Origin of the sequence: Amycolatopsis arida, assembly GCF_900115565.1 — a bacterium.
GTDB classification, from domain to species: Bacteria; Actinomycetota; Actinomycetes; order Mycobacteriales; family Pseudonocardiaceae; genus Yuhushiella; species Yuhushiella arida.
This window is the reverse complement of the sequence record NZ_FOWW01000007.1, coordinates 1-112,633: the sequence shown is the minus strand read 5'-3', so window position 1 is coordinate 112,633 and position 112,633 is coordinate 1. Positions and strand designations below refer to the sequence as shown.

At 73.3% G+C, this 112,633-nt stretch carries 111 protein-coding genes and 1 pseudogene (1 of these 112 cut by a window edge); 64 read left to right on the top strand and 48 right to left on the bottom strand.

The features are described from left to right. The 3 genes in view from BM051_RS19920 to BM051_RS19910 are tightly spaced (at most 44 nt apart) and all read left to right on the top strand, a layout consistent with a single transcriptional unit that may run on beyond the window. Positions 1-154 carry the end of a class I SAM-dependent methyltransferase gene (locus tag BM051_RS19920; RefSeq protein WP_092532495.1) on the top strand. The gene continues 608 nt to the left of window position 1, outside the view, so only the last 154 of its 762 coding nucleotides appear in the window; its start codon lies off the left edge, out of view; its stop codon occupies positions 152-154. Positions 155-159: 5 nt separating this feature from the next. After that, a complete protein-coding gene (locus BM051_RS19915) occupies positions 160-1,950 on the top strand; it encodes an ABC transporter ATP-binding protein (RefSeq protein ID WP_092532493.1) in 1,791 nt (596 codons plus the stop codon). Between the two features lie 44 nt (positions 1,951-1,994). Beyond that, on the top strand, positions 1,995-2,405 hold the full coding sequence (locus BM051_RS19910; RefSeq protein ID WP_134046248.1) for a hypothetical protein: 411 nt from the start codon (positions 1,995-1,997) through the stop codon (positions 2,403-2,405). Between the two features lie 479 nt (positions 2,406-2,884). Here BM051_RS19910 and BM051_RS19905 read toward each other — a convergent pair whose 3' ends face one another. After that, positions 2,885-3,622 (bottom strand): SAM-dependent methyltransferase, encoded by a 738-nt coding sequence (locus tag BM051_RS19905; RefSeq protein WP_092532487.1) that lies wholly within the window; start codon positions 3,620-3,622, stop codon positions 2,885-2,887. Between the two features lie 146 nt (positions 3,623-3,768). On the opposite strand from BM051_RS19905, the gene BM051_RS19900 reads away from it, so the two are divergent. Beyond that, complete coding sequence (locus BM051_RS19900; RefSeq protein WP_208325982.1) at positions 3,769-4,323, top strand: DUF6069 family protein; 555 nt, start codon at positions 3,769-3,771, stop codon at positions 4,321-4,323. 6 nt (positions 4,324-4,329) lie between these two features. Here the strand turns inward: BM051_RS19900 and BM051_RS19895 are convergent, their stop codons facing one another. Further along, the gene (locus BM051_RS19895) at positions 4,330-5,790 is read right to left on the bottom strand and encodes an aminotransferase-like domain-containing protein (RefSeq protein ID WP_208325981.1); all 1,461 of its coding nucleotides are present in this window, start codon (positions 5,788-5,790) and stop codon (positions 4,330-4,332) included. Between the two features lie 61 nt (positions 5,791-5,851). On the opposite strand from BM051_RS19895, the gene BM051_RS19890 reads away from it, so the two are divergent. Next, positions 5,852-7,033 (top strand): trans-sulfuration enzyme family protein, encoded by a 1,182-nt coding sequence (locus tag BM051_RS19890; protein WP_092532484.1) that lies wholly within the window; start codon positions 5,852-5,854, stop codon positions 7,031-7,033. Positions 7,034-7,037: 4 nt separating this feature from the next. Beyond that, positions 7,038-8,429 (top strand): pyridoxal phosphate-dependent decarboxylase family protein, encoded by a 1,392-nt coding sequence (locus BM051_RS19885; protein WP_092532481.1) that lies wholly within the window; start codon positions 7,038-7,040, stop codon positions 8,427-8,429. A gap of 9 nt (positions 8,430-8,438) precedes the next feature. On the opposite strand, the gene BM051_RS19880 is transcribed toward BM051_RS19885, so the two are convergent. The 3 genes from BM051_RS19880 to BM051_RS19870 form a co-directional block, all read right to left on the bottom strand. Further along, entirely contained in the window at positions 8,439-9,104 is a 666-nt protein-coding gene (locus tag BM051_RS19880; protein WP_092532478.1) for a phosphoribosyltransferase, read from the bottom strand. A gap of 15 nt (positions 9,105-9,119) precedes the next feature. After that, positions 9,120-9,662 (bottom strand): YbhB/YbcL family Raf kinase inhibitor-like protein, encoded by a 543-nt coding sequence (locus BM051_RS19875; protein WP_092533005.1) that lies wholly within the window; start codon positions 9,660-9,662, stop codon positions 9,120-9,122. Positions 9,663-9,866: 204 nt separating this feature from the next. Then, on the bottom strand, positions 9,867-10,667 hold the full coding sequence (locus BM051_RS19870; protein WP_092532475.1) for an alpha/beta fold hydrolase: 801 nt from the start codon (positions 10,665-10,667) through the stop codon (positions 9,867-9,869). 102 nt (positions 10,668-10,769) lie between these two features. Between BM051_RS19870 and BM051_RS19865 the strand changes: the two genes are divergently transcribed. Beyond that, entirely contained in the window at positions 10,770-12,095 is a 1,326-nt protein-coding gene (locus tag BM051_RS19865) for an aminotransferase-like domain-containing protein (protein WP_092532472.1), read from the top strand. A gap of 916 nt (positions 12,096-13,011) precedes the next feature. Here the strand turns inward: BM051_RS19865 and BM051_RS19860 are convergent. From BM051_RS19860 to BM051_RS19850, 3 genes are all read right to left on the bottom strand, one after another. After that, on the bottom strand, positions 13,012-14,721 hold the full coding sequence (locus tag BM051_RS19860) for an AMP-binding protein (RefSeq protein ID WP_092532469.1): 1,710 nt from the start codon (positions 14,719-14,721) through the stop codon (positions 13,012-13,014). A gap of 277 nt (positions 14,722-14,998) precedes the next feature. Continuing rightward, complete coding sequence (locus BM051_RS19855) at positions 14,999-15,439, bottom strand: Hsp20/alpha crystallin family protein (RefSeq protein ID WP_092532466.1); 441 nt, start codon at positions 15,437-15,439, stop codon at positions 14,999-15,001. Between the two features lie 119 nt (positions 15,440-15,558). After that, positions 15,559-16,443: a universal stress protein gene (locus tag BM051_RS19850; RefSeq protein ID WP_092532464.1), complete on the bottom strand. Its 885-nt coding sequence runs from the start codon at positions 16,441-16,443 to the stop codon at positions 15,559-15,561. A gap of 100 nt (positions 16,444-16,543) precedes the next feature. On the opposite strand from BM051_RS19850, the gene BM051_RS19845 reads away from it, so the two are divergent. Both BM051_RS19845 and BM051_RS19840 read left to right on the top strand, forming a co-directional pair. Beyond that, positions 16,544-16,774: a hypothetical protein gene (locus BM051_RS19845; protein ID WP_092532461.1), complete on the top strand. Its 231-nt coding sequence runs from the start codon at positions 16,544-16,546 to the stop codon at positions 16,772-16,774. Between the two features lie 23 nt (positions 16,775-16,797). Then, positions 16,798-17,250 carry an SRPBCC family protein gene (locus BM051_RS19840; RefSeq protein WP_092532458.1) on the top strand — a complete coding sequence of 151 codons (453 nt, stop codon included), beginning with the start codon at positions 16,798-16,800 and terminating at the stop codon, positions 17,248-17,250. A gap of 4 nt (positions 17,251-17,254) precedes the next feature. Here the strand turns inward: BM051_RS19840 and BM051_RS19835 are convergent, their stop codons facing one another. From BM051_RS19835 to BM051_RS19820, 4 genes are all read right to left on the bottom strand, one after another. Beyond that, entirely contained in the window at positions 17,255-18,844 is a 1,590-nt protein-coding gene (locus BM051_RS19835) for a phytoene desaturase family protein (protein ID WP_092532455.1), read from the bottom strand. Positions 18,845-18,934: 90 nt separating this feature from the next. Next, entirely contained in the window at positions 18,935-20,020 is a 1,086-nt protein-coding gene (locus BM051_RS19830) for an NAD-dependent epimerase/dehydratase family protein (RefSeq protein ID WP_092532452.1), read from the bottom strand. After that, positions 19,989-20,903, bottom strand: a complete 915-nt coding sequence (gene ligD, locus BM051_RS19825) for a non-homologous end-joining DNA ligase (protein ID WP_092532449.1) — start codon at positions 20,901-20,903, stop codon at positions 19,989-19,991. The genes BM051_RS19830 and ligD overlap by 32 nt, the downstream gene beginning before the upstream one ends. After that, a complete protein-coding gene (locus tag BM051_RS19820; RefSeq protein WP_092533002.1) occupies positions 20,896-22,344 on the bottom strand; it encodes a DNA polymerase ligase N-terminal domain-containing protein in 1,449 nt (482 codons plus the stop codon). The genes ligD and BM051_RS19820 overlap by 8 nt, the downstream gene beginning before the upstream one ends. A gap of 345 nt (positions 22,345-22,689) precedes the next feature. Between BM051_RS19820 and BM051_RS19815 the strand changes: the two genes are divergently transcribed. Next, on the top strand, positions 22,690-23,379 hold the full coding sequence (locus tag BM051_RS19815) for a helix-turn-helix transcriptional regulator (protein ID WP_092532446.1): 690 nt from the start codon (positions 22,690-22,692) through the stop codon (positions 23,377-23,379). On the opposite strand, the gene BM051_RS19810 is transcribed toward BM051_RS19815, so the two are convergent. Further along, positions 23,307-24,404 (bottom strand): helix-turn-helix transcriptional regulator, encoded by a 1,098-nt coding sequence (locus tag BM051_RS19810; RefSeq protein ID WP_092532443.1) that lies wholly within the window; start codon positions 24,402-24,404, stop codon positions 23,307-23,309. The genes BM051_RS19815 and BM051_RS19810 overlap by 73 nt on opposite strands. A gap of 62 nt (positions 24,405-24,466) precedes the next feature. Between BM051_RS19810 and BM051_RS19805 the strand changes: the two genes are divergently transcribed. Beyond that, the gene (locus BM051_RS19805) at positions 24,467-25,189 is read left to right on the top strand and encodes an SDR family oxidoreductase (RefSeq protein WP_092532439.1); all 723 of its coding nucleotides are present in this window, start codon (positions 24,467-24,469) and stop codon (positions 25,187-25,189) included. Between the two features lie 1,679 nt (positions 25,190-26,868). Here the strand turns inward: BM051_RS19805 and cydC are convergent. The 8 genes from cydC to BM051_RS19765 all read right to left on the bottom strand — a co-directional run bounded on the left by cydC (position 26,869) and on the right by BM051_RS19765 (position 37,400). Then, positions 26,869-28,554, bottom strand: a complete 1,686-nt coding sequence (gene cydC, locus BM051_RS19800; protein ID WP_166677769.1) for a thiol reductant ABC exporter subunit CydC — start codon at positions 28,552-28,554, stop codon at positions 26,869-26,871. 298 nt (positions 28,555-28,852) lie between these two features. Then, complete coding sequence (cydD, locus tag BM051_RS19795; protein WP_092532433.1) at positions 28,853-30,454, bottom strand: thiol reductant ABC exporter subunit CydD; 1,602 nt, start codon at positions 30,452-30,454, stop codon at positions 28,853-28,855. Continuing rightward, positions 30,451-31,227 (bottom strand): cytochrome d ubiquinol oxidase subunit II, encoded by a 777-nt coding sequence (locus BM051_RS19790; protein ID WP_092532999.1) that lies wholly within the window; start codon positions 31,225-31,227, stop codon positions 30,451-30,453. Before BM051_RS19790 ends, cydD begins: the two co-directional genes overlap by 4 nt. A 12-nt stretch (positions 31,228-31,239) precedes the next feature. Continuing rightward, positions 31,240-32,502 (bottom strand): cytochrome ubiquinol oxidase subunit I, encoded by a 1,263-nt coding sequence (locus BM051_RS19785; RefSeq protein ID WP_092532430.1) that lies wholly within the window; start codon positions 32,500-32,502, stop codon positions 31,240-31,242. Positions 32,503-32,560: 58 nt separating this feature from the next. After that, complete coding sequence (locus BM051_RS19780) at positions 32,561-33,280, bottom strand: TetR/AcrR family transcriptional regulator (RefSeq protein WP_092532427.1); 720 nt, start codon at positions 33,278-33,280, stop codon at positions 32,561-32,563. A 143-nt stretch (positions 33,281-33,423) separates the two neighbouring features. Next, complete coding sequence (locus BM051_RS19775) at positions 33,424-33,897, bottom strand: (2Fe-2S)-binding protein (protein WP_092532424.1); 474 nt, start codon at positions 33,895-33,897, stop codon at positions 33,424-33,426. Between the two features lie 20 nt (positions 33,898-33,917). Beyond that, positions 33,918-36,212 (bottom strand): xanthine dehydrogenase family protein molybdopterin-binding subunit, encoded by a 2,295-nt coding sequence (locus tag BM051_RS19770; protein WP_092532421.1) that lies wholly within the window; start codon positions 36,210-36,212, stop codon positions 33,918-33,920. A 306-nt stretch (positions 36,213-36,518) separates the two neighbouring features. Then, on the bottom strand, positions 36,519-37,400 hold the full coding sequence (locus tag BM051_RS19765; protein ID WP_243859659.1) for an ABC transporter ATP-binding protein: 882 nt from the start codon (positions 37,398-37,400) through the stop codon (positions 36,519-36,521). Positions 37,401-37,438: 38 nt separating this feature from the next. Here BM051_RS19765 and BM051_RS19760 point away from each other — a divergent pair, with 38 nt between their 5' ends. The 4 genes from BM051_RS19760 (at position 37,439) to BM051_RS19745 (ending at position 42,126) form a co-directional block, all read left to right on the top strand. Beyond that, positions 37,439-37,675: a TetR family transcriptional regulator C-terminal domain-containing protein gene (locus BM051_RS19760; protein WP_243859658.1), complete on the top strand. Its 237-nt coding sequence runs from the start codon at positions 37,439-37,441 to the stop codon at positions 37,673-37,675. A gap of 1,432 nt (positions 37,676-39,107) precedes the next feature. Then, entirely contained in the window at positions 39,108-40,163 is a 1,056-nt protein-coding gene (locus BM051_RS19755) for a FecCD family ABC transporter permease (protein ID WP_092532418.1), read from the top strand. Continuing rightward, positions 40,160-41,254, top strand: a complete 1,095-nt coding sequence (locus BM051_RS19750; protein ID WP_243859657.1) for a FecCD family ABC transporter permease — start codon at positions 40,160-40,162, stop codon at positions 41,252-41,254. The genes BM051_RS19755 and BM051_RS19750 overlap by 4 nt, the downstream gene beginning before the upstream one ends. A 74-nt stretch (positions 41,255-41,328) precedes the next feature. Further along, on the top strand, positions 41,329-42,126 hold the full coding sequence (locus BM051_RS19745) for an ABC transporter ATP-binding protein (RefSeq protein ID WP_092532415.1): 798 nt from the start codon (positions 41,329-41,331) through the stop codon (positions 42,124-42,126). Here BM051_RS19745 and BM051_RS19740 read toward each other — a convergent pair. After that, positions 42,104-42,970 (bottom strand): alpha/beta fold hydrolase, encoded by an 867-nt coding sequence (locus tag BM051_RS19740; RefSeq protein ID WP_243859674.1) that lies wholly within the window; start codon positions 42,968-42,970, stop codon positions 42,104-42,106. The two genes, BM051_RS19745 and BM051_RS19740, sit on opposite strands and share 23 nt — an antisense overlap. A gap of 86 nt (positions 42,971-43,056) precedes the next feature. On the opposite strand from BM051_RS19740, the gene BM051_RS19735 reads away from it, so the two are divergent. After that, the gene (locus BM051_RS19735; protein ID WP_243859656.1) at positions 43,057-43,638 is read left to right on the top strand and encodes a CGNR zinc finger domain-containing protein; all 582 of its coding nucleotides are present in this window, start codon (positions 43,057-43,059) and stop codon (positions 43,636-43,638) included. 104 nt (positions 43,639-43,742) lie between these two features. Here BM051_RS19735 and BM051_RS19730 read toward each other — a convergent pair whose 3' ends face one another. Further along, positions 43,743-44,561, bottom strand: a complete 819-nt coding sequence (locus BM051_RS19730; RefSeq protein ID WP_166677768.1) for a helix-turn-helix domain-containing protein — start codon at positions 44,559-44,561, stop codon at positions 43,743-43,745. A 202-nt stretch (positions 44,562-44,763) separates the two neighbouring features. Here BM051_RS19730 and BM051_RS19725 point away from each other — a divergent pair, with 202 nt between their 5' ends. Next, entirely contained in the window at positions 44,764-45,159 is a 396-nt protein-coding gene (locus tag BM051_RS19725; RefSeq protein WP_134046246.1) for a hypothetical protein, read from the top strand. Between the two features lie 30 nt (positions 45,160-45,189). On the opposite strand, the gene BM051_RS19720 is transcribed toward BM051_RS19725, so the two are convergent. From BM051_RS19720 to BM051_RS19710, 3 genes are all read right to left on the bottom strand, one after another. Next, on the bottom strand, positions 45,190-46,572 hold the full coding sequence (locus BM051_RS19720) for an amidase (RefSeq protein ID WP_092532406.1): 1,383 nt from the start codon (positions 46,570-46,572) through the stop codon (positions 45,190-45,192). A gap of 73 nt (positions 46,573-46,645) precedes the next feature. Continuing rightward, positions 46,646-47,359, bottom strand: a complete 714-nt coding sequence (locus tag BM051_RS19715) for a DUF998 domain-containing protein (RefSeq protein WP_243859655.1) — start codon at positions 47,357-47,359, stop codon at positions 46,646-46,648. A gap of 65 nt (positions 47,360-47,424) precedes the next feature. After that, positions 47,425-48,198, bottom strand: a complete 774-nt coding sequence (locus tag BM051_RS19710) for a hypothetical protein (RefSeq protein WP_092532400.1) — start codon at positions 48,196-48,198, stop codon at positions 47,425-47,427. A gap of 62 nt (positions 48,199-48,260) precedes the next feature. Between BM051_RS19710 and BM051_RS19705 the strand changes: the two genes are divergently transcribed. Together BM051_RS19705 and BM051_RS19700 are read left to right on the top strand one after the other, a co-directional pair. Further along, positions 48,261-48,470 (top strand): sigma factor-like helix-turn-helix DNA-binding protein, encoded by a 210-nt coding sequence (locus tag BM051_RS19705; RefSeq protein ID WP_092532398.1) that lies wholly within the window; start codon positions 48,261-48,263, stop codon positions 48,468-48,470. After that, entirely contained in the window at positions 48,471-49,031 is a 561-nt protein-coding gene (locus tag BM051_RS19700; protein ID WP_092532395.1) for a Clp protease N-terminal domain-containing protein, read from the top strand. A 604-nt stretch (positions 49,032-49,635) separates the two neighbouring features. On the opposite strand, the gene BM051_RS29145 is transcribed toward BM051_RS19700, so the two are convergent. Together BM051_RS29145 and BM051_RS19690 are read right to left on the bottom strand one after the other, a co-directional pair. Next, positions 49,636-50,871 carry a hypothetical protein gene (locus tag BM051_RS29145; RefSeq protein WP_166677767.1) on the bottom strand — a complete coding sequence of 412 codons (1,236 nt, stop codon included), beginning with the start codon at positions 50,869-50,871 and terminating at the stop codon, positions 49,636-49,638. Positions 50,872-51,383: 512 nt separating this feature from the next. Further along, on the bottom strand, positions 51,384-52,547 hold the full coding sequence (locus tag BM051_RS19690) for a pyridoxal phosphate-dependent aminotransferase (protein WP_092532389.1): 1,164 nt from the start codon (positions 52,545-52,547) through the stop codon (positions 51,384-51,386). Positions 52,548-52,576: 29 nt separating this feature from the next. Between BM051_RS19690 and BM051_RS19685 the strand changes: the two genes are divergently transcribed. Beyond that, positions 52,577-53,863, top strand: a complete 1,287-nt coding sequence (locus tag BM051_RS19685; protein WP_243859654.1) for a DUF445 domain-containing protein — start codon at positions 52,577-52,579, stop codon at positions 53,861-53,863. Positions 53,864-53,994: 131 nt separating this feature from the next. Here the strand turns inward: BM051_RS19685 and BM051_RS19680 are convergent, their stop codons facing one another. Together BM051_RS19680 and BM051_RS19675 are read right to left on the bottom strand one after the other, a co-directional pair. Continuing rightward, positions 53,995-54,351, bottom strand: a complete 357-nt coding sequence (locus BM051_RS19680) for a hypothetical protein (protein WP_092532386.1) — start codon at positions 54,349-54,351, stop codon at positions 53,995-53,997. Between the two features lie 7 nt (positions 54,352-54,358). Next, a complete protein-coding gene (locus tag BM051_RS19675; protein ID WP_092532383.1) occupies positions 54,359-54,568 on the bottom strand; it encodes a DUF2283 domain-containing protein in 210 nt (69 codons plus the stop codon). 1,509 nt (positions 54,569-56,077) lie between these two features. Between BM051_RS19675 and BM051_RS19670 the strand changes: the two genes are divergently transcribed. Beyond that, complete coding sequence (locus tag BM051_RS19670) at positions 56,078-56,578, top strand: DinB family protein (RefSeq protein ID WP_092532380.1); 501 nt, start codon at positions 56,078-56,080, stop codon at positions 56,576-56,578. Between the two features lie 6 nt (positions 56,579-56,584). Here the strand turns inward: BM051_RS19670 and BM051_RS19665 are convergent, their stop codons facing one another. Next, positions 56,585-57,061 carry a CGNR zinc finger domain-containing protein gene (locus BM051_RS19665; RefSeq protein ID WP_092532377.1) on the bottom strand — a complete coding sequence of 159 codons (477 nt, stop codon included), beginning with the start codon at positions 57,059-57,061 and terminating at the stop codon, positions 56,585-56,587. A 92-nt stretch (positions 57,062-57,153) separates the two neighbouring features. On the opposite strand from BM051_RS19665, the gene BM051_RS19660 reads away from it, so the two are divergent. Continuing rightward, positions 57,154-57,522, top strand: coding sequence for a VOC family protein (locus tag BM051_RS19660; RefSeq protein WP_092532374.1), 369 nt, complete (start codon positions 57,154-57,156; stop codon positions 57,520-57,522). Positions 57,523-57,584: 62 nt separating this feature from the next. On the opposite strand, the gene BM051_RS19655 is transcribed toward BM051_RS19660, so the two are convergent. Together BM051_RS19655 and BM051_RS19650 are read right to left on the bottom strand one after the other, a co-directional pair. Beyond that, positions 57,585-58,769: a mandelate racemase/muconate lactonizing enzyme family protein gene (locus BM051_RS19655; RefSeq protein ID WP_092532371.1), complete on the bottom strand. Its 1,185-nt coding sequence runs from the start codon at positions 58,767-58,769 to the stop codon at positions 57,585-57,587. 22 nt (positions 58,770-58,791) lie between these two features. Next, positions 58,792-59,910, bottom strand: a complete 1,119-nt coding sequence (locus tag BM051_RS19650) for a M24 family metallopeptidase (RefSeq protein WP_166677766.1) — start codon at positions 59,908-59,910, stop codon at positions 58,792-58,794. A gap of 72 nt (positions 59,911-59,982) precedes the next feature. Here BM051_RS19650 and BM051_RS19645 point away from each other — a divergent pair, with 72 nt between their 5' ends. From BM051_RS19645 to BM051_RS19625, 5 genes are all read left to right on the top strand, one after another. Continuing rightward, positions 59,983-60,903 (top strand): LysR family transcriptional regulator, encoded by a 921-nt coding sequence (locus BM051_RS19645; RefSeq protein ID WP_092532365.1) that lies wholly within the window; start codon positions 59,983-59,985, stop codon positions 60,901-60,903. Next, positions 60,896-61,288 (top strand): TFIIB-type zinc ribbon-containing protein, encoded by a 393-nt coding sequence (locus BM051_RS19640; RefSeq protein ID WP_092532362.1) that lies wholly within the window; start codon positions 60,896-60,898, stop codon positions 61,286-61,288. The genes BM051_RS19645 and BM051_RS19640 overlap by 8 nt, the downstream gene beginning before the upstream one ends. A 4-nt stretch (positions 61,289-61,292) precedes the next feature. Then, positions 61,293-61,949, top strand: a complete 657-nt coding sequence (locus tag BM051_RS19635; RefSeq protein WP_092532359.1) for an AAA family ATPase — start codon at positions 61,293-61,295, stop codon at positions 61,947-61,949. A 114-nt stretch (positions 61,950-62,063) separates the two neighbouring features. Beyond that, entirely contained in the window at positions 62,064-62,399 is a 336-nt protein-coding gene (locus tag BM051_RS19630) for an ArsR/SmtB family transcription factor (RefSeq protein WP_092532356.1), read from the top strand. A 1-nt stretch (position 62,400) separates the two neighbouring features. Further along, positions 62,401-62,916 (top strand): SRPBCC family protein, encoded by a 516-nt coding sequence (locus BM051_RS19625; protein WP_243859652.1) that lies wholly within the window; start codon positions 62,401-62,403, stop codon positions 62,914-62,916. Between the two features lie 26 nt (positions 62,917-62,942). Here the strand turns inward: BM051_RS19625 and tgmC are convergent, their stop codons facing one another. After that, positions 62,943-64,082, bottom strand: coding sequence for an ATP-grasp peptide maturase system methyltransferase (tgmC, locus tag BM051_RS19620; RefSeq protein ID WP_092532353.1), 1,140 nt, complete (start codon positions 64,080-64,082; stop codon positions 62,943-62,945). A gap of 151 nt (positions 64,083-64,233) precedes the next feature. Here tgmC and BM051_RS19615 point away from each other — a divergent pair, with 151 nt between their 5' ends. The 6 genes from BM051_RS19615 to BM051_RS19590 all read left to right on the top strand — a co-directional run bounded on the left by BM051_RS19615 (position 64,234) and on the right by BM051_RS19590 (position 67,928). Continuing rightward, a complete protein-coding gene (locus BM051_RS19615) occupies positions 64,234-64,668 on the top strand; it encodes a helix-turn-helix domain-containing protein (RefSeq protein ID WP_243859673.1) in 435 nt (144 codons plus the stop codon). Positions 64,669-64,673: 5 nt separating this feature from the next. Beyond that, positions 64,674-65,375, top strand: a complete 702-nt coding sequence (locus tag BM051_RS19610) for a hypothetical protein (protein WP_243859651.1) — start codon at positions 64,674-64,676, stop codon at positions 65,373-65,375. An 80-nt stretch (positions 65,376-65,455) separates the two neighbouring features. Further along, complete coding sequence (locus BM051_RS19605) at positions 65,456-65,752, top strand: DUF2516 family protein (RefSeq protein WP_092532350.1); 297 nt, start codon at positions 65,456-65,458, stop codon at positions 65,750-65,752. 21 nt (positions 65,753-65,773) lie between these two features. After that, positions 65,774-66,325, top strand: a complete 552-nt coding sequence (locus BM051_RS19600) for a YbaK/EbsC family protein (RefSeq protein ID WP_092532347.1) — start codon at positions 65,774-65,776, stop codon at positions 66,323-66,325. A gap of 75 nt (positions 66,326-66,400) precedes the next feature. Next, positions 66,401-66,844, top strand: a complete 444-nt coding sequence (locus tag BM051_RS19595; RefSeq protein ID WP_092532344.1) for an SRPBCC family protein — start codon at positions 66,401-66,403, stop codon at positions 66,842-66,844. Positions 66,845-66,929: 85 nt separating this feature from the next. Further along, positions 66,930-67,928, top strand: coding sequence for an NADP-dependent oxidoreductase (locus BM051_RS19590; RefSeq protein ID WP_092532341.1), 999 nt, complete (start codon positions 66,930-66,932; stop codon positions 67,926-67,928). A 118-nt stretch (positions 67,929-68,046) separates the two neighbouring features. On the opposite strand, the gene purU is transcribed toward BM051_RS19590, so the two are convergent. The 7 genes and pseudogenes from purU to BM051_RS19555 all read right to left on the bottom strand — a co-directional run bounded on the left by purU (position 68,047) and on the right by BM051_RS19555 (position 73,503). Continuing rightward, on the bottom strand, positions 68,047-68,934 hold the full coding sequence (purU, locus tag BM051_RS19585) for a formyltetrahydrofolate deformylase (RefSeq protein WP_092532338.1): 888 nt from the start codon (positions 68,932-68,934) through the stop codon (positions 68,047-68,049). Positions 68,935-68,959: 25 nt separating this feature from the next. After that, positions 68,960-69,649 (bottom strand): annotated as a pseudogene (locus BM051_RS19580) (maleylpyruvate isomerase family mycothiol-dependent enzyme); the annotation flags it as partial. Then, entirely contained in the window at positions 69,543-70,328 is a 786-nt protein-coding gene (locus BM051_RS19575) for a DedA family protein (RefSeq protein ID WP_243859650.1), read from the bottom strand. The gene BM051_RS19575 and the pseudogene BM051_RS19580, both read right to left, overlap by 107 nt. Further along, positions 70,321-71,025 (bottom strand): lysophospholipid acyltransferase family protein, encoded by a 705-nt coding sequence (locus BM051_RS19570; RefSeq protein WP_243859672.1) that lies wholly within the window; start codon positions 71,023-71,025, stop codon positions 70,321-70,323. The genes BM051_RS19575 and BM051_RS19570 overlap by 8 nt, the downstream gene beginning before the upstream one ends. Positions 71,026-71,093: 68 nt before the next feature. Next, positions 71,094-71,879, bottom strand: a complete 786-nt coding sequence (locus BM051_RS19565) for a GNAT family N-acetyltransferase (protein ID WP_092532332.1) — start codon at positions 71,877-71,879, stop codon at positions 71,094-71,096. 186 nt (positions 71,880-72,065) lie between these two features. Then, positions 72,066-72,881 (bottom strand): SAM-dependent methyltransferase, encoded by an 816-nt coding sequence (locus tag BM051_RS19560; RefSeq protein WP_092532974.1) that lies wholly within the window; start codon positions 72,879-72,881, stop codon positions 72,066-72,068. 121 nt (positions 72,882-73,002) lie between these two features. Continuing rightward, a complete protein-coding gene (locus BM051_RS19555; protein ID WP_092532329.1) occupies positions 73,003-73,503 on the bottom strand; it encodes a DUF2505 domain-containing protein in 501 nt (166 codons plus the stop codon). A 26-nt stretch (positions 73,504-73,529) separates the two neighbouring features. Between BM051_RS19555 and BM051_RS19550 the strand changes: the two genes are divergently transcribed. Further along, the gene (locus tag BM051_RS19550) at positions 73,530-74,615 is read left to right on the top strand and encodes a UDP-N-acetylmuramate dehydrogenase (protein ID WP_092532326.1); all 1,086 of its coding nucleotides are present in this window, start codon (positions 73,530-73,532) and stop codon (positions 74,613-74,615) included. A gap of 71 nt (positions 74,616-74,686) precedes the next feature. Further along, the gene (locus BM051_RS19545; protein WP_092532323.1) at positions 74,687-74,854 is read left to right on the top strand and encodes a sigma factor; all 168 of its coding nucleotides are present in this window, start codon (positions 74,687-74,689) and stop codon (positions 74,852-74,854) included. Positions 74,855-74,860: 6 nt separating this feature from the next. Here BM051_RS19545 and BM051_RS19540 read toward each other — a convergent pair whose 3' ends face one another. Next, positions 74,861-75,592, bottom strand: coding sequence for an SDR family oxidoreductase (locus BM051_RS19540; RefSeq protein WP_092532320.1), 732 nt, complete (start codon positions 75,590-75,592; stop codon positions 74,861-74,863). 88 nt (positions 75,593-75,680) lie between these two features. Between BM051_RS19540 and BM051_RS19535 the strand changes: the two genes are divergently transcribed. The 17 genes from BM051_RS19535 (at position 75,681) to BM051_RS19455 (ending at position 93,888) form a co-directional block, all read left to right on the top strand. Continuing rightward, the gene (locus BM051_RS19535; protein ID WP_092532317.1) at positions 75,681-76,838 is read left to right on the top strand and encodes a L,D-transpeptidase; all 1,158 of its coding nucleotides are present in this window, start codon (positions 75,681-75,683) and stop codon (positions 76,836-76,838) included. Positions 76,839-76,848: 10 nt separating this feature from the next. Next, positions 76,849-77,679, top strand: coding sequence for an alpha/beta fold hydrolase (locus tag BM051_RS19530; RefSeq protein ID WP_092532314.1), 831 nt, complete (start codon positions 76,849-76,851; stop codon positions 77,677-77,679). Between the two features lie 19 nt (positions 77,680-77,698). Continuing rightward, positions 77,699-79,006, top strand: coding sequence for a D-inositol-3-phosphate glycosyltransferase (mshA, locus tag BM051_RS19525; RefSeq protein ID WP_092532311.1), 1,308 nt, complete (start codon positions 77,699-77,701; stop codon positions 79,004-79,006). Beyond that, positions 79,003-79,518, top strand: a complete 516-nt coding sequence (locus BM051_RS19520) for a type III secretion system chaperone family protein (RefSeq protein WP_092532308.1) — start codon at positions 79,003-79,005, stop codon at positions 79,516-79,518. The genes mshA and BM051_RS19520 overlap by 4 nt, the downstream gene beginning before the upstream one ends. A 1,395-nt stretch (positions 79,519-80,913) precedes the next feature. After that, the gene (locus tag BM051_RS19515; protein WP_092532305.1) at positions 80,914-81,663 is read left to right on the top strand and encodes a phosphoglyceromutase; all 750 of its coding nucleotides are present in this window, start codon (positions 80,914-80,916) and stop codon (positions 81,661-81,663) included. Between the two features lie 199 nt (positions 81,664-81,862). Continuing rightward, positions 81,863-83,125: a sensor histidine kinase gene (locus tag BM051_RS19510; protein WP_166677765.1), complete on the top strand. Its 1,263-nt coding sequence runs from the start codon at positions 81,863-81,865 to the stop codon at positions 83,123-83,125. Beyond that, positions 83,122-83,811 carry a response regulator transcription factor gene (locus BM051_RS19505; protein WP_092532302.1) on the top strand — a complete coding sequence of 230 codons (690 nt, stop codon included), beginning with the start codon at positions 83,122-83,124 and terminating at the stop codon, positions 83,809-83,811. Before BM051_RS19510 ends, BM051_RS19505 begins: the two co-directional genes overlap by 4 nt. 62 nt (positions 83,812-83,873) lie before the next feature. Further along, on the top strand, positions 83,874-84,845 hold the full coding sequence (locus BM051_RS19500; RefSeq protein WP_092532299.1) for a Ppx/GppA family phosphatase: 972 nt from the start codon (positions 83,874-83,876) through the stop codon (positions 84,843-84,845). 42 nt (positions 84,846-84,887) lie between these two features. Continuing rightward, positions 84,888-86,348: a hypothetical protein gene (locus tag BM051_RS19495; RefSeq protein WP_092532296.1), complete on the top strand. Its 1,461-nt coding sequence runs from the start codon at positions 84,888-84,890 to the stop codon at positions 86,346-86,348. A gap of 74 nt (positions 86,349-86,422) precedes the next feature. Next, the gene (locus BM051_RS19490; RefSeq protein ID WP_092532968.1) at positions 86,423-87,148 is read left to right on the top strand and encodes a sugar phosphate isomerase/epimerase family protein; all 726 of its coding nucleotides are present in this window, start codon (positions 86,423-86,425) and stop codon (positions 87,146-87,148) included. Positions 87,149-88,212: 1,064 nt separating this feature from the next. After that, positions 88,213-89,139, top strand: a complete 927-nt coding sequence (locus BM051_RS19485; RefSeq protein ID WP_092532294.1) for a proline dehydrogenase family protein — start codon at positions 88,213-88,215, stop codon at positions 89,137-89,139. Then, a complete protein-coding gene (locus BM051_RS19480) occupies positions 89,136-89,960 on the top strand; it encodes a thioesterase family protein (RefSeq protein WP_243859649.1) in 825 nt (274 codons plus the stop codon). The genes BM051_RS19485 and BM051_RS19480 overlap by 4 nt, the downstream gene beginning before the upstream one ends. Positions 89,961-90,015: 55 nt before the next feature. Then, positions 90,016-90,837, top strand: a complete 822-nt coding sequence (proC, locus tag BM051_RS19475; protein ID WP_092532288.1) for a pyrroline-5-carboxylate reductase — start codon at positions 90,016-90,018, stop codon at positions 90,835-90,837. A 161-nt stretch (positions 90,838-90,998) separates the two neighbouring features. Next, positions 90,999-91,214 (top strand): helix-turn-helix domain-containing protein, encoded by a 216-nt coding sequence (locus BM051_RS19470; RefSeq protein ID WP_092532285.1) that lies wholly within the window; start codon positions 90,999-91,001, stop codon positions 91,212-91,214. 155 nt (positions 91,215-91,369) lie between these two features. Further along, on the top strand, positions 91,370-91,471 hold the full coding sequence (locus BM051_RS19465; RefSeq protein ID WP_005453035.1) for a 30S ribosomal protein bS22: 102 nt from the start codon (positions 91,370-91,372) through the stop codon (positions 91,469-91,471). A gap of 315 nt (positions 91,472-91,786) precedes the next feature. Continuing rightward, positions 91,787-92,836 (top strand): NAD-dependent epimerase/dehydratase family protein, encoded by a 1,050-nt coding sequence (locus tag BM051_RS19460; protein WP_092532282.1) that lies wholly within the window; start codon positions 91,787-91,789, stop codon positions 92,834-92,836. Between the two features lie 44 nt (positions 92,837-92,880). Further along, positions 92,881-93,888, top strand: coding sequence for a lysophospholipid acyltransferase family protein (locus tag BM051_RS19455; protein WP_092532279.1), 1,008 nt, complete (start codon positions 92,881-92,883; stop codon positions 93,886-93,888). Positions 93,889-94,035: 147 nt separating this feature from the next. Here the strand turns inward: BM051_RS19455 and BM051_RS19450 are convergent, their stop codons facing one another. Next, the gene (locus BM051_RS19450) at positions 94,036-95,028 is read right to left on the bottom strand and encodes an HAD family hydrolase (RefSeq protein ID WP_424923296.1); all 993 of its coding nucleotides are present in this window, start codon (positions 95,026-95,028) and stop codon (positions 94,036-94,038) included. A gap of 109 nt (positions 95,029-95,137) precedes the next feature. Then, positions 95,138-96,346, bottom strand: coding sequence for a DUF5667 domain-containing protein (locus BM051_RS19445; protein WP_092532273.1), 1,209 nt, complete (start codon positions 96,344-96,346; stop codon positions 95,138-95,140). 230 nt (positions 96,347-96,576) lie between these two features. Here BM051_RS19445 and BM051_RS19440 point away from each other — a divergent pair, with 230 nt between their 5' ends. Continuing rightward, positions 96,577-97,110 (top strand): MarR family transcriptional regulator, encoded by a 534-nt coding sequence (locus BM051_RS19440; RefSeq protein ID WP_243859648.1) that lies wholly within the window; start codon positions 96,577-96,579, stop codon positions 97,108-97,110. 580 nt (positions 97,111-97,690) lie between these two features. After that, positions 97,691-98,737, top strand: coding sequence for an EamA family transporter (locus tag BM051_RS19435; protein WP_208325980.1), 1,047 nt, complete (start codon positions 97,691-97,693; stop codon positions 98,735-98,737). A gap of 66 nt (positions 98,738-98,803) precedes the next feature. On the opposite strand, the gene BM051_RS19430 is transcribed toward BM051_RS19435, so the two are convergent. After that, the gene (locus BM051_RS19430; RefSeq protein WP_092532962.1) at positions 98,804-99,493 is read right to left on the bottom strand and encodes a sigma-70 family RNA polymerase sigma factor; all 690 of its coding nucleotides are present in this window, start codon (positions 99,491-99,493) and stop codon (positions 98,804-98,806) included. A gap of 203 nt (positions 99,494-99,696) precedes the next feature. Here BM051_RS19430 and BM051_RS19425 point away from each other — a divergent pair, with 203 nt between their 5' ends. Genes BM051_RS19425 through BM051_RS19415 form a run of 3 tightly spaced genes read left to right on the top strand, consistent with a single transcriptional unit; the run spans position 99,697 to position 101,827 of the window. Continuing rightward, on the top strand, positions 99,697-101,211 hold the full coding sequence (locus BM051_RS19425; protein WP_092532267.1) for an AMP-binding protein: 1,515 nt from the start codon (positions 99,697-99,699) through the stop codon (positions 101,209-101,211). A gap of 7 nt (positions 101,212-101,218) precedes the next feature. Further along, positions 101,219-101,452 (top strand): glutaredoxin family protein, encoded by a 234-nt coding sequence (locus BM051_RS19420; protein ID WP_092532265.1) that lies wholly within the window; start codon positions 101,219-101,221, stop codon positions 101,450-101,452. A gap of 39 nt (positions 101,453-101,491) precedes the next feature. Continuing rightward, entirely contained in the window at positions 101,492-101,827 is a 336-nt protein-coding gene (locus tag BM051_RS19415; protein WP_092532262.1) for a hypothetical protein, read from the top strand. 129 nt (positions 101,828-101,956) lie between these two features. Here BM051_RS19415 and BM051_RS19410 read toward each other — a convergent pair whose 3' ends face one another. The 3 genes from BM051_RS19410 to BM051_RS19400 all read right to left on the bottom strand — a co-directional run bounded on the left by BM051_RS19410 (position 101,957) and on the right by BM051_RS19400 (position 103,442). Beyond that, complete coding sequence (locus BM051_RS19410) at positions 101,957-102,157, bottom strand: cold-shock protein (protein ID WP_092532258.1); 201 nt, start codon at positions 102,155-102,157, stop codon at positions 101,957-101,959. A 255-nt stretch (positions 102,158-102,412) separates the two neighbouring features. Then, positions 102,413-102,595 (bottom strand): DUF397 domain-containing protein, encoded by a 183-nt coding sequence (locus BM051_RS19405; RefSeq protein WP_092532255.1) that lies wholly within the window; start codon positions 102,593-102,595, stop codon positions 102,413-102,415. Further along, positions 102,564-103,442: a helix-turn-helix domain-containing protein gene (locus BM051_RS19400; protein WP_092532252.1), complete on the bottom strand. Its 879-nt coding sequence runs from the start codon at positions 103,440-103,442 to the stop codon at positions 102,564-102,566. The genes BM051_RS19405 and BM051_RS19400 overlap by 32 nt, the downstream gene beginning before the upstream one ends. A 201-nt stretch (positions 103,443-103,643) precedes the next feature. Here BM051_RS19400 and BM051_RS19395 point away from each other — a divergent pair, with 201 nt between their 5' ends. The 7 genes from BM051_RS19395 (at position 103,644) to hemB (ending at position 111,883) form a co-directional block, all read left to right on the top strand. After that, the gene (locus BM051_RS19395) at positions 103,644-105,203 is read left to right on the top strand and encodes a molybdopterin-dependent oxidoreductase (protein ID WP_092532249.1); all 1,560 of its coding nucleotides are present in this window, start codon (positions 103,644-103,646) and stop codon (positions 105,201-105,203) included. Between the two features lie 224 nt (positions 105,204-105,427). Then, entirely contained in the window at positions 105,428-106,342 is a 915-nt protein-coding gene (locus BM051_RS19390; protein WP_166677764.1) for a redox-sensing transcriptional repressor Rex, read from the top strand. 57 nt (positions 106,343-106,399) lie between these two features. Further along, positions 106,400-107,764 carry a glutamyl-tRNA reductase gene (locus BM051_RS19385; protein WP_092532246.1) on the top strand — a complete coding sequence of 455 codons (1,365 nt, stop codon included), beginning with the start codon at positions 106,400-106,402 and terminating at the stop codon, positions 107,762-107,764. After that, a complete protein-coding gene (gene hemC / locus BM051_RS19380; RefSeq protein ID WP_092532243.1) occupies positions 107,761-108,717 on the top strand; it encodes a hydroxymethylbilane synthase in 957 nt (318 codons plus the stop codon). Before BM051_RS19385 ends, hemC begins: the two co-directional genes overlap by 4 nt. 65 nt (positions 108,718-108,782) lie before the next feature. Further along, positions 108,783-110,315: a bifunctional uroporphyrinogen-III C-methyltransferase/uroporphyrinogen-III synthase gene (locus tag BM051_RS19375; protein ID WP_092532240.1), complete on the top strand. Its 1,533-nt coding sequence runs from the start codon at positions 108,783-108,785 to the stop codon at positions 110,313-110,315. A gap of 154 nt (positions 110,316-110,469) precedes the next feature. Next, a complete protein-coding gene (locus BM051_RS19370) occupies positions 110,470-110,874 on the top strand; it encodes a hypothetical protein (RefSeq protein WP_092532236.1) in 405 nt (134 codons plus the stop codon). 31 nt (positions 110,875-110,905) lie between these two features. Beyond that, the gene (gene hemB / locus BM051_RS19365) at positions 110,906-111,883 is read left to right on the top strand and encodes a porphobilinogen synthase (RefSeq protein ID WP_092532230.1); all 978 of its coding nucleotides are present in this window, start codon (positions 110,906-110,908) and stop codon (positions 111,881-111,883) included. Positions 111,884-112,633 lie beyond the last annotated feature (750 nt).

Below are 112,633 nucleotides of genomic sequence, written 5' to 3'. Positions count from 1 at the left end.
CACCGAGCGGAGCCGGTTGACCACGCCGGAGGAGGTGGACGGCTACGCCGCCGACGCCGGTCTGGTGCGGCGGAGTCTGGTGACCGACTGGCTCGGTACCCCCTACTCGGAGGAATCCACGATGTTCATCGCCGTCTATGCCTACGACGGGTGAGCGGAATGCGGACGGTACCCGTCGACCCGCGCTCCACCTGGCGCATCGCCCGCCGGCACCGCAACCCGCTGCTCGTCGGCGTCGTGCTCGGGATGCTCGGTGCGGCCGCGGCGCTCGGCCAGCCGCTCGCGATCGGTGAGCTGATCCGCGCCGCCGCCGGAAACACGTCGCTGGCCTGGCCCGTCCTGCTGATGGTGGGCCTGTTCTGCGCCGACGCGGGCCTCTCCGCCGCGCAGGCCTACCTCATCGGACGGGCAGGGGAGGGCATCGTCTTCGACGTGCGGCGCTCCCTGGTCGGCCGGCTGCTGCGGGCCGACCTCGGCGAGTTCGGCCGGCACCAGCAGGGCGACGTGTTCACCAGGGCGGTCACCGACACGTCGATGGTGAAGGTCGCGCTCTCGCACAGCCTCGCCCAACTGGTGATCAACGGCTTCATGGTGGCCGGTGGCGTGGTGCTCATGTTCCTCATCGACGCCTGGCTGATGGTGCTGACGCTGGCCTGCCTGGGGGTGGCCAGCGGCGTGTCACTGTGGTTGGCCCGGCGGCTGCGGAAGGTGGCCGTGCAGAACCGGGACGACACCGGGGAGTTCGGCGCGGACCTGCAGCGCGCGCTCTCGGCGCTGCCCACGGTCAAGGCCGCCCGCGCCGAGGGGCGCGAGCAGCGGCGCATCGTGGAGCTGGCGGAGCGGGCCCGGCGCTCCGGTGTCCGGGTCGGCGCGCTCAGCGCGATGCTCACCCCCACGATGAACGTGGGGTTGCAGGTGTCGCTGGCGGCCGTGGTCGGCGTCGGGATGACCCGCGCCGCGACGGGAGCGATGCCGATCGCCGACCTCACCGCGTTCGTGATGTACCTGTTCTACCTGGTCTCGCCACTGGTGCTGGTCTTCCTGTCGATCGGGCAGTTCCAGCAGGGCCGGGCTGCGGTGCAGCGGGTGGACGAGCTCGCCGAGATCCCGGTGGAGGAGCCTGAGCGGCCCGTTCCGGTGTCTAATGTGGATAGTTCCGCGCCCGCCGTCGAGTTCCGTGACGTCCACTTCGGATACGGCGCCGAGGAGGTGCTCTCCGGGGTGAGCTTCGACGTCCCGGCCCGCGGGCTCACCGCCGTCGTCGGGCCGTCCGGTGCCGGCAAGACCACGCTGTTCCAGCTGGTCGAGCGGTTCTACCGGCCGGTGTCCGGCCAGGTCCTGGTCGGCGGGGACGACGTGGCCGAGCTACCGCTGGACGTGCTGCGGGGCCGGGTCGGCTACGTGCAGCAGGACAGCGTGGCGCTGCGCGGCACGTTGCGGGAGAACCTGGTGTACGCGAACCCGTCCGCCGGCGAGGCGGACATCCGGCAGGCGCTGGAGCTGGCCGGGCTGGCCGATCTCGTGGCCGAGCTGCCGCGCGGCCTGGAGACGCCGCTCGGCGAGCAGGGAAGCGGACTGTCCGGCGGGCAGCGGCAGCGGCTGTGCATCGCGCGGGCGTTGCTGCAGCGGCCGGCCGTGCTACTGCTCGACGAGGCGACGTCCAACTTGGACAGCGACGCGGAGGCCGCGTTCCGGCAGACGCTGCGCAGGGTGTCCGCGCACTGCGCCGTGGTGGCGATCGCGCACCGGATGTCGACGGTGGTGGACGCCGAGCGGATCGTGGTGCTCAGCGATGGCCGGGTGCGGCACGTCGGCACGCACGAGGACCTGCTCGAGCGGGACGAGCTGTACCGGCGGTGGGCCGGGTCGACGCGGGACCGAGGGGTCGGGACCGACGGTTCGGAGCGCGCGGCGCGGGAGCCCGCGCTGGTGATGTCCCGGCCGGGTTGAGTTGTCCGAAGTAGAGGATCTTGGGTGTGAGAAGGGAGTTGGTTGTGGCAAGGAAGCGCAGGGCGAGCGTGTGGGCCGGGTTCGCGGCGGCGGTGCTGGCGGCGGGAGTACTGGCCGCCGCGCCGGCCGGGGCGGCGCCGCGCGACTGGTCGGTGTCGTTCGAGACGGCGACCGCGTCGGGCACCGGGCACATCGAGCGGCCGCCGAACACCATCTTCGGCACGTACGTGATCACCGGCGACCTGCGCAACAGCGGTGACGGGTGCTACTCGCTCTGGACCGGCGTGGCGCGGGACCTGATACCGCCGAGGTACAGCAGGACCGCGACCGTCTGCGGGGAGGGCGACGCGCCGGTGGAGGCCCGCTTCCCCAGCTACGCGCCGACCAGCACGGCGTACGGCAAGGTGTGCCGAGGGGAAACGCACGACCACTGTGGCAGCCCGCGCCCGTTGTGACCGTCGAGCCGGCCGCGCCCGGTTCGCACCCAGCAGCCGGGCCGGGCGGGGCCGCACAGGTTGGTCCGCCCGGCGCGCCGGTCGTGCATCAACCGCGCTCGGTGTCGCTGCGAGCGGTAGTCGGGCCGGGTGGGTAGCACAGGATGGTCCGCCCAGCGAACAAGGCGCGCCAAACCGCTCCGCGATGGCCGCTGGTGGTGGCGTCCGCCCGCGCGTCAGCACCAACGGAGCTTTCGCGCCTCGCGAAGCCGCCCCCCAAAGCCCGCCCTCCCTTCGGGGGGTGCTTCCCTGGTCAAGTTTATCGGGTCGGTCCCGGCAGGCTGGCGGGAAGCGCTTTCCGTTGGAGGGTTGTGCACAACGGGCGGTAGCTGTGGACAACCCTGCCAGGGCTCGCTCGGGTCAGCTCGGGGCTGGGACTGGTGTCGGCCGCCTGCCTGGTCGACTGACCACGCTCACCCGTGCACCGCGGGAGCCGGGTGTCACAAGGTCGCGAGGGTGATCATCCGGCGGTGCTCCGCGGTCAGCGGGGCGCCGTCCTCGCCGTAGCCGTGGACGGTGCCGAAGCCCACCCCGCGCAGCCAGTCGCGCAACTCCGGAAAGGTGAACAGCCGGATGAAGAACGGGCTCCGCCGCGTCCTGCCGCCGCGGACGAACGTGCGGTCGATGACGCTGCGGTTGGTGAGCGGGTCCAGCCGCTGCCGGTCCACCACCATGTCGCCGTCGCGGTCGACCACGTCCGCCCGCTGGCTGTTCCGCGCCAGGAACGGGTAGTTCGCGGTCTCCATGCCGAGCCTGCCGCCCGGCCGGAGCGCGGCCGCGGCCGAGGCCAGCACCCGCCGGATCCCCTCGTCGTCGAACAGGCAGAAGGAGTTGAGCCAGCAGACGATCCGGTCGAACCGCCCCGTCCACGGCAGGCTCCGCATGTCGCCGTGCACGTACTCGACCGGGAGGTCCTGCTCGGCCGCGTCCGCGCGGGCCCGCTCCAGGAAGACCCGGGTGTAGTCCAGCCCGGTGACCCGGCAGCCCCGCGCGGCGAGCCGGTTGGCGATCCGCCCGTGGCCGCAGGCCAGGTCGAGGACCTCCATCCCCGGCTCCAGCTCCAGCAGGCGCCAGACCAGGTCGACGTCGGCCGCGCTGCGCTCCTCGACCCGTTCCAGGAAGAAGTAGAGGTAGTCGTCACCGAACACGCCATCGACGTCGAACTCGGGCTCGGACATCGCACCCCCGTTTCGCGAGTCTTCGAGTCGCCGACGAACCTACGCGAACCCACCCGATCGGCGTAACCACGATCCGCCTTGGCCTGCGACCCGCCGTCACCCGGACTAGCGTACGGGTAACGGACCTCGAGGCGACGGGAGCGGCTGTGGGCAACCCCTCCTACGACGACACCCCCCAGCGGGGCCACTACGAACGCGAGTCCGAGCCGACCCGCGAGTACACCCGCTACGACCGCACTGGCCACGACCGCACCGGCTACGATCGCGGTCCCTCGGTCGACACCCGCACGCTCTGGATGGGCGGGCTGGCCACCGCGCTGGTGGCGGCGCTGGTCGCGGTGGTGGCGGTGCTCATCACCGACGGAGTGTTCGACGTCCCGGTGATCGCCCCGGCCAACACGCGCGGCGCGTTCGACTACGTCGGCGCCGGCTGGCTGGCCGCCTTCGCCGCGATCGCCGCGCTACTGGCCACCGCCATCGCGCACCTGCTGCTGTTGCTCGCCCCGCGGCCGATGGCGTTCTTCACCTGGATCATCGCGCTCGGCACGGTCGCGTTCGCGGTGCTGCCGTTCACCACGTCGGTCCGGCTGCCCGTGCAGCTCACCAACGCGGCGATCTACCTGGTCATCGGCGTCGCGATCGGCACGCTGATCGCCGGCATGGCCGGCCGCGCCCAACGCCCGCGCCGCTCGTCCTACTAAATCCCGCTACACCACCAGCGGCGCCAGCGCCGCCCTCGGCTCGCCGGCCGGCGCGTAGTCCCGCCATGCCGCTGCCAACCGGCGCACCGCCTCGGCCAGCTCCTCCGGCCCGGCCAGGAACGGGATCCGCAGGTGTGCCCCGCTCGACCCGGACGCGTCGAGCGAGTTTCCCGGCAGCACCGCCACTCCGTGCCGCAGCGCAGCCTGCGCGAACGACACCGCGTCACCGTGCGGCAGCCGGACCCAGAGCGTCTGCCCGCCGGCGGCCGGCCGGAACCGCCACGACGGCAGCGCCGCGGCCAGCTCCGCGCACAGCACGCCGTGCCGTTCCCGCAGCTCGGCCACCCGCTCCGCGCGGACCGTGTCGAGGGCGGCGACCACCTCGACGGCGGCCACCTGGACCGGCACCGGGCAGCCGAAGTCGTGCACCGCCTTGCGCCGGGCCAGCCGGGCGACCTGCGCCGCGGGGCCGCGCACCCACCCGAGCCGCAGGCCACCCCAGACGATCTTGCTCAGCGAGCCGACGGTGAACCCGTCCGGCCCGAACGCCGCCAGCGGAGGTGGTGGCGGGCAGTCCACATCGGAGAAGCCCAGCTCGGCGAGCACCTCGTCGTCGATCAGCGGGACCTCGAGCTCCGCGGCGGCCTCCGCGATCCTCCTTCGCTCTAATGTAGACAGTACCGCCCCGGTGGGGTTGTGGTGGCTCGGGATCAGATACGCCGCGGCGGGGCGGTGCCGGCGCAGCGCCTCGCGGAAGGCCGCCGGGTCCAGCCCGTCCGGGCCGACCGGTACCGGCCGCGGCACCGCCGCCGCCTCCCGGACCACCTCCAGCGCGCCGGGGAACGTCGGTGCCTCGACCACCACCCCCTCACCGGGGCCGACCAGCAGCCCGACGAGCAGGGACAGCGCCTGCTGGGCCCCGGAGGTGACCAGGATCTGGTTGGGGTCGGCGGGCAGCCCGCGCCCGGTGTACCGCGCGGCGAGCGCGCGCCGCAGCTCGGGAAGGCCGGCGGGGTGGTAACCGATGTCCCAGGTGCGCGGGGTGCCGAACGCGGCCGCGCAGGCGGCGACCACCGCGGACGGCAGGCGGTCGGGCGCCGCGCAGGTGAGCTGGATGACCCCGTCCGGCGGCTCCAGCAGGTGCAGGAACAGTGGATTGGCCGTGTCGCTCGCGTGGTCGGGGTTGGGCCGGGTGGGTGCCGGCGCGACCCGGGTCCCGCTGCCCTGCCGGCGGACGATCTTGCCGTCCTGGCACAGCTGGTCGTAGGCGGCCACCACGGTCGAGCGGCCCACCGCGAGCGCCGCCGCGAGCCGCCGGTCCGGTGGTAACGCCGTGTCCGGGAGCAGCTCGCCGTCGTCGATCATCCGCCGCAGCCGGGTGGCGAGCAGGACGTAGAGCGGCCCGCGGCCGGCCGACCAGCGGCCGAGCCGGGCGACGAGCTCGTCCAGGGCAAGTGGTTCGCTCACCGGTCCAATTGTGCTGCATTGGCTCTACCGCCGGCCCGCTGACTGATCGAGACTGGGGCGCATGAGTCACCACCCCGAGACCCGTGCCGTGCGCCCGCCCGTTGTCGCCCCGGTCGAGGGCCAACCGGTGTCCGTGCCGATCCACCAGAACGCCACGTTCGCCTTCGACGGTCCCGCCGACGTCGCCGCGGCGATGGCCGGCCCGGACGGGGCGTTCGCCTACAGCGGCTACACCAACCCGACGGTGCGCGCGCTCGAGCTGGCCATGGCCGACCTCGAGGACGGTGCCGCGGCGCTGGCCACGGCGTCGGGCATGGCCGCCATGAACTCCGTGCTGCGCGGCCTGCTGCGACACGGCGACCACGTGATCGCGCAGCGGCAGCTCTTCGGCGGGACGGTCGGCGCGCTGGCCGACCTCGCTGGGCGCTGGGGAGTCGAGGTGACCTACGTCGGCACCGACGACCCGGCCGAGCTGCGCGCGGCGCTGCGGCCGGAGTCCCGGGTGCTCGTCCTGGAGACCATCGCCAACCCGACCGGACACGTCCCCGACCTGCCCGGGCTGCTCGCCGCCGCGCGCGAGGCCGGACTGGTCTCCATTGTGGACAACACCTTCGCGACCCCGCTGCTGTGCCGGCCGATCGAGCACGGTGCCGACGTCGTCGTGCACTCCGCCACGAAGTACCTTGGCGGCCACCACGACGTGGTCGGCGGCATCGCCGCCTTCGCCGACCGCGAGCGGTACGTGGCCGCCTGGAATCAGGCCGTCACGCTGGGCACGGTGGCCGACCCGTTCGGCGCGTGGCTTGTCCTGCGCGGGCTGAAGACGTTGCCGCTGCGGGTGCGCCGGCAGTGCGACAACGCGCTCACCCTCGCCCGGCGCCTGGTGGGGCACCCCGCGGTGGCCGCCGTGCACCAACCCGGGCTGCCCGACCATCCCAGCCACGCCAGGGCCGGCCGGCTGCTCGCGGGGTACGGCGGGATCGTCGCCGTCGACCTCGCCGGCGGTTCCGCCGCGGTGGAGAAGTTCCTGGGCGCGCTGCGGCTCGTGCTGAACGCGGGCTCGCTCGGCGGCACCGAGACCGTGGTCTCGCACCCCGCAACCACGTCGCACCGGCACCTGGACCCCGAGGCACGCAGGGCCGCCGGTGTCGGGCCCGGCCTCGTCCGGTTCGCGTTCGGCCTGGAGCACCCCGACGACCTCGTGGCCGACGTCGAGCAGGCGCTGTCGGTCGCGGCGGGGTGACGGCGTGGATCCCGTTCTCGCCGGCGACCTCGCCGACCTGCCCGCCGCGCTGGAGGCCGTCCGGGTCGAGGCCACGCGCATCCTGGCCGACCTCGATCACCGTCCCGTCGCCGGGACCCCGCGGGCGGAGGTGGCTCCGCTGCCGCACGCCGGGGTTGGGTTGCGTGGCGCGCTGGCCGAGTTCATCCGTCGCTGGGAGCCCGGCTTCTCGGCCAGCGCCGGGCCGCGCTACCTGGGCTTCGTGACCGGCGGCGCGACCCCGGCCGCCCTCGCTGGTGACTGGCTCACCGGGGTGCTGGACCAGAACGTCGCCGCCGGCGGCGAGTCCGCCGCGCCCGACCTGGAGCGGGAGACCGTGGCCTGGCTGCGCGAGCTCCTCGGGCTGGGGGAGGCGCACAGCGGAGCGTTCGTCACCGGCGCCACGATGTCGAACGTCACCGGGCTGGCGATCGCCAGGGAGTGGCTCGGCGAGGTCGCCGGCGTCTCGGTGGCCCGGCAGGGGGTGGCGGCGCTCGGCCCGGTGCCGGTGCTCTCCGCCACCCCGCACTCGAGTGTCTACAAAGCACTGTCCATGCTCGGCATCGGCCGGGACGCCGTGCGGTTGGTGCCCACGCTGCCGGACCGGGAGGCGGTGGACGTGTCCCGGCTCGCGGCGGAGCTGGCGTCGCTCGAAGGGCGGCCGGCGGTGGTGGTGGCCAACGCCGGCACGGTGAACACCGTGGACTTCGACGACCTGCGGGCGGTCGCCGAGTTGCGCGCGCGGTACCCCTTCTGGCTCCACGTGGACGCCGCGTTCGGCGCCTTCGCCGCGCTGTCCCCCGAGCACGCACACCTCGTGGCCGGGTTGGCCGAGGCCGACTCGGTGTGCGTCGATCTGCACAAGTGGCTGAACGTGCCCTACGACGCCGCCGTGCAGTTCACCCGCCGGCGGGACCTGCAGGTGCGGGTGTTCTCGAGCTCCTCCGCCTACCTCGGTGCGCCCGGCGCCGAGCCGGACTTCGTGCACCTGACACCGGAGAGCTCCCGGCGGCTGCGGGCACTGGCGGCGTGGTTCACGCTGGCCGCCTACGGGCGGGAGGGGCACCGGGAGATCGTGGAGCGCGACACCGCGCTGGCCCGGCGGCTCGGTGAGCGGCTCGCCGCCTCCGGCGCGGTGCGCCTGCTGGCCCCGGTCCGGCTCAACGTGGTCTGCTGCACCCTGGCCGAGGATCCGACCGAGCGGCGGGTGGCGGCCGTGGTGCGGGAGGTGGCCAGGAGCGGCGCGGCCTTCGTCACCCCAACCGTCTACTCTGGACAGCACGCGCTACGGGTGGCGTTCAGCAACTGGCGCACGACCGAGCCGGACGCCGACCGCGTGGCCGCGGCGATCGAGCGGGCCTGCTCGACCGTGTCCTGAGCGGCCGGGTCAGCTCCGCGGCTCGCCGGTGCCGAGCGCCTCGATCACCTCGTCGTCGCTGGTCTGCCGGAAGTCGGCGTACCACTGGCCCACCGCGCGGAAGTTCTCCGGCTCCGCCACGCACACCACGTCGTCGGCGGCGTCCCGCAACCGGTCGGCCGAGCGCGGCGCGCACACCGGCGCGGCGAACACCAGCCGGCGCGGCCGGTCCTCGCCCAACGCCCGCAGCGCCGCCCGCGCCGTGACGCCGGTGGCCAGGCCGTCGTCAACGACGATGACGTCCCGACCCTCCCGCGGGACGGGCGCGCGACCGCGCTGGTACAGCTCCTGCCGCCGGCGGGCCTCGGCGCGCTCGGCCGCGCAGGTGCGGTTCAGGTCCGCCCTGGTCAGCCCGAGCAAACCGAGCGAGTCGTCGTCGAAGATGGGCGGCCCTTCGGCGGTCACCGCCCCGACGCCGAGCTCGGGCCGGCCGGGTGCGCCGATCTTGCGCGCCACCGTGACGTCCAGCGGGGCGCCGAGCTCCTCGGCGACCACCGCGGCCACCGGGACGCCGCCGCGGGGCAGTCCCAGCACCACGGGGTCGACCCACTCCTGCTCGCGCAGCACGCGGGCCAGTCGCCGGCCAGCCTCCGCGCGATCGAGGAAGATCGGCGCCCTGAGCGCGGTACGGTCCATCGTCCTCACCTCCGGCTACCGGCCGAACAACCCGACCAGGGTGCCCTTGGCGAGCACGCGGTCGTCGTCGAGGGCGGCGCGCACGTCCTCCGCGCGGACTCCCTCGCCGAGGCCGAGCGGCCGGTCCACCGCGTAGAGGTTGAAGAAGTACCGGTGTGCCTGGTCGCCGACCGGGGGTTGGGGGCCGCCCCAGCCGAGCTCGCCGAAGTCGTTCCGGCCGAGCGTGCCCGGTGGGGCCTCGTCCTCACCGACTCCGGTCGACTCCGGCGGGATGCCGGTGACGAGCCAGTGGGTGAACGTCCCGTTCGGCGCGTCCGGATCGGTGCAGGTCAGCACCAGCTCCGCCGTGGCGTCCGGCACGCCGCGCCACTCCAGCGGTGGCGAGTGGTTGCCCGCCTGCCGCGAGTACCGCTCGGGCAGCAGCGTGTGGTCGTTGAACGCCGCGCTGCGCAGCTCGAGCGGGGTCGACCTGGGCCGGGCCGGGTCGTCGATGTCGGGGTCGCCGCGGCTGGTGCCCCGGGTGCCGGTCGGGCCGGCGGCGCGGTCCGGGTCCCCCAGCGGCCGGGCCGGGTTGTCCCGCTGCAGCTCGGCGTTCGCCGCGCGGTCGGCGTGCTCGTCGGGCACCACCTCGTCGTACTCGTCGCGCAGGCGGGTGCGCTTGATGTCGTACTTGTGGCTGCCTGGCTGCGGCATGCGCTCCTCCTTCCGCCGGCTCCTGCCCGCCGGGTACCCGGCCGGCCGCGTCGGCACACGCGAGCGGCGTCAGCGGGGGACCGTGGCGAGGAACCCGGTGAGCACCCGGTTGAACTCGGCCGGCCGCTCGAGGTTCGGCAGGTGGGCGGCGTCGTCGAGCACGGCGAGCCGGGCGCCGGGGACGTGCCGGTGGATCAGCTCCGCGTCGGCCAGCGGGGTGAACTCGTCGTCGGCGCCCACCACGACGAGCGTCGGCACCGCGACACCGGGCAGCGCCGACACGTAGTCCGTGCGCTCGGCCCGGCCGTGCAGGGCGGCCGCGGCGCCCGCCGGATCCGTGCCGCGCATCATGTCCAGCACGTGCCGCGCGAGGTCCGGCATGGTCTCGACGTGCCGCGGCGAGATCATCTTCGGCAACACTTCGTGCGCGTAGCGCTCGAGACCTTCTCGGAGCAATCTCTTCGCCATCTCGGTGCGATTCCGCCGGCCGGCCTCGGTCTCGGCGGTGGCCGAGGTGTCGGCGAGGACCAGGCCGCGTACCCGCCGCGGGAAGCGCCGGTGGAACTCCAGGACGATCTGCCCGCCCATCGACAGCCCGACCAGGGTCGCCGCGGGGACGTCGAGGTGGTCGAGCAGCGCGGCCAGGTCGCCGGCGAACGTCGACAGCGGTGTGATGCCAGGAACGACGCTGCTCCCGCCGTATCCCCGCAGGTCAGGGGCGATCGCGCGGTAACCGGCTGCCGGCAGGTGGGCCAGCTGGGGGCGCCACATCGAGCGGTCGAACGGGTGGCCGTGCACCAGCAGCACCGGCGGGCCGGCGCCCGCGTCGGTGTAGTCGACGGTGATGCCGTTCAGCGTGGCCGTGCTCATCGCGTTCCTTCCGGTCGCCGGTTGACGGAACGACGGTAAGCACGGGAAGCTGCTCATAGCAATCAAAACATTGATCTGAGTGCAATGTAGGAGGTGCGCGTCGTGGAGGCGTACCGGCGAATCGCGGACGCCGTCGCCGCGGACATCGCGGCGGGACGGCTGCGGCCGGGGGACCGGCTGCCGCCGCAGCGCCGGTTCGCCCGGCAGCGCGGGATCGCCACCTCCACCGCCGCGCGGGTCTTCGCCGAGCTGGTGCGGCGGGGCCTGGTGACCGGGGAGGTCGGCCGGGGCACCTTCGTGCGGGCCGCGCCCGGGGTGGACGGGGTGCTGGCCGAGCCGGGGCGGGCGACGGTGGACCTCGAGCTCAACTTCCCGGTGGTGCCCGAGCAGGCGGGGCTGCTCGCCGAGGGGCTGCGGTGGGCGAGCCGGCCGGAAGTGCTGGGCGACCTGCTGCGACCGGTGGGGGTGGGTGGAACGCCGGCGGCGCGGGACGCCGCGGCGGCGGTGCTGGCCCGGCCCGGCTGGGCGCCCGACCCGGCGCGGGTGGTCTTCGCGGGCAGCGGGCGGGAGGCCATCGCGGCGACGATCGCGGCGCTGGTGCCGGCGGGGCAGCGGTTGGGCGTGGAGGAGCTGACGTACCCGGTGGTGAAGGCGACGGCGGCGCGGCTGGGCGTGGTGCTGGTGCCGTTGCGGATGGACGAGCACGGCGTGCTGCCGGAGGCGGTGCGGGCGGCTGGGTCGCTGCGGGCGGTGTACCTGCAGCCGACACTGCACAACCCGCTGGGCGGGACGATGCCGGCAGGGCGGCGGGCGGAGCTGGCGGAGGTCGTGCGGGAGCTGGACCTGCCGGCGGTGGAGGACTTGGTCAACGCGTTCCTGCGGGAGGACGTCGAGCCGCTGGCCGCGCTGGTGCCGGAGCAGGCGGTGGTGGTGGACAGCCTGTCGAAGCGGGTGGCGCCCGGGCTCACGCTGGGGTACGTGGTGTCGCCGCGGCGGTGGGTCGAGCGGATCGGGACGGCGGTGCGGGCCGGTGGGTGGGCCGCGGGCGGGTTCGCGCTGGCCGCGGCGACGCGGTGGAGCGTGGACGGTGTGGTGGCGACGATCGGGCGGGCCAAGCGGCGGGACGCGGCGCGCCGGCAGCGGCTGGTGGCCGAGCGGCTGGCCGGGTTCCGGGTGCGGGCCGACCCCGGGGCGTACCACTGCTGGTGGGAGCTGCCGGCGCCGTGGCGGGCGGAGGTGTTCGTGGCGGCGGCCGCGCGGGCGGGGATCGCGGTGAGCCCGGGCGCGGCGTTCACCGTGGGGCCGGGTCGCGCGCCCGACGCCGTGCGCCTGGCACTGGCCGGCCCGGAGCCGGACACCCTCGCCGGCGCGCTGGACGTGCTGGCCGCCCTGGCCCGCGGCCAACCGGAGGACGCCGGCATCGAGTGAGAGGTCCCCGCGGCATGTCGTCGTCGCGCTGACGTCCACTGTGTACCATCTCGGCCAGCAGGGCGGCAGCACGACGGTCACCTGGCGGAGAGGCGCGGCCAGCGGCCACGGCAACGCGTAGGGTGCGAGCGTGGTCTGGAAGCACGCTCCGCGTACGGGTCAGTCCCGTGGGCGTCAAGAGCTCGTCGGCCCTTTCCAGTCACGAAAACAACTCGCGTCGGCCCCCACCACTAGGGACCCACCCACCCTCGGGGGCCAGTCCCAGCTCCATTCTACCCGGCGCGGGTCACGGGCTGGAGCAGAAAGCGCTTTCGCGCGGGGGTTGTCCACATCGCTGCGGGGGTGTGGACAACGGTATTGCCCTGGTGCGACGGGTCGGCCTGGACAGGCTCTGGGCACACGCTGTGGTGCGGGCGCCGCCCGCTCCGGCGCGTCGGTGAACGGACGTGCCGGGGAGGCCCCTGGGGCGGGTGGGCGTGCCGGTGTGGTTGGCGGATGTGCTGGCGGCATGCCGAGGCGCCGGGTGGGCGTGCGGGTGCGGTAGGTCGAGTGCTGGCAGGGCGGGTCCTGCTGGTGCGAGAGGTGCGTGCCGGCAGGCAGGTGATGTGCTGGTGTGAGAGGTGCGCGTGCCGGCAGGCAGGTGACGTGCTGGTGCGAGAGGTGCCGTGCTGATGTGCCGTGGGGTCGTGCCGGTGCGGGAAGTGCGGGTGCCGCGTGGCCGGTGGTGGATGCGCGGGGTGCATGCTCGATGAGCGCCGTCTGATCAGGGGTGCGTCAACGCGTGCGCACCGACCAGCCCCCGAGAGGGGCGGTGCCCGGGTTGGTCGCCGACAGCGCTGACCCGCTGGCTCCTACCGAGCTACCGAGCTACCGAGCTACCGAGGCGAGTCTGGCGGAACCGGCCCGACGGCACCCGTCAGTCGCGGAACTGGTCGTCGCGGTACTCGTGGGCGGCGCGGTCCTCGGCGGTGGTCGGGTCCTCTTCCCTGGCGCGCAGCTCCACCCGACGGATCTTGCCGGAGATCGTCTTCGGCAGGTCGGTGAACTCCAGCCGCCGGACCCGCTTGTACGGCGCCAGGTGCTCTCGCGAGTACCGCAGGATCGACTCGGCCGTCCGCTCGTCCGGCTCCCACCCGGCGGCCAGCACGACGTACGCCTTCGACACCGCCAGCCGTACCGGGTCGGGCGAGGGCACCACGGCCGCCTCGGCCACCGCCTCGTGCTCCAGCAGCACGCTCTCCAGCTCGAACGGCGAGATGCGGTAGTCCGACGCCTTGAACACGTCGTCGGTGCGCCCCACGTAGGTGATGTAGCCGTCCGCGTCGCGCGATCCCACGTCCCCGGTGTGGTAGTAGCCGCCGCGCATCACCTCGGCGTTGCGTTCGGCGTCGCCGTGGTAGCCCACCATCAGCCCGAGCGGCCGCCGGGACAGGTCGATGCAGATCTCCCCGTCGTCGCCCGGCTCGCCCGTCACCGGATCGACCAGCGCGATCACGTACCCCGGCGTCGGCCGCCCCATCGACCCCGGCTTGATCGGCTGCCCCGGCGTGTTCGCCACCTGCACGGTGGTCTCGGTCTGCCCGTAGCCGTCCCGGATGGTCACCCCCCAGGCCTTCTCCACCTGCTCGATCACCTCGGGATTGAGCGGCTCACCCGCCCCCACCACCTTCCGCGGCGGGTTGCGCAGCGAGCCGAGGTCGGCCTGGATCAGCATCCGCCACACGGTCGGCGGCGCGCAGAAGCTGGTGACGCCGCACCGGTCCATCGCCGAGAGCAGCAGGCCGGCGTCGAACCGGCCGTAGTTGACCAGGAACACGGTCGCGCCCGCGTTCCACGGCGCGAAGACGTTGCTCCAGGCGTGCTTGGCCCAGCCGGGTGAGGAGATGTTCAGGTGCACGTCGCCCGGCTCGAGGCCGATCCAGTACATCGTGGACAGATGGCCCACCGGATACGAGGCGTGCGTGTGCTCCACCAGCTTCGGCTTGGCCGTGGTGCCGGAGGTGAAGTACAGCAGCAGCGGATCGCTCGCCTTCGTGCTGCCCGCGCGGGGGAACTCCGCCGGCCGGTCGTAGGCGTCGTGGTAGCGCTGCCACCCCGTCACCGCCTCGCCGACGACGATCCGCGTGTAGTCCCCGGGCACGTCGGCGAACTTGCCGGTGTCGGCCGTCGCCGCCACGACGTGCCGGGCCTCGCCTCGCTCGATCCGGTCGACCAGGTCGGCCGGCGCGAGCAGCGTGGTGGCCGGGATGATCACCGCGCCGAGCTTCATCGCGGCGAGCATCGTCTCCCACAGCTCCACCCGGTTGCCCAGCATCAGCACCATCCGGTCGCCCCGGCGCACCCCGCGCTCGGCCAGCCACCCGGCCACCTGGTCGGAGCGCCGCTTCAGGTCGGCGAACGTCCACCGCCCCTCCGAGTCGTCCTCCTCGACGATCCACAGCGCCGTCCGGTCCGCGGTCTCCCGATCGGTGGCCAGCACGTCGAACCAGTCCAGGGCCCAGTTGAACTCGTCCAGCTCGGGCCACCGGAACTCGCGGTAGGCGGTGTCGTAGTCATCCAGGTGGCGCAGCAGGAAGTCGCGCGCCTCCAGGAACGTCCGCGTGCTCGACGAGGTGACAGCGTCCATGGTGTCTCCCGGTGTCAGATCTCCTACGTAGGATCGTCAGTTCCACGGAGGACGCACACCACCCCCAAGTGGGGGTGTCCGGCGGATCGCTCGAGAGGTGAGGTCCGTGGCGCACCAGGACGCCGACGCGGTCCGGGCGGCGCTGCTGCGGCCGCGGCGGGACAGCGGGCTGCCCGTCACCTTCGGCGGACCTGTCGACGCCGAGCACCGAACAGCGCGACGGCCACCCCGGTGGGCGGGGTGGCCGTTGATCACCCGACGCGGCTGGCGGCGTCGCTCAGGCGTTGAGCCGCTTCTGCTCGGTGTCGCCGCCGGCGACTTGGATCTTGCGCGGCCTCGCCCGCTCGGCGACCGGGATCCGCAGGGTCAACACGCCCGCGTCGTAGCTCGCGGTGATGTTGTCCGCGTCCAACGTGTCGCCGAGGAACAGTTGCCGGGAGAACGCCCCCAGCGGCCGCTCGGAGACGTGCATCTCGACCTTGTCGTCGGTCACGCTCGGCCGCCGCTCGGCCTTGACCGTCAGCACGTTGCGCTCCACGTCGAGGTCGATCGCCTCGGGCGAGACACCGGGCAGGTCGAACTCGACCACGAACTCGTCCCCCGACCGGTAGGCGTCCATCGGCATCGCGGTCGGCCGCGACCAGGTGCCGCTGGAGTTGCCGAACATCTGCTGGGTCAACCGGTCGAGCTCACGGAAGGGATCGGTGCGGACCAGCATCGTTGCCACCTCCTGACGTCGGATCTGCTGGCTCGACGCCCACGTGTGCACCATCGTTTGTAGCACGTCGTCGAAACGATGACAAGCAAGCCGGTCGTCGGAGTGACGACAACAAGTCCTCAATCCCGCTGCGGCCGCACGACCATCACCGGGCACTCGGCGTGATGGACGAGCGCCTGGCTGGTCGAGCCGAGCAGCAGCCCGCGGAACCCACCGCGCCCCCTGCTGCCGACGACGACGAGGCAGGCCCGCTGGCTCCACTCGATGAGCTGGTCACGCGGCCGGTCCCGCTCGACGACCCGGCGCACCGACACCTCCGGGTACCGCTCCCGCCAGCCGGCGAGCCGCTCGGCGAGCACCCGCCGCTCGGACTCCTCCATCGGCTCCCAGTCCAGGTCCATCCGCGCCGCGCTGAACACGACCTCGGTGTCGGCGTCGCTCCAGGTGTGCACCGCGACCAGCTCGGTTTCGCGCGCCGCGGCCTCGGCGAAGGCGTGGCCGACCGCGTCGTCGCTGAGCGGGCTGCCGTCCACCCCCACCACCACCGGCGCACCCGGCCGCTCCTCCCCGCGCACCGACACCACCGGGCAGTGCGCGTGCGCGGTCAGCGCGATCGTCGTCGAGCCGACGAGCAGGCCGACGAATCCGCCCCGCCCGGACGAGCCGAGCACCAGCATCCGCGCCGAGGTCGAGGCCTCGATCAGGAACGGCACCGACGAGTCGACGCTCAACCGCAGCTCCGCGCGGACCCCGGCGGTCTCCGCGGCCACCCGCTCCGCCTCGCGCAGGAACTCCCAGCCCTGCTCCTGCATTTGCTCGCGCAGCCCGTCGGGCGGCGGCACGGTCGCCCCGACGTAGAGGTCCGGATAGCCGGAGGCGTTGACCGCCAGCAGCGGCGCGTGCAGCCGGTCCGCCTCCCTGGCCGCCCACCGCACGGCGTCGAGCGCCCGCTCCGAGCCGTCCACGCCCACCACCACAGGTCCACCATGCTGTCCCGCCGTCATGCCCGCATTCTGCCGGCGGGCGCCGCATCCGGCAGTGCCGTTTCACCCGCACCGATCGGGGAAACCCACGGGCAGTCCACCGAGCGCGAGGAGGCGGGTCATGTCACTGCGGGCCGAGCACCTGCGACGACTGCTGGACGCCGGACCGGACGCCCGGCTGGTCCTCCAGGAGGGCCGGTACGAGGTGACCGACGGCGAGACCGCCGGTGCGCTGTCGGTGGTGACACGCGCGGGCCTGCTCGACCGGCTGGGCGGCGAGCGGCCCGACGAGGGCCGCCTCGAGGAGCAGGCGGCGATGCTGGAGACGGAGATCTCGAACCTCGGCGCGTGAGCGCCGCCGGGGGAGGAGGGCACGTGACCGAGGTGACCAGGGTGATTCCGGCGAGCGCGGACGACGTCTTCGACGTGCTGGCCGACGGCTGGTCCTACGCCGGCTGGGTGGTGGGGGCCTCGCACATCCGGGGCGTCGACCCGGAGTGGCCGGCGGAGGGCAGCTCCATCCACCACAACTCCGGGCCGTGGCCGGTGCAGGTCTCCGACCGGACCACCGTCCTCAGGATGGAGCGCGACCGGCTGCTGGAGCTCGACGCGCGGCTGTGGGTGTTCGGGAAGGTCACCATCCGGCTGACCCTGGTCCCACTCGGACCGAACCGGACCGAGGTGCGGATGGTGGAGAAGCCCACCGGCGGCCCGGCCCGGCTGGCGCCCGAGCCGCTGCGGTCGATGGTGCTGCGGCCGCGCAACACCGAGGCGCTCGCCCGGCTCGCCGACATGGCCGCCGGTCGCGGGTCCGAGCGCCGCACCTGACCCGTCAGGCCCCGTACACCAGGGCGTGCCCGGCGCGGACGGCCCGCGCGTACAGCCCGCCGGCGAGCCCGTCGCGCGCCAGCGCGGCCCGCGCGGCGTTGGACCCGGGCCCGCCGTGCACCGCGCCACCGGGGTGCGCGGACGCGCCGGCCAGGTAGAGCCGGTCGACCGGGGTGTCCGCGCGGCCGAGCCCGGGCACCGGGCGGAACACGAGCTGCTGGTGGATGGCCGCGGTGCCCCCGTTGAGGGCACCACCGACCAGGCTCCAGTCGTGCTCCCGCAGGTCCTCCGGGCCCTGTACGCGCCGGGCGAGCACCCGGTCGGCGAAGCCGGGGGCGTGCCGCTCCACCACCCGCTCCATCCGCCCGGCGTAGTCCTCCAGCGCCCGCCGGTCCCAGCGCGAGGACTGCGGCACGTGCGTGTACGCCCACACCGTCGCCGTGCCCGCCGGCGAGCGGGTCGGGTCGGCCACGTTCATCTGGCCGAGCAGCAGGAACGGGTGCTCGGACACCCGCCCACGGGCCAGCTCCGCGCCGTACCTGCTCAGCCCGTCCAGGTCGCCGCCCAGGTGCACGGTGCCGGCCCCGGCCACCTCGCCCGCCGTCCACGGCACCGGCCCGGACAGCGCCCAGTCGACCTTGATGGTGCTGTCGTCCCACTGGAACCGGCGCAGGTCGTCCACCAGCCGGGCCGGCAGGTGCTCGGCGCCGACGAGGTCGAGGTACAGCGCGGGCGCGGGGACGTCGGCCAGCACCGCGCGGCGGGCCCGCACCGGCTCGCCGCCGGCGTCCCGCACCCCCAGCGCCCGGCCGCCGGCGACCAGCACCTGGCGCACCGGCCGGCCGCAGTGCACCTCGCCGCCGCGGTCGGTCAGCCGGCGCACCAGCGCGTCGGTGATCCGCCCCGCCCCGCCCTCGGGCACCGGGAAGCCGACGTCCTGCGCGAGCATCGCCAGCAGCCAGCCGAACACCGCGCTGCCCGGCTCGTCGACGCCGAGGTCGGCGTGCAGCGCGTTACCGGCCAGCAGCAGCCGCGCGCCGGCGCCGGCGAACTGCTCCTCGCCGAACCGGGAGACCGGCAGGGTGAGCATCCGGGCGAGCCGGAGCGCGTCGGCGGTGCCCAGCGCGCGCAGCAGCCGCAGCGCCGGGCGGACCGGCGGGAACGGGGTCAGCAGCGCCGGCATGAGATCGTCGCGGATGCGCCGCCACTGCGCGGCCATCCGCTCCCACGCCGCGGCGTCCTCCGCCGCGAACGCGGCCACCGACGCCATGGTGGCGTCGAGGTCGCGGGACAGCAGCGCGCAGCGGTCATCGGGCAGCACGTGCGCCAGCGCCGCCGGGGCGTGCCGCCAGCACAGGCCGTACCGGTCCAGGCCGAGACCGTTGATCACCGGCGAGGCCGCGGACATCGGGAAGAACGCGCTGCACAGGTCGTTGGCGAAGCCCGGCGCGGTGAGCTCCGCGGTGCGGACCGCGCCACCGGGGTGGTCGGTCGCCTCCAGCACCAGCACCCGCCACCCGGCGTCGGCGAGCAGGTTCGCCGCGACCAGCCCGTTGTGCCCCGCGCCGACCACCACCGCGTCGACCGTGGTCATCGTCCCTCCTCTCTCGATCTCACGCCCCCTCCTCGCTGGCGGCGTTCGCCGCGGCTGCTGTGTTGAATTGTTCGCTCCGCACGGCTCCGTTCACGCCTGCCGTGCCGGCCGGCCCCAGCGCACCGCGCGCAGCCGGGTGGCCGCGCCCGTCCCGGCCGGGGCGAGTGGCGCGCTCGCCGTGCCGGCGTGCGTGGCGAACCCGGCGAGCAGGTCGCGCAGCGCGTCGGCCGCGCTGTACTCCGGCAGCCAGCCGAGCTCCTCCCTCGCCCTGCTGGTGTCGATCAGCGGGGCCCGGTCGGCCAGCTCCAGCCAGCCGGGGTGCAGCGGCTGCAGCCCCACCCGCCACCCGGCCCACGCGGCCAGCTCGGTGAGCCTTCGCCCCACCGGGAACCGGACCCCGCCCACGATCCGGACGAGATCGTCGGCCGTCAGCGGTGGCTCGGCGGCCAGGTTGACCGCGCCCGCGATCCGCCGATCCACGATCCGGCGCAGGGCGTCGGCCACGTCGTCGGCGTGCACCAGCTGCAGGCGCAGGTCCCGCCACAGCGGCTTCGGCACGGCGCCGAGCAGCCGCTCGGGCAGCAGCGGGCCGAGCAGCCAGCGGGCGAACTGCCCGGCGGCGGCGCGCTGCACGATCCCGCACGGGCGCACCCTCGTGAGCCGGACGTCCGGGTGTGCGCCAACGAACTCGTCCAGCTGCCGCTCCAGTCGGACCTTGCTCCGGCTGTAGGCGCTGGCGGGCACGCCACCGCGCGGCCAGTCCTCGGCGACCCGCTGCCAGCGCCCGGCCGGCCGGTAGGCGGCGACGGACGAGGCGCACACGACGTGCGGCACGCCCGCCCGCGCGGCGGCGGCCAGCACGTTGCGGGTGCCGGTGGCGTTCGTCCGGATCATCGGCGGGTCCGCCGGGGACGGCGAGATCGCCCACGCCAGGTGGACCACCACGTCCGCGCCGGCGAAGACATCGGCGAGATCGCCGTCGGCACCCGGCGCGCCGATGTCGCACGGCACCCACCGCGCGGCGGAGTACGGCTCGACGGCCGGGGGCACCCGACGGGCGACCCCGGTGACCGCCCAGCGGGGGTCGCGGTGCCGGAGGAGCGCGGTGCCGACGTTCCCGCTGGCCCCGGTCACCACCACCCGCTCAGCGGCGGGGGAGCGCGGCCGGTCGCTCATGAACCTCCTCGAACAGGTCGCCGAGCTCGTCCACCCGGTCCAGCACGTCCGGGGCGGTGAAGACCAGGTCGTCCACTCTGCGGCACGACTCCACCTCGTCCCACGTGATCGGGGTGGACACCGTCGGCCGCTCCCGGCCGCGCAGCGAGTACGGCGCCACCGTGGTCTTCGCCGGGTTGTTCTGACTCCAGTCGATGAACACCTTGCCCGGGCGCAACGCTTTCTGCATCTTGGCCACGATCAGGTCCGGCTGCTCGCCGGCCAGCAGCTCGGCCACCCGCTTGGCGTAGTCCGACGTGCTCTCCTGCTTCCGGGTGCGCACGGCGCAGTAGAGCTGCATCCCCTTGCCGCCGCTGGTCTTCGGCACCGGGACCAGCCCGTCGTCGGCGAGCACCTCGCGCAGCCGCTCGGCCACCCGGCAGCACTGCACGACGGTCGCCGGCGCACCCGGGTCGAGGTCGAACACCAGCAGGTCCGGCGGGCGGCGCGCGCCCCGCGGGCCCACCGTCCACTGTGGCACGTGCAGCTCGAGCGCGGCGAGGTTGGCCGCCCAGATCAGCGTCGGCAGGTCGCCGATCACCGGGTAGTCGTTGACCTCCTCGCCGCGCCGGCCGCTGCCGGTCAGCCGGGCGGTGCGCACCCAGTCCGGCGCGTGCCGTGAGACGTCCTTCTCGAAGAACGACTGGCCGGCCACCCCGTCCGGGAAGCGGACGAAGGTGGCGGCCCGGTCGGCCAGGTGCGGCAGCAGGACCGGCGCGATCCGGTGGTAGTAGTCGATGACGTCCCGCTTGGTGAAGCCGGTCTTCGGGTAGAGCACCTTCTCCAGGTTGGTCAGGGTGAGCCGCCGGTCCTCGACCCGCACCACGATCTTCCGCTCAGCCATCGACCACCACCTCCTCCGGGCGCCGGTCGGGGCACAGCCCGCGCCACCGGGGCGAGCGCAGCCGGCCGGTGCTCGTCCAGTCCCGGAACGCCACCTCGCCGACCAGGTCGGGCCGCACCCAGTGCACGTCCCGCTCGCCGCCCCGCGGCACCGACGAGAACGGTGGGCGCTTGCGGGCCCGCCGCCGCAGCCGCGACCGCAGCCGCTGGCGGTCGTCTCCCAGCCCGCTGCGCACCGTGCCCACGTAGCGCAGGGTGCGCGGGTCGCCGTCCTCCGGCACCCCGACGAGCAGGGCGGCCACCTCGTCGCCGGCCGCCCGCCACCCACCGACGACCACCTCCTGCACCCGGCCGCCGGTGATCCGCGTCCAGTCGGGACTGGGCCGGCCGGGCAGGTACCGGCCGCCGGCGCGCTTGGCGATCATGCCGGCCAGGCCGTGCTGCCGGCTGGTCCGCAGCACCGCCGGCCCACCGCCGACGTGGTGCTCGGGCACCCGCCAGTGCGGCCCCTCGAGCCCGAGTCCGGCCAGCAGCCGCCGGCGCTCGAGGTAGGGCAGGTCCAGGCAGGAGCGGCCGGCCAGGTGCAGCACGTCGAACGGCAGGTACACCACCGGCGCCCGGTCGGCCAGCCGGCGGGCCTGCTGGGCACCGGTCGCGGCGAGCCGGCGGCGCAGCGCCTCCGGGCTCGGCCGGGTGGCCTCGGCCGCCGCGTCGAACGCCACCAGCTCGCCGTCGAGCAGCGCCTCGGTGGCGCCGAGCTGTTCGCCGAGCCCGCGGAGCTCCGGCAGCAGCGCGGTGAGGTCCGCACCGTCCTCGTCGAGCACGCTGACCCTGCCGCCCTGCGCCCGCACCTCGGCGCGCCGCCCGCCCCAGGCGAACTCGTAGGCCCACTCGGCGTCCTCGTCCGGGCCGGGCAGTTCGCCGTCGCGGGCCCGCATCGGCGGCAGGAACTCGGGCAGCTCCACCCAGCCGGGCTCGGCCGGGTCCTTCCGCCGGACCAGCCAGTCCCGCTCCCGGTCCTGGCCGTGCCGGTGCACGAAGACGTAGCGGCCGCGTACCCGCTCGCCGTGCAGCGCGATCTCCACCTTGTGGTCGCTCCAGTGCAACGTCTCGTACCGGCCGCGATCCCAGATCAGCATGCGGCCGCCGCCGTACTCGCCGGCCGGGATCTCGCCCTCGAACGTCGCGTACTCCAGCGGGTGGTCCTCGGTGTGCACGGCCAGCCGCGGGGTGCCCGGCTCGGGCGGCAGGCCCTTCGGCACCGCCCAGGAGACCAGCACGCCGTCCCGTTCCAGCCGTACGTCCCAGTGCAGCCGCCGGGCGTGGTGCTCCTGGATGACGAAGGTGTCGTTGTCGCCCCTGGGGACGGGGTCGTCGGCGGGTACCGGCTCGGGGGTGCGGCGGGGGTCGCGCTTGCGGCGGTACTCGCTCAGCCCGGCCACGGTGTCCCCTTCCGCCTCGTCCCGTGCGACGCGACCGGGGAGTAGCCGGACCGGCGCGGTGGGAAACACCCGGTCGTAACCACATAGTTGCCGGAAGCGCGGCGCGGACGAGGGAATTCTCCTAGACTTCCGGCCGGAGCGCGACCTCCCCCAGTGCGCGCTCCGACCGGCCTGTCGCCGTCGACCCTCCCCCCTCTGTCGGCGGCGGCAGGCCCTCTCTCTCGGGTCCAATTCGGACCTCGCGGGTATCCGGGTTGTCCGGGACCCGTCCAAAGTAGTAACCCGACCGGGCGAGTAATCGATTCCCGCGCGCGCGTGACGTCGTTGGTCAACTCAGGTGAAGGCGTGCGGAAGGGGCTGGTCCGGATGGCGCACGGCGACAGGGCGGGCACGCGCCGCGCGGTGCTGGTGCTCGACCCCTGCCCGATCTCCGGGCTGGGGCTCGGCAGCACGGCGCAGCGGACGTTGCCCGATGTCGCCGGCTGGTTGCGGACCGGCACGGCGGCGGAGGCGCTCGGGGCGCTGCGCACCGTCGAGCCCGCGCTGGTGGTGACGAACACCGATCCGGCGACGGCGCTAGCGTTCGCCCGGCGGCTGGTCGGGGCGCCGCCGCTGCTGGTCCTGCTGCCGGCGGGAGCGCACCCCGCGGTGCCCGGGGCGCTGCACGCCGCCGGCGTGGCCGGCCTGCTGCCGGCCGCGGCCTCGCCCGACGAGCTACGGGTCGCGCTGGTGCGCACCTACCTGGGGCGCGGTTACGAGCACCCGGCGTTCCGGCCGGCCGGGCCGCGGCGGCGGGCGCTGAGCCGGCGGGAGCAGACCGTGCTCGAGCTGATGGCCGAGGGCTACACGAACGAGGACATCGGGCGGCGGCTCTACCTCAGCACCGACACCATCCGCTGCCACGTGCGCTCCGTGCTGAGCAAGCTGCACGCCGACAACCGCACGCACGCCGTGGCGCTCGGCTACCGGCTCGGGATGCTGCCGCTGGCCGGCGAGCCGGTGGACGGGGACCTGCCGGTACGCCGGCCGGCCTGACCCGCGGCGCCGGCACCGGACTGGTTCGCCGCACTGGCTCGATTCGCCGCACCGGTCTGGTTCGCCGCGCTGGTCTGGTTCGCCGCGCGGTGGCAGCGGAGGGCCAGCGCGCGGAGCTCGGCGGCCAGCTCGGGCGCGTCGGCGGGGACCTCGACCTCGGCGTCCAGTGCGGCCAGGTACACGGCGAGCCGGCGTGGGTCGTCCGCGCCCGCGTCCAGCACGCAGCTCGTGCCGTCACCCGCGATCACCGGCCAGGTCGGCGGCACCCGGTCGGCGACGGCGGTGGCCGGGGCGTGCACCCGGACCCGCGCGCGGTAGCGCCACAGCGCGTCGGCGACGCCGCGGGTCACCAGTGTCGCGGCGTCGGTGGGAGGCTCGCGGGGCGGGACGCGCGGGCCGGCCGGGGTGCGGGGGCGCAGCCGGTCCACCCGGAACGTGCGCCAGTCGGCGCGGTCGACGTCCCAGGCCACGAGGTACCAGCGGCGCCCGGTGTGCACCAGCCGGTGCGGCTCGACGGTGCGGAGGTCGGCGCGGCCGTCGTGGGTGCGGTAGTCGACGCGGAGCCGCACGGAGTCCCGGCACGCCGCGGCGAGGGTGGCCAGCACGTCCGGGTCGGCGCGCGGACCGCCGGGCGGGGTGGTGACCGTGTAGGCGGGCACGGTGGCGACGCGGTGCCGCAGCCGGGTGGGGAGCACCTGCTCGAGCTTGGTCAGCGCGCTCAGGCAGGGTTCCTCGATCCCGGCGACCGTGCCGCCGGCGGCGGCGCGCAGGGCGACCGCGACGGCCACGGCCTCGGCGTCGTCGAGCAGCAGCGGGGGCAACCGGGCGCCGGAGCCGAGCCGGTAGCCGCCGGCCACGCCGGGGGTGGCGTGCACGGGGTAGCCGAGCTGGCGGAGCCGACCGACGTCGCGGCGCACGGTGCGCGGCGCCACGCCGAGCCGGTCGGCGAGGTCGGCGGTGGCCCAGTGCGGGCGGACCTGCAGCAGGGTGAGCAACCGCAGGAGCCGGGCCGAGGTGTCGAGCATGTGTCCAGTGTCGCGCCGATCGCGGCCCGGAACTGGCCGCGATCGGCGGAACGCTGCCGTGCATGGAAACTCTCGAGGGACAGCGAGCGGTGGTGACCGGCGGCGCCCGCGGCATCGGCCGGGCGGTGGTGCGGCGGCTGGTGGCCGAGGGCGCGACGGTGGTGTTCAGCTACGCGCGGGACGACGCCGCGGCGGCGGAGGTGGCCGGCGAGCGGGCGCACGCGGTGCGGGCCGACCAGGCGGAGCCGGCGGAGGTGGAGCGACTGTTCGCGGTGGCGGATGAGGTGCTCGGCGGGGTGGACGTGCTGGTGGGCAACGCCGGTGTGGCCGCGTCGACGCCGTTGGCGGAGGTGACTCTGGCGGAGTACGAGCGGGTGATGGCGGTGAACGCGCGGGGGACGTTCCTGGCGGTGCAGCAGGCGGCGCGGCGGCTGGGTGAGGGCGGCCGGATCGTGGTGGTGTCGTCGGTGACCACGGTGTGGCCGAGTCCGGGCGAGTCGGTGTACGCGGCGAGCAAGGCGGCGGTGGAGCAGATCGCGCGGGTGGCGAGCCGGGAGCTGGGGCCGCGGGGCGTCACGGTGAACACGGTGTCCCCGGGCGTGACGGACACCGACCTGCTGCGTGCGGCGGCGCCGCCGGAGGCCGTGGCGGGGGTGGCCGGGATGACGCCGCTGCGGCGACTGGGCACACCGGCCGACGTGGCGGACGTGGTGGCGTTCCTGTGCGGCCCGGACGCCCGGTGGGTCACCGGCCAGAACCTCCGCGCCGACGGCGGCCTGGTGTGAATGCTCAGACCAGCGAACCGCCATGTTCACGAGGCGGTGCTGCACTGTGGGTAGCGCTGCTAGAACAGGTTGATGTCGTGAGCATCTCATCCGAGAGGTATGCCCTGCGGGGCGACATGTACGAGCGCGTTCCACGCGTGATCAGTTGAAGCAAGGCCGACGCGCTTCCTCGTGTCTCGCTTCACCCTTTTGGCGGTTTGGTGGATCACTTATTGTTGGCACTATCGATTGTGTCTTGGCAGGGAGGGCCTAGCGGGGTTTAGGGAACGGCTTTATCGAGCCTTCGTGATTCGGCCCTAATGATTCCCAAGGGGGGAATATGGCAAGAATGCGCGTTTCGTCTGGTATTATGGCCGCTTTGGCTGCTCTCGTGTTGTCATCAAGTAGCTTAGCTGTCGCTCAGCCCGCTCGGGTGCCAGCAACTTCGACAGTCGAGGTCAATTCAAGTCAGCCAAAAGATCACCCACCGAAGTGCGTTGCCACTGGCAATGGTTGGTTGTGTATCACTTATGGCCCACACGACCCGGGATGGCCAGTTTTTACCGTGAGCTATGACAAGCGTAGTGGACCTACTATCTCGAATGTTATAATGAGGATCTCCACTCCCTCGGGTGTCTACCACCTCGAGACCTTCCACCGGGTGCGAGCCGGTGAGAGGGTCAAGCGGGGTTGGGTCGGTGATCCGATCAAGGGAGCTTGCTACAGGGGTACCATGACCGTTGCGCAAAACACCTGGCGGACGCCCTGTATCAGGCCTTGATTGCCTGACATAGGGCGCTATTAGGCTACCATCTCGTACTTGCCCCGGAGGAGTTGGAGCTCCGGGGCAAGTACTTCAGGTGTGCTCAAGAGTGGTCATGCCAGCGCCCGGGTGCGGGTCAGCCAATTTGACATGGTTTACTCCACGCTTATAGGTGAACCGTAGGTGTAGCGTAGCGTGTATCATGGTCGTGGTACTGCTGCCACTGTTGGCGTACTTGAAGGCGCCCACGCCGTGTGACATGACCGGAAGGAGCCGTAGTTGGGGTTTTTCGACGATGCTCCGCTTATTGATGCGAAACACGTGTCAACCGGAGAGGAAGAAGAACTGTCTGCGCCGCCTCCCGGTTATCCAGGTCCTCCGGATGATTGGGTAATTCCGGTTGTTGTTCCATGGAGCCAGGTTCTCGCGAAGAACGCTCGTGCTTGTGTGGCGCTCAGCGGTGTTCGATGTTGGCCAGCAGGCCTCACTTTGAGTATCGATGTTTTTCAACGACGTACGGTGCAGGGAGCTTCTGCCCTTGACGCGCTCGGCTTCGGTCATGAATGGCCGAGGACCCGAGGCGCCCTGCGGTTTGGTGTCCTGTACGACGACGGCCGCCGAGCCACCAACTTTGACGAGTTGCCTTCCTCGGGGCATGACGCGAGACCGACCTTCTGGGTTGACGGTGGAAGTGGGAACCCCTTCCATGCTCGCCACGATATCTACCTCCAGCCACTTCCCTCAGGTGGGCCGTTCTTTTTGGTAGTTGAGTGGCCTGATCAGGAGATAGCAGAGACTCGTTGCGAGCTGGATGGTGCCACCGTCCGCGCTGCCGCGGCGGAAGCTATCGACGTTTGGCCAGATCTGATTGCGCGGACTTGCCGTCACGGGCAGAGTGATCCGCTGTGATCGCGCGGCTGACTAATGGTCGTCGTCATCAACTTTCCAGCTGTGGTGTTGAGGACGATTCCTCGACCAATTGTCCCACAATGGACGAATCCACTCGAGCGACGACGCGTCCCGCGTCCAGGACCAGCGCCTCGTGGAAGCCGAGCTCGGCCAGGTCGGCCAGCCGGTGGGTCACCACCACCGTCGTCCGTCCGGCGCGGGATCGCAGCACGCGACGCAGCACCTCCGTGCCCAGCGCGTCCTCCATCCCCTCGGTCGGCTCGTCCAGCAGCAGCACCGGTGGGTCGGCCAGCAGCGCCCGGGCCAGCAGCAACCGCTGCCGTTGCCCGCCGGACATGCCCTGCCCACCCTCGCCCACCACCGTGTCCCAGCCGCGGGGCAGCCGCTCGACCCACTCCGCGACGCCGGCCACCCGCGCCGCCTCCGCGAGCTCCGCGTCGCCCGCACCGGGCCGGGCCAGCGCGAGGTTGGCCCGGATCGACGCCGCGAACACGTGCGCGTCCTGCGTCAGCGCCCGCGCCTCCGGCACCCGCACGGTCCCCGCGCTCGGCTCCACCAACCCGGCCAGCACCCCGAGCAACGTGCTCTTCCCCGCGCCGCTCGCGCCCACCACCGCCACCGCGCGCCCCGCCGCCACCTCGAGGTCCACTCCGGCCAGCGCGGTCCTCCCGCCGTAGTCCACCCGCACCCCGGACAGCACGATTCGGTCCGCCCGCCCAGGGCCGGCCGTGCCGCCCGGCCGTAGACCGGCCGGTCGACTCGCATCAGCCGGGACGACCGGGGATGCCCGGCCGGGCCGCGGCCTCGGTGCGCCGGTCACCGGCCGCGGCTCGGCCACCCGGCGCAGTGCCGGCCGCAGCTCGCGGTATCGCCGCGCCGCCCCGGCCACCGGGAGCACGGCCTCCACCGCGGCCAGCGCGGTCAACGCCAGCACCGCCACCAGCACCTCGCCCACCTCCGCGCGCAGCGCCACCAGCGCCACCCCCACCGCGGTCAGTCCCTGCACGAGCACACCACTCGCGACCACCGCCGTGCCGACCCGCCCGGCCACGCGCTCGGCACGGACCAACCGCGCAACGGTCCGCTCGGCCCGTGCCTCGGCGAGGCCGGTGGCCCCGAACGCGGCGAGGTCGGGCGCGCCGTCGACGAGGTCGAGCCCGCGCACCGCCAGCTCGCCCCGCGCGGCGGCCACCCGGTCGGCGAGCCGGCCGCCGACCATCGCCGCCGCCGTCGGCACCAGCATTCCGGCGACTACCAGCCCCGCCAGCAGCACGGCGCCGGCGGCCGGCAACAGCAGCCAGCACAGCGCACTCGCCCCGACCGCCACCGCCGCCGCTGACACACCCGGCAGCAGGCACCGCAGCACCAGGTCCTGCGCGCTCTCGGTGTCGCCGACCATGCGGGACAACGCGTCACCGTCCCGGCCGTCCCGCCGCCCGGCCAGTGCCAGGAAGACCCGCTCGCGCAGCCGGGCCACCACCCGCAGCGCCGCGTCGTGCCCGGCGAGCCGCTCGGCGTAGCGCAGCCCGCCACGGGACAGGGCGAACGCGCGCACCCCGACGATCGCCAACCCGAGCGACGCCAGCGGCGGCTGCTCGGCCGCGCGGGCCAGCAGCCACGCCGCCGTCGCCAGCAACGCCACCGCGGCCAGCTCGGCCGCCGCACCCAGGACCCCGGCCGTGGCCACCACCGCCACCACGCGCGCTCGCCTCACTCGGTCACCGCCGCACGTCCTCGGCCGGCTTCCCGCGGGATCGCTCGACGCTGCCTGGTGGGTGAGCAGGATGGCGGCTCGGTCGGCGCTTTCGCGCGGAGGGGCGCGGCCGCGGTGCCGGGGCTGCCGGCCGGGCCACGACCGCCGGTGGATGCCCTCGTGTCATGCCGGCGCCGCCTCGCCTGTTGGCCTGCTCGAACTGGTTGGGCGTCACGCTCCACCGGCGGCACGGCGCGGTGGGTGCGTGGCCGCCGGCCCGCCTGGGCGCGGAGGCAATCCCGCCCCGAGGGCGTTCGTGTCATGCCGGCACCGCCTCGTGGACTCGGCCGTTCTCCAGTTGCACGACTCGGTCGGCCAGCTCGACCAGCGCCGGTCGGTGGGCGACCAGGATCGCGGTTCGGCCGGCGAGCAACCGCCCGGCCGCCGCGACCACCGCGGCCTCGGCGGCCAGGTCCAGCCGCGCGGTCGGCTCGTCGAGCAACACCACCGGCGCGTTCCGCAGGTACGCCCGCGCCAGCGCGATCCGTTGCCGCTGGCCCGCCGACATCCCGGCGCCCCGCTCACCGAGCCGCGTCGCGTAGCCGGCCGGCAACGCGCGGACGAACTCGTCCGCGTGGGCCGCCCGCGCCGCCGTCCGCACCTCGGCTTCGGACGCGTGCGGGGCGCCCAGCCGCACGTTGTCCGCCACCGACGCCGCGAAAAGGTGCGGCCGCTGCGGCACCCACGCCAGCCGCTCCCGCCACGCGGCCAGGTCCAGCTCCCGCAGGTCCCGGCCGTCGACCAGCACCCGCCCGCCCGTCGGCGCCACGAGGCCCAGCAGCACCGCCAGCAACGTCGACTTGCCCGCGCCGCTCGGCCCGACGACCGCCACCCGCTCCCCGGGCCGCACCACCAACGTCACCCGGTCGAGCGCCGGTCGCTCGGCGCCGGGGTAGCGCACGGTGACCTCCTCCAGGCGGATCTCCCCGACCGTTGGCCCACGGCGGGTCACTCCACCGCCCGGCCGTGCCGAGGTCACCGCCGGGTGGTCCAGCACCGCGCGCACCCGCTCCAGCACCGCCATGCCCTCCGCGGCGGCGTGGAACCGGCTGCCCAATGCCCGCAGCGGCAGGAACGCCTCCGGTGTCAGCAGCAGCACGGCCAGCGCCGTGGCCAGCCCGACCCGCCCGTCCAGCAGCCGCAACCCGACCGGCACCGCGACCAGCGCGATCGACAGCGCGCAGACCACCTCCAACACGAACGCCGACAGCATCGCCACCCGCAGCGCGCGCATCGTCGCCGCCCGGTGCGCCTCGGCCATCCGCCGGATCACGCCCGCCTGGTGCTCGGCGCGGCCGAACGCGCGCAGCGTCGGCAGCCCGACCAGCACGTCCCGGAAGTGCCCGCCGAGCCGCTCCAACCGCGCCCACTGGTGCCGGGTGAGGTCGCGGGTCCGCGCACCGACCAGCGCGCCGAACACCGGCACCAGCGGCAGCGTCACGGCCACCACCAGCGCCGACGGCGGGTCGTGCACCGTCAGCGCGACCAGCACCACCGGCGTGGTCACCGCGGCCGCCACTCGCTGCGGCAGGTACCCGGCGAGGTAGGGGTCGAGGGCGTCCAGCCCGCGCCCGAGCAGCGTGCCGAACGCGCCGCCCCGCTCCGCCCCGGCCGCGGCGGCGAGCAGCCGACCGCGCAGCCGCGCCTTCGCCGCCACCGCACCGCGCCGGGCGACCCACTCGGTCAGCCCCTCGACCCCGGCCCGTGCCGCGACGACGCCGGCCAGCCACGGCAGCGGCGCCGGGTCGAGCCGGGCGACCACCGTGGCCAGCAGGGTCGCCTGCGCGACGAGCAACCCGGCCCTCGGCAGCGCCAGCAGCGCGAACCCGACCGTGGTGGCCCGGGGCAGCACCGCGGTCACAGGTAGCTCGGCTTCGTGACCCGGTGGCGGAACGTCCACCACACCCACCCCTGCGCGCCCAGCACGAACGGGACCAGCACGAGCAACGCCGGCACGAGCAGGGTCAACGTCGCCGGGTCGGCCGCCGACGTGGTCAGCGGCAACCGCAGCCCGGCCACCACCGGTGGCACGGCGATCACCAGCGCGGTCAACGCGAACGTGCGCCGCTCGCTCCAGCGCCCGATGGGGCGGATGGCCCGTGCGCGCGGCGCGCCGGTCAGCCGCAGCGCCGCGAACGAGAGCCCGTGCCCGGCGAAGAGCACCGCGACCACCGCCGCCACCAGCGGGACCGCGACCCCGCCGGGCGGCGCCCCGACATTCCCGGCGAGCAGCCCGGCGAACATCCACCCCCAGGACAGCGCCACCACCCAACTCCCCCCGGTGATCGCGACGTCGCACAGGCCGTGCCACACCCGGCTGGCGCCCCGACCGCGCAGCCACAGCCCCATGTCCCGGCCCACCCACCCGACCAGCAGCGCGACGATCGCCGGGAACAGCCCGTGGAACAGTTCGGCCTCCAGCGCCGGGAACGCCCCCACCAGCACGCCGGCCGTGGCCAGCAGCCACACCTCGTTGGCGAGGAAGAACGGGCCGATCGCGGCGAGCACCAGCCGGCGCTGCGTCGCGGTACGGCCGAGGTACGGGTACACCATGCCGACGCCGATGTCGGCGCCGCCGAGCACGAACCAGCCGACCGCGAACAGGCCCAGCACGGCCACGGCCAGGATCTCCACGAACACCCTCCTTCAGTACGTCGCGGCGGGTTCCGGCCGCGGCTCCTCCGCGGGGCGGCCGAGGGCCACGGCGTCCGGGCCGCGGGCCGCGGCGCGGGCCAGCAGCCAGTAGTTCACCGCGATCAGCACGCCGAACAGCGCGGTGAACGTGACCAGCGACGCGCGCATGGCGCCGGGCGACACGGGCGACACCGCGTCCGCGGTGGTCAGCACCTCGTAGATCACCCACGGCTGCCGGCCGCCCTCGCGGAACAGCCAACCGGCGATCATCGCCGCGAACGGCAGCGGGACCGCGGCCATCAACGCCAGGTGCCACAGCCGGAACCCCCGTACCACCCGCTTCGACGCGGCCAGCAGCGCACTGCCCAGCAGCAGGAACAGCAGCAACCCGAACAGCGCGAACATCCACACGCCCGCGGTGCGCGCCCACTCCGGCGGTGCGTAGTCGCCGGGCCCGAAGCGCGCGGTCAGCTCCGCCCGCAGCCGGGCCATCTCGGCGCTGTCGCCGGAGAACGCGGCGATCTTCATCGGCTGGGCGTCCGCGACCACGCCGAACTGCACCCCGCCGCTGACCGCGGTGAGGAACGCGGCGGGCAACGCCAGGAACACCCCGATCCGCAGCGACGACGTGTAGAACGCGGTGTCGGCGGTGCGCCGGAACAGGTGGTAGGCGCTCACCCCGGCGAGGAACACGCCCGCGGTGAGCAGCGCAGCGGCGAGGATGTGGAAGAACGCGGTGAGCGCGCTCGGGTTGGTCAGCACGGCGGCCGCGTCGGTGAGCCGCAGGCCGTCGGCGTCCCGGCGGTAGCCCACCGGGTTCTGTAGGAACCCGTTGGCGACGAGGATCCACAGCGCCGAGGCGTAGGCGGTGAGCGTGACCACCCAGATCACCGCGAGGTGGGCCCAGCGATTCAACCGGTCCCAGCCGAAGATCCACAACCCGAGGAAGGTGGACTCGACGAAGAACGCCACCAGCGTCTCCATCGCCAGCGCGGCGCCGAACACGTTCCCGGCGACCCGGGTCAGCCCGCTCCAGCTCAGTCCGAACTGGAACTCCATGACCAGCCCGGTGACGATCCCCACCGCGTAGTTGATCACGTAGAGCTGCCCCCAGAAGCGCACCATGCGCCGGTGCGCGGGGTTCCCGCTGAACGTCGCCCTGGTCTGCAGGCAGGCCACCACCGTGGCCAGCCCCAGGGTCAGCGCGACGAACAGGAAGTGCGCGCCCGCGGTCAGCGCGAACTGCAGGCGGGCGAGGTCGAGCGTGGCGTCCACGGTGGAATCGTCGCCGCGGGACCGCCCCGGTGTCGTCGGCCTCCGGTGGGCTCTCCGGCTACCCCGCCGGTTGCGTCAGCTCCGCCGGATCTACCACCACGGTCGACGTCGCGGCCAGGCACTCGCGCACCGTGCCCAGCACCGGCCCGTCCAGCGCGGTGAGCGCGGGCAACTCGGACCGGTCGACCAGCAGGCCGCCCAACACCATGTCCACCAGGTTCGCGCCGACCCGCTCGGCGGTGTCGCTGCCGTTGGGGTCGAACCACGTCCACGCCCAGTGCGCCGAGCCGAAGAACAGCAGGCTCCGCAGCCGTGGGTCGCACTCCCGGAACTCGCCGCGGGCGATGCCGTCGCGCAACACCGACTGGACGAGCTCGAAGTACTCCGCGCGCAGCTTCACCCCCTCGGCGAGCGCCTGGTGCCGGGCCAGCCGGGCGATCTCCCGCTGGAACGCGACCGTGGCGGCGCGGTCGTGCACCTGGTAGAGCATGAACGCGAAGAGCAGCCCGGCCAGCCGGGCGGCCGGGCTGGGCAGCCGGCGGACGATCAGCCGCGCCTCGTTCAGCCGGCGGTGCATGTAAGACTCGTGCAGCGCGGCCAGCAGCTGGTCCTTCGTCCCGTAGTGGTGCACGATCGTGCCCTTGGAGATGCCCAGCTCGTCGGCGATGTCGCCGAAGTTCGTGCCGTCGTAGCCGCGCTCGGCGACGTAGCGGGTGAACGTCTCCAGGATCGCCGGCGACTTGCCCGCGGTCGGCCGGCGTGGCCGGGGGCTGCTCATGGCACCCTCGCCGGGTACGACGTGCCGGCGGCGCTGCCGTCCATCTCGCCCTGCCTCTCCTGTCGGTGGCCCCGGAAGCGGCTGCTCCCGGGGCCACCGTAGCGGGACGGGTGCGCGCGATCACCCGCGGACACCGGGTCGGGTTACCCGGTCCTTCCGGCGCTGCCCGCGCGGGCCGCCCGCTTGATCGCCTCCCGGATGCGGAAGTACGTCCCGCAGCGGCAGACGTTCTCGATGGCGTCGATCTCCTCGTCCGTCGGGTCGGGGTTGCGCCGCAGCAGCGCGACGGTGGCCATGATCTGCCCTGGCTGGCAGTACCCACATTGCGGCACGTCCAGCTCCAGCCACGCCTGCTGCACCGGGTGCAGCTCGTCGCCGTCGGCGAGCCCCTCGATGGTGGTGACCTCGCGGCCGGCGGCCTCGGCCACCGGCACCACGCACGGGTTGACCGCCTCGCCGTCGAGGTGGCTGGTGCAGGCCTTGCAGACGTTGATCCCGCAGCCGTACTTCGGCCCGGTGATGCCGAGCTTGTCCCGCAGCACCCACAGCAGGGGCAGGTCGGCGGGGGCGTCGACGGTGACGGTCTTGCCGTTCACGGTGAAGGTGTACTGGGGCATGGGGCGTCTCCTGGCGGGCGTCAGCGCGGGAACGGGTCGAAGTCGACGTCGAAGTTGATCGGGAACCGGCGCGGTGTGCTTCCGGTGGCACGGGCGTAGGCGTTGGCGACGGCACCGGCCGCGGCCGGCACCCCCAGCTCGCCGGCGCCACCCGGCTCGCCGCTGGCCGGCAGCACGAAGATCCGCACGTCGCGCGGCGAGTCCTTCTGCCGCGCGTAGTGGAACTGCGAGTAGCTGCCCTCCAGCGGCAGGCCGTCGTCGATGTGCAGCCCGGCGCGGAGCACGGTGGCGATGCCGTCGGTGAGGCAACCGAGCAGCTGGGCCTCCAGGCCGCGCGGGTTGATCGGCCGGCCGACGTCCGCCGCGATCACCGCCTTGGTGACCCTCGACCGCTTCGGGTCGCGGGCGTCGATCTCCACGAGGCAGGCGACGCACGACTTGTACTCCTCGTGGAACGCGACGCCCTGGGCGTGCCCGGCGGGCATCGCGCGTCCCCAGTTCCCCTCGGTGGCGACCTTGTCGAGCACGGCGCGCTGCCGGTCGGTCTTGAGCGCCTTCCCGCGGAACGCCACCGGGTCCTCGCCGAGCTTCGCGGCGATCTCGTCGACCAGGATCTCCTCGGCGGTGCGCACCGTTCCGGAGTAGACGGAGCGCCAGCTGCCGGTGTGCATCCGCAGCGGGACCTCGTTGAGCAGCTCGGTGACGACGCCGAAGTTGTAGGGCACCTTCTCGGTCAGCGTGAACACCGTCTGCGCGAAGCCAAGGTTGCCGGCCACCGGCAGGTGCGCGGCGGTGGCGGTGAGGATCTCGCCGAGGCCGTGCCGGAAGTCGGTCTCCACGGCCGCGACGCGGTGCTCGTAGGACAGCACGTTGCCGAGCGCGAAGGTGGCGCGCAGCTTGTGGTGGGTGCGCGGGCGGGCGCGGCCGTGCCGCATGTCGTCGATCCGCGACCACATGAGCTTCACCGGCCGGCCGACCGCCTTGGAGATGCGCGCGGCCTCCAGGGCGGCGTCGAAGAACAGTCGGCGGCCGAACGAGCCGCCGCCGGGCATCACGTGCACGGTGACCTTGTTCTCCGGAAGGCCGAGCTCCCTGGCGATGGTCTGCTTGGCCACGATCGGCGACTTCAGCCCGGCCCAGATCTCGGCGCGGTCGGCGCGGACGTCGGCGACCGCCGAGTTGGTCTCCAGCGGGGCGTGGCTGACGAAGGCGAAGTCGAACTCGGCGTCGACGTGATCGACGAGCACGGGCGGCACGGTGAACGGTGGCGTGGCCGCGCGGAGCTTCTCGGCGATGTCCTCATCGGACAGCCCGTCGACGGTGCCGGGGTTCCAGGAGACCTCCAACGCGGTCTTGGCGTCCAGTGCCTGGCCGAACGTCTCGGCGACCACGGCGACCCCGGTGGGGACCACCGCGAGGTCGACCACGCCCGGCATGGCTCGCACGGCGGCTGCGTTGCGCACGGCCTCGACCGTGCCGTTGATGGTCGGTGGCCGGCGGACCATCGTGGGCAGCGCGCCGGGCACGGCGAGGTCGACGGTGTACTTGTGCTGGCCGGTGACCATCGCCCTGGCGTCCGTTCGGGACACCGGGGTGCCGACGAGCTTGTGCTGGGACTCGGGCTTCGGGCGGGCGGTGGTGCTCTGCCGCGGCAGTCGCGCGGCGGCGGCCGACAGCTCGCCGAAGGCGGCGCGTCGGCCGTCCGGGGCGACCACGTGACCGTCGCGGGCGGTGAGCCGGTCGGTCGGCACGTTCCACCGCTCGCCGGCGGCGGTCAGCAGCCGGGCCCGCGCCACGGCGGCGACGTTGCGGACCGGCGTGTAGAGCGAGCGGATGCTGTTGGAGCCGCCGGTGAGCTGGTTGAACAGCAGCTCGGAGCGGGCATCGGCGAGCGGGACCTCGACGTTGCCGAGCGGGATGTCCAGCTCCTCGGCGACCAGCATGGCCACCGCGGTGGTGATGCCCTGGCCGACCTCGGCGCGGGGCAGCTCCAGCCGGGCCCGGTTGTCCTCGGTGATCTCCAGTCGGAGCAGGTGCGCCGTCGGGGCGGCGGCGAGGATGAGCGCGTCACCGAGGTCGACGATGTCCGGTACGCCCGGCGGGCTGGGCACCTGGGCGGCCGCGGTGCCCTCACCGGCTCCGGCCAGCCGGGCGGCGACGGTCAGGGTCGGCGCGGCGACCAGGTAGGTGAGGAACCGGCGCCGGCCGAGGCCGGGCGGGGCGGGCTCGGCGCGTTCGGTGGCCGGCTCGGTGGCTGGGTCGGTGGGTTCCGGGTCCGGCTCGGTGGTGGGCCAGGTGATCGGGGGCTGGGCCATCGGGACTCCGTCAGTTCGGGGCAGGGGACGTGCTCCGTCCGAACGAGGGGCGGGAGCACAGGCCAGGATCACCGCGGCCGCCCGCGGGCGTTGCGCAAGTGATCATTAACCTGTTATCGCGGTCACACTAATGCTGACCACGCGTACGGTCTAGCGCGCCAATGCACCCGTTCGGGTGTACCTCTCGTGCCCTTCGGTCCAGCTTGGGCGAACTGCCCAGTCCGCGGATCCGGTGGTTGTGCCGGATGCTCCGCGCGCCTCCGCGACTACCTCCGATCTCAGGACTGGTGAACACGACCTGGCGGCTCATCTCGCTACCGGTGTCATGGACGCGTGCCAGAGGTCGGCGTAGCGGTCGCCGCGGCGAAGCAACTCGTCGTGGCTGCCTTCCTCCACGATCCGGCCGCCGTCCAGGAAGGCGACGCGATCGGCGCGTTGGACGGTGCGCATCCGGTGCGCCACCATCACCACGGTTCGGCCCGCCATCAGGCGCTCGATGCCGTCGTGAACGGCGGCCTCGTTCACCGGATCCAGTGCGGAGGTCACCTCGTCCAGCAGCACGATGGGCGCGTTCTTCAGCAGTGCCCGCGCGATCGAGACACGTTGGCGCTCACCACCTGACAGCAGCGCGCCGCCCTCGCCGACATTCGTGGCCCATCCGCGGGGCAGTCGCTCGACCACCTCGTCCAGGCGTGCCGCGGTCGCCGCCGCCCGCACCTCGGCGACGCCCGCGTCGGGACGGCCGACCCGCACGTTCTCCTCGATCGTGCCGTCGAAGAGATAGACCTCCTGGAAGACGATGGCGATCCGCGCCATCAGCGCCTCGGTGTCGATCGCACGGACGTCCACGCCGCCCACGCGCACCGCGCCCGCGTCCACGTCGTGGAACCGCGCGAGCAACTGGAGCAGGGTGCTCTTACCCACACCCGACGGTCCGACCACCGCAAGCCGTCGCCCCTCCGGGATGGACAATGACACGCCGTCCAGCACCGTGCGGTCGCCGTGCTGGAAGGCGACGGGATCGAATTCCAGGCCATGGTGTTCCGGCCGCACCGGTTCGCGCGGTTCCGGCAGCGGCTCGGTGCGCAACACCGTGTCGAGTCGTGCCAATTCGGCACGTGCGCCGCGCAGCTGGCCGCCGATATCCGCCAGCGACAGCAGCGGATCCGCGCAGCGGGCGGCCAGCACCAGAATCGCCAGGATCTCGGCCGCACCGATTCGCCGGTGTGTTCGTCGACGCCATCGGCGATCCGGCCCTGCGCGAGATCCTGGCCACGCGGTTGCAGGCGCCCTATCTGCGTGCGCTCCAGGACGTGTTGGGGGAGCCGGAAGACCGGGTCCTGCTCCTCATCGACATCGTCGTCGGAACCTTGCTCCACCGGATGGGCATGACCGGTGCGCCCATGGTGGACGCCGACGTCGCCGAACTGATCGAGATGGTTGTGCACCACTTCGCTGACTGAGCAGTACCCCTAGCTGCCTCGTCGGGGAGTGTTGGCGTACGCCGTCCAGAGGTCGACGGCTTGCTCCAGGTCGAGCGCCGCGACCTTCTCCGGGGGAATGCCGGCGGGGTGGACGAGCCGTCGGGCGAATCAGTCGGGCACCCGCTCGCTCGGTGGCTTCTCCATGGCGGGCACGTCGCCAGCCAGCCGCCGAGCCGGTCGATCACCGCGGCGAGGCGCTGAAACGTGTGGGCCTGGAGGGCGGGTCTCGAGCGCGAGTCTCGAGCGCGGGGCTGGAGCCAGGCGTGCCTCGCAACCGACGCAACGGCTCGCCAGTGCCAACACTCGCGAGCTCGAAGCACGCCCGAACAAGAAGGCAATCCCGCGACCGAACCTCCCACGAGGAAGAGCAAACCTCGCGAGTAACTCGAACCAGCGCGAGCAAACCCGGACCAGCGCGAGCGAATCCCGAACCAGCGCGAGCAAACCCAAACCAGCGCGAGCGAATCCCGAACCAGCGCGAGCGAATCCCGAACCAGCGCGAGCAAACCCCGAACCAGCGCGAGCAACCCCAAACCTCGCGCGAGCAGCCTGGAACCAGCACGATCAGACTTGAACCAGCGCGGGCAGACTCGAACCAGCGCGAGCGAAACTCGAATTTCGCGCGAGCAATGTCGACGCTCGCGGAGAACCCTTCAGCGCAGCCCCCACCCGCTCCGGGGGACCGGCCCCGCTTCCAGCTTACTGCTGGTCGGGGCGTGGGGAAGGGGGTTCGGGAAACTGTGGACAACTCGGGGTTCTTCGCGGGACCGGCGGCTCCGTTCGCTGCGAGGTCTACCCGTTAGGTGGAATTGCCGGGGGGCGACTGGTCGGGACGTGGTGGGGAGCTGGGGTTGGCAGCGAATCGGCTGGTTGGGGATGGAAGCCTGGTTGCGGGACAGTAGCCGAGCCAGGGGGCGGGAATCAGGACCACAGGTGCGAGCGAGACTCGAATTTCGCGCGAGCAATGTCGACGCTCGCGGAGAACCCTTCAGCGCAGCCCCCACCCGCTCCGGGGGACCGGCCCCGCTTCCAGCTTACTGCTGGTCGGGGCGTGGGGAAGGGGGTTCGGGAAACTGTGGACAACTCGGGGCGTTTTGCGGGACCGGCGGCTCCGTTCGTTCCAAGGTGTATCCGTTTGGGGGAAGCGCCGGGGTCAGGTGATCGCGACGTGGCGGGAGTCGTTGGTTCGGGCGCGCGAGGGCACGGACAGGAGGGCAGGGCGCGGCAGCCGCCACGCGGCTGGGAGGGTGGGCGCGAGGCGCGGACGCCAAACCGGACGCCATGGACGCCACACCGGGCCGCCGCAGCTTGCACCACAGCGAACGCCGCAGCAACCACCGTCGGCAACCACCGCAGCGGCACGTGTCACCCACATGGGGATTTGCGCCAAAGGTGCGGTTAGGCTGCCCTAATGACCGTGACCCTCGCCAGTCGAACCAGCCCGCGGTGCGGGCGGACCGGCCGGCCGGGGCCCGTCCGGCGCCGCCGTGCCGGGCTGCTGCTGGTCCTGCTGCTCGCCCTCCTGGTCGCCGCGGGGCTGAGCCTGGCCTTCGGCGCGCGGCCGATCGCGCCGGCCGCCGTGTGGGATGCGCTCGTCCACCCCACCGGCACCGAGGAGGACATCGTCGTGCGCGCGCTCCGCGTCCCGCGCACGGTCCTCGGCATCCTGGTCGGCATCGCCCTCGGCGCGGCCGGCGCGCTCATGCAGGGCCACACCCGCAACCCCATCGCCGACCCCGGACTGCTCGGCGTCAACCAGGGCGCGGCGTTCGCCATCGTGCTGTCGGTCGTCGTCTTCGGGGTGTCCGACCTGTCCGCGTTCATCTGGTTCGGTTTCGCCGGTGCGCTGGTCGCCGCGGTCGTGGTGTTCCTGCTCGGAGCGGTCGGCGGCCACGGCGCCACCCCGGTCACCCTCGCGCTGGCCGGCGCCGCGGTCAGCGCCCTGCTCTACGGCATCATCTCGGCGATCGTGCTCGGCAACCGGCAGGGCATGGAGGCCTACCGGTTCTGGCACGTCGGCTCGATCGCCGGCCGGGACGCCGCCATCGCCGGCCAGATCGCCCCGTTCCTCATCCTCGGGCTGCTCCTCGCGGTGCTCAACACCCCGGGGCTGAACACCCTGTCCCTCGGCGAGGACGTCGCCACCTCGCTCGGCCAGCACGTCCGCCGCACCCGGATCGTCGGCGTGCTGGCGATCACCATGCTCACCGGCGCGGCCGTCGCCGCGTGCGGTCCCATCGCGTTCCTCGGCCTGATCGTTCCGCACGTCGCCCGTGCCCTCACCGGCCCGGACTACCGCTGGCTGGTGCCGTTCGCCGCGCTGCTCGGCGCCGTCCTGCTGCTGCTCGCCGACGTGCTCGGCCGGCTGGTCTCCGGCGACACCTTCGAGGTCGGCGTCATGCTCGCGCTGCTCGGCGCGCCGGTGTTCATCCACCTGGTCCGGCGGAGGGGGTTGGCCGGGCTGTGAGCACCCGCGACATCGCCCGCGACGTCACCACACTGCCCGGCCGCAAGGCCGTGCGGCTCGGCCCGTTCGCCGCGACCTTCCGGCCCCGGGTGGTGGCCGTGCCGCTGGTCGGGCTGGTGCTGCTGGTGCTGGTCGCGGCGCTGAACATCGGGCTCGGCAGCGCCCACCTCGACGTGATCGACGTGCTGCGCACCCTCGCCGGCGGCGGCGACCGCCGGGAGACCGGCATCGTGTTCGACCTGCGGCTGCCGCGCACGCTCACCGGCATCCTGGTCGGCGCCGCGCTCGGCCTCGCCGGCGCGATCTTCCAGACCATCGCCCGCAACCCGTTGGCCAGCCCGGACATCCTCGGCATCACCTGGGGCGCCGGGGTCGGCGCGGTCACGGTGATCGTCGTCGGCGGCTACCGCGGGCAGGTCAGCGGCGTCGCGGCCAGCCTCGGTGTGCCGCTGGCCGGCCTCGCCGGTGGTCTGCTCGCCGGGCTGCTGCTCTACCTGCTGTCCTGGCGGCGCGGCATCGACGGCTTCCGCATGGTGCTCATCGGGATCGGCCTCGCCGCGGTGGGCTACAACCTCGTCTACTGGCTGCTCACCGTCGGCGATGTGGACGACGCCACCCGGGCCACCACGTGGATCGTCGGCAACCTGGGCAACGTCGGCTGGGAGTCGGTCGGCCCGGTCGCGCTCGCGCTGGCGCTGCTCGTGCCGGCCACGTTGCTCTGCGCGCACACCATCGGCGGGTTGCAGTTCGGCGACGAGACCGCGCGCGGGTTGGGCATCCGGGTCGACGCCGCGCGCGGCACGCTGCTGCTGCTCGCCGCGGGGCTGGCCGCCGTCGCCACCGCCGCGGCCGGCCCGATCACGTTCGTCGCGCTGGCCACCCCGCAGATCGCGCTGCGGCTGGCCCGCACAGCGCAGCCGCCGCTGGTCGGCTCGCTGGTGCTCGGCGCGCTGCTCACGGTCGGCGCCGACCTGGCCGTCCGCCAGGCCCCCGGCGCGGCCGACCTCCCGGTGGGGGTGCTCACCGCGATCCTCGGCGCCCCCTACCTGATCTACCTGTTCGTGCGAACCCGGCGGAAGGTGCGGGTGTGAGCGAGCCTGTGAGCGAACCATCCAAGCCAGCAGGCTGGGCGAGCGCCGCCGCCGAGCGCCAGCGAGGAGGGGGCGTGAGGTCAACTCGGCTGCGGGCGGACGGTGTCCGGCTCGGCTACGGCGAGCACGTCGTGGTCGACGGGCTCGACCTGGACATCCTCGACGGCTCGGTCACGGTGATCATCGGGCCGAACGGGTGCGGCAAGTCGACCCTGCTGCGCGCGCTGGGTCGGCTGCTCGCCCCGCGGTCGGGCGCCGTGCTGCTGGACGGCAAGCGGATCGACCGGCTGCCCACGAAGGAGGTCGCCACGATCGTCGGCCTGTTGCCGCAGGCGCCGACCGCGCCGGAGGGGCTCACCGTGGCCGATCTGGTGACCCGCGGCCGGCACCCGCACCAGCGTTGGTACCGGCAGTGGTCGGCGGCCGACGAGGACGCGGTCGGCCACGCGCTGCGGCTGACCGGGATGGACGAGCACGCCGACCGGCTGGTGGACCATCTCTCCGGTGGGCAGCGGCAGCGGGCGTGGATCTCCATGACGCTGGCCCAGGACACCTCACTGCTCCTGCTGGACGAGCCGATCACCTACCTCGACCTCGCGCACCAGGTGGACGTGCTCGACCTCGTGCACCGGTTGCACACCGAGCGTGGCACCACCGTGGTGATGGTGCTGCACGACCTCAACCTGGCCGCCCGCTACGCGGACACGCTGGTGGCGATGCGGGACGGCAGGGTGGTGGCGCGCGGCGCGCCCGGAGACGTGCTCACCGAGGACCTGCTGGCCGAGGTCTTCAACCTGGACGCCAAGGTGTTGCCCGACCCGGTGGCCGGCACCCCACTGGTCGTGCCGATCAGCGCGCACCTGAGGGACTGACCGCGCCGAGGAACGGCCGTAGCCGCGCGAGGACCGCGTCCGGCCGCTCCTCGGCCAGGAAGTGTCCACAGTGGTCGACGGCGGCGCCGGTGACCCGTGGCGCGTAGGGCCGCCACACCTCCATCACGTCGAGCGCCGTCCCGAGCAGACCCTCGGCGCCCCACAGCGCGAGCACCGGGATGTCCAGCACGCGACCCGCGGCCGCGTCGGCGTCGTCGTGCGCGGCGTCGGTGGGGAAGGAGGCGCGGTAGTCGTCGAACCCGGCGCGCAACGCCCCCGGCGCGGAGAACGCCCGGACGTACTCGGCGACGGCGTCCGGCTCCAGCCCGTGCCGCTGGTGGGTCCAGCGCTCGAAGAAGTAGCCGAGGTATCCCGCGACGTCCCGGCCGGCCAGCCGCTCCGGCAGGTCCGGCTGCAGGTGGAACAGCCAGTGCCAGTACGCCCGGCCGAACGCGCTGTCCATCCGCCGCCACGTCTCCCTGGTCGGGATGATGTCCAGCACGGCCAGCCGGCTCACCTGGTCGGGCCGGTCGAGCGCCCAGCGGTGGCCGACCCGCCCGCCGCGGTCGTGCCCGACCACGCTCACCGCTTCGAACCCGAGCGTCGTGACCAGTTCGGCGAGGTCGGCGGCCATGGTGCGCTTGTCGTAGCCGTCCCGCGGCTTGTCGGTGAGCCCGTAGCCGCGCAGGTCCGGCACCACCACGGTGTGCTCGCGGGCCAGCGACTCGACCACCTTGCGCCAGCAGTGCCCGGTCTGCGGCCAGCCGTGCAGCAACACCACCGGTGGCCCCTCGCCCGCCCTGCGGTAGTGCATCCGGATCCCGTTGACCCGTGCGGTCGCCATCTCCACGATCGGACCTCCTCTAACTGCTTTAACCGGTTAGGAGGGTAAAGGGTGAGCTAACCGGTGGCAAGGGTTAGAGTGGTGGCGTGAGCGAGCAGCGGGTGTCCGACTGGGTCTTCGACGGCGGCCGGCCCTGTCTCGACCTGGTGAACACCCTGCGCGACCGGGAGCGCGGGGGTCGGGAGCTGCTCACCGGGCCGGCCGCGCTGGCGGAATGGCTCGCCGTGGCCGGGCTGGTCGGCGGCCGGGCGGGGGCCACCGAGGAGCAGGTGGTCGCCGCGCGGGAGCTGCGGGAGGCGGTCGACCGGGTGGTCCGGTCCACCGCGAGCGGGCAGCGCCCCCGGCCGGCCGACGTGCGCCGGCTCAACACCACCGCCGGGGCGGCTCGACCGCCGGCGCCGCAGCTGCGGATCACCGCCGACGGCATCCCGCGGCGGGTGACGCCCGCGCCGGACGACCCGGTCGCCGCGGCGCTCGCGATGCTCGCCGTGGACGCGATCGAGCTGGCCGCGGACGGCACCGCGGTGCGGGTCTGCGCCGCCGAGGACTGCGGGTTGCGCTTCGCCGACACCTCCCCCCAGCGCAACCGGCAGTGGTGCTCCATGGCCCGGTGCGGCAACCGGGCCAAGGCCCGCGCCCACTACGCCCGCCGCCGCGGCACCCGCTGACCCGCGCCGCGGCGGATCCTCCCCACCCGCGGGGCCGACCGCGGCGCACCCGACGCCACCCAGGTCCCCGCACCGACGGCACGACGGCCTGGGTTCTGGGTGCGCTACGCGGTGGTGAATCGCTCGGCGAGGCGGGTGAGCACGGCCCGCGCGCCGGCGCCCTCGACCGCCGCCTTCCAGAGGCGGTCGGTGAGCCGGTGGTACACCGCGACCTGCTCGGGGTCGGCGATCCGAATGTCCGCGGTGAGGTTCTCCACGATCACATGGTCGTCGATGATGCGGTAGCCGTGCACCGGCGCGTGCGGCAGCGGCCGGAACAGCGGCAGGATGCCGAACCGCACGTGCGGCAGGCCGACCAGCCACATCAGCCGGTCGAGCTGGACGACCATCTCCGCGGGGTCGGCGACCGGGTGGGCCAGCGCCGCCTCGCCGAGCAGGATCTCGATCCGCTTGGCCGAGTCGTAGAGCGCCTCCTGGCGCCGCACCCTCGCCAGCTCCGCGGCGTCGGCGTCGGGCGGCTGGTCGAGCAGGCTCGCCCGGCTGGCGCACAGCCGGCGCGCGTAGTCGGCGGTCTGCACCAGCGCGCCGACCGACGTGACGTCGACCGCGCGGATCCGCCGGGCCCCGTTCTGCCGCGCGGCCTCCCGGTCGGACGCGCCGGACCGGACCCGCCGCCACGTGAGTTGGTGGGCCCGCAGCTCGCGCAGCTCGGCGAGCAGGTCGGCGGCGTCGGTACGGAGCTCGGCGCACCACGCGACGACGTCCGCGGTTTCGGCGGTCTGCTTGCCGGTCTCCAGCTTCGAGACCTTCGACTGCGGCCAGTCGAGCCGGGCGGCCAGGTCCCTTCCGGACAGTCGTTGCCGCTCGCGGAGCGCGCGCAGCCGAGCCCCGAACGCCGCCCGCATGGCTTCGAAGTCGGTCACGTCGCCTCGCCTGGTCCTTTCCGGATGCACCGGGACAGGCATCGTCCCACGGAGTCGCCACGGTGGCTGACGATCCCGCACCGACCCCTGCCGGGTGAACCTGCTCAGAATATTCTTTCGATTCTCGATTGATTCGGGTGCAAGCGGCATCCTGGGCCGGAGGACGCGAGGGGCTCAGGAGGCGGTTGTGACGGGGGCTGCGGTGACGAGGACCGTGACGTCGAAGGCACCGAAGGCACCGAAGGCCCGGTCTGGCGAGGTCGGAGGACCGGCGGCCGGCCAGGCGTTGCCGGAGGGGGTGACGCATCCCTACGACGCCGCGTGGAGCCGGCCGAGGCTGGCCGTGTTCCGGCACGGCCACACCTTCACCTGGTGTGCCGGTGATCGGCTGGTGGCCATCCAGCGCGGCCGGGTGGCCAACGCCAAGCGGGCCACGCTGATCACCGACGTGCACCCGGCCGACCAGCTGCTCGTCGGCCGGTACCCGGTGATCGGCCTGCTCACCCCGCCCGCCGACGGGTGGGGCGACTCCGCCGTGCTGCGCCGACTCGCCGACCAGTGGGCCGAGCGCACCTTCGGCGGCCGCCACCGCGGCTGACCCCGCCCACGGCCTCGGGCCGAGGTGCCGTCACGCGGGGTCGGGTGGGCGGCGCTCGAACCACCGCTCGACCGCCTCGAGCTGGGCGGCGAGCGCGATCAGCCGGTGCTCGGTGCCGCCGGGCCCGAGCAGCTGGGCGCCGAGCGGCCGACCGTCGGCGGTGGGCCCGGCCGGCACGTTCACCCCCGGCCAGCCGAGCACGTTCCATGGCCACGCGTACGGACAGGCCGCGATCATCGCCTGGTCGGTGGCCCAGTTCGTCAGGCCGGTGAAGTGCCCGATCCGCGGCGGCGGTGTCGCGGTGGTCGGGGTGAGCAGCACGTCCACCCGCCGGAACACCGCGCCCACCTGGCGGCCCAGCAGCGGCTCGATCCGCCGGGCCAGCCGCAGCGCCGGGCCGCCGAGCCAGCCGCCGGTGCGGGCGTTGCCCAGGGTGCGCGGGTCGAGCAGGGCCGGGTCGGGCACCCGGCGCACCCAGTCGCGCACGCCGACCAGCGAGCGCGGCAGGAAGGTGACCCCGATCAGGCCGTAGCGCGGCTCGACCGGAACGACCTCGTGCCCCAGCCCGGCGAGCACGCCGGCGAGCCGCTCGACGGCGGCGCGGACCACCGGGTGGAGCCCCGTTCGCGTCGCGGTGAACGGGATCCGGAACGACAGCCCGATCCGCAGCCGGCTGGGGTCCCGCCGGGCCGCCTCGGCATAGCGGGTGCCGGTGCCGGCGGCGACGTCCAGCAGCAGCGCCGCGTCGGCGACCGTCCTGGCCAGCGGGCCGTGCCCGGTCAGCCCGTGGAACAGCTCGGGGTCGGGCGCGGTGGGGATGCGACCGCGCTGCGGCTTGACGCCGACCAGGTTGGTCCACGCCGCCGGGATGCGCACCGAGCCGGCGCCGTCGGAGCCGAGCGCGGCCGGGACCACGCCGGCGGCGACCGCCGCCGCCGACCCGCCCGACGACCCGCCGGGGCTGTACTCGGGGCACCACGGGTTGCGGGTCGTGCCGAACGTGCCCTCGGTGAACGGCCACTGGCCGAGCTCGGGTGTGTTCGTCTTGCCGATGATCACCGCGCCGGCCGCCCTGAGCCGGGCCACCACCGCGCTGTCGGCCGCGCTGACCGGGAAGTCGCCGGGGCAGCCGAACGCGGTGGGCAACCCGGCGATGTCCACATCGTCCTTGACCGCCACCGGCACACCGAGCAGCGGGGCCCGCTCGCCGGCGGCGAGCCGGCGGTCGGCCTCGGCCGCCTCACGCAGCGCGGCGGACCGGCGCAGCACGCGGAAGGCGTTGAGCGTCGGTTGGGTGCGCTCGGCCCGGTCGAGGGCCGCGGTGACCAGCTCGACCGAGCGGGCGGCGCCGCTGGTCAGCAGGGCCGCCTGGCCGGCGAGCCCGGCGAACGCGATGTCGGCGTCGGCGGTCATCGCACCTCCCGTCCTGGCTTACCGGACGGTAACACCGGCGGGCGGTCAACGTGAATCCTTCTCGCTTATTGGGTCAGCCCGGGGTGTCGGCCTCTCGGGCGATGCGCGCCGCCCGCGCGGCCAGCAGCACCATCACCGCGAGCAGGGCGATGTCGGTGAGCAGGGCGACCCGCTGGGCGAGGCCAACCGGCAGCGCCGCGGACAGCGGGGCCAGCACCGGGTGGTCCGAAAACGCGGCGAGCACGTAGCTGAGCCCGAACACCGCGAGGCTGAGCACGCTCCACCAAGACACCCGCAGCAGCAGTGCCCGGGTCTCGGCGAGCGCCGGGAGCTCCCGCAGCCGGTCGGCCAGGGAGAACCCCACGCCGGGCAGGCTGACGAAGGCGAGCAGGCTGGCGTACTGGTGGATGCGACCACTGGTCATGTCGGTCCCCTCGCTGAGGGTCGCCGGGAACAGTGCCGCGATGATCAGGCCCAGCGCCCAGGTGACCAGCAGGACGCGGGTGGTGCGGCTGGTGGCCGTGCCGGTCGCGACCAGCGCGCCGAGCAGCGCCAGCGAGCCGACCGCGAGGGACAGCACGCTCGCCTCGAGCATCCCGCCGCCCCGGTCGGTGTAGGCGTAGCTGCTGATGGTGTCGAGGATCGGGTCGCGCGAGCTGACCAGGTGCAGGATCAGCATCGTGAAGGCGGCCCACGCGATCGCGGCCACGGACGCGACGAGCCAGGGCCGGGCTCTGCTCGTCGTGGACGTGGACAGGTGTGCCGGACGTGCCCCCATATCGCGCATAACGCCCAGGGTGGCGAACTTCTTCCACTGTGATCCGGGGAACTCCCTGATTTCTACTGGCACTGTCACCCTGTGGCAGCCCCGAACTCCACCAGGGCGAGCGTCTGGTCGTCGTGCCGTTTCACCCGCGGCCAGCGGACGCCGTGCGGGTCGCCGTGCTCGGCCAGCCGCACCGCGTCGAGCACGGCGTCGGGGCCCCGGGTGCGCGCCAGGTCCAGCACGCCGGGCCAGTCGAGGAGGCCGTAGTCGTCGACGCCGACCGCGACACCGTCGCTGGCCAGCAGCGCGGCGGTCAGGTCGGCGCGCGGCCAGCTCGCCCGGCGGGCGTGCGCGGCCGCGGTCGGGTCGGCCTCGGCGACCCAGAACCCGCCCTCGGCGTTGCGCCGTTCGCGGACGTCGGCGGCGGTGCGGAGCAGGCCGGTGCGGCGTAGCACGGCGATCCGGTCGTCGGCGAGCACCTCGTAGCCGCGGGGTCCGAACACGACGACCGGGCTGTCGGCGAGCACCAGCGCGTCCACCCGGTCGGCCGTCCAGCGCAGGATCGCCACGGTGCTCGACGGCGAGTCGCCGGGGTGCAGGTCGTGGTCGGCGGCGACGCCGGCGATGGCGGAGGCGAGCAGCTCGGCGAGGTCGCTCTCGGGGGCAGTGTGCAGCGCCGCGGTCAGCCAGCGGCGGAGCAGGCCCGCGTACCAGCCGCCGCTGGGCAGCGCGGGGTGCGCGGCGGTGGCGCCGTCGAGCAGGACGACCGCGTTCGGCAGCACGGCCACGTGGTCCTCGGAGGGGCGTGGGCCGCCGTCCGGGCCGACTCCCGCCCGTTCCGCGACGTGGATTCGGGGCACGAGCGGAACTTACCGTGTCAATCAAGGTTGACATCGAGGTCGTGTCAACGTAGGTTGACACCATGACTGAGGTTACCGATCTGGCCACCAAGGTGGGCGACCGCGATCCCCGGGTGGGGCTGCGGGCGGTCGCCGCGCTGCGGCGGCTGCTGGAGCAACTCGAGGCGGTGCAGGTGCGCAGCGCCAGGGTGCAGGGCTGGTCGTGGCAGGAGATCGCCGCGGAGCTGGGCGTGAGCCGGCAGGCGGTCCACAAGAAGTACGGGAGGCGGTAGATGTTCGAGAGGTTCGTACGGGACGCCCGGGTGGCGGTGGTCGAGGCGCAGTCCGTCGCCGTGCGGCAGGGAGACGCGGAGATCGAGCCGGTGCACCTGTTGCAGGCACTGCTGGCGGCACCGGAGAGCCGGGGCGGGCGGCTGCTGGTGGAGCTGGGGGTGCCCGCGAACGCCCTGGCCGAGCGGCTGGCGGCGATGCGCCGGCGGGGCGGGATCAGCGACGCCGACGCCGCGGCGCTCGCCGAGTTCGGGATCGACGTGGAGCGGATCGTCGAGCGGGTGGAGCAGGTGCACGGCGAGAACGCGCTGGCGGGGGCGGCCCCGCCGCGCGGGCGGCGGTGGCTGGCCAAGGGGTCGCACCGCCCGTTCACGGCGGAGGCCAAGGAGGTGCTGGAGCGGACGTTGGCGGAGGCCACCGAGCTGGGGGACACGCACATCGGCACCGAGCACCTGTTGCTGGCGCTGACCGCCCGGCCCGGCCCGGTGGCCGACATCCTGGCCGAGCGGGGCGTCGACCATGTGGCGATCCGCTCGGCGTTGGCCCGCCGCGCCGCCGGCTGAGGTACCGGGGGCGCTGGCCGGGGACGGTGCTCGGCGCGGGAGGCTCGCGGTGGTGCCGCGACCTCGGTGCGGGTGCATGGGGGCGAGCCGGACCGGCGGTGGGGTGAACAACCGGGAGCCGGCCCCGGGCTCCGGTCAGGCCCGGAGCGGCACGGCCAGGGCGGGCGGCCGGGTGTGCCGACGGGGCGGCCCCGGTGGGACGGCGCGAGCGCCGGCGGGCACTCGCCCGACTCCGGGGCGCTTCCCGGCACCGCCCCTCGACGTGCCGGGAAGCGCCCGCGGGTCTTTGGGCGCGCCTGACGGATCCCTTCCTGCTGCGACGGAAAGATCCGTCAGGCGCGCCCTGGGCGTGCACCGGGGCTCCCGCTCGGCGCGGTGAGCGGGAACACGGCCGGTGCGCGCCCGTGAGCCCCGGCGTCGCGGGGGCAGCGCGACGCCGGGGCGGGTCCCGTCCCGGCCGGGCGCGGTCGGCCGAGCGGGAAGACATGGGTTCATGACGGGTCCCCTGACGGCGGTCGGCGGCGCGGAGGTGCGCGACCGTCACCGTGAAGCAATGAGTTGATCTTGATCTGGACGTGGCTCTCCCGGCGGTGCGGCCGGGAGGTCAGTCGGGGGAGGTCGCCGGCAGCGCGGCGCCCCGACCGGTGCCGAGGGCGGCCGAATCGAATCCGGTGCCGAGCGGGCGGAGCCGCGCACCGTCGGTGGCGGAGGTCAGTACCGCGAGCGTGTGCCGCCCGCCGGCCGACTGGTCGGCGCCGGCGCTGACGTGACCGACCGGCCCGCTCGGTGCCGAGGGTGCGGCCGGGCCGGGTGCGCTTGAGCCCCGGTCGGCGTCGGCGTGCCGGTCGGGGTGGCCGGTGGAACTCGGCCTGCTGGAGGCCAACTGGACCCGCGGGGCGGGTGGGCCGTGGGTGGCCGGGGTGGTGGCGGCGGTGGCGCGGGATCCGGTGGGGGAGGAGGCGTCGAGCGGGGCGGGCGCGGGCGCCGGTGGCTGGGCGGGGTGCGGCGGCGCCGGGCGCGGGACGGTCGGGGCGGGACGTGGCCACCCGTCGGGGCCCGATCCCCCCGGCAGGACCGCCAGGGGGATCGGGCAGGCTCCGACCAGCACCGGGGTCAGCGCACCGCACACGCGGCGGACGACGCGGTCGACGGTGACCCCGTAGCCCGGGTTGTCAACGGCAGGGCCGGCCGCGCCGCCGAGCAGCCGGTGCGCGGGATTGTCGAGGCCGAGCGGGCCCACCCACGGTGGCTGGCCCGGTGCGAGTGGGTGGCTGGCGACCATGGCCGCCCCGACGAGGTGCTTCGTGCCCGGCGCCGGGTGGACCAGCGTGACGGGGCCGGCCAGCGTCGACTCACCGGACTGGGCCGGCTGGGGTGACTGGGACGGCTGGGGCGACTCGGGCGACGCTGCCGGGCCGCCCGACTCGGGCGACGCTGCCGGTGCTCCCGCCTCGGGCGGAGACGCCGGATCGGTTCGGGGCGGCGTTGCCGGTGCGGACGGCGCCGACGAGTTCTGGTCGGGCGCCGGCTGCGGCCGTGCGTCGGGTGGGGACTGCTCCGGTCGTGGCTGGGGTTTCGGCTGTGGCTGTGGCTGTGGTTCCGGCTGCGGCTGTGGTTCCGGCTGCGGCTGGGGTTTCGGCTGTGGCTGTGGTTCCGCCGAGGGCTCGGCGACGACGGTGCCGTTCTCGCCACCATCCGGGTGCTCGGCGGCCATGGCCGGGGAGCTCAGCGCGGTGGCGAGCAGCCAGCCGGCGGCACCCATCCCGGCGGCGAGGGCCAGCCGGCGGAGCAACGGCGCCACCCGGACGTGGGGCCGGGGCGCGTATCGCGTGCTCCACATCGACACCACCACCGTCCGGGCCTGGCTCACGATCAACAGCCGCTGATCTCGTCGGGGACCCACTCGTCGAAGGTCGGGCCGACCAGCCAGCAGCTTCCCGGGGGCCGCGTACTTTCTAGCATTGCTCGCGAGTGTTTCACCTCGATCGCATCCGATCCACCCCGTACGGCCGAATGGTGCCACCCGCTTCGCCGCCGCCGTCGTCGAGTTGATCACGCAGGGTGCCGAAACGTCGGGACCGCGCCCCGAGCGGCGGGGTCGTCGTGTGCTGACCAGGTCTTATCGCCTCCCGGTCCGAGCCACACCGGGTCCGCCGTGGGCCTCGTTCGCCCGGCACCACGTGCCCGACCCGCCGACATCGCGGGCCGGGTGGGAACGCGTGGTCCGAGCAGCTCCTGCTACTGACCGTGCCCTTCCCCGGCCACGCGCACACTTTCGGGCTAAATGGCCCGTCGTTGGCCGTGCCGTCACCCGTTAGTGGGCCGGGCGGTCACCGCTGACGAGGCCCTCCGTCAGCGGAGCTGGCGCAGCCGCGTGATGGCCTCGTCGAGCACCTCGTCGCGCTTGCAGAACGCGAAGCGCAACAGATGCCGCCACTCGTCGGGATGGTCGGTGAACACGCACACCGGCACCGCGGCCACCCCGACCAGCTCCGGCAACCGCCAGGCGAGCTCCTCGGCGTCGGCGAAGCCGAGCGGCCGCACGTCGGCGCACACGAAGTACGTCCCGGCGCTGGGCCGCACCTCGAACCCGGCGTCGGCGAGTCCGGCCGCCAGCCGGTCGCGCTTCGCCACCAGGTCCGTGCGCAGCCGCTCCACCCACTCCAGCTCGTGCCGCAGCGCGTGGGCGACGGCCGGCTGCAGTGGCCCGCCGGACACGAACGTCAGGAACTGCTTGGCCGCCTTGACCGCGGCGACCAGCTCCGGGCGGGCGCACACCCAGCCGATCTTCCAGCCGGTGCAGTTGAACGTCTTGCCCGCGCTGGAGACGGACACCGTGCGCTCGGCCATGCCGGGCAGTGTGGCCAGCGGGACGTGCTCGCCGTCGAACACCAGGTGCTCGTAGACCTCGTCGGTGATCGCGACCAGGTCGTGCCGGACGCACACCTCGGCGATGGCGGCCAGCTCGTCCCGGGTGAACACCGTGCCGGTCGGGTTGTGCGGGGAGTTGACCAGGATCGCCCTGGTCCGCGGGGTCACCGCCGCGCGCAGGGCGTCGACGTCGAGGGCGAACCGGCCGCCGGGGCCGGCGACCAGCGGGACCACCCTGCGCGTGGCGCCGGCCAGCGCGACCGACGCGGCGTAGGAGTCGTAGTAGGGCTCGATCACCAACACCTCGTCGCCGGGACCGGTGAGCGCGAGCAGGCTCGCGGCGATGGCCTCGGTGGCTCCGGTGGTGACGAGGATCTCACCGTCCGGGTCGTGGTGGAGCCCGTACCGGGTGCGGTGCTCGGCGATCGCCGCGCGCAGCTCGGGCCGGCCGGGTCCCGGCGGGTACTGGTTGGCCCCGCCGAACAGGGCTTTCCTGGCGGCGTCGAGCATCGCGGGCGGGCCGTCGGTGTCCGGGAAGCCCTGGCCGAGGTTGACCGCGCCGGCTCGCACGGCCAGCGCGGTCATGTCGGCGAAGATTGTCGAGGTGAACGGCCGCAGCCGGGGGACGAGAGCTGGTTCGCGCACAACGCGAGATCCTCACGGAGAATGGCGGTGTGAGGCAACCGACGGCACCGGCCGATCCGGCGGGACTGCTGACCGACGAGGAGACCAAGCGGCGCGGGCTGCGCAGGATGAAGCTCGTGGCGCTGTCGTTCCTGGTCGGCGCGGCGGTGGTGTTCCTGCTGACCAGTTGGGCGCAGAGCCGCGGGTGGCCGGCCTGGGTGGGCTACGTGCGGGCGGCCGCGGAGGCCGGCATGGTGGGCGCGCTGGCCGACTGGTTCGCGGTGACCGCGCTGTTCCGGCATCCGCTGGGACTGCGGATCCCGCACACGGCGATCATCCCGCGGAAGAAGGACGTGCTGGGCAACAGCCTCGGTGACTTCGTGGGCGAGAACTTCCTCGCTGAGGACGTGGTGCGGGACAAGCTGCGCCGGGTGGAGGTGTCGCGGCGGCTCGGCGGGTGGTTGGCGCAGCCGGAGAACGCCGAGCGGGTCACCGCGGAGCTGGCGACCGTGGTGCGCGGCGTGATGACCGTGCTGCGCGACGAGGACGTGCAGGCGGTGATGGAGCAGGCGGTGGCGCGGCGGATCATCGACCGGCCGTGGGGGCCGCCGCTGGGCAAGCTGCTCGACCAGGTCTTCGCCGACGGCGCGCACCACAAGTTGGTGGACCTGGTGTGCGACCGGGCCTACGAGTGGGTGCGGGACAACCACGCCACGGTGTTGCGGGTGGTGTCGGACCGGGCGCCGTCGTGGTCGCCGAAGTTCGTCGACGAGATGCTCGCGGACAAGGTGTACGGCGAGGTGCTGGCGTTCGCCTGGGCGGTGAAGACCGACGTCAACCACCCCATGCGGCTGGCGCTGGACAAGTTCCTCGTCGAGTTCGCGCAGGACCTGCAGAAGGACCCGGACACAATGGCGCGGGCCGAGCAGGTGAAGCGGCAGGTGGTGGAGCACCCGGAGGTGCAGAAGCTGATCGGGTCGGCGTGGTCGACGGCGAAGGAGCTGCTGCTGACCGCGGCCGAGGACCCGTCGAGCGAGCTGCGCCGGCGGGTGCGGCTCGGGTTGGTCACCCTGGGCGAGCGCCTGGTGGGCGACACCGGGCTGGCCGCGAAGGTCGACGGGTGGGTCGAGGGCGCCGCGGCGCACGTGGTGACCAACTACTCGGCCGAGATCACCACGATCATCACCGAGACCGTGGAGCGGTGGGACGCGGCGGAGACCTCGCGCAAGGTGGAGCTGCAGGTGGGCAGGGATCTGCAGTTCATCCGGATCAACGGCACCGTCGTCGGCTCGCTGGCCGGGCTCGCCATCTACACGGTGGCCCAGGTGCTCTTCTGAGGGTTTCCCCTGATCGGCGGTTGTGTCCACACGTTATCCACAGAACCCAGGGTTATCCACAGCCCCCTGTGGAAGACCGCGTCCGAGCCGGTGGGCGCCGGCGGAGAGCTCGTAGGTGTTCCTGGTCGGGCTCAGCGGGGTCGCACGATCAACGCCGTCAGCGCGAGGCCGCCGGCGGTGCCCCCGCCCGCCAGCCAGCCGTACCCGGCGAGCTGCCGGTACGTGGCCGCTGCCCGCAGGCGCCAGAGCGAGTACAGGGCAACGACGAACGCGTCGGCCGGGATCAGCGGAAGCGGGGTCTCCCGGACGACGACTCCACCGACGCAGAGGACGAGGAACAGACCGGACAGCGCCACGAGCGGGACATCGAACCTCCGGTCGTTGAGCACGCTGTCCCGGAACACCTTCTCGAAAGCGTCCCCGCGGGTGCCCGGCCGGTTGGCGTTGTGACCGATACCGGAGTCATCGTCCCGACTCCGCGGACTCATTCCACGCTCAACTGCGAAAGATCCTTGGCATCTGTTCCTTGGCGTTCAGGAGTTCGACCTCTAAAAGCTCTCCGGCTGGTGAAAAACGGAGAACGGCCAGCACATCGCCATCTTCGTCTTCTACCGGTACACCTTTGGAGATATCGCCCTCTCGCTCTCTGAAGTAAATACTGGCCGCGTTAACCTCTTTGTCCCACTCAACCCTTGGGTAAGTCATATCAAGTATCCCTTCTGAATCAAAAGTTACTGTAGCGGGTGGTGCACGTGCAGCTCTTTTATGTTACCAGATTTAACAGACGGGGATCGTCGTGCTCTGTCTTTCGCCCGGCACCGGGAGCGAGGCCCCGCACCAACAACCGCAGGGCCTCGCTGTTGACGACCTCATGGGCTAAGGCCTAGAATCCATTATCGGCGCCAGACTGTGACAACATAACCATTGTTGTTAGCAATTACCACGATACGGCCATCGGTATACCTCCAGGTGCCATTTTTAGTTTTTCTAGCGTTGGAGCACTTTCTTAGGACCACGTTCTCAACGTGGTCTGAGGTGATTCGGTCGTTTGCCATCTCCTGTTGCGCATGGTATGAAAATCCGCTGACGATGCATGGCGCTCCCGCCAACGCTTGTTGCGGCGTGATGTCCTGCTTCTGGTAAGAAGTGTCCGCGACTTTTGTTGCGGCGTGTGCACTGGTTACTGAAACAGAGGCTGTTGAACCAATGACAGCGACACTAACCAATAATGCCCTAACAGATAGCATGGCTGCCGCCCTCATTGCTGCTTTAGACATGAGCTTCTGAACCTTTCTGCTACGGGCACGCTCAGCAGTCGTACTCGAACAGGTAGACGTCGGCAATCTGTCCGGGGTGCGCCCAGTCGAAATAGACCTTGTCCCACGGGTCGCCCACTTCGCCGCTATACTCCGTAACTCCACTAGCGAAGCGAGCCTTTACTTTGGCACACATTCCATCGGGCGGAAATGTTCCCTCAACCCAACCCTTTACCCGGATTTTTCCGTCAGAACAGCTAAGTTCCCAGTGTGCTGCCGCGCCGGTGACGGACGGGTCATATGTTTCCCCGCAAGTGCCCATGGGTTGTGGGGGCTCCTGCGTTTCGGCGGATGCCGCTGGGACAAGTCCGAAGCCCCAGCCGAAGACCGCAGCGAGGACAGCCGTGCTCGTTAGTGCGCGACGAGGCGCCTTCCGGTCAGCAAGCCATCTGTGCATGCTGCTCTCCTTTCCCTTAATACGTCGTCTACATTTCGTTTTGGCGAGGTGAACGCGGGAAGGGCGATGGATGCACCTAAATTAAGGTGCATACTTGAGCGATCGTATGTTATCCAACATGCGACCTGCAGTTGATTGTGCTCCTACCGTGCAACGGTGTAAGAGCGGTTCATTGGCAACTTGCAGCCTTCCCCTCAGTGCTGTTTTGACCACCCCGTGTCGCACACGTTAGTGGCTGGAATCGACGCGTCGATACCTCCGATCAGGTGGCTATGCCTGTTCGCCGAGCATCACTTCGCCCTGGGTCGGCATGTCCAGGCCGCTAAACCGTGCATCAGGATCGACTTACCCGAATCGGTCACCAAAGTTGTCCGCGACTCGTACGACAGCTGAGCTTCATTATCTGCACATGGCGGCGTGACGGAGAAGGACGTGATGCTGGCCGACTGCTACGAGGTTGGAGGGAGGGAAGTTACGGTCGAGCGCTGGTACTTTGCGGTGATGAGCAGACGGGTGCCGTTCACCGGCGGTGAGAAGGAAAGCCTGCACGCCAGTCTCGACCAGTATCGGGACGTGGTGCTGTGGAAGCTCGACGGCCTCGACGACGAGCGGTTGCGGCGTCCGATGACGCCGTCCGGCACGAACCTCCTCGGCCTGGTCAAGCACCTCGCCGCGGTCGAGTACGCCTGGTTCTGCCAGACCTTCGGCTACCCCACCGAGCCGTTGCCCTTCGACGACGAGGACGAGAACGCCGACCTGCGGGTCACCCCGGACGAGAGCACCGCCGACATCCTCGCCTTCTACGGCCGTGCCCGGGCCGCCGCGGACCGGGTGATCACCGAGCACGACCTGGACCACCTCGGCACCGCGTGGTTCGGCGACCCCGTCTCGCTGCGGTGGGTCCTCATCCACATGATCGAGGAGACCGCCCGGCACGCCGGCCACCTCGACGTCGTCCGCGAGCTCATCGACGGCGCCACCGGAGACCACCCCGACCGTTGACGCCGGTTACTCCGCGCGGGCCGCGGCGCGCTCGCGCCACGCGCGCGCCTTCTCCCGGTTACCGCACACCTGCATCGAGCACCACGTCCGGGACCGGTTGCGCGACTGGTCGAAGAACGCCCACCGGCAGTCGTCGGCGGGGCAGATCTTCAGCCGCTCCCACTCGCCGCGCACGGCCAGCCTGGCCGCCGCGGCCAGGATCGCGCCCACCGCGTCCGCGGCGACCAACGCCGGCGTCCCGCCGGTCAGCCGCGCCTCCACCGGCGCCCCGGCCTCGGCCGCCCGCGCCTCCGGGTCACCGACCGCGGCCCGCAGCGCCTCCCGCACCTGCCGCGCCGCCGTCACCGTCCCCGCCCGCAGCCCGCGCTCCCGCGCCCACCCGTGCCACGACTCGGCCGAGCGCAGCACGTCGATGTCGTCCTCGACATCGAGCGTGTTCAGGAAGTCGAGGACGAGCGACACGTCAGCGGACGGCGCGGCCACGGGACCACTTTACGTCGCCACCGCTTGTGCGCTCCGTGCGATAACCGCCATACTCATCACAGCGGTTACCCCCCACGAGAAGGAGGGCCCCAGTGTCCGCACCGACCGTCCCGACGTTCGGCTCCGTGGTGCTCGACTGCCCGGACGCCCCCGCACTGGCCCGCTTCTACGGCGAGCTGCTCGGCTGGTCCACCCCCGAGGGAGGCGATGGCTGGTGGACGCTGACCAACCCGGCGGGCGGGCCGGCCATCGAGTTCCAGCAGGTCACCGGCTACCAGCCGCCGGAATGGCCGTCCCAGCACCGCCCGCAGCAGTTCCACCTCGATCTCAAGGTCACCGACCTCCCGGCGGCGCACGAGCGGGCCGTCCGGCTCGGCGCCACCGTGCTCGACAGGAGCCACGACGCCTTCTGGGTGTACGCCGACCCCGCCGGCCACCCGTTCTGCCTGTGCGCCTGCTGATCCGGTGCGGCTGGGGGTGTGCCCGCCGCGGCGGCCGGCAGCGGGTCGTCGCGGCGGGTGCCTCACCGCTTCGGCAACGCCGGCGCGCCGGCCAGCGCCGCCGGGTCGTGGAAGGCGAACGTGGCGCCCTCCCTTCGGTGCAGCTCGGCGTACCGGGCCACCCGGTCGGGGTCCAGCGTCACCCCGAGCCCGGGACCCCGCGGCACCGCGACCCGACCGTCCCGGCAGGACTCCACGCCGCCGCCGAACCCGGTGGTGACGTCGTCGGCCAGCAACGCCGCGTAGCCCTGGTTGGCGTAGCGGAAGTTCGGCGTCGCGGCGATCACGTGCACCGCGGCGGCCAGCGCCACCCCCAGCTCACCGAGGCTGTGCTTGACCACCGGCAACCCGGCCGCCTCGCAGAGCCCGGCCGACCGCTTGAGGTTGAGCAGGCCACCGTCGAGCTGGTTGTCCGCGGACAGCGCGTCCGCCGCGCCGGCGCGGATCACCGCCAGCTGGTCGTACCGGGTCCAGCTCGCCTCGTTCGCCAGCAGCGGCACGTCCACCCGGCTCCGCACGTAGCCGAGCTCGGCGAGGTTGCGCCCGGACACCGGTTGCTCCACCAGCTCCAGCCCGAACCTGGCGAGCTCGCGGATCATCCGCACCGCCGTGCCCGGTGACCACGCCTCGTTGGCGTCCACCCTGAGCAGCGCCTCCGGTCCCGCACCGTCGCGCAGCGCGGCCACCCTGGCGATGTCGATGCTCTGCTCGTCGGCGCCGACCTTGAGGTAGAAGGTGCCGAATCCGGCCGCCCGCCCGCGCCGCGCCTCCGCGGCCACCTCCTCCGGCGCGCCGGCCGCGACGTAGTAGAAGAACTCCACCTCCTCGCGGAACCGGCCGCCCAGCAGTGTCACCAGCGGCTGCCCGCACACCTTGCCGACGATGTCCCAGCAGGCCATCTCCACCGCGGCGATCGCCGGGCTGGTCGCCCGCACGTGGTGCCAGGTGCCGACCAGGTCGATCCGGCGGACCAACTTCTCGATCTCCGTCGGGTCGGCGCCCAGTACCAGCGGTTCCAGCCCGCGCAACACCGCGAGCACCACGTCGGCGCTCGGGTAGCCGGCCGCCTCACCCAGCCCGGTGACGCCCTCGTCGGTGGTCACTTCCAGCAGCACGCTCACCTGGCCGCGGCGGCGCCCAAAGGCCCACACCTCGTCGGCGCGGTAGGGCACGGCCACCGGGGTGGCGTTCAGCGCGGTGATCCGCATCGAATACTCCTCATTGGACGGTTCAGTCGAGCACGGTCAGCGTGCGCGGCGCGGTGGTGAGCAGCTCGGCCCCGGTGTCGGCGACCAGCGCGGTGTCGGACACCACGTGGCCCGGTACCCAGGACATGAGGTGGAAGGTCATGCCGGGGCGGACCTCGGTGTCGCCACTCGGCCGGATGCCGAGCACCTCGCCCCCGCCCACCCAGCTCGGTGGGAACCCGATGCCGACGAGGTACCCGCAGTGGTGCCGGGTCGCGCCGGTCGCCCGCCGCCATGCCGCGTACACCTCGCCGGTGCGCGCGCCGGGGCGCAGCGCGCCGGCCGCGGCGGTGAGCCCGGCCAGCGCCCGCTGGTGGGCCGCGCCCGCATCGGCCGGTGGTCGGCCGAGGTGGACGGTGCGGCTGAGCGGCGCGTGGTAGCGCCGCACGCAACCGGACAGCTCGATGAACAATCCTCCGGTGCCCAGCAGCCGGTCGCCCCAGGAGACGTGCTCCCGATCGAGCATCCACAGTGGACGGATCAGCGGGGCGAACCCGGGCTCGTGACCGCCGGCGAGCAACGCGGCCTGCGCCGCCGCGGCCACCGTGCGTTCCGGCACCCCCGGTCGCGCCGCGGACAGCACGGCGCGCATCGCGGCGTCCGACACCGCCGCCGCGGCGCGGACGTGCGCGATCTCCGCCGCCGACTTGACCAGCCGAGCGGCCGACAGCACGCCCGTGGCGTCGCACCACCGACGGTCGGGCAGTGCCGCGCGGATCCGGTCCCGGATCGCGGGTGGAAAGAACATCGACTCGTCCTCGACGGCCACCGCCGCGCCGGCCGGCACGACTCCGGCCAGCTCGCGGGCCACGACCTCGGCGGGATCGGCGCCGTCGGCATAGGGGTGGTGCCGGCAGTCGGCGAGCTGGGCCCGCACCGTGGGGCGCTCCATCTCGCGGGTCACCAGCATCGGCGGGCCGTCCGGGGTCACGATCAGCAAGGTGAACGCGAAGTAGCCGGCGTGGTCGAGGCCGGTGAGGAAGTAGACGTTCTCCGGGCTGGTCACCGCGACCGCGGCCCACCCCCGCGCGGCCATCGCCGCGCACAGGTCGGCGCGCCGGCGCGCGTACTCGGTAGCCGTGGTGGTCTCGACGGTGGTCACCCGCCCAGCGTGCGGTCCACCGAACCGGTAGCACAAGTGACGATAATTGCCGGCCACCATTAGGCTGACTACATGTTGGAGGTGCGCCGGCTGCGCCTGCTCCGGGAACTGGCCCGGCACGGGACCATCGCCGCGACGGCCAGGGCCTGCTCGCTGACCCCCTCGGCGGTGTCGCAGCAGCTCGCGCTGCTCGAACGCGAGGTCGGCGCGCCGCTGCTGATCCGGGACGGGCGCCGGCTGGTGCTCACCGAGGCCGCCACGCTGCTGGTCGGCCACGCCGAGGCGGTGCTGGCCGAGCTGGAGCGGGCGCGGGCGTCGGTCGCCGAGCTGACCTCGGCCGTGCGCGGCGTGCTGCGCGTCGCGGCCTTCCCGACGGCCGCGCGGGCGCTGCTGCCGACCGCGATCGCGCGTTGCCGGCGCGACCACCCCGACCTGCGGGTCCACCTGGTCGAGGCGGACCCGCCAGAGGCTGTCGCGCAGGTCGCCTCGGGCGCGCTCGACCTCGCCCTGGTGTACGAGTACGACCTGTTGCCACGGGTGCGCGACACCGGCATCGAGACCACGGTGCTGCTGCGCGAGCCGCTGCTGGCGGCGATCCCGGAGGGCTGGTGCCCGGAGGAGGGGCCGATCGAGCTGGCCGAGCTGGCGGAGCGACCCTGGATCGCCCCGCACGGCGACGCCGCCCTGCGCGCGACGCTCGACCGGGCGTGCGGGATCGCCGGCTTCGTGCCCGGCGTGGACTACGCCAGCAGCGACTACACCGCGATCCTCGCGCTGGTGGCCGCGGGGCTGGGGGTGTCGCTGATGCCGGCGCTGGCCGGCGAGCCCGCCCCGGACGGTGTGCGGCTGCGCGAGGTCGTGGGGCCGCGGCTGGTCCGCACGGTGTCGGCGGTGGTTCGGGCGGGCGGCGCGGGCAACCCGCCGGTGGCCGCGATGGTGGAACGGCTGCGCGTCACCGTGGCGGGCGTCTCATCGGCGGGCAGACATGCGTAGGGTGGCATGCGTGATGTGCCCGAAGTGCCAACAGGCCATGCGTACCGTCGACAAGAACGGCATCCACATCGAGCAGTGCCAGGGATGCCGCGGAATCTTCCTCGACTACGGCGAGCTGGAACAGATCGTCGGCGCGGAGAACTCCTACTACGGCCAGGCCGCGGCGCCGCCGTACCAGGGAAGCGCGCCGCAACCGCCGCCCGCGCCGTACCCGGGGCACTACGGCAAGCCCGACTCGCCGCGCCCGTACCGGGGCGGGTACGGCGACTCGCCGCGCCCGTACCGCGGTGGCTACCGCGACTCGCCGCGGCCCTACGGCCACGGCGGTCACGGCGGTCACCGGGGCCACCGCAAGCGCAGCTTCCTCGAGAACCTCTTCGACTGATCGCGTGCTCGACCCGCGGATCTGCCCCGGCTGCGGCGATCGGGCCAACGTGCCGATCGCCGAGCCGGGGGAGCCGGTGCTGCGCTGCGCGCGATGCGGCCACCGGTGGCGGTTCCACCGGCTGCCGCTGCTCGCGCTGACCGGGCCGAGCGGTGCGGGCAAGTCGACCGTCGGACCCGAGTTGGCCCGCCGGCTGGCCGACCGGGTGGTGGTGCTCGAGCAGGACGTGCTGTGGACCGGCGGGCTGCGCGACGACGTCGACGGGCACCCGACATTCCGGGCCACCTGGCTGCGGATGGCGGCGATGATCCACCAGAGCGGGCGGCCGGTGGTGCTCTGCGGCACGGTGGTGCCGCCGGAGTTCGAGCCGTTGCCCGAGCGGGTGTTCTTCGCCGACATCCACTACCTCGCGCTGGTGGCCGACTCGGACGTGCTCGCCCGACGGCTGGCGGCGCGGCCTGCCTGGCGGGAGTGGTCGCGGCCGCGGATCGAGGAGATGCTCGAGTTCAACGAGTGGCTGCGCGCCGAGGCGTCGGCGCTGCGGCCCCCGGTGCGGTTGTTCGACACCACCCACGCCTCGCGGGCCGACGCCGTGGCCGTCGTCGAATCCTGGGTGCGGGAGTTACTTCCGGCAACGCCGGACCAGGGCGCTTTTCGCTGACCTCGCGAGCCGTACCCCGAGCATGCCTCGCGCTCGCTGCTTGACACCTCCGCTCGGCGAGCGCGACGGTCAAGCCAAGCTTGACGCATACCCATATGGGTATATGATTGGCCCGTGGCACGAGCAGCGACGACGACTGATGTGTTCAACGCCGTGGCCGAGCCCCGGCGGCGCCAGATCCTGGACGTCCTCGCTGGTGGCGAGCGCCCGGTGAATGACCTGGTGCACCTGCTCCGGCTGGGTCAGCCGCAGGTGTCCAAGCATTTGCGGGTCCTGCGCGAGGTGGGGGCGGTCGAGGTGCGGGACGAGGGGCGGCAGCGGATGTACCGGCTCAACAGCCACGCACTCAAACCCATCCATGACTGGGTGAAGCGGTACGAGCGCTCGTGGTCGGAGCGGTTCGAACAGCTAGATGTGGTTCTGGAAGAGCTCAAGGACAAGGAGCGGTGAGATGGCGGAGATGACGAAGAAGACGAGCAGCGGCTCGGCGAAGGTGACGCTGCCGACGGACGAGCAGATCCTGATCACGCGCGAGTTCGACGCGCCGAGACACCTGGTGTATCGGGCGTGGACCACACCCGAGCTGGTCGAGCGGTGGTGGAGCGGCCACCGCGGCACGATGACGAGTGTTGAGATCGACCTGCGGGTCGGCGGCCGGTGGCGCTACGTGCTCGTGGCCAACGGCGGCTTCGAGGTGGCCTTCCACGGCGAGTACCGCGAGATCGTCCCGAACGAGCGGATCGTCACGACCGAGATGTACGAGGACCCCGACGCCGAGGCGCCGAACGAGTCGGCGGCGCCGGTGAACACCGTCACGTTCACCGAGGTGGACGGGCGCACCATCCTCACGCTCCTGGTGCAGACCACGAGCAAGGAACTGCGCGACGCGATCCTCGACTCCGGCATGGAGGTCGGCATGCAGGAGCAGATGGACGTGCTGGCGGAGATCGCGGCCTCGCTCCGCTGAGCGCGCTGAGCCGCGCTGTGCCGGGGTCAGCCGAGCGGCCAGCGCAGGTCGCTGTTCGGGGACCCCAGCCAGAACTCCTGGGCCCGCTCGGTGACGGTGAGCCCGAAGTCGGCCCTGCCGGGCGAACCGAGCGCGCGCCACTGCGCGTGGGCCTCCTCCACGGCGTCCCACAGCCGGCGGGGGCCGCCCTGCTCCACGGTGTACCCGTCGCCCGCCGGCCGGTGCCGCACCCACGAGCCGTCCGGATGCACCAGGTGCACCACGTCGCCGCCGGTCGGGTCGGGCACCGGCACGACGCCGGCCAGCGTGAATCCCGCGAAGAACTCGAACCGGCTGCCCGGGTCGAGCACGGTTCCCAGTGGCAGGTCCGTCGCCCGGCTCGACCCGCCCACCGGGTCCGGCACCGAGGGGAGCAGCCGGTGCGCCCGCAGCGGCATGAACCGCCCGTCCCGCGCCAGCACCGAGCCGATCCCGGTGCCGTCCGCCCGCACGGTGATCCGCACCAGCCCGGCGCCGATCGGCCGGTTCAGCGTCGTCACCACCAGCCCGCCGGGCCGGGTCTGCGCCAGCCACGCCGGCGGGATCCGGGACACCGAGCAGGTGCCGAGCACCCGGTCGTACGGCGCGTTCGGCGGGTAGCCGAGCTCGCCGTCGTGCACCTCGCAGGTCGGGTGGAAGCCGCACGCCGCCAGCGCCGCCCTCGCCGCGGCCACCAGTGCCGGGTCGATGTCCACTGTGGAGACGAGCCGGTCGCCGAGCCGGGCGCACAGGAGCGCGGCGTTGTACCCGGTGCCGGCACCGATCTCCAGCACCCGCTGCCCGTCGGCGACGCGCAGCTCCTCCAGCATCACCGCCATGATCCCCGGCATGCTCGACGACGACGTGGGGATCCCGCGCACCGGTCCGTGCTCGCGCGCGTACCGCCAGCGCTCCGGGTCGTCATCGAGTTGGGTGACCAGCACCGTGTCGTCGTAGACCTGCCGGAGCCAGCCCTCGTCGCCGCGGCCCACCGCCCTCCAGGCCGGCCCCCTCGGCACGAAGAACCGGGGCACGAAGACGTGCCGCGGCACGCTGGCGAACGCCGCCGCCCACCGCGGGTCGTGCAGCACTCCCTCCCGGCGCAGCAGCTCGACCAACCGCCGCCGGTCCCGGCTCAGGAGAGGCATCCGTCCACCGTAGTACCGGTGGGCGACAACACACCCGAACGGTGCAAGCAAACTGCTTGCAGTTGCTAGCACTTCGGCGTACCGTGAAGGGTGGACACGGAGGAGGTGGTCTGGCGTGGCGGACCAGACCGTCGAGGGCTCGCCCGGCCCGATCGACAAGGTCACCGACATCGGTCGGGACATCGGCGAGTACATCCGGCAGCAGCGCAACAACGCCAAGATCTCGTTGCGCCAGCTGTCCCGGCTGGCCGGCGTGTCCAATCCGTACCTGAGCCAGATCGAGCGCGGGGTCCGCAAGCCCAGCGCGGAGATCCTGCAGCAGATCGCCAAGGGTCTGCGGATCTCCGCCGAGGCGCTCTACGTGCAGGCGGGGATTCTCGACGTCCCCACCGGTGGCCCGGTGCCCGACGCGATCCGCGCCGACACCGGGCTGACCGAGCGGCAGAAGCAGGTGCTGCTCGACGTCTACGAGTCGTTCCGGCGGGAGAGCACGGCCGCCGGGAACACGGACGATCCATCCGATCCACCGCCCCCGAGGGCGGAACCAACAGCGGAGCGACCGGCCGATATCGCCGGCGAGGAGTGATAGCCATGACCAACCCCAGCAACGGCCAGCAGAAGAGCACCCAGCAGAAGAACACTCAGCAGAACCCCGGCGAGAAGGTGAACTCCGCCCTCGATCAGGTGCGCACCCCGCTGCTCGCCGCGCTCGGCGCCGGCAACCTGGCCAGCCAGGCCGTGGTGGACGCGGTGAACCGGGCCAAGGAGCGGGTCACCGAGGGCAGTGAGGCCGCGCGGAAGAACTTCGAGGAGCTCCCGCGCGACGTGGAGAGCCTGCGGGAGAAGTTCGACCCCGCCGAGCTGCGCAAGGTGATCGACGAGTACACCGACGCCGCGCTCAAGCTCTACAACAAGCTCGCCGAGGCCGGCGAGGACGCGTGGGACAAGCTGGTGGCCCAGCCGCAGGTGAAGAAGGCCATCGAGCAGCTCGAGGACGCCCTGCACACCGCGCAGGACCGGGCCGAGGAGCTCTCCGTCGAGGCCCGCGAGCGCGTGGAGGAGGTGCTCGGCATGGTCTCCAAGCGCACCCGGTCCACCGGTGAGCAGGCCGCGCGGACCGTCGAGCAGGTGTCCGAGCGGATCGACGAGGCCGGCGAGGACCTCGCCGCCGAGACCCGCAGCGCGACCCGCAAGGCCGCGGACAAGACCGCCCCGCGCGGCGGCGGTGACACCCGCCGGTCGACCGGCACCACCAAGAAGAGCACCGACACCGGGTCGAAGACCGGCAAGTGACCTGACACCAGACCGGGTCCCGGCACCGTGCGGGTGCCGGGACCCGTCGTCGTGCCCGGGCGTTGACGTAGGCTGTTCTCGTGCCGTTTCTCGCGTACTGGATCGTGACGGTCATCAGCTGGGCCGGCACGTTCGTCGGTCTCTTCGCGTTCGTGCACGCCCTCACCCAGCGCGCCGACGCGTTCACCGCCGCCGACCGCAAGACCAAGCCCGTCTGGCTGGCCATCACCGGCGGGGCCACCGCCGCCATGGCGCTGTTCCGGTTCTTCGGCCCGGGGATGATCTTCTGGCTGGCCGGCCTGATCGCCGCGCTGGTCTACATCGTCGACGTCCGGCCGAAGCTCATCGAGGTGCAGCGCGGCGGCCACAGCTGGTGAACCGGGTCTAGTCTCGCGTACGTGAGCAGTTGGAGCATCGCCGGAACCCTGACCGTCGAACCCGCCACCGCGCGCCCCGACCTGCTGGCCGAGCCGGTGGCCAAGGCCCTCGCCGCACTGCCCGACGCCGGGTTGGTGGGCGTCGCCGCGATCGACCCGGAGCTGGCCGACACGGCCGAGTTCTGCGCGGCCTACTCCTCCCCGCTGTCGGCCTCGGCGAACTGCGTCGTGGTCGCCGGCAAGCGCGCCGGCGAGACCCGCTACGCGGCGGCGCTGGTCCTGGCGACCACCCGCGCCGACGTCAACGGCGTGATCCGGCGCAGGATGGACGTCCGGAAGGCGTCGTTCGCCCCGATGGCCGAGGCGGTGGAGCTGACCGGGATGGAGTACGGCGGGATCACCCCCATCGGGCTGCCCGCCGGCTGGCCGATCCTGCTCGACGCCGCCGTCGCCGCCGAACCCGAGCTGATCGTCGGCAGCGGTATCCGCGGCAGCAAGCTGCTGGTCACCGGATCCCTGCTGGCCGCCCTCCCCGGTGCCCAGGTCGTCGACGCCCTGGCGAAGCCGGTCTGATCGGGGGAACGCGAGCGCCAGTTGGCGGCGAGTGCCACAGTGGGCATCGAGAGGCAGGCCACAGGGAGGAGTGCCATGGGCAAGGTGACGGCCACCGCGGAACGGACGATCGACGCGCCGGTGGAGCGGGTGCGCGCGCTCGTCGCCGACTATGTCGACAGCCGGCCGAAGATCCTCACCGAGCACTACCGCGACTACGCCGTCGAGGAGGGCGGCCGAGGCGCGGGCACGGTCGCCCGGTGGACGCTGCAGGCCACCAGCAAGCGCGTGCGGAACGTGCGCGCCACGGTGCGCGAGCCGGAGCCGGGCACCCTCGTGGAGGACGACGCCAACTCCAGCATGGTCACCACCTGGACGGTGCGGGACGCCGGCGCCGGCAGCGCCGTGCGGATCGAGACCACCTGGGACGGTGCCGGTGGCATCGGCGGCTTCTTCGAGCGGATCTTCGCCCCGGCCGGCCTCCGGCGCATCCACGAGGGCGTGCTCGCCAACCTGGCCGACCTCGCCCGGAAGGGGTAACCCCGGGCACACCCAGGAATGTCATCGCGGGCCGGCCGGTTGCCGCCGGAGGAGTCACCAACCGTCACCACAGACTGGAGGAACCGTGACCGCCACCGAGATCCGGCTCGCGTCCCGCCCGAAGGGCGTCCCCACCCTCGACAACTTCTCCGTCGTGGACACCGAGGTCCCCCGCCCCGGCCCCGGCGAGGTGCTGGTGCGCAACCTGGTGCTCAGCGTCGATCCCTACATGCGCGGCCGGATGAGCGCGGCCAAGTCCTACGTCGCGCCGTACGAGGTGGGTGAGGTCATGACCGGCGGCGCGGTCGGCGAGGTGGTCGAGTCGAACGACGACAGCCTCCGAAAGGGTGACGTCGTGCTGCACGAGCTCGGCTGGCGTTCCCACGCCGTCCTCCCGGCCGGTCGGGCGCGGCGGGTCGACCCCGACGCCGCGCCCATCACCACCTACCTCGGTGTGCTCGGCATGCCGGGGCACACCGCCTACGCCGGGCTGTTCGAGGTCGGCCAGTTCCGGCCCGACGACACGGTGTTCGTCTCCGGCGCCGCCGGCGCGGTCGGCTCGATGGTCGGCCAGCTCGCCAAGCTCCGCGGCGCCCGCCGGGTGATCGGCAGCGCCGGCTCTCCGGAGAAGGTCCGCCACCTCACCGAGGAGCTGGGCTTCGACGCCGCCTTCGACTACCACGACGGCCCGGTCACCGAGCAACTCGCGGCGGCCGCCCCGGACGGGGTCGACCTCTACTTCGACAACGTCGGCGGCGAGCACCTCGAGGCCGCGATCGACGCGCTGAACCTGCACGGCCGGATCGTGGTCTGCGGGATGATCTCGCAGTACAACGCCACCGAGCCCACTCCGGCCCCGCGCAACCTCGCGCAGATCATCGCCAAGCGGTTCACCATGCGCGGGATGCTGGTGGCCGACCACAACGACCTGTACCCGAGGTTCGTCGAGGAGGTCGCCCCGATGGTGCGGGACGGGCGGCTGAAGTACTCGGAGACCGTCGTGGAGGGCCTGCGCAACATGCCGCAGGCGTTCCTGGACCTGCTGCGCGGCGGCAACACCGGCAAGATGCTCGTCCGCGCCTGACCCGTGCACCTGTGTCCGCGGTCTGTGTACGCGCGTCCGCGATCTGTGTACGCGCGTCCGCGGTCTGTGTACGTGTGTCCGCGATCGCCGCGCACGTGTCCGCGGTTCGTGGACGGGATCAGAAGACGACGGTGCGGTTGCCGTGCACGAGCACCCGGTTCTCCAGGTGCCAGCGCAGGCCCCTGGCCAGGGTGACCTTCTCGATGTCCCGGCCCTTGCGCACCATGTCGGCCACCGTGTCGCCGTGGTCCACGCGGATCACGTCCTGCTCGATGATCGGCCCGGCGTCCAGCTCCGCGGTGACGTAGTGGCAAGTGGCGCCCACCAGCTTCACGCCGCGCGCGTGCGCCTGGTGGTACGGCCGGGCGCCGACGAACGAGGGCAGGAAGCTGTGGTGGATGTTGATCGCTCTGCCGGCCCACGCCGCGCACAGCTCCGGCGGCAGGATCTGCATGAACCGGGCGAGCACCACCGCGTGCGGGTCGTGCTCGTCCACCAGCGCCCGCAGCCGGGCGAACGCGGCCACCTTGCCGGCGGGGTCGCCGGCGGGGAACGGCACGTGGTGGAACGGGATGCCGTGGGCCCTGGTGATGTCGCCGAGCGACTCGTGGTTGCCGATCACCGCCCGCAGGTCCACGTCCAGCTCACCGGACGCGACCCTGCCGAGCAGGTCGTACAGGCAGTGCCCCTCCCTGGACACCAGGATCACCACCCGGCGCGGCTCCCCGGTGTCGGCCACCTGCCAGTCCGACTCGCTGCCCAGCGAGCGGGCCACGCCGGCGAACCGGGCCCGCAGCTCCTCGACGTCGAACGGGATCGAGTCCGCGCGCACCACCTGGCGGGTGAAGAACCAGCCGGTGTCCAGGTCGGTGTGGTAGGCCGCCTCGACGATCCAGCCGCCCACCTCGGCGAGGAACGACGCGATGCGGGCGACGATCCCGGTGCGGTCCGGGCAGCCGAAGGTGATGACGTAGCGGCGGTCGGAGTTCGGCGGTGTGGTGGACACGGTCGGACATCATCCCTGGTCCGCGTCACGGCGCCCGCAGCGGCTCCAGCAACGCGGTGTCGCCCTCCAGGCTCGCCCGGTGCGGGCGGCCCCACAGCGCCCGGTACACGTCGCCGGCGGGGCCGGCGATGGTCAGGTCCGGCTCGAACGGCTGCTCGGGGTCGGCGGTGGCCGGTGCTCTGTCCTGCTCCAGTCGCAGCGACCACATCCGCCCGGTGTCCTCGGCGTGCACCAGCACCGAGCCGGTCGTCTGCTGGTCGCCGGCGAGGTCCGGCAGCAGCAGGACCAGGAACTCCTCGATGCCGTCCGCGGCGAACTCGGGGTCGAAGGCGACGGTCTCCCCGCCGGCGGCCAGCTCCGCGTCGAGCCGGTGGATGGCCGTCTCGTGCGCCTGCCGGCGGGCCCACGACCCGGCCTTTTGTGGATACAGCGACGCGGAGCGTCTCCGTTTGGGTGGTGGTGGGAGACGGGCGGGCTGGTAGCCGCTGAACCGCAGCCATGCCGGCCGCTCCGGGTCGGCCATCGCGGCGAGCAGCTCCCGCCGCCGCTCGTCCCACCAGTCCAGCAGCGCCGACCATTCCTCCGGCGGGCGGCCGGCCTCGACATGCTCACCGCTCGGGTTGGCGATCGCGGCGCACACCCAGGAGTACACCCGGGCGATGTGCCGGACCAGCCCGAACACCGTCCAATCCGGACATGTCGGTACCGGGGCGTCCGAGCCGGCCGCGAGGGCCGCCGCGCGCAGGCCGGCGCCGTGGTCGTCGATCGCTCGCAGGAAGGTCGCGTGCCGCACGCCGGAAGCCTAACCGCCGGCCCACCTCGATGGCCGCGACCACCAGCAGCCCGATGCCGAAGGACAGCAGCAATCCCTTCGCCGGCTCGTCGGCGAAGCTCACGCCGCCCAGGAAGCCGATCGCGACGCTGTACACGGCCCAGAGGGTGGTCCCGACCGCGTCCAGCGCGGCGAACCGTCCCATCGGGTAACGCAGGGTGCCGGTGGCCAGCGCCGAGGCCACCCGACCGCCGGGAAGGTAACGGCCCGCGACGATCAGCAACGGCGCGTGCCGCAGCACCTTCGCACTGGCCCACACGTACCGTTCCCGGCCGCGTTCACCGCGCCGCAGCGCCCGCACGGCGCGGGGCCCCGCCCGGCGGCCGAGCCAGTGGCCGAGCATGTCACCCGCCCACGCGCCCGCCGCCGCCGTCCCGGTGAGCAGGACCAGCTTCCCGGGATCGGGTCCGATCAGCACCGCGACCGTGATCACCGTGGTCTCGCTCGGCATGAACGGCAGGAGCGCGTCCAGCCCGGACACGGCGAACACGACCAGCCACAGCAGCGGCGAGTCGATCGTTTCCTGGAGGAGCTCGGTGAGCCGGTTCAGCAGGTCAAGCATGGGCCAGCCCATCGGCACCGCACACGGCCTCGCGGGCCGCGGCGGCCAGCGCCCGGCGATCGCCCACCGGCGGCAGCGGCGGGTGCGCCGTGATCCGCAGCCGCAGGTCGTCCGCGCGCAGCACGCGGCCCAGGCTCGCGGCGAGCGTGTCGTCGCCGACGAACGCGGCCACGGTGCTCGGCCGCCCGCCCTGGGTGTAGGCGAACGTCACCGGGCGGACCGGCGCGCCGGCGCCGAGCGCCGCCTGGAAGGCCGCCCGCCGGAACCGGCCGCCTGGCGGCCCGCACCACGTGGTGGCCTCCGGGAACACCACGACCGAGCGGCCGGCCCGGAGCAGCGCGGCCACCCGCCCGATGTCGGCGGGCAGTGAGCGCAGCGCGGACCGGTCGACGAACACGGTGCCGAGCCGGGCCGACAGCGATCCGAGCACCGGCCACCGGCCCACCTCACGCTTCGCGAGGAACGCCATGGGTTCCAGCGCCACCAGCGCCACGACGTCGAGCCAGGAGACGTGGTTGGCGACCACGAGCGTGCCGGTGGGTCCCGGCACGCGCAGCCGTTCACCGGGGCCGTCGATCCGGACGTCCATGGCGTCGAGCAGTCGCCGGGCCGCCGCGCCCGGCACACCGGCCCTGACCTCCGGCCAGCTCGCGGCCAACCGGGTCGCCAACCGCACACCTCGCCGCACGGCGTCCATAGTGGGCACCGGAGGTCGAGCGTGGGTGACGCACCGGGGTGTGCAGGGTGAACTGACGCGGTAGGAAGTCATTCGCCCTGGCCTCGCGTCGGTTCCGGGGCCGAGGCGTCGACTCCGAAGTAGCGGAGGTAGCGCCGGTCGATCCGGTCGAGGCGCAGCAGCACGAAGAAGTCCGCCACCCCGAACTCGGGGTCGTGCGCGGGCGGCCCGCACACCAGGGCACCGAGCCGGAGGTAGCCGCGCAGCAGCGGGGGCACCAGGGCCTGGCTCGGCCGGGACGGCAGGTCGACCCGCGGCAGCCACGGACGGTGCGGCCGCACCCGCAGCTCCGCGGGGGCGGAGTGGCGGGTCTCGGCCAGTCGCCAGGTGGCCGCGGCCGCCGCGCCACCGTCGGCGAGCGGCACCGACGCGCAGCCCGCCAGGTAGCGGTGTCCGGACAGCAGCGCGTAACGGCCCAGCGCCGACCACATCGTGGTGATCGCCGCACCCGTGCGGTGCTCGGGGTGCACGCACGACCGGCCCGCCTCGATCAGCATGGGTCGCAGCGCGTCCAGCGCGCCGAGGTCGAACTCGGTGTCCGCGTAGAGCCCGGCGCGGCGGCCGGGCGGCAGCAGGCGGTAGGTGCCGACGAGCTCGCCGGTCGGCTGGTGCTCGACGACCAGGTGGTCGCACGCCGCGTCGAACTCGTCGACGTCGAGTCCCGGCACCCGCGTGTCCAACCGGGCGCCGTGCTCGACGGCGAACACCTGGTGACGCAGTCGCTGCGCGGCCCGGACCAGCTGCGGGGTGTCGGCGACGGACGCGCGGTAGGCGCCCGCCCGCACGCCGGTCGGTAACGTGGCGGAAGAGGACATCGGTGTCTCCGTTCTGGGTTCCCGTCCCGCGCGCGGTTCCGTCCTGCCAGTGGTGGTCGCGCGCGGTGCCGGTGTGGTGGGCGGCACGCCGTTCTTCGCGCTGTCACCGGGATGCTGGCACCGGCCAGGACAGCGTCACCATCGATCGCGGGCAGGTTCCGGGAGATCCGGGGGAAAGACCCCGAGTCACTCAGGGCGACGAAACGTGAAGTTCATGTGAAACCCGGAGAGGGGTGCGACGGTGGACCAGGGGACGGTCAGCTCACCCAGCCGCCACCGGGCCGGGCGGCCCAGCACCGGCCACCCGCGCTCGGCGAGCAGCCGCACCGTGGCCACCCAGCGGGCCCTGCCACCGAACGGGCGCAGCGGCGCCGCCGCGGCCCAGCAGTCGTCCAGGATGGACAGCAGCCGGTGCACCGGCTCGCCGGGGACGTTGCGGTGGATGAGCACCTTCGGCAGCCGCTCGGCCACGGCGCCCGGCCGGTCGAGCACGGTGGCCTTGACCGCGAGGGTGAGCGTGCGTGGGCCGTCGTGGCCCACGGTCACCCAGGCGCAGCGCCGGCCGATCTCGTCGCAGGTGCCCTCCACCAGCAGCCCGCCGGGTGCGATTCGGTCGAGCATGGCCCGCCACGCCGCGGGCACGTCGGCCTCGGGGTACTGCCGCAGCACGTTGAACGCGCGCACCAGCACCGGCCGGCTGCCGGCCAGCTCGAAGCCGCCGCGGCGGAACTCCAGCCGCGGCGGGTCGGCGGCGGCGGCCTCGGCCCGGGCCACCCGCTCCGGGTCCAGCTCCAGGCCCAGCACCCGCACGTCCGGGTGCGCGGCACGCAGCCGCGTGGCCAGCTCCACGGTGGTCACCGGCGAGGCGCCGTAGCCGAGGTCTACCACCAGCGGGTCGGGCGTCGCGCGCAGCACCCGGCCCACCTCCGGCGTCCCGGTGAGCCAGCGGTCCACCCGGCGCAGGCGGTTGGGGTTGGTGGTGCCGCGGGTGGGCGCGCCCAGGGGCTGGCCGCGGGAGGCGCGGTGCTGGTGGGCCGGCCGGTGCCCCGAGTGGAGCGCGGGGGCTCCGGTACGGGCACTGGCCGGAAAGGTGTTCCGGCTCACTGTGGATCGTGTCGGGCGGTCAGCCGTCCCGGTCGAGCCAGCGCGCGGTGAACTCGGCCTCCCGCCGCAGCAGGGTGGTGACCTGCTCGGCGATCAGCCGTTCGAGCTTGCCGCCGAGCAGCGGGATCCGCACGGTCACCTCGCCGGTGGCGCGCAGCACGGTCACGTCGCCCTCGGCGGTGATCTCCGTGCGGGCCTCGATCCGGCCGGGCACCCCGTCGACCCCGGCCCGCGCGGTGCCGGCGTAGCCGTCGCCGGCCCGGTGCCACTCCTGCTCCCGGTGCACCACCAGGTCGCCCTTGTGCACGGCGCGCACGGCCGATGGCAGGTGGTCGGCGTCGATGCCCTGCACCAGCCGGTACCGCACGCCGTCCGGGGTCTCCGCGTGCGCCGACAGCTCGGCGTGCCGGCCGCCGAGCTCGGCCAGCCGGTCGCGCAGCGCGGCCTCGTCGGCCTCCGCGCGGTACACGTCGGCCACGCTCCGCCGGAACTCGGCGCGGTGCTCGATACGGGACCCCATGGGGGCAGACAGTACCGTTGCCGGACGTGAGCACTGTCGAAACACCCGCCGTGGCCACCCTCGCGCACTACACCACGCTGCGGCTCGGTGGGCCGGCCGGCCGGTTCGCCGAGGCCGGCACCGCCGCCGAGCTGGTCGACGCGGTGCGCGCCGCCGATGCCGGCGGCGAGCCGCTGCTGCTGCTCGGCGGCGGGTCCAACCTGGTGGTGTCCGACGCCGGCTTCTCCGGCACCGTGCTGCGCGTGGGCAGCTCCGGCTGGCGGGCGCTGCCCGGCTGGGACACCGCCGACGGCGAGCTGTTCGTCGAGGTCGCGGCCGGCCAGAACTGGGACGAGTTCGTCGCGGCGATGGTCGAGCAGGGCGTCGGCGGCGTGGAGTGCCTCTCCGGCATCCCCGGCTCGGTCGGGGCCACCCCGATCCAGAACGTCGGCGCGTACGGCTGCGAGATCAGCGAGGTGCTGGTGTCGGCGCGCTGCTATGACCGGAGGGCCGGTGAGGTGCGCACCCTCACCGCGGCCGACCTCGGGTTCGGCTACCGCACCAGTGTGCTCAAGGGCACCGACACCGGTGTGGTGCTGGACGTGCGGCTCGCGCTGCACACCGACGGGCTGTCCCGGCCGATCCGCTACGCGGAGCTGGCCAGGAAGTTGGACGTGCCGGTGGGCACGCGGGTGCCGGTGGCCGACGCCCGCGCGGCGGTGCTGGAACTGCGCCGCGGCAAGGGCATGGTGCTCGACGCGGGCGACCACGACACCTGGAGCGCCGGGTCGTTCTTCACCAACCCGATCCTCGCCGAGGCCGAGGCCGCCGAGGCGCTGACCAGGATCTCCGACGTGGTCGGCGCCGACGTGCCGGTGCCCACCTACCCGGCCGACGGCGGGGTGAAGCTGTCCGCGGCGTGGCTGATCGAGCGCGCCGGGTTCGGTAAGGGCCACCCGGGTCCCGGCGGGCGGGTGTCGCTGTCGCACAAGCACGCCCTGGCGCTGACCAACCGCGGCGGGGCCAGCACCGCGGACCTGCTCGCGCTGGCCCGCGAGGTGCGTGACGGCGTGCACGCCAGGTTCGGGGTCCGGCTGCGCCCCGAGCCGTTGCTGGTGAACTGCACGTTGTAGCGCAGCGATGAGTTCCACCACCCGGCGCCGTCACAGGGGCGACGACACGCGGAGCGGCGAGGGAGGACCGGATGGGCACGGCGGAGGACACGGCACTGGCGGAGGCGGCGCGGGCGGGTGACCAGGCGGCGTTCAGCAGCCTGGCCGAGCGGTACCGGGCGGAGCTGCGGGTGCACTGCTACCGGATGGTCGGCTCGGTGGAGGACGCGGAGGACCTGGTTCAGGAGGCGTTGCTGTGAGGTGCGCTACTCGCGGTGCGAGCGGACGGCGTCGTACTGGGCGCGCGGCTTGAGCACGATCTGGTCCAGGTTCACGTGCGCCGGCCGCGTCGCCGCGAACGCGATCACCTCGGCCACGTCCTCGGCGGTCAGCGGCTGGAGCCCCCGGTAGACGTTCTTCGCGCGCTCGGCGTCACCGCCGAACCGGTTCACCGAGAACTCCGTCTCCACCAGCCCCGGAACGATCTCGGTGAACCGGATCGGCTCGCCGAGATGCTCCGACCGCAGCGTGCGGTGCAGCGCCGACTGCGCGTGCTTGGCCGAGGTGTATCCCGCGCCACCGTCGTACACCTGGTACCCGGCGATCGACGTGACGGTCACCACGTGGCCGTCGCCGGAGGCGCGGAGCTTGGGCAGCAACGCCTTGGTCGTCCGCAGCGTGCCCAGCACGTTCGCCTCCCACATCCAGCGCCAGTGCTCCTCGTCGGCCTCCTCGACGCGCTCGAGGCCACGCGCGCCACCCGCGTTGTTGACCAGGACGTGGCATGCTGGGATCTGGTCCGCGAACGACGCAACCGACCCCGGGTCGGTGACGTCCAGTACGTGTGCGGTGCCGGCCAACTCGTCCGCCACCGGCTGTAGCCGGTCCAGGCGGCGGGCGCCGAGCACCACGTCGAAGCCGGCTTTGGCGAGGGCCCGTGCGGTCGCGGCGCCGATGCCGGCGCTGGCACCCGTGATGACAGCGGTTCGCTTGCTCATGGCTGCATGCTGCCAGCCCGCGGATCCGCGCAGCACGTGTTCCAGGCCACGGCGTTCGACGGACTTGCCTGTCGATGGGAGGAGAACGGTGATCGAACGGCGCACAGTCTTCAAGGCCGCACTGGCCGGCGGCGGGGCGGTGGTGCTCGCCGCGTGTTCCGGCGGGGAGGGTGGCGACGCCCAGCCGAACCCGGACCAGATCCCGCCGAAGGCCGTGCTCAGCGCCGAGCCGCCGGTGGACGCGAAGGACGTCCCGGTCACCACGCCGGTCACCGTGCGGGTGGCCGAGGGCACGCTCACCGAGGTCCGGTTGACCAACCCCGACGGCGCCGAGGTCAAGGGCGAGCTCAACGCCGAGAAGACCGCGTGGACCAGCGCCGAGCCGCTCGGCTACGGCCGCAGCTACACCTACGCGGCCAAGGCCACCGGCACCGACGGCCGGCCGGTGGAGCTCACCGGCAGCTTCGCGACCGTCAAGCCCGCCAAGGAGGTCCGCGCCACGTTGAACCCGATCGACGACGCCGAGGTCGGCGTGGGCATGCCGATCAGCGTCAAGTTCGGCGAGCCGATCAGCGATCGAGCCGCGGCCGAGCGCGCGCTCACCGTGGAGACCTCCACGCCGGTGGAGGGCTCGTGGGCGTGGCTGTCCGACCGGCAGGCCGACTGGCGGCCCCGGGAGTACTGGCCGGCGGGCACGAAGGTCACCGTCACCGCGAAGCTGTACGGCGTGCACTACGGCGGCGGCAAGTACGGCAAGGCCGACGTCACCACCGAGTTCCGGATCGGGCGCAACCAGGTGGTCAAGGTGCACACCCCCGACCACGTGATGCGGGTCTACCGCGACGGGTCCGAGTACAAGCGCTACCCGTGCAGCAACGGCAAGGACGCCGACCCGAACCTGAACACGCCCAACGGCACGCTGATCGTGATGACCAAGGAGCCGACGTCGATCTTCGACAACGCCCGCTACGGCTACACCGACGTCGAGAAGAAGTGGTGCTGCCGGATCTCCAACCACGGCGAGTACATCCACGAGAACGAGGAGAACCGGGCGAACATCGGCAAGGCGAACACCTCGCACGGCTGCATCAACCTGCTCGAGGTCGACGCGAAGGACTACTTCGACTCGGCGCTCATCGGCGACCCGGTGGAGATCACCGGGTCGAAGGCCGATATGCCGACCACCTCGGATGTGATGGACTGGCTCCTCGACTGGGAGACGTGGAAGTCCAAGTCCGCCCTGTGAGGGAGCGCGCATGAACGCCGAGGTGGTCGGGTCCGGTGGAGTGGGGATCGGGTTGCGGGTGGCCGGGGAGGCCAACGCGCGACCGATCGTGTTCGTGCACGGGTGGGCGCAGAACGCGCTCGTCTGGTCGCACCAACTCGCCGACCCGATGTTGGCGAACCGGTTCCGGCTGGTGGCGATGGACCTGCGCGGGCACGGCAACTCCGACGTGCCGGTGGAGGGTTTCATCGACCCGGAGGTGTGGGCCGGCGACCTGTGCTCGGTGCTGGAGTTCGCCGGCACGCCGGCGATGGTGGTCGGCTGGTCCTACGGCGGTCTGGTGATCGCCGACTACCTGCGGGTGTACGGCGGCGAGTCGCTGGCCGGGATCGTGCTGGTCGGCGCGATCACCGAGATCGGCAGGGGCCGGGAGGGCGGTCGGATCGGACCGGCCATGCGGGCGGCGCTGCCCGACGCGCTGTCCGAGGACCTCGACGTGGCGTTGCCCGCGCTGCTCGGGCTGAACAAGGGGATGTCCGCGAACGGGGTGCCGGGTCCGCTCAGCCAGGCGCTGCTCGGCGCCTCGCTGTCGGTGTCGCCGAAGGTGCGGGCCGCGCTGTTCTCCCGCGAGGTGGACAACGCCGACCTGCTGGCCGGGGTGGACGTGCCGACGCTGGTCGTGCACGGCACGGCCGACGGGGTGGTGGACCCCAGGTCGGGGGAGTACGCGGCGGGGAAGATTCCGGGGGCGCAGCTGCGTTGGTTGCAGGGTGTAGGCCATCTGCCGTTCATCGAGGCGGCGGAGGAGTTCAACTCGACGCTGCTGCGCTTCGCCGAGGATCGGCTGGCACCAGCGCCCTGACCAGGGAGTGAACGCGTAGATGACGCCCTCGTACCCGCCGGCGGGCCCGCCCCGCCGGGTGGCGGTCCTGTCCGTGCACACCTCGCCGCTCGAGCAGCCCGGCACCGGCGACGCCGGTGGGATGAACGTCTACATCAGCCAGACCGCCACGGAGATGGCGCGCAGGGGGATCAGCGTCGAGGTGTTCACTCGGGCGACGTCGTCGGACCAGCCGCCGGTGGCCGAGCTGGCGCCCGGGGTGCTGGTGCGGCACATCCCGGCCGGTCCCTACCAGCCGCTGGACCGGTCCGAGCTGCCGGCGCAGCTGTGCGCGTTCACCTCCGGGGTGTTGCGGGCCGAGGCGTTCCACGAGCCGGGGTACTACGACGTGATCCACTCGCACTACTGGCTGTCCGGGCAGGTCGGCTGGCTGGCCAGGGACCGCTGGGGCGTGCCGCTGGTGCACACCGCGCATACCCTGGCGAAGGTGAAGAACGCCGCGCTCGCCGAGGGGGACGTGCCGGAGCCGCGGACCCGGGTGATCGGCGAGGAGCAGGTGGTGACCGAGGCCGACCGGCTGGTGGCCAACACCGCCGTCGAGGCCCGCGAGCTGGTGTCGCTGTACGGCGCGGACCCGCGGGCGGTGCGGACCGTGTCGCCGGGGGTGGACCTGGACCGGTTCACGCCGGGGTCGCGGGCCAGGGCGCGGGCCGCGCTCGGGTTGCCCGGCGACGCCGTGGTGCTCGCGTTCGCCGGCCGGATCCAGCCGCTCAAGGCGCCGGACGTGCTGCTGCACGCCGCGGCGGAGTTGTCGCGGCGGCGGCCGGGGCTGCGGGAGCGGCTGGTGGTGCTGATCGTCGGTGGGGCCTCCGGGACGGGGTTGGAGCAGCCGGCGGCGCTGCGCGAGCTGGCCGCGTCGCTGGGGATCGCGGCGCAGACGAGGTTCCTGCCGCCGCAGCCGGGGGAGGCGCTGGTGCACGTGTACCGCGCGGCGGACGTGGTGGCGGTGCCCAGCTACAACGAGTCGTTCGGACTGGTCGCGGTGGAGGCGCAGGCTTGCGGCACGCCGGTGGTGGCCGCCGAGGTCGGCGGGTTGCCGGTGGCGGTGGCCGACGGGGTGTCCGGGCTGCTGGTGCCCGGGCACCGAGCGGCGGACTGGGCGGACGCGCTGGCGGCGGTGGCGCTGCGCCCGGGGCGGCGGGCGGAGCTGGCGGCGAACGCGGTGCGGCACGCCCGGCGGTTCTCCTGGCGGCGCACCACCGACGCGCTGGTGGCGACGTACACCGAGGCGGCGCGGGCGTTCCGCGACGCGCTGGCGAGGGCGCTGCGTGAGGAGGTGGCGGTGTGACCGAGCTGGACGAGCTGGTCCGGTCGACGCTGGACGAGGCGGGGCTGGTCTACGAGCGGAAGGGTGCCGGGCGGTACTTCGTCACGCTGCCCGGTACGAAGAAGTTGCAGACGAACTGCTGGCTGGTGGTGGGGGAGCACGCGTTCGCGGTGGAGGCGTTCGTGTGCCGGCGGCCGGACGAGGCGCACGAGGACGTGTACCGGTTCCTGCTGCGCCGCAACGCGCGGTTGTACGGGGTGGCGTACACGCTCGACTCGATGGGTGACATCTACCTGGTGGGCCGGCTCGGCCTGGACCGGATGACCCGGGAGGAGCTGGACAAGCTGCTCGGCCAGGTGCTGGAGGCCGCCGACGGTGACTTCAACACGCTGCTGGAGCTGGGCTTCGCGAGCTCCATCAAGCGGGAGTGGGACTGGCGCGTCTCCCGCGGCGAGTCCCTGGCCAACCTCCAGGCCTTCAAACACCTGGTGGAGCCGACCAACCCGGACACCCCCGGCACCCTGACCGACTGACCCGTCGCCGCCGGCCCACCCGCACGGGACGATCGGCGGCGCACACGGTTGGCCCCTCGCCGGCCGGCCCGCCGATCCTGCCCGCCGGTTTGGCTGGTCCGGCGCGGCCACACGTGGGGCCAGCGGCCCGCCCTCCCCGGGGGCCGGCGGCCGTTCCAGCGTATCGCCGCCGGGGGAGTTGGGACGGGCCGTGCGAAATCTGTGGATCCCTTTCGGGGGATGGGGACAACTCGCCGTCGCCCGCTGCGGCGCCACCGGCGGGGTTGCCGTGCCGTGGGGATGTTCCGCTCGAAGCCCGTCGCGGGTACGGCCCGGGTCGGGGTCGCCGCGTCAGCGGGTGTGTGGTCCGCACCTCGTCCCGGGTGGTCTCCACCCCGTCCCGGTGTGGTCTCCACCCCGAAGCTCGATTGTGTTGACGGGCGGGGGTGGCGTGTCAAGGCGGGAAAGAGTGCCTTGACACGCCACCCCCGCCCGCAAAGCGGCTTCGGATCGGGGTGGGGAGGGGGAATGGATGATGCCCCGCGCGTAGTGAGGCGCACCCCGGCGCGGGTGTGTTTCGGGGCAGCGGTCTCGGGTGTGGCGGGCCTCGACAGGCCGTGAGCCGAAGGCGGGCCTCGGCGATCTGCGCGGTACTCGAAGCCCCCGTGGGCTCACAGGCAACCAGGCCACGCCCGCGCCTGGCCAACGTAGATCTCGCCGTCCCGAACGTAGCTCTCGCCGTCCCGAAACGTGGGGACTCGCACCCATGCGCGCCCACCGACCCCACGGGTGGCCCCAGCGAGCGAGCGCCAGCGAGCGAAGCGACCAAGCACATTGCTGGTTCACGACCAACGCCACCAGCGCTCGCCAGGGTGAGGAGCTCGCACCGTGGGGGGGTCTGGGGGGCTCGGCCCCCCAACATGACGACGCCCGGGGGCCCCAGCGAAGCGAGCGGAGCGAGCGAGTAGGGGTCGCCGACCCCCCGGGCGGGGCGGCTCGAGGGAGGGGGAGTCGCGAACTCGAGCCGCCCCGCTGACGATCCCGCCGCGATGGACCCGGTGGCGAGGGGGAGGCCAACGGGGCCGGCGGGCGCAGCTCGGCAGGGGGGAGACGAGCTGCGTCTTCAGTCCGCACGGCCGGGGAGTGCGTGGTTTCCAGCCGAGCGGGACGTTAGCCAACTTGGCAGAAGCGGGACGGTAATCACAAGGCCAGTGGTTGCTCCGTTCGGGTGAACTTGCGAGAAAGGGTTAACGGAACGCAACTAACGTAACTCGCTCGCAATCTTGTTGGCGGTTCGCTCGAACTTTGAGTGATTCACTACGGCGCCTCCTCCTACTGTGGGTAGACTGTCCCGGCCCTGGTGAGGTGCCCCGCACCCCCCACCGACCGGCCCCGCGGGTCTGGCAGGCTTGGCACATGGCCGAAATCGGGACCCTGGTGCTGCTGCGGCACGGGCAGAGCACGTGGAACGCGGAGAACCTGTTCACCGGCTGGGTCGACGTCCCGCTGTCGCAGGCGGGCGAGGTCGAGGCCCGCCGCGGCGGGGAGCTGCTCGCCGAGTCGGGCGTGCTGCCCGACGTGGTGCACACCTCGCTCCTGCGCCGGGCGATCTCCACCGCCAACATCGCGCTCGACGTCGCCGACCGACACTGGATCGAGGTGTACCGGGACTGGCGGCTCAACGAGCGGCACTACGGCGCCCTCCAGGGCAAGAACAAGAAGCAGACCCTGGAGCAGTTCGGCGAGGAGCAGTTCATGCTCTGGCGCCGCTCCTACGACGTCCCGCCGCCGCCGATCGAGCCCGGCGGCGAGTTCTCCCAGGACGGCGACCCGCGCTACGCCGCGCTCGGCGACGAGCTGCCGCGCACCGAGTGCCTCAAGGACGTGGTGGCCCGCCTGCTGCCGTACTGGGACTCGGCGATCGTGCCGGACCTGCGCGCCGGCCGCACCGTCCTGGTCGCCGCGCACGGCAACTCGCTGCGCGCCCTGGTCAAGCACCTGGACGGCATCTCCGACGACGCGATCGCCGGGCTGAACATCCCCACCGGAATCCCGCTGCGCTACGACCTCGACACCGACCTGCGGCCGACCAACCCCGGCGGCACCTACCTCGACCCGGAGGCCGCGAAGGAGGCCGCGGCCGCGGTCGCCAACCAGGGTCGCTGAGCGCCACCACGGGACACTCGGGAACACCCGAGATGGCTCGATCGGTTGAACCGGGCGAGTCGGAAGCTCAACGTAGAGCGACGGGAGAGTGAACAGGGGCTGACGTGCGCCCGAACTTGTCGCCGGAAAGTGTCACGGCGATCACGACAACGCTGCCGGGACTAGGCCGAACGGCTACCTGCGCGCTTACGATTCCCCCGTGACCGTGCCCGCAGCACTCGCACTGGCCACCGGCGCACTGGTGGTCGGCGTGGTCATCGGCTTCGCCGTCGCCCGCGCCCGCTCCCGGCGGAGCGCCCGACCGGCCGGCCCGACCGTCGCCGAGCTGCTGCAACGCCTCATCCAGTCGTCGAACAACGGCGTGGTCGTCCTCAACCGCTTCGGCGACATGGTCCTGCACAACCCGCGCGCCGAGCGGCTCGGCCTGGTCCGGGCCAACCAGGCCGACGCCCGCGCCCGCAAGGCCGCCGAGCAGGTCGTCGCCTCCGGCGAGGGCCTGGAGATCGACCTCTCCCCGCTGGAGGTGCGCGGCCGGCAACCGGAGGCCGTGCTCGCCGAGGTCCGCCCGCTCGGCGACGGCTTCACCGTGGTGGAGGCCGTCGACCACTCCGACGCGGTCCGGCTGGAGGCCACCCGGCGCGACTTCGTCGCCAATGTCAGCCACGAGCTGAAGACCCCGGTCGGGGCGATCGCCCTGTTGGCCGAGGCCGTGCTGGACGCCGCGGAGGACGCCGAGCAGGTGCGCCGGTTCGGCGGCAAGATCCTGCGCGAGTCGACCCGGCTGGGCACCCTGGTCACCGAGTTGATCGCGCTGTCCCGGCTGCAGGGTGCCGAGCGGCTGCCCGACCTCACCGTCGTCGAGGTCGACGCCGTCGTCGGCGAGGCGCTCGGTCGCACCCGGATCGCCGCCGAGTCCGCCGAGATCTCCGTCACCACCGACGCCCCCAGCGGGCTGCTCGTCGAGGGCGACGCCACGCTGTTGGTCACCGCCCTGTCGAACCTGCTGGACAACGCCGTCGCGTACTCACCGCCCGGCAGCCCGGTGTCGATCAGCCGCCGGCTGGTCGACGGTTTCGTCGAGATCGCGGTCACCGACCGCGGGATCGGCATCGCCGAGGACGAGCAGCAGCGGGTGTTCGAGCGGTTCTACCGGGTCGACAAGGCCCGGTCCCGGGCCACCGGCGGCACCGGGCTGGGCCTGGCCATCGTCAAGCACGTCGCCGCCAACCACGGCGGCGAGGTGCGGCTGTGGAGCAAACCGGGCACCGGGTCGACGTTCACCCTGCGCATCCCCGCCCACCGTGCCGGCACCGGGCCCGAGCCGGCCCGCGCCCCCCGCCAGCCGGCCGGGTCGCCACACGCCGGCGCTCGGCAGGAGAAGCAGGAGAAGAAGACGCCCGAGCGGCCGACCCGGCTCGCGGCGACCGGACAGAACAGCACCGAAGTTGGAGGGACGCCGTGACCAGGGTGCTCATCGTGGAGGACGAGGAGTCCTTCGCCGACCCGCTCGCCTTCCTGCTGCGCAAGGAGGGCTTCACCGCCGCCGTCGCCGCGACCGGCCAGCAGGCGCTGGAGGAGTTCGACCGCAACGGCGCGGACATCGTGCTGCTCGACCTCATGCTGCCCGGGATGAGCGGCACCGACGTGTGCAAGCAGCTCCGGCAGCGGTCCTCGGTGCCGGTGATCATGGTGACCGCCAGGGACAGCGAGATCGACAAGGTGGTCGGCCTCGAGCTGGGCGCCGACGACTACGTCACCAAGCCGTACTCGGCGCGCGAGCTGATCGCGCGGGTGCGTGCGGTGCTCCGCCGCGGCGGCGAGGGCGGCGCCGACGGCGAGCTCGCGCCTGCGGTGCTGGCCGCCGGGACGGTGCGGATGGACGTCGAGCGGCACGTGGTGACCGTGAACGGCGCCGAGGTGTCGTTGCCGCTCAAGGAGTTCGACCTGCTCGAGTACCTGCTGCGCAACGTGGGCAGGGTGCTCACCCGTGGCCAGCTGATCGACCGGGTCTGGGGCGCCGACTACGTTGGCGACACCAAGACCCTGGACGTGCACGTCAAGCGGCTGCGGTCGAAGATCGAACCCGACCCCGGCTCGCCGCGGCACCTGGTGACCGTGCGGGGACTGGGCTACAAGTTCGAGGCGTGAGGGGCGGGCCGTCGACCGGTTGCCGCCGGCCCGCGCACCGTCGGCGGGTACCGTAGCCGCTCGTGCGCCTCGGGGTACTCGACGTCGGGTCCAACACCGTCCACCTGCTCGTGGTGGACGCGCACCGTGGTGCCCACCCGACGCCGATGCACTCGGAGAAGAGCGTGCTGCGGCTGGCCGAGCGGATCACCCCGGACGGCGAGCTGAGCGAGGCCGGCGCCGACGACCTGGTGCGCGCGGTGGAGTCGGCCAAGGCCGCCGCGGTCCGGCTGGGCTGTGCGGACGTCATGGCGTTCGCCACCTCGGCCGTGCGCGAGGCCCGCAACTCGGCCAAGGTGCTGCGCAGGGTGGCCGAGCGAACCGGGGTGGAGCTGGAGGTGCTCACCGGTGTCGACGAGGCCAGGCTGACGTTCCTCGCCGTGCGCCGCTGGTACGGCTGGTCGGCGGGGCGGCTGCTGGTGCTCGACATCGGCGGCGGCTCGCTCGAGGTCGCCATGGGCATGGACGAGGCGCCGGAGCTGGCCGAGTCGCTGCCGCTCGGGGCCGGCCGGCTCACCCGCACGCGGTTCCGGCACGACCCGCCCACCCGCTCCGAGCTGGTCGCCACGTCGGCGTGGCTGGAGGACCAGCTCGCTGGGCTGGCCGAGAAGGTCGGCGAGCTGGACCCGCCGGACCACGCGGTGGCGACGTCGAAGACGTTCCGCTCGCTGGCCCGGCTCACCGGCGCGGCACCGTCCGGGGCGGGCCCACGGGTGCGGCGTACGCTCACCGACACCGCCCTGCGCCAGCTCATCGCGTTCATCTCCCGGATGTCGTCGGCGGACCTCGCCGAGCTGGAGGGCGTGAGCGCGAGCCGGTCGCACCAGCTCGTGGCGGGCGCGCTCGTGGCGCAGGCCACGATGCGAGCGTTGTCACTCGCCGAACTGGAGATCTGCCCGTGGGCGCTGCGAGAAGGTGTGATCCTGCGGCGGCTGGACCATTCGAACTCAGAGGGGAAGACTGCACGGGGAACCGACCGGGGGCCGGGAGAATGACGTGGTGGACGTGAACCACGCGCGACGGGCACGGTGGAAGGGATGAGTCGAGACAGCGGAGGCGAGCGGCCGCAGAAGACGGTGGCGGAGCTGCTCGCCGAACACGGCGGTCAGGTCGGCGGCACGCCACGCCGCCGGCGGCGTCGTGCTGCCGACGATGACGAGGCCCCCGGCGGCCGGCAACCGAGCATCGGCGACACGGCGCCGCAGGCGATCATCGAGCGGATCCGCGCCGAGGACGCCGATCAGCGCAACGGGCGGACCCACCGGGCGGCCGAGCCGGACGAGCCGCCCGCGCGGCAGCCCCGGCCGAGGACGCCGCCGTCCCCTCCTCCTCCCCCGCCCGCGCACGACGCGGGCGGTGACGAGTCGGGCCCGCCGACCCGGCACTCGATGCCGTTGCGCCGGCCCCCCACGCAGCAACATCCGGTACCCCCGCCGCCGCCCCCCGGGCCCGGTCAACCGCCCGGACCGCCCCCGGCGGGGGAGCCGCCGCGCGGCCGGGTTCCCGGTGCGCGCAACCGGCCGATGCCGCCCGCCCCGGGACCGCCTCCCGCGCCGGCGCCTCCTCCGCCGACCCCCGCCGGCCCGCCGCCGGGATCGCTGACCGCCCGGCTCGACGGCCTCGGCGGACCACCGCCGGAGGCCGAGGCCGTCGACCCCGGGGCGCCCGAGCCACCCTCGGCGCCCGCACCGCCGCCGATGGGCACCGGCGGCTACCCGGTGCCGGGTCCCGGCCAACCGCCGCGCCGGCGTCGGCCGCCGCGGCGCCCGGTGCCGCCGCCCGCGCCGCCGGAGCCGAACACCGAGCAGCTGCCCGCGATCACCGACGAGCCGCCGGACGTGCCGGAGCCGGCGCCGGACGAGCCGCCGGCCGGGCTGGCCGGCTGGCGGCAGCGCCGGCAGCACCCGGCGATGGAGGACACCGAGGTCGGGGTGATGCCCGCGGTGCCGCCGCCGACCGACGACCCCGACGCGGGCCCGCCGACCGGGCACTTCACTCCCACGTTCGACGACGACCCGCTGGAGCCCGGCGACACGCGGTCGGGCGAGCTCGACGGTGACTTCGAACGAGGCGATTTCGACCAGGACGACTTCGACCGCGAGTTCGACGGTGACCTCGGGGCGGTGGACGACCCGGATGCGGCGGCCTACGGCTACCCGCCGGGCGACGAGCCGGTGGACGAGCTGGACGCCGAGGACGAGGCCATCGCCGAGGAGGACGAGGAGCCCGCCGGCTCGCCGGCCAAGCAGTGGCTGGTGCTGGCCGGGCAGCTCGCGCTCGGGGCGGTGAGCGGCGCGGCCGTGTGGCTGGGCTTCAACTGGTTGTGGGGACAGCTGCCGGCGGCGGCGCTGGTGGCGGCGCTGGTGGTGACCGTCGCGCTGGTGCTGGTGGTGCGGAAGGTCCGGCGGGCCGAGGACTTGCAGACCACGGTGCTGGCGGTGCTGGTCGGCCTGGTGGTGACGGTGTCGCCGGCCGCGTTGCTGCTGCTGTCCCGGTAGGGCGCTCGGTGGCGATTCCCGTCGGGCTGTCCACCGCGTCGGTGTGGCCGCTGCGCGCGCAGGCCGGCTTCGAGATGGCGGCTGACCTCGGTTATGACGGGGTCGAGGTGATGGTCTGGGCGGACCCGGTGAGCCAGGACGTGGCGGCGTTGCGGAAGCTGGCGCGGGCCACCGGGGTGCCGATCCTGTCGATCCACTCGCCGTCGTTGTTGATCACCCAGCGGGTGTGGTCGCCGGACCCGGAGGTGCGGCTGCGGCGCAGCGTGCGGGCGGCCCAGGAGCTGGAGGCACGGACCGTGGTGGTGCACCCGCCGTTCCGGTGGCAGCGGCGGTACGGGGAGGCGTTCGCCGACCTGGTGGCCGAGCTGGAGTACGACACCGGGGTGGCGGTGGCGGTGGAGAACATGTTCAAGGTGCGGCCGCCGGGGGCTGGGCGGAACAGCCGGGTGTCGGCGTTCCGGCCCTCGATCGACCCGACCGACGTGGGCTACGCGAACTACACGCTGGACCTCTCGCACACCGCGGCCGCCGGGATGGACGCGCTGGAGCTGGCGGAGCGGATGGGCGCGGGGTTGACGCACGTGCACCTCGCCGACGGCACCGGGCTGCCGAAGGACCAGCACCTGGTGCCCGGCCACGGGACACAGCCGTGCGCGGAGCTGCTGGAGCGGCTGGCCGCCGACGGCTTCGGCGGGCAGGTGGTGCTGGAGGTGAACACCCGCGGCGCCGCGCAACGCGCCCGAAGGGCCAAGCTGCTGGCCGAGTCGCTGCTGTTCGCCCGCCTACACCTGGGCCAGTGAGGGAGCCTTTTTCGCCAGGTCACTCGGCGAGGAGCCCGAACCAGCGAAAGCGGCCTCTCAGCAAGGAGGCGAGGCCGGCCTTGCTGCCCTCGCCTTCTTGCTGAAAGGGCCGCCCATCGAGAGGCCGGGGCGGGCGGGCACGGTGTGGTCGAACACCTCGCGAGCGCCGTCCCCGCAGCCGACGCACCGGGCCCACCAACACTCGCGAGCAGACTCGAAGCACGCGCGAGCAAGATCAAGCCTCGCGAGCAAGGGGGACCTCGCGGGGGAGGGGACCTTGCGAGGGAGGGACCTTGCGAGGGAGGGGGACCTCGCGAGGGAAAGGAACCTCGCCGCGAGCAGAATCGACCCTTGCGCGAGCAATGTCGACGCTCGCGCGGAGAACCCCTTTAGAGCAGCCCCCACCCGCTCCGGGGGACCGGCCCCGCTTCCAGCTTATCGCTGGTCAGGGCGCGGGGAAGGGGGTTCGGGAAACTGTGGACAACTCGGGGAGTTTCGCGGGACCGGCGGCTCCGTTCGCTGCGAGGTGTACACGTTCGGGGGATCGCCGGCGGGGTCAGCTGGTCGCGAAGGGAGTTGCGGCTGGGCATCAAGGTCGGCTGGCCAGTTGGTCGCGAAGTGGCGGGAGCCGCTTCGCGAAGGCGCCACTCGGGAGCGAAAGTCGTGACCGGAACCGTCGCCGGGTAGCCGGGAGCGGAGCGCCGGGTGGCCGAGAGTGGAGCCGGGTGATCGGAACGGCGCGCCGGGTGGTCGGGAGTGGAGTCACCTGGGGGCGGGTCGGGACGACCGGCTGGCTGGTACGGGAGTCGACGCCGCCGGCTGACCGGGAAGCGGGAGTCACGGCCCGCATCGGGAATCGCGGCCAGAAGCGGGGCCGGAAGCGGGGGGTTGGCATCGGGGGTCGGGACGGGAGCACAGCGGGAACGGGGCTGGGGACAGGAGCGGAGTCACGGCCGGGAGCCGGGGCCGATCGAAAGCGCCCCGCGCCATGCAAGATCAACTTCCACCATGCGTTCCGGTGTGGGTAATCAGCACACTCACCGGACACCCGTACAGTTTTCACCGTGAACCCGTTGCGCTCGCTCATCCTCGCCGCCGCCGAGAACGACGCGATCCGCCGCGTGGTCGCGACCACCCCCGGCAGTCGCTCGGTCGTCGACCGGTTCGTGGCCGGCGAGACGATCACCGACGTGGTCCGCGTGGTGCGGCGGCTGGCCGACGACGGCCTGTGCAGCACCCTCGACTACCTCGGCGAGGACACCCACGACAAGGCCCAGGCCGAGCGCGTGGTCCAGGCCTATCTGGCGCTGCTGGACCGGCTGCACGCCGAGGGCCTCGCCGACCACGCCGAGGTCAGCGTGAAGCTCTCCGCCGCGGGCCAGCGCCTCGACCACGACCTCGCCGTCCGCAACGCCCACCGGATCTGCGCCGCGGCCGAGCAGTGCGGCACCACCGTCACCCTCGACATGGAGGACTCCTCCGTCACCGACGACACCCTCGCCGCCCTGGCCGAGCTGCGCCGCACCTGGCCGTGGGTCGGCGCCGTGGTCCAGTCCTACCTGCGCCGCACCGAGGCGGACGTGGCCGACCTCGCGACCCCGGACTCCCGGGTCCGGCTGTGCAAGGGCGCCTACGCCGAACCGCCGGAGGTCGCCTTCCCCGACCAGCACGACGTCGACCTCAACTACGTCCGCTGCGCCAACGCCCTGCTGGCCGGCGGCGCCTACGCGATGTTCGCCACCCACGACCCGCGCCTGGTGGCCGTCCTCGCCGAGCGGATCCGGTGGTACGGCCGGAAGCGAGGCAGCTACGAGTACCAGATGCTGTACGGCGTGCGGCCGGACGAGCAGCGCCGACTGGCCGCCGAGGGAGAGACCGTTCGGGTCTACGTCCCCTACGGAGAGCAATGGTATGGATACCTGATGCGCAGATTGGCCGAGCGGCCGGCAAACCTCACGTTCTTCCTCCGTTCCCTGGTCAGCCGTTCGTGAGCGGTCCCTCTCCCGCCGCCGGGTCGTTCGCCGCGGCGTGCGCGCCCCGCTCCCTCGGCGACGGCACGTTCACCACCGAGCTGCGGACCGAATGGTCCATCGGCAGCCATCCACACGGTGGGTTCCTGCTCGCCCTGCTGGCCAGGACCGCGACCGTCGCGCTGGTCGAGCGCGGCGAGCCGCCCGCCGACCCGCTCGTGGTCAGCGCCGAGTTCCTCCGCCCACCCGCGATCGGGCCGGTGCTGCTGCGCACCGACGTGCGCAAGGTCGGCCGCCGGGCCACCGTCGTCGCGGTGCTGCTCGAGCAGCGCGGCCGCGGCTGCGTCGAGGCCAGGGTCACCGCCGGCCGGCTGCCGATGCGTCGCCCCGCGTGGGCCGACCTGCCGGCGATGCCGGCCGAGCCGCCGGCGCGGGCGCTGGCGCTGTCCGGCGACACCGCCGAGGGTGTGTTCAACCTCGCCAAGGGCTGTGACGTGCGGCTCGACACCGCCACCGCCGGCTACCTTGCCGGCCGCACCGGCGACCCCCTGCGGATGCGCCTGTGGGTGCGGCCGCGCGAGGGCGAGCCGGACTCGTACTTCGCGCTGCTCGCCGGTGACGTCAACCCGCCGGTGGTGGTCAACCTCGGCCGGGTCGGCTGGGCTCCGACGGCGCAGCTCACCGCGTTCGTCCGGACCAAGCCGGCGCCGGGCTGGCTGCGGGTGCAGGTGGACTGCCGTGCCGTGCACGAGGCGTGGTTCGACTCCGACGCCACGGTGCTCGACGCCCAGGGCCGGCTGGTGTGCCAGGCCCGTCAGCTCGCCCTCGCCCCCGGCCTCTGACCCGGCGCCGGCGTTTGGCACTCTGGAAACCCCGGGAGCACGAGAAAGGGCGCAGATGAGCACGATCGCGGTGGTCGGCGCCGGAAAGATCGGCGAGGCGTTGCTGTCCGGCCTGCTGCACGGCGGCCGACCGGCCGAGGAGCTGCTGTTCACCGAGCGGCACCCGGAGCGCGCCGCCGAGCTGACCCGGCGCTACGGCGTCGCCGCGGTCGACGTCGCCGAGGCCGCCAAGCGCGCCGACGTGCTGGTGGTCGCGGTGAAGCCGCAGGACATCGACCCGGTGCTGGACGAGCTGGCGCCGCTGGTCGGCCCGGACTCGCTGCTGGTGTCGCTGTGCGCCGGCCTGCCGACCGCGCTCTACGAGCGGCGGTTCGTCGAGGGCACCCCGGTGGTGCGGGTCATGCCGAACACGCCGATGGTGGTCGGCGCGGCAATGAGCGCCGTCTCGCCCGGCCGGTACGCCACTCGCGAGCATGTGCGCACCGTCTCCGAGCTGCTCTCCTGCGTCGGTGCGGTGGTCGAGGTCCCGGAGTCCCAGCAGGACGCCGTCACCGCGCTGTCCGGCTCCGGCCCGGCGTACTTCTTCTACCTGGTGGAAGCCATGATCGACGCGGGGATCCTGCTCGGACTGCCGCGCGCGGTGGCCGAGCAGCTGATCATCCAGTCGGCCGTGGGCGCGGCGAAGATGCTCGCCGAGTCCGACGAGCACCCGGTGATCCTGCGCGAGGCGGTCACCTCGCCCGCCGGCACCACCATCAACGCCATCCGGGAGCTGGAGAAGCACGGCGTCCGGGCGGCCCTGCTCGCCGCGATCGAGGCGGCCAGGGACCGGTCGGTCGAGCTCGGGAAGGTCCACGAGGAGCCCGAGCGGCACTGAGCCATCCGGGCGGCATCCTGCCTGGTCGAGGGCGAACTTCGGGTCAGGCGTCGCTTTGGCCCCACCCGCACCGCTACCCTCGGTAGAAGCACGTGCGTGTCGATACCGCCCGGTGGGGAAGCCGAGCGGCGCGACACGTGCCGGAAAAGGCACGGTGAACTATGCCGCCGAACAGGAAAGACGATGTGCCGGTTCCTCGGCAGGTCCAGTTCTTGACGGTCGCCGAGGTCGCTTCGCTGATGCGGGTCTCCAAGATGACCGTCTACCGGCTCGTGCACTCGGGCGAGCTGCCCGCGGTACGGGTGGGCAAGTCGTTCCGGGTGCCGGAGAAGGACGTCCACAGCTACCTCGAACGGGCGTACTTCGACGTCGGATAGTGACCACGAGGACACCGCACCGGCGTCGAAGGCGAGACCCTGGGAAAGCCCGCGTCACCCGCCCGGTAACCTCGTAGGTCGGTCGTGGCAGATGCGCTCCTGGTTGGGACGACGCGCTGTCCCGCGTGACCAACGAACGACGTGAAGGAGCATCCGTGGGCTCGGTCATCAAGAAGCGCCGCAAGCGCATGTCCAAGAAGAAGCACCGCAAGTTGCTGCGGCGTACCCGGGTGCAGCGGCGCAAGCAGGGCAAGTGACGCGTCGCGCCGTGCCCGCCGCGGCCGGCACGGCGACCGGTGTGGCCCGTCCAGTTCGCTGGGCGGGCCGCTTCGCGCCGGGGCGTCGGTGACGCGTCCGTTCGGGTGGCTCCGGTGGACATCCCACCAAACCCTGGGTGACCTGCTCGGACGATGCCCGTAAGGGCTCGGCGGAACCCGCGAACGGCGGTAACATCCTGAGCGCGTCGGCGCGATGATGCGATCGGTAGGCGCTCGCGCACGTCACGCTCGCGCCGGGCGAGATCCGGTTCGCCCACCGTCCGGCGCGTGCCGGAATCGTCGCAGGGGAGTGGGATGCCGTCGAAGGTCGTGCTCGTCACCGGGGTCAGCGGGGAGCTGGGTGGTCGCCTGCTGACCAGGCTCGGCAACAACGAGCGGATCGACCGGGTGATCGGTGTCGACACCAGCGCGCCGGGCCGAGAGGTCCTGCGCCGGATGGGTCGGGCCGAGTTCGTCCGGGCCGACATCCGCAACCCGCTGATCGCCAAGGTGATCAGCTCCGCCGAGGTCGACACCGTCGTGCACGCGGCCACCACCGTGCACCCGGCCGGCCCCGGCCGCCGCTCGGTGATCAAGGAGAGCAACGTCATCGGCACGATGCGGCTGCTCGCCGCGTGCCAGCGCTCGCCCCGGGTGCGCAAGCTTGTGGTGAAGTCCACCGCCGCGGTCTACGGCGCGAGCGCCCGCTCCCCGGCGGTGTTCACCGAGGACTCCCCGCTCATCCCCACCTCCACCAGCGGCTACGCGAAGGACGCCGTGGAGATGGAGGGCTACGTGCGCGGGCTGGCCCGCCGCCGGCCGGACATCACGGTGACGATGGCCCGGTTCGGCAACCTCGTCGGCCCGGACGTGGACACCGTGCTCGCCCGGTACTTCGCGCTGCCGGTGGTGCCGACCGTGCTCGGCTACGACGCGCGGATCCAGCTCGTGCACGCCACCGACGCCCTCGCCGTGCTGGAGCTGGCGACGCTGGAGGACCGGCCCGGGGTGTTCAACGTCGCCGGCGACGGGGTGCTGACGCTGTCCCAGGCGATCCGCCGGGCGGGTCGCGTCGAGTTGCCCGTGCCCAGGGCGGCGGTACCGTCAGTGGGGAGGGCACTACGGCGGGCACGGCTGGTCGACTTCTCGGCCGACCAGGTTCGCCTGCTGAACTTCGGTCGGGTGGTGGACACGACGAGGTTGAAGACCGAGTTCGGCTACCTCCCGCGGTGGAGCACGCGCGAGGCGTTCGACGACTACGTACGGGGTCGCGGGCTACGCCCGGTGCTGGACGGCCACGGGTTGTCCCGGCTGGCGACGAAGGTGATGGTCGCCGCCGCGACCGGGCAGGCCGCCGACCGGTGAGCCACGATCCGACGAGGCGCTGCGAAAGCGAGGCGGAGATTGCGATGAACGGCGTGGAAGCGCAGGTCATCCCGCTGCACGCGCCGGGACGGGACAAGCCCGGCGCCGACACCACCGACACCTCCCGCGGTCGATCGGCCGACGATGCGCGAAGGGTGGACGCCCCGGTGGTCGCCTTCCCCGGGGCCGCGCCCAACGTCGAGGAGGCCGCTGACCTGCCCGCCACGGTCGGCCGGCTGCTCGAGTTCCTGCACCAGCGGCTCACCGGCGACTACACGGTCGACGAGTTCGGCTTCGACCCCGAGCTCACCGAGGTGCTGCTGCTGCCGGCGTTGCGGGTGCTGTACCGGAAGTGGTTCCGGGTGGACACCAGCGGCGTGGAGCACCTGCCGCTGGACGGCGGCGGGCTGGTGGTGTGCAACCACTCGGGCGTGTTGCCGCTGGACTCGGTGATGACCGCGGTCGCCGTGCACGACGAGCACCCGCGGCACCGCTACCTGCGGATGCTCGGCGCGGACCTGCTGTTCCGCATCCCGTTCGCCGGCGCGCTGGCCCGCAAGTCCGGGCAGACGTTGGCCTGCCACCCCGACGCCGAGCGGCTGCTCCGCGCCGGCGAGCTGGTCGGGGTGTGGCCGGAGGGCTTCAAGGGAGTCGGCAAGCCGTTCAGCTCGCGGTACAAGCTGCAGCGGTTCGGCCGCGGCGGGTTCGTCTCGGCGGCGCTGCGCACGGAGACGCCGATCATCCCGTGCGCGATCGTGGGTGCCGAGGAAATCTACCCGAAGATCGGCGACATCCGGCCGCTGGCTCGGCTGCTCGGGCTGCCGTACTTCCCGGTGACGCCGTTCTTCCCGCTGCTCGGCCCGCTCGGGATGATCCCGCTGCCGACGAAGTGGCACATCGAGTTCGGCCCGCCGATCCGCACCGACGAGCTGGACCCGGCGCAGGCGGAGGAGGACCCGATGCTGGTGTTCAACCTCACCGACCAGGTGCGCGAGTCGATCCAGCAGATGCTGTACCGCCGCCTCGCCCAACGCCGCAACATCTTCCACTAACCGCGTGTTTGCGCTTCCCGTCACCGTGTCCGCGCTCCACGTCCGCGTGTTGGCGTCGCACGGCGCGAACACGGTGACGCAGCCGGCAAACACGCGTGCACGGAGCGCGGACACGCGTGCACGGAGCGCGGACACGGCCGGGGCGGGTCAGGCGGTGCGCTTGCGGTAGGCGAGGCCGGCGGCGACGGCGCCGGCCAGCGCGCCCGCGCCGAGCACCGACGGCACGCCGATCTTCGCGGCCTTGCGCCCGGTGCGGAAGTCACGGATCTCCCAGTGCCGGTTGCGGGCGATCTCGCGCAGGCCGGCGTCCGGGTTGATCGCCACGGCGGTACCGACCACGGACAGCATCGGCACGTCGTTGGAGGAGTCCGAGTACGCCGTGCAGCGCCGCAGGTTCAGCCCCTCGCGGGCGGCCAGCGCGCGCACCGCGTGCGCCTTCGCCCTGCCGTGCAGCAGGTCGCCGACCAACCGTCCGGTGTAGACACCGTCGACGCTCTCCAGCACGGTGCCCAGCGCGCCGGTGAGCCCGAGCCGGCGGGCGATGATCGTGGCGAGCTCCACCGGCGTGGCGGTCACCAGCCACACCCGCTGCCCGGCGTCGAGGTGCATCTGCGCCAGCGCCCGGGTGCCGGCCCAGATCTTGTCGGCCATCAGCTCGTCGTAGATCTGCTCGCCGACCTCGTTCATCTCGGCCACCGTGCGCCCCGCGACGAACGACAGCCCCTGCTCGCGGCTGGACTTGATGCTGTTCGGGTCCTCGCGGCCGATGAGCCGGAACTTCATCTGCTGCCAGGCGAACCCGGCGAGGTCGGAGGTGGTGAAGTACTTGCGCGCGGCGAGCCCGCGGGCGAAGTGGAAGATCGACGCGCCCATCATCATGGTGTTGTCGACGTCGAAGAACGCCGCGGCGGTGAGGTCCGGCGGTGCGGGCGCGGAACCGTCGGTGGAGTCGTGGGTGGTGTCGCGCGACTCGGTGGCTGGCTCACCGGCGTCGCCGGTCGGCTCCGTCGCCTCGGTCGCGGTGAGCAGTTGGGCCGAGACGGCCTCCATGGCGACGGCGGCGTCTGCCGATGCCTCGCCGGCCAGCGCGGCGAGCCGTTCCAGCTCCTGACCCTTACTCCGGCCACGCCACCGCGACACGCACACCGCCTCCACGCTCTGCGTCCGACGAAGATCGCCGAGTTCCGGCGAACCTCCTGTGCACAGAGTATCGACTGTCGTCGTGGCTTTGTCGCACCGTGCTGGAGCGTCAGCCGACCCGGATCTCTGGCAGGCCGGGCAGCACCGGCGGGACGGACACCACGGCGGGCGGGTCGGGTACGGAGTCCGGCAGCCTGGGTCGGGGCACCGCGTCGGGCGGTGGCGCGGGGACCCACTGCCGCGGCGTGTAGCCCGACTCGGACGGGCTGGGGGCCGGGCTCGGGATCGAGGGCGTGTTGGTCGTCAGCCGCGCCGCGTCGGCCGGTTCGGTGACCCTGAGTGACGGAACGGCGGACTCGTGCGGGGCGGGGGTCCGGGGCGGTGGAGCGCCGGCGGGCGGGTCCGTCGGCCGGCCGCAGGCGCCGGGGAACGGGAGCGCGCCAAGCTCGTCCGCCTGGCCCGAGGTGATCTGGTAGCAGTCCATCCGCCCGGCCAGCGCGCTGGCCCGCTCCCCGACGCGGGTGAGCAGGCCGGTGGCGTCGGCGTGCTGGTGCGCGAGGTCGGCGGGGAGCGCGGGGCGCAGCGCGGCGAGCCGTTCGGCCTGCCGCTCGGCCCAGGCGCGCAGCGCGGCCAGCTGCTGGCCGTCGGAGGAGGTGGCGACGGCGATCAGCCCGGCGACCGCGGCGCGGGTGTCGGCGTCGAAGTCGGCCAGTGCCACGGCGAAGCCGGAGGTGGTGTCGCCGGGGCGTTGGGTGAGCAGGTCCAGCTCGTCGAGCCGGTTCTCCGCGTGCTCGAGCCGCCGCAGGGCGCGGGCCTCGGCGTCGAAGGTGAGCTGGACGGCGGCGGCCTCACGCAGGCGTTTGACGTCGTAGAGCGGTTCGCCGGGCAGCGCGTGCTCCGACAGCAACGCGCCGAGGCCGAGCAGGGCGAGGACGAGGCACGCGGCGGCGGCCAGCACGGGCAGCCGGCGGCGGCGGCGGGGGAGCTCCTCGGCGGGCTTGCGCGGCTCGGGCACCTGGGGCGCGTCGGCTTCCCGCGCGGCGGCCCTCGGGGCAGTGGTCTCCGGGGCAGTGGTCTTCGGGGCAGTGGTCTCCGGAGCAGTGCCCTCCGGAGTAGGGGCCTCCGGGGTGGTGAGCTGCGCGGCGATCCGCTCCCGGGGCACCGGCTGCCGGGCGGCGGCCGCGCCGGCGCGACGCAGCGCGGAGACCACGGCGAGCTCGGCGGCGAACTCCTGGTCGTCGAGGTGGGTCGCGCCGCGGTCGAGAGCCTCGGCGAACCGCTGTTGTGCGGCTCGCTCGCGGGGACTCCCACCGGGCACGGTTCCTACTTTCCACGGTTCGGCTGGTGTCGGACTCGGCGCCGGCTGGCGTCGGGTCGGTGCTCGTTCGGTGCCGGCCGCGGTACGGGTACCGCTGTCCGGGGTGCTGCAGTCGGTGCTTCTGTGCAGGAGCAACGAATGGTCTCGGGACCCGGTTACGGCGTGGCCCCCAGCCCTTGCATAGTCTGCCAGAAAAGGGATATGCATGAGTCATGCATGACAAGGATCGAGTGGCGAACCTGTTGGGCGCGACCGTGCTGGCGGTCAACGACCTCGTGCTGACCGGGGTGACCGCGGCGGCGGGCGTGAGTACGAGCGGCGCGGCGGCGCTGGTGTCGCTGGTGGCCGCGCCCGGGCTCAGTGTCACGGAGCTCGGGCGCCGGGTCGGACTGAGCCAACCGGCGGCGGCGCGGATGGTCGACTCGCTGCAGGAGCACGGGTTGGTCGAGCGGCGACGCAGTGTGGGGCGCTGGGTGGCGGTGTACGCGACCGAGCGGGGCCGCCGGGCGGCCGAGCACATCCTGGCCGCGCGGGCCGACCCGCTGCGCGAGCTGGTCGACACCCTGGACGACGAGGCGCGGGAGACGCTGGGCGGGCTGCTGGAGCGGCTGCTCGAGCGGATCTACGTCGAGATCGGGGACAACCAGCGGGTGTGTCGGTTGTGCGACCGGGCCGCCTGCCTCGCCCACGACTCGGTGTGCCCGGTCGGCCAGGCCGCCCGTGAGCGTGGCGAGGTGGACCGGGCCGGCCAGCCGATCCGGTAGCCCGACGATGGCAGGTGTGCGCGGGGTTCGGTGGTCTCGGTGACGTGGTGCTCGGGTGGCGGGCGAGTGGGCCGGTCGGTTTGTAGGGTGGGTCGAGTGGTCGATTCGCGGCGCGGAGTTGTCCCCATTTTCGTTGGTGTGTCCCGATATGGCGGTGGTCTCGATACGCTGGCCGTCACGCGGGCTCCCAGGGAGGGCGGGCCGTGCTCGGCGGCCTCGGGTGAAGCCGAACTCGCGCGCCATGGCTCGCTGCTCGTCGGCGGAGGCGTCTGCCTGGTGACAGCGGGGTCGGTGAGCCGGTTCGGTCGCCTCGCTGGTGCGGTGATTGGGCGGCGGGCGAGTGGGCTGGTTGGCTCGCGAGCCGACCGAAAGGCCCGGTCGCGGCACCGAGTTGTCCCCATTCTTGCTGGTGTGTCCCGGTGCGGTGGTGGTCTCGATACGCTGGCCGCGGCACGGGATCCCCGGGGAGGGCGGGGCCCGCTCCGAGGGTTTCAGGGGTTTCCTGCGGGGAACGCGCCGGCGGTGACGGGCGCGTGTGGCCGGGGAGCAAGCGGGGTGGCTCGGCTGGCCGGGGATCGGCATGGGTGAGCTGCTCGCGCTGGCGGCGGCGGTGTGCTTCGGGCTCAACGACTTCGTGAGTGGCCTGCTGTCCCGGACCACCCCGTTCGCTGCCCGGGATGGGGTGCCGGTGGACAGGGCGCCGCGGCCGGTGGATGTCGCGGTGCGGCGGGCACCGCCGGAGGATGCCGCGGAGCGGACGCCGCCGCCGGCGGATGAGCCCGCCGAACCGCCACGGCCGGCGGGCGACGCACGGGAACGGCCGGCGTCCCCGGCACACCCCGGCGGCCGTGCGGCCGCCTCCCCGCGAAGGGCCGACGAAGCGCCCCGCCGCGAACGGGGCGCTGTCGTGGCGTTCTACGGCCAACTCGGTGGCACCGCGCTGGTCCTGGGTCTCGCGCTGCTGGTGGGCGCGCCGCGGGTCGACGCGGCCTCGCTCGGGTGGGGCGCGCTGTCCGGCATCGGCACCGGCATCGGGTTGGTCTTCCTGTTCCGCGGTATCGGCATCGGCCGGATGAGCGTGGTCGTGCCGCTGAGCGACCTCGCGGGCGTGGCGCTGCCGGTGCTGGTCGGGGTGCTGTTCCTCGCCGACCGGCCGTCGCCGCTGGCGTGGTGCGGCATCGCGCTGGCGCTCCCTGCGCTGTGGCTGGTGGCCGGCGGTCGGCTGGGCGGGAGCGCGGTCGACACCAGGTTCGGTCTGTTCGCCGGGGTTGGGTTCGCCCTGCAGTTCGTGGCGCTGGCGCCGGTCGACCCGGCGGCCGGGCTGTGGCCCCTGGTCGCCAGCCGCGCGGCGTCGGTGCTGACCATCCTGCCGATGGTCCGCGGCCGGCTGCCCCGGCGGCTGGTGCCGCCCGCGCTGGCGTCCGGCATGGTCGGCACGCTGGCGATCGTGCTCTACACGCTGGCCACCCGGCAGGAGCTGATGGCCGTGGCGGTGGTGCTGGCGTCCCTGTACCCGGCGATCCCGGTGCTGCTCGGGCTGACCGTCCTCCGCGAACGTCTCACTCCGACCCAGGCGGTGGGCCTGGGCGGCGCGGCCGTCGCGATCGTGCTGCTCGCCGCGCCCTGACGGGCGACGCGAACCGCAAACACGGCGACGCGCGGGCGGCCAACACGTCGTGGCCGCGCTCCCTGGTCAGCGGAGGTTGGTGGGGAGGAGTTGGGCGAGGCGACGCACGGCGCGGTGTTGCAGGGCCTTGATGGCGCCCTCGTTGCGGTTCATGATCCGCGCGGTCTCGGCCACCGACAGGCCCTGCAGGAAGCGCAGCACGATGCACTCCCGCTGGTCGTCGCCGAGCTGGTTGACGCACCGCAGCAGCTCGGTGTTCGTCGCGTCGCTGAGGACCTGCTGCTCCGGCCCCACCGGCGGCTGCGGCGGCGTCCCGCCGAACGGCGCGCACCCTGACTCCGCCACCTCGTCCGTCACCACCTCGAGCCGGAACCGGCTGGACTTCACGTGGTCGAGCACCAGGTTCCGGGCGATCGTGACGAACCAGGCGCCCACGTCCCGCCCCTGGTAGCTCACCGACGTGATCCGCCGCAACGCCCGCAGGAACGTCTCGCTGGTCACGTCCTCGGCCAGGTCCCGGTCGTTCAACCGGAACAGGACGTACCGGTACACCACGTCCACATACCGGTCGTACAGCCGGCCGAACGCGCCGCTGTCCCCGCCCTGCGCGGCCCGTACCAGGTCCCACGCCTCGGCCGAGGCGGCGTCGGCGGCGGCGTCCGTGACCGGCCCGGGAGCCACCGGAGCGGGGGTCGCCGGCGCAACCGGGCGTGCCACCAGCACCGGACCTGCCGAAACGGCAACCTGCAGGCTCATCGGCAGCACCTCCGCCAGCCTCGTTCCCAACTGGTCGAGTGATCGTCACCACCCGGGTAGTACCGCAGCATACGTGTAGTTACCGGAAAGTAGGTAGTGGTGATCTGATTGCGATGCGGAGACGACTGGCTGTAATCCCCATGACGGGGGATACGGCTGCCAAACTGGGCGCCGGAGATGCGTAGATCGAAAGGGGTACCGCGGTGACCGACCACGCCACCGGGAAGGCCGGCAACGTCGCCGAGCTGCTCAGCTCGGCGGCCCGCACCCGGCCGGGGGCGGCCGGCCTCGTCGACACCACCACCGGAACCACCCTGACCTGGGCCGACGTCGAGGCCGCCGTCGACGCTCAGGTGGCCGAGCTCCGCGCCGCCGGCCTGGCCCCCGGCGACCGCGTGGTGCTGCGCCTGTCCACCGGCGCCGCGTTCGCGATCGCCTTCTACGCGGTCGTCCGCGCCGGCGGCATCGCCGTGCCGCTGTCGCCGCAGGGACCCGACACCGAGCTGGCCACATTCGTCGAGCACAGCGGCGCCCGGCTGATCGTCGGCACCGGCGGCGACCAGCAGGTGACCGAGGTGCCCGTCCGCACCGACCCGCCCGCCGCGCGGCCGGAGCCGGTGCAGCCGGTCGGCGCCGGCGAGGACATCGCCGTCCTCTCCTACACCTCCGGCACCACCGGCCGGCCGCGCGGCGTGATGCTGTCCCACCGGGCGCTGCTGGCCAATGTCGACCAGCTCACCCGGCTCGACACCCACGTCGTCGAGCCCACCGACCGGGTGTACCTCAGCGTCCCGCTGTTCCACGTCTACGGCCTCGGCCCCGGCCTCCTCGCCGCGACATCGGTGGGCGCGGCCCTGGTGCTCGCCGAGCGGTTCGACGCCCGCGCGGCGCTGACCCACTGCGCCGAGCACCGGGTGACCACCGTGCTCGGCGTGCCGACCATGTACGCCGAGTTCGCCGCGCTGCCCCCGGACGAGCTGGGCGAGGCCCTGTCCACCGTGCGGCTGCTCACCTCGGGCGCGGCGCCGCTGCACCCGAAGGTGCTCGCCGCGATCCGCGCGGCCATCGGGCTCGGCGTGTTCGAGGGCTACGGCCTCACCGAGACCGCGCCGGTGCTCACCACCACGCTGGTCACCGGCTACCCGAAGCCGGGCTCGGTGGGCCGCCCGCTGCCGGGCGTGGAGCTGCGGCTGGTGGACAGCGACGGCACTCCAGGGCCGGTGCCGCTCGACCCGGCCGACCCCGACGACGCGTTCGCCGAGGACGCCGCCGGCACCGGGCTGGTGTCGGTGCGCGGACCGAACCTGTTCTCGGGGTACTGGCCGGACGGCGCGCACGGGCCCGACGCCGAGGGCTGGTTCCGCACCGGCGACGTCGGCTATCTCGATGTCGACGGCGACCTGCACCTGGTGGACCGCGCCAACGACCTGATCATCGTGAACGGGTTCAACGTGTACCCGCGCGAGGTGGAGGACGTGATCAACGCGATCCCCGGGGTGGCCGAGTCGGCCGTGGTGGGAGTGCGCGACGAGCGCAGCGGCGAGGCGGTGAAGGCGGTGATCGTGCCGGAGCCGGGCGCGGCGCTGTCCGAGCAGCAGGTGGTGGACGCCTGCGCCGGCCGGCTGGCCGCGTACAAGGTGCCGCGCACGGTCGCGTTCGCCGACGAGTTGCCGCACTCGCCAACCGGGAAGCTGCGCCGGGTGCGGTTGCGGGGATGATCGAGGCATGCACCAGGTGACCGTGATGACCCGGCAGGGCTGCCCGGCGTGCGAGCGGGCGGAGCGGGACGTGGCGCGGATCTGCGCCGAAGTCGGCGCGGAGTGGGCGGCGTGCGACGTGGACACCGACCCGGAGTGGCGCGCCGAGTACGGCGACCGCGTGCCGGTGATCCTGGTGGACGGCGCCGAGCACGGCTACTGGTCGGTCGAGGAGGACCGCCTCCGCCGCGCCCTGGCGTGACCGGGAGGGATCGCGTGCGGGTGGTGCCGGCGGCCTCGGGTGGCGGACCAGCCACGGCTGCCGCACGTCGCGCCGGGTCCCGGGCTGGTGTCACTGGAGTGGAGCCCGCTGTCGCGCACGGACGACGACCGCAGCGTGGCGGTGCTGGTGGACTCCGGCGCGCAGCGGGTGCGGTCGGTGGTGGGTGTCCACGTCACGGAGACCGACGCGGCGGTGACGATCGACGTGCTCGGCACCCGGTTCACCGACGAGGGTCCGATGACCCTGGCCTCGATCCTGGGCGAGCACATCTCGACCTGCCCAGCCCACTCGCCGGCCGCGAGATCCGCGTGCCGTGACCGCTTCTCCTGCCCGAGGGCGGGGACGAGGATATGAAACGCGGGGTGTGGGCGGTGTGGCGCGGGCCCTGGCGAGGTGGCGCTGTGGTGATACGCGAGGGCCGGCACCCGCTGGTGCCGGCCCTCGGTTAGCTACTGTGCTCGGCAGAGGTCATCCGCCGGTGGATCAGACCGCGTGGACGTGGGTGGCCTGCGGGCCCTTGGGGCCCTGGGTCATCTCGAACTCCACGTGCTGGTTCTCCTCGAGGCTACGGAAGCCGTGGCCGTCGATCTCGGAGTAGTGCACGAACACGTCCGGTCCGTCGGTGCGGGAGATGAAGCCGAAGCCCTTCTCCGCGTTGAACCACTTGACAGTTCCCTGAGTCATTGTCGCTCCTTACAGGGCTGGATACGGGGCCCACACCGTGTGGTGCCCCGGGCCGGTTCCTCGACGCGGCTGCTCCAGATCCCTGAAGGCAAGCGGCGCGCCCGCAACATCGTTCCTCGCGAGCGTGCGGAAACACGAACACATGAAAACTACGACCACTCGCTACAACCACGCCACGGCCTGACCTATTCCCGGTGGCGCTGACCTGGGGTTTCGCTGGTCGCCCGTCGGCTGCCCGCAGGTGCTGCCCGACGGTCAGCCGGGGCGGCGGGCGGTGGTGAGGAAGGTGCGCCAGGCGGCCGGGGTGAGGCGGAGGGTGCCGGAGGCGGGGGCCTTGGAGTCGCGGACGGCGACCTCGGCCGAAGCGAAGGAGACTTCTACGCACTCCCAGTCTTGGCTTGAATGGCTACTCTTCCGCCAAGCCGGGGCCGGGGTCATCGCTCTCCTCGGGAGGGTCGTACTCGCTTGCCACGCGCGCAAGCATCTCCCGGGATTCTCCCTCGTCCAACGCCTGCTTCTCAAGCGCCGAGCCGAACCGGCGGTAGCCCTCGATGGTCTCGCGTTCTTCGATCATCAGGCCGCCAAGTCCGCTCTCGATGCTGACGACCGGGCCGTGCTCCTCGAAGTCCATCAGGTAGAAGTAGCCAACGGTCGCCACTAGGGGTCCGGCGGAGTAGGGCAGGATCCGGATCTTCACATTACGACGGTCGCACGAGAAGAGCAGCCGGAAGATCTGGTCCTGCATCACCTTCGCGCCGCCCAGCGGCGTGCGCAGCACGCCCTCGTAGATCAGGAACGTGACCTGCAGTGCCCGGTTGTCACTGAGCACGCGCTGACGCTGCATCCGCGCAGTCACTCGCTGCTCGACCTCCTTCGGCGGCAGCTCGCCGCTCACCTCCATGACCGCACGGGCGTAGTCATAGGTCTGGAGAAGTCCCGGCACGAAGGTGGGAGCGCAGGTGAGGATCCGCTGCGCGGTCCTTTCGTGCAAGATCAACGCGCGCAACAGGTTCTGCATTCGCCGGGCGAGGAAGCCGGGGTCGTTGGGCTCGCCGAGGCGCAGGACCTCGTCCACCTCCCGCGCGGTGGCGCCGCAGTGCGACAGGTGGGTCGTCACCGTGATGGGGTTCTGCCCCGCCTGGCCCTTCTCGATCCGGCAGATCTTGCTCGGGGAGTACCCGGTTCGCTCCGCCAGTTGCGCGCCGGTCAACCCGGCCAGCTCCCGCCGCTCGCGCAGCACCGCGCCCTGTTCCCGGCTCTGCACCGTGGAGATTCGAGGATTCATGCGAGCAAAAGTAATCCGGGCCACCCGTCGGAATCGCCAGCGACGCAACGGATCCACCCCAAGGGATCACTCTCCCCGCGGCCTTTCACTCTCCGCAAGAACCGCCGCGCGGCGAGAGCCGCCGCGCCGCGAGAACCGCCGTAAGCCACCCGTAAGCCGCGACGCCGCGCCACACCCGCCGTGGCGGCCCACCATGGAGGCATGACCGACCTCGGGGACGACGCCCGCCTCCCGGCCCGCACGGCCGCGCTGGTCGGCGTGCTCGCGCTGGCCGCGGCGCTCGCCGCCGGGCACCTGGTCGCCGCGTTCGTCGGCGCGGGCGCCTCGCCGGTCGTCGCGGTCGGGGCGACGGCCATCGACCTCACGCCCGCCTGGCTGAAGGACTTCGCGGTCAGCGCGTTCGGCACCTACGACAAGCTCGTGTTGCTGCTCGGCATGGCAGTGGTCCTGCTGCTCGCCGCGATCGGCGCGGGCCTGCTGTCCCGGCGGTCACCCACACCGGGCCTCGTGGTGATCACCGTGCTCGGCGCGCTGGCCGTGGCCGCCGTGTTCACCCGCCCCGACCTCGGTCAGCTCGCCGCCCTCGCCCCGCTGGCCAGCCTGGTCGCCGGGGCGCTCACCTTCCGCGCGCTGCACCGGCGCGCCCAGCCCGCCACCGACCCCGGCACCCTCGAGCCCACCGACCGGCGCGGCTTCCTGATCGGCGCGGGCGGCGTCGCCGCCGGCGCGGGGCTCGCCGGGCTGGCTGGGCAGTGGATCGGCGGCGGCCGGGACGCCGCCGGCTCCCGCGCGGCCGTCGGCGACCTCGCCGTGGCCGACCCCGCGCCGGCGATCCCGCCGGGCGCCGACTTCGCCGACCTCGGCACCCCCACCTTCCTCACCCCGAACGACCGCTTCTACCGCATCGACACCGCGCTCGTCGTCCCGCGGGTCCGCGCCGAGGACTGGACCCTGCGCATCTCCGGCATGGTCGACCGCGAGCTCACCCTCGACTACGCCGCGATCCGCGCCCGCCCGCTGGTCGAGCGCACGATCACCATGGCCTGCGTGTCCAACGACGTCGGCGGCCCGTACGTCTCCACCGCGAACTTCCTCGGCGTGCCGCTGGCCGACCTGCTCCGCGAGGCCGGCGTCCGGCCCGGCGCCGAGCAGCTCCTGTCCACCAGCGAGGACGGCTGGACCTGCGGCACCCCCGTCGACGCCGTGCTCGACCCCGCGCGCGGCGCGCTGCTGGCCATCGGCATGAACGGCGAGCCGCTGCCGCTGGAGCACGGCTTCCCGGCGCGGATGGTCGTCCCGGGCCTCTATGGCTACGTGTCGGCCACCAAGTGGGTCCGCGACATCGAGGTCACCACCTGGGCCGCCCGCGACGCCTACTGGCTCAGCCGCGGCTGGGCCGAGCGCGCGCCGGTCAAGACCCAGTCCCGCATCGACACCCCCGACGGGTCCGCGACGCTGCCCGCCGGCCGGGTCACCGTGGCCGGGGTCGCGTGGGCGCCGACGATCGGGATCACCGGCGTCGAGATCCGGCTGGACCGCCATTCACACGAGCCCGGCCCGTGGCAACCGGCCGAGCTGGCCGCCGCCGTGCACGAGAACACCTGGCGCATGTGGCGGGCCGAGCTGGACGTCCCACCGGGGCGGCACCGGGTGGCCTGCCGGGCCGTCGACGCGACCGGGTACACCCAGACCGGCGAACGGTCGAGCCCGGCACCGGACGGCGCCACCGGCTGGCACACCGTCACCTTCACGACCGAGTGACGAGCGCGCCGAACGGGCCTGCCGGCGCGGTTGGCCGGATTCCACTGTGGCCCTCGTCGCGTCTCCGACCAGCGACTTTGTGCCTGCGTTCACAAATGGCTACCGTATTCCCCACGACCTGGGCGGCCGGTTATCGAACACCCCCGCGCCCGCCACGTCAAGGGTTGAACGTAGGAAAACGTCGAACGCGGGCGGTTGCGACCGGCCGAACGAGGAGAGCCAGCGTGGTGGCACAGCGGGACGCCCGCCCGCCCCGGCGCAACGGGGCACAGCCCGCGCAACGCCGACGTGGCCGAGCCCACCGGGACCCGAACACCCCGGACGCCGACAACGCCCCCACCGCCGAGATGCCGGCCGTGGAGGACGCCGCCGCCGGCGTCGGCGAGGTCGCCAAGGCGAAGTCCATCCCCGAGGCTGCGGTCGCCCGGCTCGCCGTCTACCTGCGGGTCCTGTCCGGCATGGCCGACCAGGGCGCCACCACCGTCTCCAGCGAGGAGCTGTCCACCGCGGCCGGGGTGAACTCGGCCAAGCTCCGCAAGGACCTCTCCTACCTCGGCTCCTACGGCACCCGCGGGGTCGGCTACGACGTCGCCGTGCTCGTCAACCACATCGAGCGCACCCTCGGCCTCACCCGGCAGCACAAGGTGGCCGTGGTGGGAATCGGGAACCTGGGTCACGCGTTGGCAAATTATGGTGGCTTTCCCGGCCGGGGCTTCCCGGTGGAGGCACTGTTCGACGTCGACCCCGACCTGATCGGCGTGCCGGTGGGCGGGCTGCCGGTGTCACACCTGGACGACATCCCCAAGGTGTGCGCCGAGCGGCAGATCTCCATCGGCGTCATCGCCACGCCGCCGACCGCGGCGCAGTCGGTGTGCGACCGGTTGGTGGCCGGCGGCGTGCAGTGCATCCTGAACTTCGCCCCCGTGGTGCTGCAGGTGCCCGAGCACGTCGAGGTGCGGAAGGTGGATCTGGCCGTCGAGCTGCAGATCCTGTCCTTCCACGTGGCCAGGCGCGCGGACATCGCGGCGGCGGCCGGCGCGGCCAACGGCGAGTCCCCCAACGGGGCCCGACCGGCGGGCGGGAGCGACTCGAGGCTGGACCGAGTGGCCGATGGAATGGTGGTGCGCAGTGAGCGGTGACCGGCGAACCGGGCTCCGACCGGCGGCCCGCGCCCGTCCCGTGGAGAGGGGGCGGGCATGAGCGTGCTGGTCATCGGGCTTTCGCACCGCACGGCCGACCTGGCGACCCTGGAGCGGGTCGCGGTGCCCGCGGCCGAGCTGACGAAGGTGCTGCACGAGCTGCAGCAGGCGCCGCACATCGGTGAGGTGATGGTCGTCTCGACCTGCAACCGCATCGAGGTCTACGCGGTGGTGGAGACGTTCCACGGCGGGCTCGCCGACGCGGTCGACGTGCTCGGCCGGCAGGCCGGGCTGGAGCCCGCCGCGCTGTACGACAACCTGTACGTGCACTACGCGGGCGCCGCGGTCGAGCACGTGTTCTCCGTCGCGGCCGGGCTCGACTCGATGGTCGTCGGGGAGACGCAGATCCTCGGCCAGGTGCGGGCCGCCTACGCCACCGCGCGCGAGGCCGGCACCGTCGGCCGCACGCTGCACGAGCTGATCCAGTCCACGCTGCGGGTCGGCAAGCGGGTGCACACCGAGACCGGCCTCGGCGCGCTGGGCGCGTCGGTGGTGTCCGAGGCGCTGGCCGCCGCCGGCGACCTCGCCGGCCGGCGGGCACTGATCGTCGGCGCCGGGTCGATGGGCGCGCTCGCCGCGGCACAGCTGCGCAAGGCGGGGGTCGGCGGCGTCATCGTCGCCAACCGCACCGAGGCCAACGCCGAGCGGCTGGCCGCCGCCTGCGCCGAGCAGGGCGTGCCGGCCTCCGCGGTGCCGATGGCCGAGCTGGCGAGCGCCGTCGCCGCCGCCGACGTCGTGGTGGCCTGCACCGGGGCGCAAGGCGCCGTGCTGCTGCCCGAGCACGTCCCGGCGCGGGCCGGGCGGCCGCTGGTGATCTGCGACCTCGGGCTGCCCCGGGACGTGGACCCCGCCGTGGCCGACCACGCCGGGGTCACGCTGGTGGACCTGGAGACCGTCCGCCGCAGGATGGACGCCGAGGGCGACACCAGCACCGCCAAGCAGACCGCGCGGGCCGCCGGGATCATCCTCGACGAGGTGCGCGCCTACCTCGCCGGGCAGCGCAGCGCCGAGGTGACGCCGACGGTCACCGCGCTGCGCCGGCGGGCCGCCGAGGTGGTCGACGCCGAGCTGCTGCGGCTGGACAACCGGCTGCCCGACCTCGACACCGACGTCCGTGACGAGCTCGCCCGCACGGTCCGCCGCGTGGTGGACAAGCTGCTGCACGCACCGACGGTGCGGGTCAAGCAACTCGCCGCCGAGACCGCCGGCACGGACTACGCCAACGCGCTGCGCGAGCTGTTCGGCCTCGACCCGCAGGCCCCGGCCGCGGTGTCCAGCGTCGCCGCGGGTGCCAAGCACGACCAGATCGACCAGCGCGGCATCCGCAACGGGCCGTCGCCTGTGGACGGTGAAGCCGAATGACCAGGACCATCCGGATCGGGACGAGAGGCAGCAAGCTCGCCCTCGCCCAGACCGGCACCATCGCGACGCTGCTGGAGCGGGCCGGGGAGCGGGTGGAGATCGTGAAGGTCACCACCCCCGGCGACCGGTCCAGCGCGCCCATCGCCGAGATCGGTGTCGGGGTGTTCACCTCCGCGCTGCGCGAGGCGCTGGTGACCAAGCAGGTCGACGTGGCCGTGCACTCCTACAAGGACCTGCCGACCGCGCCGGAGGACGGCATCGTGCTCGCCGCGGTGCCGCCCCGTGGCGACCCGCGCGACGCGCTGATCGCCCGCGACGGGCTGACCCTGGGCGAGCTGCCGCCGGGCTCGACCGTCGGCACCGGATCGCCCCGGCGGATCGCGCAGCTACGCGCGCTCGGCCTCGGCCTGGAGGTGGTGCCGATCCGCGGCAACATCGACACCCGGATCGGCAGGGTCACCAGCGGTGAGCTGGACGCCGTCGTGCTGGCCCGCGCCGGGCTGGCCAGGGTGGACCGGCTGGCCGAGATCACCGAGACGCTGGACCCGATCCAGATGCTGCCCGCGCCCGCCCAGGGCGCGCTGGCGGTGGAGACCCGCGTCGACGACGTGGACATCGAACACCTTCTTCGCTCCATCGTGGACGACGAAGTGACCAGGGTGGCGGTGACCGCCGAGCGCGCCATGCTGGCCGCGCTCGAGGCGGGCTGCAGCGCACCCGTCGGCGCGCTGGCCGAGGTGGTGGAGGACCTCGACGAGCATGGCTCCGTGGTGGAGCGCGTGTCGCTGCGCGGGGTGGCCGCCACCGGGTTCGCGGAGGAACCGGTGCACCTCCTGCGGGCCTCGGCCGTCGCCGAGAAGAGCGAGGCGGAGCGGCTCGGCCGGGATCTGGCCGCCGAGCTGCTCGACCTCGGCGCTCGGGCGCTGCCCGGCCCGGGGCGCACGCCGCGCTGACGAACAAGCCCACTGCAAGGAACGGCCTGCCTTCGCCACGGCCGCTGACGAGGAGAAACACACAGATGACCCGCGCACGAAAGAGCACTGGGCGCGTCGCCTTCGTGGGCTCGGGCCCCGGCGACGCCGGTCTGCTGACCGTCCGTGCCCAGGAGTTGCTGGCCAAGGCCGAGCTGGTGGTGACCGACCCCGACGTGCCGTCCGGGGCGCTCGCCCACGCCGGCGCCGACGCGGAGGTGCGACCCGCCGTCGGCGAGCCCGGTGACGTCGCCAAGGACCTCGCCGCCGAGGCCAAGGCCGGGCGCCTGGTGCTGCGCCTGGTGGCCGGCGACCCGCTGACCCAGCCGGCCGTGGTGGCCGAGGTGCAGGCCGTGGCCAAGAGCAGCGCCGTGTTCGACGTCGTGCCCGGGGTGTCGCCCGGTGTCGCGGTCCCCGCCTACGCGGGCATCGCGCTCGGCGGCACCCACGTCGAGGTGGACGTGCGCTCCGATGTGGACTGGGCCGGGCTGGCCGGCGCGCCCGGCCCGATCGTGCTGCACGCGACGTCCAGCCACCTCGCCGAGGCGGCGTCCGCGCTGGTCGAGCACGGTCTCGCGGCGCAGACCCCGGTCGCGGTGACCAGCAACGGCACGATCAACACCCAGCGCACGGTGGACACCACGCTGGCCTCGCTCGCCGCCGACGCCGGCGAGCTGGTCGGTCCGCTCGTGGTGACCGTCGGCGAGGCCGCCGGCGTCCGGTCGAAGCTGTCCTGGTGGGAGTCCCGCGCGCTGTACGGGTGGAAGGTGCTGGTGCCGCGGACCAAGGAGCAGGCCGGCGACATGGCCGAGCGGCTGCGCAGCCACGGCGCGACCTCGCACGAGGTGCCGACGATCTCGGTGGAGCCGCCGCGCAGCCCGGCGCAGATGGAGCGCGCGGTGAAGGGGCTCGTCGACGGCCGGTACCAGTGGATCGTGTTCACCTCCACCAACGCGGTGCGCGCGGTGTGGGAGAAGTTCGCCGAGTTCGGGCTGGACGCGCGGGCGTTCTCCGGCGTGAAGATCGCCTGCGTGGGCGAGTCCACCGCGGCGAAGGTGCGCTCGTTCGGGATCATCCCCGAGCTGGTGCCGTCGGGGGAGCAGTCCAGCGAGGGGCTGCTCGCCGAGTTCCCGCCCTACGACGACGTGCTCGACCCGGTCGACCGGGTGCTGCTGCCGCGGGCCGACATCGCCACCGAGACGCTGGCCGCCGGGCTGCGCGACCGTGGTTGGGAGATCGACGACGTGACGGCGTACCGGACCGTGCGGGCCGCGCCGCCGCCGGCCGAGACCCGCGAGATGATCAAGACCGGCGGGTTCGACGCGGTGTGCTTCACCTCGTCGTCCACCGTGCGGAACCTGGTCGGGATCGCCGGCAAGCCGCACGCCCGCACCCTGGTGGCGTGCATCGGCCCGAAGACCGCGGAGACCGCGACCGAGTTCGGGCTGCGGGTGGACGTGCAGCCGGAGCAGCCGAACGTGATCGAGCTGGTGGACGCGCTGGCCGAGCACGCGGCCCGGCTGCGCGCCGAGGGCGCCCTGCCGCCCCCGCGCAAGGCCAAGCGCGCCCGCCGCTCCTGACGTCCCGGCAGCCCGGCCACCAAGGCCCCCTGGCCCCCCGCTACGCGACGCGCCATCAAGGCCACCTTCCGTGCGTTCGACGCCATGAAGGTGGCCTTCATGGCGTGCGCGGTGTGCGGGTGCCAAGGTTTTGAAACGGTGTTATCATTCGGGTATGACACTCGAGGGACCCGTCCAGCTGTTCGTCGTGATCGCGCTCGTCTCGCTGCCCACCGTGATGTACGGGGGCTACGCGCTGCTGAGCCTGCTGCACCGCGGGAAGCTCACCGACCGGCAGCGCGCCTACTTCCGGGCCGGGCACGCGCACGCCGGGGTGCTGCTGGTGCTCGCGCTGGCGACGTTGGCGTTCGTGTCCGCCAGCGGGTTGGGGGAGGCGGCGCGCTGGGTGGTGTGCGTCCTGCTGCTGGTCGGCATCCTCGCGCAGTCCGGCGGGTTCTTCCTGAACCTGGCGCCGGGGCGGGCGGGGAGGTGGTCCGTGGGGAACACGGTCACCGTGGTCGGGGCGGTGCTGCTGGCCGCCGCGATGCTGACCACCGCCTACGGTGTGGCCGTCGCGTGAGGGCCCGCCGGGCGGGAGTACGGTCGTCGGCGTGTTCCCCGAGCATCGCCCGCGCCGGTTGCGCGTCACCCCGGCCATGCGGCGCCTGGTCAGCGAGACCACGCTCACGCCGCGCCAGCTGATCCTGCCGCTGTTCGTCAGCGAGGCCGCCGAAGCCGCCGGCGCCCCGCGGCCCATCGCCAGCATGCCCGGCGTCGTCCAGCACACCCGCGACTCGCTGCGCAAGGCGGCGGTCGAGGCCGTGCGGGCCGGGGTCGGCGGGCTGATGGTGTTCGGCGTGCCCAGCACCAGGGACGCCATCGGGTCGGGCGGCACCGACGAGCGGGGCGTCCTCAACGTCGCGCTGCGCGACCTGCGGGCCGAGCTGGGCGACGACACCGTGCTCATGGCCGACACCTGCCTGGACGAGTTCACCGACCACGGGCACTGCGGCGTGCTCGACGAGCGGGGCCGGGTGGACAACGACGCCACGCTCGAGCGGTACGCGCGGATGGCGCTGGCGCAGGCCGAGGCGGGCGCGCACCTGCTCGGGCCGAGCGGGATGATGGACGGCCAGGTGGGGGTCATCCGGCGGGCGCTCGACGACGCCGACTACGCCGACGTCGGCATCCTGGCCTACTCGGCCAAGTACGCCAGCGCGTTCTACGGCCCCTTCCGCGAGGCGGTGGACTCGCAGCTCACCGGCGACCGCAAGACCTACCAGCAGGACCCCGCCAACGCGCGCGAGGCGCTGCGGGAGATCGAGCTGGACGTCGCCGAGGGCGCCGACATGGTGATGGTCAAGCCGGCGCTGGCGTACCTGGACGTGGTGCGCGCCGCGGCGGAGGCGTCGCCCGTGCCGGTCGCGGCGTACAACATCTCCGGCGAGTACGCGATGGTCGAGGCCGCCGCCGCGAACGGCTGGGTGGACCGCAGGGGCACCGTGCTCGAGGTGCTCACCTCGATCCGCCGTGCCGGCGCCGACCTGATCCTCACCTACTGGGCCGCCGAAGCCGCCACCTGGCTGTAACCCGGACCTGTCGCCCGCCCGAGACCGCGAGTTCCACGTTCCAGACGGCGAGTTCTACGTCCGGGACGGTGAGTTCTTCCTTCCGGACCACGAGTTCCATGTTGGAGCCGGAGGTGCGCGACTGCCGCGTCGCTCACCGGGCTCGCCAGCCTGTGCCGCCCGTGGGACGCCATGGTCCGACAGGCGCGCAGGCAGCACCCCGAGGCGTGGCGTGGCCTTGGTTTGCCCCCGTCCCCTTCGTCCTTGCCGGTCCTGTGCGGGGTGGGGCTCGGGTCAAGGGTGAGCGAAGCGAATCGCGCAGCGACGCCGAAGGCGCCCTTGAGGCGAGCCCCACCCCGTCAGACACTGCCGGCCTCAGAAGGGGACGCGGGAGGGTGCACCCCGCCCAGCCGCGGGGAGGGTGCGGCCCCGCCCACCCCGGGGGTCGCCGAGCCGCTCCAGCGTATCGCCGCCCGGGAAGTTGGGACGGTGCGCGCGAAATCTGTGGATCCCTTTCGGGGGATGGGAACAACTCGACGGGTGCACGGCGCCGGGTGTCGCGCCGCGGGCACATCTCGCATCCCCGCTGCGGGTGCATCCCGTGCCGGGGTTACCGCGTCATCGGGTGTTGCGGTCCGCACCTCGTCCCAGGTGTGGTCCCCACCCCGAAGCCTGATTGTGTTGACGGTCGTCGGCACCGTGTCAAGGCGGGAAAGCGTGCCTTGACACGGCACCGCCGACCGCACAGCGGCTTCGGATCGGGGTGGGGAG

Excerpts from the sequence above, each read along its gene's own strand:
- BM051_RS19370 (WP_092532236.1), top strand. The coding sequence starts at position 110,470 with ATGACACTCGAGGGACCCGTCCAGCTGTTCGTCGTGATCGCGCTCGTC.
- BM051_RS19855 (WP_092532466.1), bottom strand. The coding sequence starts at position 15,439 with ATGCTGGTCCGCACCGATCCCTTCCGTGAGCTCGACCGGTTGACCCAG.
- BM051_RS19405 (WP_092532255.1), bottom strand. The coding sequence starts at position 102,595 with ATGACCCCGGCCCCGGCTTGGCGGAAGAGTAGCCATTCAAGCCAAGAC.
- BM051_RS19435 (WP_208325980.1), top strand. The coding sequence starts at position 97,691 with ATGGGTGAGCTGCTCGCGCTGGCGGCGGCGGTGTGCTTCGGGCTCAAC.
- BM051_RS19640 (WP_092532362.1), top strand. The coding sequence starts at position 60,896 with ATGCGTAGGGTGGCATGCGTGATGTGCCCGAAGTGCCAACAGGCCATG.
- BM051_RS19645 (WP_092532365.1), top strand. The coding sequence starts at position 59,983 with ATGTTGGAGGTGCGCCGGCTGCGCCTGCTCCGGGAACTGGCCCGGCAC.
- BM051_RS19515 (WP_092532305.1), top strand. The coding sequence starts at position 80,914 with ATGGCCGAAATCGGGACCCTGGTGCTGCTGCGGCACGGGCAGAGCACG.
- BM051_RS19540 (WP_092532320.1), bottom strand. The coding sequence starts at position 75,592 with ATGAGCAAGCGAACCGCTGTCATCACGGGTGCCAGCGCCGGCATCGGC.
- BM051_RS19490 (WP_092532968.1), top strand. The coding sequence starts at position 86,423 with ATGGCGGCTGACCTCGGTTATGACGGGGTCGAGGTGATGGTCTGGGCG.
- BM051_RS19905 (WP_092532487.1), bottom strand. The coding sequence starts at position 3,622 with ATGTCCGAGCCCGAGTTCGACGTCGATGGCGTGTTCGGTGACGACTAC.
- hemC (WP_092532243.1), top strand. The coding sequence starts at position 107,761 with ATGACCAGGACCATCCGGATCGGGACGAGAGGCAGCAAGCTCGCCCTC.
- BM051_RS19455 (WP_092532279.1), top strand. The coding sequence starts at position 92,881 with ATGAACGGCGTGGAAGCGCAGGTCATCCCGCTGCACGCGCCGGGACGG.
- BM051_RS29145 (WP_166677767.1), bottom strand. The coding sequence starts at position 50,871 with ATGTGGAGCACGCGATACGCGCCCCGGCCCCACGTCCGGGTGGCGCCG.
- BM051_RS19780 (WP_092532427.1), bottom strand. The coding sequence starts at position 33,280 with ATGAGCAGCCCCCGGCCACGCCGGCCGACCGCGGGCAAGTCGCCGGCG.
- BM051_RS19400 (WP_092532252.1), bottom strand. The coding sequence starts at position 103,442 with ATGAATCCTCGAATCTCCACGGTGCAGAGCCGGGAACAGGGCGCGGTG.
- BM051_RS19495 (WP_092532296.1), top strand. The coding sequence starts at position 84,888 with ATGAGTCGAGACAGCGGAGGCGAGCGGCCGCAGAAGACGGTGGCGGAG.
- BM051_RS19470 (WP_092532285.1), top strand. The coding sequence starts at position 90,999 with ATGCCGCCGAACAGGAAAGACGATGTGCCGGTTCCTCGGCAGGTCCAG.
- BM051_RS19915 (WP_092532493.1), top strand. The coding sequence starts at position 160 with ATGCGGACGGTACCCGTCGACCCGCGCTCCACCTGGCGCATCGCCCGC.
- BM051_RS19410 (WP_092532258.1), bottom strand. The coding sequence starts at position 102,157 with ATGACTCAGGGAACTGTCAAGTGGTTCAACGCGGAGAAGGGCTTCGGC.
- BM051_RS19805 (WP_092532439.1), top strand. The coding sequence starts at position 24,467 with ATGGAAACTCTCGAGGGACAGCGAGCGGTGGTGACCGGCGGCGCCCGC.
- BM051_RS19755 (WP_092532418.1), top strand. The coding sequence starts at position 39,108 with ATGACCGTGACCCTCGCCAGTCGAACCAGCCCGCGGTGCGGGCGGACC.
- BM051_RS19715 (WP_243859655.1), bottom strand. The coding sequence starts at position 47,359 with ATGCGCGATATGGGGGCACGTCCGGCACACCTGTCCACGTCCACGACG.
- BM051_RS19610 (WP_243859651.1), top strand. The coding sequence starts at position 64,674 with ATGACCAACCCCAGCAACGGCCAGCAGAAGAGCACCCAGCAGAAGAAC.
- mshA (WP_092532311.1), top strand. The coding sequence starts at position 77,699 with ATGACGCCCTCGTACCCGCCGGCGGGCCCGCCCCGCCGGGTGGCGGTC.
- BM051_RS19675 (WP_092532383.1), bottom strand. The coding sequence starts at position 54,568 with ATGACTTACCCAAGGGTTGAGTGGGACAAAGAGGTTAACGCGGCCAGT.
- BM051_RS19835 (WP_092532455.1), bottom strand. The coding sequence starts at position 18,844 with ATGACCACGGTCGACGCGGTGGTGGTCGGCGCGGGGCACAACGGGCTG.
- BM051_RS19420 (WP_092532265.1), top strand. The coding sequence starts at position 101,219 with ATGCACCAGGTGACCGTGATGACCCGGCAGGGCTGCCCGGCGTGCGAG.
- BM051_RS19720 (WP_092532406.1), bottom strand. The coding sequence starts at position 46,572 with ATGACCGCCGACGCCGACATCGCGTTCGCCGGGCTCGCCGGCCAGGCG.
- BM051_RS19595 (WP_092532344.1), top strand. The coding sequence starts at position 66,401 with ATGGGCAAGGTGACGGCCACCGCGGAACGGACGATCGACGCGCCGGTG.
- BM051_RS19375 (WP_092532240.1), top strand. The coding sequence starts at position 108,783 with ATGACCCGCGCACGAAAGAGCACTGGGCGCGTCGCCTTCGTGGGCTCG.
- BM051_RS19655 (WP_092532371.1), bottom strand. The coding sequence starts at position 58,769 with ATGCGGATCACCGCGCTGAACGCCACCCCGGTGGCCGTGCCCTACCGC.
- BM051_RS19740 (WP_243859674.1), bottom strand. The coding sequence starts at position 42,970 with ATGGCGACCGCACGGGTCAACGGGATCCGGATGCACTACCGCAGGGCG.
- BM051_RS19555 (WP_092532329.1), bottom strand. The coding sequence starts at position 73,503 with ATGGGGTCCCGTATCGAGCACCGCGCCGAGTTCCGGCGGAGCGTGGCC.
- BM051_RS19830 (WP_092532452.1), bottom strand. The coding sequence starts at position 20,020 with ATGAGCGACCGGCCGCGCTCCCCCGCCGCTGAGCGGGTGGTGGTGACC.
- BM051_RS19395 (WP_092532249.1), top strand. The coding sequence starts at position 103,644 with ATGACCGACCTCGGGGACGACGCCCGCCTCCCGGCCCGCACGGCCGCG.
- proC (WP_092532288.1), top strand. The coding sequence starts at position 90,016 with ATGAGCACGATCGCGGTGGTCGGCGCCGGAAAGATCGGCGAGGCGTTG.
- tgmC (WP_092532353.1), bottom strand. The coding sequence starts at position 64,082 with ATGCCTCTCCTGAGCCGGGACCGGCGGCGGTTGGTCGAGCTGCTGCGC.
- BM051_RS19530 (WP_092532314.1), top strand. The coding sequence starts at position 76,849 with ATGAACGCCGAGGTGGTCGGGTCCGGTGGAGTGGGGATCGGGTTGCGG.
- BM051_RS19570 (WP_243859672.1), bottom strand. The coding sequence starts at position 71,025 with ATGGACGCCGTGCGGCGAGGTGTGCGGTTGGCGACCCGGTTGGCCGCG.
- BM051_RS19670 (WP_092532380.1), top strand. The coding sequence starts at position 56,078 with ATGAGCAGACGGGTGCCGTTCACCGGCGGTGAGAAGGAAAGCCTGCAC.
- BM051_RS19565 (WP_092532332.1), bottom strand. The coding sequence starts at position 71,879 with ATGTCCTCTTCCGCCACGTTACCGACCGGCGTGCGGGCGGGCGCCTAC.
- BM051_RS19810 (WP_092532443.1), bottom strand. The coding sequence starts at position 24,404 with ATGCTCGACACCTCGGCCCGGCTCCTGCGGTTGCTCACCCTGCTGCAG.
- BM051_RS19860 (WP_092532469.1), bottom strand. The coding sequence starts at position 14,721 with ATGGACGCTGTCACCTCGTCGAGCACGCGGACGTTCCTGGAGGCGCGC.
- BM051_RS19700 (WP_092532395.1), top strand. The coding sequence starts at position 48,471 with ATGTTCGAGAGGTTCGTACGGGACGCCCGGGTGGCGGTGGTCGAGGCG.
- BM051_RS19870 (WP_092532475.1), bottom strand. The coding sequence starts at position 10,667 with ATGAGCACGGCCACGCTGAACGGCATCACCGTCGACTACACCGACGCG.
- BM051_RS19775 (WP_092532424.1), bottom strand. The coding sequence starts at position 33,897 with ATGCCCCAGTACACCTTCACCGTGAACGGCAAGACCGTCACCGTCGAC.
- BM051_RS19705 (WP_092532398.1), top strand. The coding sequence starts at position 48,261 with ATGACTGAGGTTACCGATCTGGCCACCAAGGTGGGCGACCGCGATCCC.
- ligD (WP_092532449.1), bottom strand. The coding sequence starts at position 20,903 with ATGGCTGAGCGGAAGATCGTGGTGCGGGTCGAGGACCGGCGGCTCACC.
- BM051_RS19575 (WP_243859650.1), bottom strand. The coding sequence starts at position 70,328 with ATGCTTGACCTGCTGAACCGGCTCACCGAGCTCCTCCAGGAAACGATC.
- BM051_RS19770 (WP_092532421.1), bottom strand. The coding sequence starts at position 36,212 with ATGGCCCAGCCCCCGATCACCTGGCCCACCACCGAGCCGGACCCGGAA.
- BM051_RS19545 (WP_092532323.1), top strand. The coding sequence starts at position 74,687 with ATGGGCACGGCGGAGGACACGGCACTGGCGGAGGCGGCGCGGGCGGGT.
- BM051_RS19460 (WP_092532282.1), top strand. The coding sequence starts at position 91,787 with ATGCCGTCGAAGGTCGTGCTCGTCACCGGGGTCAGCGGGGAGCTGGGT.
- BM051_RS19430 (WP_092532962.1), bottom strand. The coding sequence starts at position 99,493 with ATGAGCCTGCAGGTTGCCGTTTCGGCAGGTCCGGTGCTGGTGGCACGC.
- BM051_RS19850 (WP_092532464.1), bottom strand. The coding sequence starts at position 16,443 with ATGACGGCGGGACAGCATGGTGGACCTGTGGTGGTGGGCGTGGACGGC.
- BM051_RS19385 (WP_092532246.1), top strand. The coding sequence starts at position 106,400 with ATGAGCGTGCTGGTCATCGGGCTTTCGCACCGCACGGCCGACCTGGCG.
- BM051_RS19680 (WP_092532386.1), bottom strand. The coding sequence starts at position 54,351 with ATGAGTCCGCGGAGTCGGGACGATGACTCCGGTATCGGTCACAACGCC.
- BM051_RS19880 (WP_092532478.1), bottom strand. The coding sequence starts at position 9,104 with ATGGACCGTACCGCGCTCAGGGCGCCGATCTTCCTCGATCGCGCGGAG.
- BM051_RS19890 (WP_092532484.1), top strand. The coding sequence starts at position 5,852 with ATGAGTCACCACCCCGAGACCCGTGCCGTGCGCCCGCCCGTTGTCGCC.
- BM051_RS19625 (WP_243859652.1), top strand. The coding sequence starts at position 62,401 with ATGGCGGAGATGACGAAGAAGACGAGCAGCGGCTCGGCGAAGGTGACG.
- BM051_RS19845 (WP_092532461.1), top strand. The coding sequence starts at position 16,544 with ATGTCACTGCGGGCCGAGCACCTGCGACGACTGCTGGACGCCGGACCG.